General features: G+C 71.3%; 105 protein-coding genes and 1 pseudogene (1 of these 106 running past the window's edge). 63 read left to right on the top strand and 43 right to left on the bottom strand.

Annotated features, from left to right (window positions below; translation table 11 throughout):
• Positions 1-223 precede the first annotated feature (223 nt).
• From AF335_RS05005 to AF335_RS36125, 3 genes are all read right to left on the bottom strand, one after another.
• Entirely contained in the window at positions 224-1,585 is a 1,362-nt protein-coding gene (locus AF335_RS05005) for a YfjI family protein (protein WP_102917068.1), read from the bottom strand.
• Positions 1,582-7,443, bottom strand: coding sequence for a DUF3560 domain-containing protein (locus AF335_RS05010; protein WP_102917069.1), 5,862 nt, complete (start codon positions 7,441-7,443; stop codon positions 1,582-1,584). The genes AF335_RS05005 and AF335_RS05010 overlap by 4 nt, the downstream gene beginning before the upstream one ends.
• A gap of 96 nt (positions 7,444-7,539) precedes the next feature.
• Positions 7,540-7,668 (bottom strand): hypothetical protein, encoded by a 129-nt coding sequence (locus AF335_RS36125; RefSeq protein WP_260423846.1) that lies wholly within the window; start codon positions 7,666-7,668, stop codon positions 7,540-7,542.
• An 891-nt stretch (positions 7,669-8,559) separates the two neighbouring features.
• On the opposite strand from AF335_RS36125, the gene AF335_RS36130 reads away from it, so the two are divergent.
• The gene (locus AF335_RS36130) at positions 8,560-8,682 is read left to right on the top strand and encodes a hypothetical protein (RefSeq protein WP_260423847.1); all 123 of its coding nucleotides are present in this window, start codon (positions 8,560-8,562) and stop codon (positions 8,680-8,682) included.
• Between the two features lie 131 nt (positions 8,683-8,813).
• Positions 8,814-9,074 carry a hypothetical protein gene (locus AF335_RS05020; protein ID WP_170127591.1) on the top strand — a complete coding sequence of 87 codons (261 nt, stop codon included), beginning with the start codon at positions 8,814-8,816 and terminating at the stop codon, positions 9,072-9,074.
• Here the strand turns inward: AF335_RS05020 and AF335_RS05025 are convergent.
• Complete coding sequence (locus AF335_RS05025; protein ID WP_102917072.1) at positions 9,056-9,370, bottom strand: hypothetical protein; 315 nt, start codon at positions 9,368-9,370, stop codon at positions 9,056-9,058. The two genes, AF335_RS05020 and AF335_RS05025, sit on opposite strands and share 19 nt — an antisense overlap.
• 77 nt (positions 9,371-9,447) lie before the next feature.
• Between AF335_RS05025 and AF335_RS05030 the strand changes: the two genes are divergently transcribed.
• From AF335_RS05030 to AF335_RS05060, 8 genes are all read left to right on the top strand, one after another.
• Positions 9,448-9,780 (top strand): hypothetical protein, encoded by a 333-nt coding sequence (locus AF335_RS05030; RefSeq protein ID WP_146045432.1) that lies wholly within the window; start codon positions 9,448-9,450, stop codon positions 9,778-9,780.
• Between the two features lie 75 nt (positions 9,781-9,855).
• Entirely contained in the window at positions 9,856-11,055 is a 1,200-nt protein-coding gene (locus tag AF335_RS05035; protein ID WP_102917074.1) for a helix-turn-helix domain-containing protein, read from the top strand.
• 232 nt (positions 11,056-11,287) lie between these two features.
• Positions 11,288-11,476 (top strand): hypothetical protein, encoded by a 189-nt coding sequence (locus tag AF335_RS33935; protein ID WP_146045433.1) that lies wholly within the window; start codon positions 11,288-11,290, stop codon positions 11,474-11,476.
• Between the two features lie 391 nt (positions 11,477-11,867).
• A complete protein-coding gene (locus tag AF335_RS05045) occupies positions 11,868-12,113 on the top strand; it encodes a hypothetical protein (protein ID WP_102917076.1) in 246 nt (81 codons plus the stop codon).
• Between the two features lie 31 nt (positions 12,114-12,144).
• On the top strand, positions 12,145-12,384 hold the full coding sequence (locus tag AF335_RS05050) for a hypothetical protein (protein ID WP_146045434.1): 240 nt from the start codon (positions 12,145-12,147) through the stop codon (positions 12,382-12,384).
• 83 nt (positions 12,385-12,467) lie between these two features.
• Positions 12,468-12,638: a hypothetical protein gene (locus AF335_RS34405; protein ID WP_170127592.1), complete on the top strand. Its 171-nt coding sequence runs from the start codon at positions 12,468-12,470 to the stop codon at positions 12,636-12,638.
• A 275-nt stretch (positions 12,639-12,913) separates the two neighbouring features.
• Complete coding sequence (locus AF335_RS05055; RefSeq protein WP_102917078.1) at positions 12,914-13,417, top strand: NUDIX domain-containing protein; 504 nt, start codon at positions 12,914-12,916, stop codon at positions 13,415-13,417.
• 324 nt (positions 13,418-13,741) lie between these two features.
• Complete coding sequence (locus tag AF335_RS05060) at positions 13,742-14,212, top strand: hypothetical protein (RefSeq protein WP_146045435.1); 471 nt, start codon at positions 13,742-13,744, stop codon at positions 14,210-14,212.
• Between the two features lie 67 nt (positions 14,213-14,279).
• Here the strand turns inward: AF335_RS05060 and AF335_RS05065 are convergent, their stop codons facing one another.
• Positions 14,280-14,546 carry a GntR family transcriptional regulator gene (locus AF335_RS05065; protein WP_228773467.1) on the bottom strand — a complete coding sequence of 89 codons (267 nt, stop codon included), beginning with the start codon at positions 14,544-14,546 and terminating at the stop codon, positions 14,280-14,282.
• 600 nt (positions 14,547-15,146) lie between these two features.
• Here AF335_RS05065 and AF335_RS36135 point away from each other — a divergent pair.
• Complete coding sequence (locus tag AF335_RS36135; RefSeq protein ID WP_280524616.1) at positions 15,147-15,278, top strand: hypothetical protein; 132 nt, start codon at positions 15,147-15,149, stop codon at positions 15,276-15,278.
• Between the two features lie 106 nt (positions 15,279-15,384).
• Positions 15,385-15,534: a hypothetical protein gene (locus AF335_RS34415; protein WP_170127594.1), complete on the top strand. Its 150-nt coding sequence runs from the start codon at positions 15,385-15,387 to the stop codon at positions 15,532-15,534.
• Positions 15,535-15,846: 312 nt separating this feature from the next.
• Here AF335_RS34415 and AF335_RS05075 read toward each other — a convergent pair whose 3' ends face one another.
• Both AF335_RS05075 and AF335_RS05080 read right to left on the bottom strand, forming a co-directional pair.
• Entirely contained in the window at positions 15,847-17,625 is a 1,779-nt protein-coding gene (locus AF335_RS05075) for a hypothetical protein (RefSeq protein WP_102917081.1), read from the bottom strand.
• On the bottom strand, positions 17,622-18,527 hold the full coding sequence (locus tag AF335_RS05080; protein ID WP_102917839.1) for a hypothetical protein: 906 nt from the start codon (positions 18,525-18,527) through the stop codon (positions 17,622-17,624). The genes AF335_RS05075 and AF335_RS05080 overlap by 4 nt, the downstream gene beginning before the upstream one ends.
• A gap of 207 nt (positions 18,528-18,734) precedes the next feature.
• Between AF335_RS05080 and AF335_RS05085 the strand changes: the two genes are divergently transcribed.
• A complete protein-coding gene (locus tag AF335_RS05085; protein WP_102917082.1) occupies positions 18,735-18,959 on the top strand; it encodes a helix-turn-helix domain-containing protein in 225 nt (74 codons plus the stop codon).
• 325 nt (positions 18,960-19,284) lie between these two features.
• Here AF335_RS05085 and AF335_RS05090 read toward each other — a convergent pair whose 3' ends face one another.
• Positions 19,285-19,911, bottom strand: a complete 627-nt coding sequence (locus AF335_RS05090) for a hypothetical protein (protein WP_146045436.1) — start codon at positions 19,909-19,911, stop codon at positions 19,285-19,287.
• Between the two features lie 626 nt (positions 19,912-20,537).
• On the opposite strand from AF335_RS05090, the gene AF335_RS34420 reads away from it, so the two are divergent.
• From AF335_RS34420 to AF335_RS05100, 3 genes are all read left to right on the top strand, one after another.
• Positions 20,538-20,816: a hypothetical protein gene (locus AF335_RS34420; protein ID WP_170127595.1), complete on the top strand. Its 279-nt coding sequence runs from the start codon at positions 20,538-20,540 to the stop codon at positions 20,814-20,816.
• A 104-nt stretch (positions 20,817-20,920) separates the two neighbouring features.
• Positions 20,921-21,379, top strand: coding sequence for a hypothetical protein (locus AF335_RS33940; protein ID WP_146045437.1), 459 nt, complete (start codon positions 20,921-20,923; stop codon positions 21,377-21,379).
• Between the two features lie 133 nt (positions 21,380-21,512).
• Entirely contained in the window at positions 21,513-22,262 is a 750-nt protein-coding gene (locus tag AF335_RS05100; protein WP_102917084.1) for a hypothetical protein, read from the top strand.
• Between the two features lie 659 nt (positions 22,263-22,921).
• On the opposite strand, the gene AF335_RS05105 is transcribed toward AF335_RS05100, so the two are convergent.
• The 10 genes from AF335_RS05105 to AF335_RS36555 all read right to left on the bottom strand — a co-directional run bounded on the left by AF335_RS05105 (position 22,922) and on the right by AF335_RS36555 (position 35,565).
• On the bottom strand, positions 22,922-23,182 hold the full coding sequence (locus AF335_RS05105) for a DUF7660 family protein (RefSeq protein WP_102917085.1): 261 nt from the start codon (positions 23,180-23,182) through the stop codon (positions 22,922-22,924).
• A 369-nt stretch (positions 23,183-23,551) separates the two neighbouring features.
• A complete protein-coding gene (locus AF335_RS33945) occupies positions 23,552-24,091 on the bottom strand; it encodes a hypothetical protein (protein WP_146045438.1) in 540 nt (179 codons plus the stop codon).
• Positions 24,092-25,093: 1,002 nt separating this feature from the next.
• On the bottom strand, positions 25,094-25,276 hold the full coding sequence (locus AF335_RS33950; protein ID WP_146045439.1) for a hypothetical protein: 183 nt from the start codon (positions 25,274-25,276) through the stop codon (positions 25,094-25,096).
• A 139-nt stretch (positions 25,277-25,415) separates the two neighbouring features.
• Entirely contained in the window at positions 25,416-25,679 is a 264-nt protein-coding gene (locus tag AF335_RS05110) for a hypothetical protein (protein WP_102917086.1), read from the bottom strand.
• A 5-nt stretch (positions 25,680-25,684) separates the two neighbouring features.
• Positions 25,685-29,605 (bottom strand): hypothetical protein, encoded by a 3,921-nt coding sequence (locus AF335_RS05115; protein ID WP_102917087.1) that lies wholly within the window; start codon positions 29,603-29,605, stop codon positions 25,685-25,687.
• A 204-nt stretch (positions 29,606-29,809) separates the two neighbouring features.
• Positions 29,810-30,907 (bottom strand): hypothetical protein, encoded by a 1,098-nt coding sequence (locus AF335_RS05120; protein WP_102917088.1) that lies wholly within the window; start codon positions 30,905-30,907, stop codon positions 29,810-29,812.
• Between the two features lie 80 nt (positions 30,908-30,987).
• The gene (locus AF335_RS05125; protein ID WP_102917089.1) at positions 30,988-31,533 is read right to left on the bottom strand and encodes an RICIN domain-containing protein; all 546 of its coding nucleotides are present in this window, start codon (positions 31,531-31,533) and stop codon (positions 30,988-30,990) included.
• Positions 31,534-31,608: 75 nt separating this feature from the next.
• Positions 31,609-32,148, bottom strand: coding sequence for an RICIN domain-containing protein (locus AF335_RS05130; RefSeq protein ID WP_170127597.1), 540 nt, complete (start codon positions 32,146-32,148; stop codon positions 31,609-31,611).
• A gap of 40 nt (positions 32,149-32,188) precedes the next feature.
• Positions 32,189-33,697: an AbfB domain-containing protein gene (locus AF335_RS05135; RefSeq protein WP_228773468.1), complete on the bottom strand. Its 1,509-nt coding sequence runs from the start codon at positions 33,695-33,697 to the stop codon at positions 32,189-32,191.
• A gap of 1,166 nt (positions 33,698-34,863) precedes the next feature.
• Positions 34,864-35,565: an aldo/keto reductase gene (locus AF335_RS36555; protein ID WP_107503471.1), complete on the bottom strand. Its 702-nt coding sequence runs from the start codon at positions 35,563-35,565 to the stop codon at positions 34,864-34,866.
• Positions 35,566-36,383: 818 nt separating this feature from the next.
• Here AF335_RS36555 and AF335_RS05150 point away from each other — a divergent pair.
• Positions 36,384-36,896 carry a flavin reductase family protein gene (locus AF335_RS05150; protein WP_102917094.1) on the top strand — a complete coding sequence of 171 codons (513 nt, stop codon included), beginning with the start codon at positions 36,384-36,386 and terminating at the stop codon, positions 36,894-36,896.
• On the opposite strand, the gene AF335_RS05155 is transcribed toward AF335_RS05150, so the two are convergent.
• Entirely contained in the window at positions 36,866-37,777 is a 912-nt protein-coding gene (locus tag AF335_RS05155) for an MBL fold metallo-hydrolase (RefSeq protein WP_170127599.1), read from the bottom strand. The two genes, AF335_RS05150 and AF335_RS05155, sit on opposite strands and share 31 nt — an antisense overlap.
• A gap of 245 nt (positions 37,778-38,022) precedes the next feature.
• Here AF335_RS05155 and AF335_RS05160 point away from each other — a divergent pair, with 245 nt between their 5' ends.
• Positions 38,023-38,658, top strand: a complete 636-nt coding sequence (locus AF335_RS05160) for a response regulator transcription factor (RefSeq protein WP_102917096.1) — start codon at positions 38,023-38,025, stop codon at positions 38,656-38,658.
• On the opposite strand, the gene AF335_RS05165 is transcribed toward AF335_RS05160, so the two are convergent.
• Positions 38,597-39,802: a sensor histidine kinase gene (locus tag AF335_RS05165; protein WP_102917097.1), complete on the bottom strand. Its 1,206-nt coding sequence runs from the start codon at positions 39,800-39,802 to the stop codon at positions 38,597-38,599. The two genes, AF335_RS05160 and AF335_RS05165, sit on opposite strands and share 62 nt — an antisense overlap.
• A 267-nt stretch (positions 39,803-40,069) precedes the next feature.
• On the opposite strand from AF335_RS05165, the gene AF335_RS05170 reads away from it, so the two are divergent.
• On the top strand, positions 40,070-40,885 hold the full coding sequence (locus tag AF335_RS05170) for an AfsR/SARP family transcriptional regulator (RefSeq protein WP_102917098.1): 816 nt from the start codon (positions 40,070-40,072) through the stop codon (positions 40,883-40,885).
• Between the two features lie 18 nt (positions 40,886-40,903).
• On the opposite strand, the gene AF335_RS05175 is transcribed toward AF335_RS05170, so the two are convergent.
• Positions 40,904-41,335: a nuclear transport factor 2 family protein gene (locus tag AF335_RS05175; protein WP_102917099.1), complete on the bottom strand. Its 432-nt coding sequence runs from the start codon at positions 41,333-41,335 to the stop codon at positions 40,904-40,906.
• A 241-nt stretch (positions 41,336-41,576) separates the two neighbouring features.
• Here AF335_RS05175 and AF335_RS05180 point away from each other — a divergent pair, with 241 nt between their 5' ends.
• Genes AF335_RS05180 through AF335_RS05190 form a run of 3 tightly spaced genes read left to right on the top strand, consistent with a single transcriptional unit; the run spans position 41,577 to position 44,181 of the window.
• Entirely contained in the window at positions 41,577-42,362 is a 786-nt protein-coding gene (locus AF335_RS05180; RefSeq protein ID WP_102917100.1) for an SDR family NAD(P)-dependent oxidoreductase, read from the top strand.
• On the top strand, positions 42,362-43,102 hold the full coding sequence (locus AF335_RS05185; RefSeq protein WP_102917101.1) for an SDR family NAD(P)-dependent oxidoreductase: 741 nt from the start codon (positions 42,362-42,364) through the stop codon (positions 43,100-43,102). The genes AF335_RS05180 and AF335_RS05185 overlap by 1 nt, the downstream gene beginning before the upstream one ends.
• 41 nt (positions 43,103-43,143) lie before the next feature.
• A complete protein-coding gene (locus tag AF335_RS05190) occupies positions 43,144-44,181 on the top strand; it encodes an LLM class flavin-dependent oxidoreductase (protein ID WP_102917102.1) in 1,038 nt (345 codons plus the stop codon).
• 154 nt (positions 44,182-44,335) lie between these two features.
• Here AF335_RS05190 and AF335_RS05195 read toward each other — a convergent pair whose 3' ends face one another.
• Together AF335_RS05195 and AF335_RS05200 are read right to left on the bottom strand one after the other, a co-directional pair.
• Positions 44,336-44,884: a hypothetical protein gene (locus tag AF335_RS05195; protein ID WP_102917103.1), complete on the bottom strand. Its 549-nt coding sequence runs from the start codon at positions 44,882-44,884 to the stop codon at positions 44,336-44,338.
• Positions 44,885-44,887: 3 nt separating this feature from the next.
• Positions 44,888-45,739: an SAM-dependent methyltransferase gene (locus AF335_RS05200; protein ID WP_102917104.1), complete on the bottom strand. Its 852-nt coding sequence runs from the start codon at positions 45,737-45,739 to the stop codon at positions 44,888-44,890.
• Between the two features lie 192 nt (positions 45,740-45,931).
• Between AF335_RS05200 and AF335_RS05205 the strand changes: the two genes are divergently transcribed.
• Positions 45,932-46,843 (top strand): TIGR03619 family F420-dependent LLM class oxidoreductase, encoded by a 912-nt coding sequence (locus tag AF335_RS05205; protein ID WP_170127600.1) that lies wholly within the window; start codon positions 45,932-45,934, stop codon positions 46,841-46,843.
• Positions 46,844-46,902: 59 nt separating this feature from the next.
• Here the strand turns inward: AF335_RS05205 and AF335_RS05210 are convergent, their stop codons facing one another.
• Complete coding sequence (locus tag AF335_RS05210) at positions 46,903-47,607, bottom strand: TetR family transcriptional regulator (RefSeq protein WP_102917106.1); 705 nt, start codon at positions 47,605-47,607, stop codon at positions 46,903-46,905.
• A gap of 64 nt (positions 47,608-47,671) precedes the next feature.
• On the opposite strand from AF335_RS05210, the gene AF335_RS05215 reads away from it, so the two are divergent.
• Complete coding sequence (locus AF335_RS05215) at positions 47,672-49,171, top strand: DHA2 family efflux MFS transporter permease subunit (RefSeq protein ID WP_102917107.1); 1,500 nt, start codon at positions 47,672-47,674, stop codon at positions 49,169-49,171.
• A gap of 202 nt (positions 49,172-49,373) precedes the next feature.
• Here AF335_RS05215 and AF335_RS05220 read toward each other — a convergent pair whose 3' ends face one another.
• Genes AF335_RS05220 through AF335_RS05230 form a run of 3 tightly spaced genes read right to left on the bottom strand, consistent with a single transcriptional unit; the run spans position 49,374 to position 52,476 of the window.
• Positions 49,374-50,438, bottom strand: coding sequence for a methyltransferase (locus tag AF335_RS05220; protein WP_102917108.1), 1,065 nt, complete (start codon positions 50,436-50,438; stop codon positions 49,374-49,376).
• Complete coding sequence (locus tag AF335_RS05225) at positions 50,435-51,589, bottom strand: acyltransferase family protein (RefSeq protein WP_228773470.1); 1,155 nt, start codon at positions 51,587-51,589, stop codon at positions 50,435-50,437. Before AF335_RS05225 ends, AF335_RS05220 begins: the two co-directional genes overlap by 4 nt.
• Entirely contained in the window at positions 51,586-52,476 is an 891-nt protein-coding gene (locus tag AF335_RS05230) for an NmrA/HSCARG family protein (protein ID WP_102917109.1), read from the bottom strand. The genes AF335_RS05225 and AF335_RS05230 overlap by 4 nt, the downstream gene beginning before the upstream one ends.
• Positions 52,477-52,816: 340 nt before the next feature.
• Here AF335_RS05230 and AF335_RS34435 point away from each other — a divergent pair, with 340 nt between their 5' ends.
• Both AF335_RS34435 and AF335_RS05240 read left to right on the top strand, forming a co-directional pair.
• Positions 52,817-53,209 carry a DoxX family protein gene (locus AF335_RS34435; RefSeq protein WP_170127601.1) on the top strand — a complete coding sequence of 131 codons (393 nt, stop codon included), beginning with the start codon at positions 52,817-52,819 and terminating at the stop codon, positions 53,207-53,209.
• A gap of 5 nt (positions 53,210-53,214) precedes the next feature.
• Positions 53,215-54,339 carry an acyl-CoA dehydrogenase family protein gene (locus AF335_RS05240; RefSeq protein ID WP_170127602.1) on the top strand — a complete coding sequence of 375 codons (1,125 nt, stop codon included), beginning with the start codon at positions 53,215-53,217 and terminating at the stop codon, positions 54,337-54,339.
• 60 nt (positions 54,340-54,399) lie between these two features.
• Here AF335_RS05240 and AF335_RS05245 read toward each other — a convergent pair whose 3' ends face one another.
• From AF335_RS05245 to AF335_RS05260, 4 genes are read right to left on the bottom strand one after another with little or no spacing between them, the layout of a single operon-like run.
• The gene (locus AF335_RS05245; protein ID WP_244926925.1) at positions 54,400-55,359 is read right to left on the bottom strand and encodes an aromatase/cyclase; all 960 of its coding nucleotides are present in this window, start codon (positions 55,357-55,359) and stop codon (positions 54,400-54,402) included.
• Positions 55,356-55,640, bottom strand: a complete 285-nt coding sequence (locus AF335_RS05250; RefSeq protein WP_228773471.1) for an acyl carrier protein — start codon at positions 55,638-55,640, stop codon at positions 55,356-55,358. Before AF335_RS05250 ends, AF335_RS05245 begins: the two co-directional genes overlap by 4 nt.
• A gap of 42 nt (positions 55,641-55,682) precedes the next feature.
• Entirely contained in the window at positions 55,683-56,921 is a 1,239-nt protein-coding gene (locus tag AF335_RS05255) for a ketosynthase chain-length factor (protein ID WP_102917111.1), read from the bottom strand.
• Positions 56,918-58,189 (bottom strand): beta-ketoacyl-[acyl-carrier-protein] synthase family protein, encoded by a 1,272-nt coding sequence (locus AF335_RS05260; protein ID WP_170127603.1) that lies wholly within the window; start codon positions 58,187-58,189, stop codon positions 56,918-56,920. Before AF335_RS05260 ends, AF335_RS05255 begins: the two co-directional genes overlap by 4 nt.
• Before the next feature lie 219 nt (positions 58,190-58,408).
• Between AF335_RS05260 and AF335_RS05265 the strand changes: the two genes are divergently transcribed.
• The 4 genes from AF335_RS05265 (at position 58,409) to AF335_RS05280 (ending at position 62,454) form a co-directional block, all read left to right on the top strand.
• Positions 58,409-59,365, top strand: coding sequence for a GlxA family transcriptional regulator (locus tag AF335_RS05265; protein ID WP_102917112.1), 957 nt, complete (start codon positions 58,409-58,411; stop codon positions 59,363-59,365).
• A gap of 122 nt (positions 59,366-59,487) precedes the next feature.
• A complete protein-coding gene (gene gap / locus AF335_RS05270; protein ID WP_102917113.1) occupies positions 59,488-60,486 on the top strand; it encodes a type I glyceraldehyde-3-phosphate dehydrogenase in 999 nt (332 codons plus the stop codon).
• 296 nt (positions 60,487-60,782) lie between these two features.
• Complete coding sequence (locus tag AF335_RS05275) at positions 60,783-61,805, top strand: DMT family transporter (RefSeq protein WP_102917114.1); 1,023 nt, start codon at positions 60,783-60,785, stop codon at positions 61,803-61,805.
• 142 nt (positions 61,806-61,947) lie between these two features.
• Positions 61,948-62,454: an inorganic diphosphatase gene (locus AF335_RS05280; RefSeq protein WP_102917115.1), complete on the top strand. Its 507-nt coding sequence runs from the start codon at positions 61,948-61,950 to the stop codon at positions 62,452-62,454.
• Between the two features lie 129 nt (positions 62,455-62,583).
• Here AF335_RS05280 and ssgD read toward each other — a convergent pair whose 3' ends face one another.
• A complete protein-coding gene (ssgD, locus tag AF335_RS05285) occupies positions 62,584-62,997 on the bottom strand; it encodes a spore wall synthesis regulator SsgD (protein WP_102917116.1) in 414 nt (137 codons plus the stop codon).
• Positions 62,998-63,283: 286 nt separating this feature from the next.
• Positions 63,284-64,474, bottom strand: coding sequence for a sensor histidine kinase (locus AF335_RS05290; RefSeq protein WP_102917117.1), 1,191 nt, complete (start codon positions 64,472-64,474; stop codon positions 63,284-63,286).
• 433 nt (positions 64,475-64,907) lie between these two features.
• Between AF335_RS05290 and AF335_RS05295 the strand changes: the two genes are divergently transcribed.
• A complete protein-coding gene (locus AF335_RS05295; RefSeq protein ID WP_102917118.1) occupies positions 64,908-66,005 on the top strand; it encodes a WD40/YVTN/BNR-like repeat-containing protein in 1,098 nt (365 codons plus the stop codon).
• Here AF335_RS05295 and AF335_RS05300 read toward each other — a convergent pair.
• Entirely contained in the window at positions 65,994-66,293 is a 300-nt protein-coding gene (locus AF335_RS05300) for a YciI family protein (protein ID WP_102917119.1), read from the bottom strand. The genes AF335_RS05295 and AF335_RS05300 overlap by 12 nt on opposite strands.
• 40 nt (positions 66,294-66,333) lie before the next feature.
• Here AF335_RS05300 and AF335_RS05305 point away from each other — a divergent pair, with 40 nt between their 5' ends.
• The 5 genes from AF335_RS05305 (at position 66,334) to AF335_RS05325 (ending at position 72,019) form a co-directional block, all read left to right on the top strand.
• The gene (locus tag AF335_RS05305; protein WP_102917120.1) at positions 66,334-67,038 is read left to right on the top strand and encodes an endonuclease V; all 705 of its coding nucleotides are present in this window, start codon (positions 66,334-66,336) and stop codon (positions 67,036-67,038) included.
• A gap of 938 nt (positions 67,039-67,976) precedes the next feature.
• Positions 67,977-68,936 (top strand): dihydrodipicolinate synthase family protein, encoded by a 960-nt coding sequence (locus AF335_RS05310; protein WP_102917121.1) that lies wholly within the window; start codon positions 67,977-67,979, stop codon positions 68,934-68,936.
• Between the two features lie 56 nt (positions 68,937-68,992).
• On the top strand, positions 68,993-69,370 hold the full coding sequence (locus AF335_RS05315; RefSeq protein ID WP_102917122.1) for an MmcQ/YjbR family DNA-binding protein: 378 nt from the start codon (positions 68,993-68,995) through the stop codon (positions 69,368-69,370).
• Between the two features lie 396 nt (positions 69,371-69,766).
• Positions 69,767-70,504, top strand: coding sequence for a helix-turn-helix domain-containing protein (locus AF335_RS05320; RefSeq protein WP_102917123.1), 738 nt, complete (start codon positions 69,767-69,769; stop codon positions 70,502-70,504).
• 69 nt (positions 70,505-70,573) lie between these two features.
• Entirely contained in the window at positions 70,574-72,019 is a 1,446-nt protein-coding gene (locus tag AF335_RS05325; protein ID WP_102917124.1) for a CoA transferase, read from the top strand.
• Positions 72,020-72,038: 19 nt separating this feature from the next.
• Here the strand turns inward: AF335_RS05325 and AF335_RS05330 are convergent.
• Positions 72,039-73,039 (bottom strand): annotated as a pseudogene (locus tag AF335_RS05330) (IS5 family transposase).
• A 161-nt stretch (positions 73,040-73,200) separates the two neighbouring features.
• On the opposite strand from AF335_RS05330, the gene AF335_RS05335 reads away from it, so the two are divergent.
• From AF335_RS05335 to AF335_RS05365, 7 genes are all read left to right on the top strand, one after another.
• On the top strand, positions 73,201-74,394 hold the full coding sequence (locus AF335_RS05335; RefSeq protein WP_102917126.1) for a CaiB/BaiF CoA transferase family protein: 1,194 nt from the start codon (positions 73,201-73,203) through the stop codon (positions 74,392-74,394).
• An 85-nt stretch (positions 74,395-74,479) separates the two neighbouring features.
• The gene (locus tag AF335_RS05340) at positions 74,480-75,649 is read left to right on the top strand and encodes an acyl-CoA dehydrogenase family protein (protein ID WP_102917127.1); all 1,170 of its coding nucleotides are present in this window, start codon (positions 74,480-74,482) and stop codon (positions 75,647-75,649) included.
• Positions 75,649-76,716, top strand: coding sequence for an acyl-CoA dehydrogenase family protein (locus tag AF335_RS05345; protein WP_102917128.1), 1,068 nt, complete (start codon positions 75,649-75,651; stop codon positions 76,714-76,716). Before AF335_RS05340 ends, AF335_RS05345 begins: the two co-directional genes overlap by 1 nt.
• Positions 76,717-76,998: 282 nt before the next feature.
• Positions 76,999-78,159 (top strand): CaiB/BaiF CoA transferase family protein, encoded by a 1,161-nt coding sequence (locus AF335_RS05350; RefSeq protein ID WP_228773343.1) that lies wholly within the window; start codon positions 76,999-77,001, stop codon positions 78,157-78,159.
• Positions 78,156-79,298 carry an acyl-CoA dehydrogenase family protein gene (locus AF335_RS05355; protein ID WP_102917129.1) on the top strand — a complete coding sequence of 381 codons (1,143 nt, stop codon included), beginning with the start codon at positions 78,156-78,158 and terminating at the stop codon, positions 79,296-79,298. The genes AF335_RS05350 and AF335_RS05355 overlap by 4 nt, the downstream gene beginning before the upstream one ends.
• Positions 79,299-79,379: 81 nt before the next feature.
• Entirely contained in the window at positions 79,380-80,594 is a 1,215-nt protein-coding gene (locus AF335_RS05360) for an acetyl-CoA C-acetyltransferase (RefSeq protein ID WP_102917130.1), read from the top strand.
• A 60-nt stretch (positions 80,595-80,654) separates the two neighbouring features.
• A complete protein-coding gene (locus AF335_RS05365; protein ID WP_184743641.1) occupies positions 80,655-82,835 on the top strand; it encodes a 3-hydroxyacyl-CoA dehydrogenase NAD-binding domain-containing protein in 2,181 nt (726 codons plus the stop codon).
• Positions 82,836-82,898: 63 nt separating this feature from the next.
• Here AF335_RS05365 and AF335_RS05370 read toward each other — a convergent pair whose 3' ends face one another.
• Positions 82,899-83,651, bottom strand: a complete 753-nt coding sequence (locus AF335_RS05370; protein WP_102917131.1) for a MerR family transcriptional regulator — start codon at positions 83,649-83,651, stop codon at positions 82,899-82,901.
• Positions 83,652-83,822: 171 nt separating this feature from the next.
• Between AF335_RS05370 and AF335_RS05375 the strand changes: the two genes are divergently transcribed.
• Positions 83,823-84,629 carry a VOC family protein gene (locus tag AF335_RS05375; RefSeq protein ID WP_102917132.1) on the top strand — a complete coding sequence of 269 codons (807 nt, stop codon included), beginning with the start codon at positions 83,823-83,825 and terminating at the stop codon, positions 84,627-84,629.
• A 111-nt stretch (positions 84,630-84,740) separates the two neighbouring features.
• Here AF335_RS05375 and AF335_RS05380 read toward each other — a convergent pair whose 3' ends face one another.
• Complete coding sequence (locus AF335_RS05380) at positions 84,741-86,249, bottom strand: M1 family metallopeptidase (protein WP_102917133.1); 1,509 nt, start codon at positions 86,247-86,249, stop codon at positions 84,741-84,743.
• A 235-nt stretch (positions 86,250-86,484) separates the two neighbouring features.
• On the opposite strand from AF335_RS05380, the gene AF335_RS05385 reads away from it, so the two are divergent.
• Both AF335_RS05385 and AF335_RS05390 read left to right on the top strand, forming a co-directional pair.
• Positions 86,485-88,443, top strand: coding sequence for a Xaa-Pro dipeptidyl-peptidase (locus tag AF335_RS05385; RefSeq protein ID WP_102917134.1), 1,959 nt, complete (start codon positions 86,485-86,487; stop codon positions 88,441-88,443).
• Positions 88,444-88,543: 100 nt separating this feature from the next.
• A complete protein-coding gene (locus AF335_RS05390; protein WP_102917135.1) occupies positions 88,544-90,181 on the top strand; it encodes an ABC-F family ATP-binding cassette domain-containing protein in 1,638 nt (545 codons plus the stop codon).
• A gap of 323 nt (positions 90,182-90,504) precedes the next feature.
• Here the strand turns inward: AF335_RS05390 and AF335_RS05395 are convergent, their stop codons facing one another.
• Both AF335_RS05395 and AF335_RS05400 read right to left on the bottom strand, forming a co-directional pair.
• Positions 90,505-92,892 carry a Tex family protein gene (locus AF335_RS05395; RefSeq protein WP_102917847.1) on the bottom strand — a complete coding sequence of 796 codons (2,388 nt, stop codon included), beginning with the start codon at positions 92,890-92,892 and terminating at the stop codon, positions 90,505-90,507.
• Positions 92,893-92,982: 90 nt separating this feature from the next.
• Entirely contained in the window at positions 92,983-93,846 is an 864-nt protein-coding gene (locus AF335_RS05400; protein ID WP_102917136.1) for an SCO6745 family protein, read from the bottom strand.
• Between the two features lie 121 nt (positions 93,847-93,967).
• On the opposite strand from AF335_RS05400, the gene AF335_RS05405 reads away from it, so the two are divergent.
• The 3 genes from AF335_RS05405 (at position 93,968) to AF335_RS05415 (ending at position 96,436) form a co-directional block, all read left to right on the top strand.
• On the top strand, positions 93,968-94,939 hold the full coding sequence (locus tag AF335_RS05405; protein WP_102917137.1) for a GlxA family transcriptional regulator: 972 nt from the start codon (positions 93,968-93,970) through the stop codon (positions 94,937-94,939).
• A gap of 83 nt (positions 94,940-95,022) precedes the next feature.
• Positions 95,023-95,643 carry a DJ-1/PfpI family protein gene (locus tag AF335_RS05410; RefSeq protein WP_102917138.1) on the top strand — a complete coding sequence of 207 codons (621 nt, stop codon included), beginning with the start codon at positions 95,023-95,025 and terminating at the stop codon, positions 95,641-95,643.
• Positions 95,644-95,737: 94 nt separating this feature from the next.
• Positions 95,738-96,436, top strand: coding sequence for an ester cyclase (locus tag AF335_RS05415; protein ID WP_102917139.1), 699 nt, complete (start codon positions 95,738-95,740; stop codon positions 96,434-96,436).
• 89 nt (positions 96,437-96,525) lie between these two features.
• Here the strand turns inward: AF335_RS05415 and AF335_RS05420 are convergent, their stop codons facing one another.
• Positions 96,526-97,278, bottom strand: a complete 753-nt coding sequence (locus tag AF335_RS05420; protein WP_102917140.1) for an enoyl-CoA hydratase/isomerase family protein — start codon at positions 97,276-97,278, stop codon at positions 96,526-96,528.
• A gap of 74 nt (positions 97,279-97,352) precedes the next feature.
• On the opposite strand from AF335_RS05420, the gene AF335_RS05425 reads away from it, so the two are divergent.
• Together AF335_RS05425 and AF335_RS05430 are read left to right on the top strand one after the other, a co-directional pair.
• Complete coding sequence (locus tag AF335_RS05425) at positions 97,353-97,988, top strand: HdeD family acid-resistance protein (protein WP_102917141.1); 636 nt, start codon at positions 97,353-97,355, stop codon at positions 97,986-97,988.
• Between the two features lie 127 nt (positions 97,989-98,115).
• Complete coding sequence (locus AF335_RS05430; protein ID WP_102917142.1) at positions 98,116-98,616, top strand: ATP-binding protein; 501 nt, start codon at positions 98,116-98,118, stop codon at positions 98,614-98,616.
• Here AF335_RS05430 and idi read toward each other — a convergent pair.
• The 3 genes from idi to galE all read right to left on the bottom strand — a co-directional run bounded on the left by idi (position 98,591) and on the right by galE (position 101,348).
• Complete coding sequence (gene idi, locus AF335_RS05435) at positions 98,591-99,202, bottom strand: isopentenyl-diphosphate Delta-isomerase (protein ID WP_102917143.1); 612 nt, start codon at positions 99,200-99,202, stop codon at positions 98,591-98,593. The genes AF335_RS05430 and idi overlap by 26 nt on opposite strands.
• A gap of 56 nt (positions 99,203-99,258) precedes the next feature.
• Positions 99,259-100,206, bottom strand: coding sequence for a cation diffusion facilitator family transporter (locus AF335_RS05440; RefSeq protein WP_102917144.1), 948 nt, complete (start codon positions 100,204-100,206; stop codon positions 99,259-99,261).
• A 152-nt stretch (positions 100,207-100,358) separates the two neighbouring features.
• On the bottom strand, positions 100,359-101,348 hold the full coding sequence (galE, locus tag AF335_RS05445) for a UDP-glucose 4-epimerase GalE (RefSeq protein WP_102917145.1): 990 nt from the start codon (positions 101,346-101,348) through the stop codon (positions 100,359-100,361).
• 269 nt (positions 101,349-101,617) lie between these two features.
• Here galE and AF335_RS05450 point away from each other — a divergent pair, with 269 nt between their 5' ends.
• The 12 genes from AF335_RS05450 to shc all read left to right on the top strand — a co-directional run.
• Positions 101,618-103,510 (top strand): DUF5941 domain-containing protein, encoded by a 1,893-nt coding sequence (locus tag AF335_RS05450; RefSeq protein WP_102917146.1) that lies wholly within the window; start codon positions 101,618-101,620, stop codon positions 103,508-103,510.
• Complete coding sequence (locus tag AF335_RS05455; protein WP_102917147.1) at positions 103,507-104,244, top strand: phosphocholine cytidylyltransferase family protein; 738 nt, start codon at positions 103,507-103,509, stop codon at positions 104,242-104,244. The genes AF335_RS05450 and AF335_RS05455 overlap by 4 nt, the downstream gene beginning before the upstream one ends.
• Positions 104,232-105,293 (top strand): iron-containing alcohol dehydrogenase family protein, encoded by a 1,062-nt coding sequence (locus tag AF335_RS05460; protein ID WP_102917148.1) that lies wholly within the window; start codon positions 104,232-104,234, stop codon positions 105,291-105,293. The genes AF335_RS05455 and AF335_RS05460 overlap by 13 nt, the downstream gene beginning before the upstream one ends.
• On the top strand, positions 105,271-106,056 hold the full coding sequence (locus AF335_RS05465) for a CDP-alcohol phosphatidyltransferase family protein (protein ID WP_095578398.1): 786 nt from the start codon (positions 105,271-105,273) through the stop codon (positions 106,054-106,056). Before AF335_RS05460 ends, AF335_RS05465 begins: the two co-directional genes overlap by 23 nt.
• Complete coding sequence (locus AF335_RS05470; RefSeq protein WP_102917149.1) at positions 106,053-106,976, top strand: glycosyltransferase family 2 protein; 924 nt, start codon at positions 106,053-106,055, stop codon at positions 106,974-106,976. Before AF335_RS05465 ends, AF335_RS05470 begins: the two co-directional genes overlap by 4 nt.
• Positions 106,977-107,054: 78 nt before the next feature.
• Entirely contained in the window at positions 107,055-107,990 is a 936-nt protein-coding gene (locus tag AF335_RS05475; protein ID WP_102917150.1) for an ABC transporter permease, read from the top strand.
• Positions 107,983-108,786 carry an ABC transporter ATP-binding protein gene (locus tag AF335_RS05480; RefSeq protein ID WP_184743644.1) on the top strand — a complete coding sequence of 268 codons (804 nt, stop codon included), beginning with the start codon at positions 107,983-107,985 and terminating at the stop codon, positions 108,784-108,786. Before AF335_RS05475 ends, AF335_RS05480 begins: the two co-directional genes overlap by 8 nt.
• A 463-nt stretch (positions 108,787-109,249) precedes the next feature.
• A complete protein-coding gene (gene hpnC, locus AF335_RS05485; protein ID WP_102917848.1) occupies positions 109,250-110,116 on the top strand; it encodes a squalene synthase HpnC in 867 nt (288 codons plus the stop codon).
• Positions 110,113-111,063, top strand: coding sequence for a presqualene diphosphate synthase HpnD (gene hpnD / locus AF335_RS05490; RefSeq protein WP_102917152.1), 951 nt, complete (start codon positions 110,113-110,115; stop codon positions 111,061-111,063). Before hpnC ends, hpnD begins: the two co-directional genes overlap by 4 nt.
• A 91-nt stretch (positions 111,064-111,154) precedes the next feature.
• Positions 111,155-112,615, top strand: coding sequence for a hydroxysqualene dehydroxylase HpnE (gene hpnE, locus AF335_RS05495; RefSeq protein WP_102917153.1), 1,461 nt, complete (start codon positions 111,155-111,157; stop codon positions 112,613-112,615).
• A gap of 71 nt (positions 112,616-112,686) precedes the next feature.
• On the top strand, positions 112,687-113,751 hold the full coding sequence (locus AF335_RS05500; RefSeq protein WP_184743647.1) for a polyprenyl synthetase family protein: 1,065 nt from the start codon (positions 112,687-112,689) through the stop codon (positions 113,749-113,751).
• 117 nt (positions 113,752-113,868) lie between these two features.
• Positions 113,869-113,882 carry the start of a squalene--hopene cyclase gene (gene shc, locus AF335_RS05505; RefSeq protein ID WP_102917155.1) on the top strand. The gene runs 1,993 nt beyond the window's last position, so the window shows 14 of its 2,007 coding nt (coding positions 1-14); its start codon is at positions 113,869-113,871; the stop codon falls past the right edge of the window.

Consider the following 113,882-nt stretch of genomic DNA (forward strand, 5'->3'; position numbering starts at 1 on the left):
TCGGGGCCCTGGTCGCAGCCCCTGAGGGCGGATGGCGCCAAGGCTGGCCGGGGTGGACAGCACTGCACGGCTGGGTGGCACACTCCTCGAACCCCGCCTCCGCCCCGCGCCAACTTACAAACAAAGCGGCGCACGAATTACCACTCGCATTCACGCAGATCCCTTTACGGGAAAAGAAAAGCGGCCCCGCACTTTAAGTGCGGGGTCGCTTTTTGCTTTCGTTTCAGAGGGCGGCTCGGAACGGGTTTTCTTCCCGGGCGGGTGCCGGGACAGCCGGCTGAGCCACTGGCTTTTTTGGGGCCGGAGTGGCGTCGCGGGGACGCGGCCGGGGCGCGGGGGCAGCCGGTCGTACCGGGCTATCCTCCTCCGGCGCGGCGACTTTCGGGGCCGGGGCCGGTGAGGGTGGGGCATCGGCCAGCCGGTACATGGTCTTCGGTCGGCCGCTCTTGCCCTCCTTCTCGACCTTGACCACTACGCCGGGCAGTGCCCTTACTTCTTCCGCCGACCCCCCGACAAAGCCAAGCAGCTCCTTGGACGCGGCCTTGCCACCGTGCATTTCGATGCGGGCACGCACCTTGTCCATGAGGCTGCGCGGCTGGCGCTTCACCGCCCCCTGCGCACCTGCCTGGACAAGGCGCATGACGTCCTGCACAGAGCGACGGACCAGGGTGAAGGCGGCGTTCAAACGAACCTCCGTGATGAGTTCGGAACATTCGGAGGCAGCGAGGCAGGCGGCGACGCGAAGCGTCTGCTCTGCGGTCCGTTCGATGTATCCACCCTCGCCCTCAGGAAGACTCTCGTTCAGGATGCGCGAGTACCGGCGGATCTTCCGCCATAGCGGCTTGGCCTCGGGGGCCAGGGATATTGTCCGGCGCTCGGCCGTGGCCCACCTGTAGGCGTGGAACAGGGCGTCGCCGTCCACCGGGGGAAGCGAGATGTCGTCATCGTCCATCATGGGGACGGTGTTGAGGAGGAAGAAAAGGATGCGGTTGTAGGAGCCGCCCCCTGCCTGGGTCTTATTCCTCAGCACGTACTGTTCGAGGTCCGAAGGCGTGATGTGCGCGTGGAGGACCAAGGCAGGGTCCTTGACCACCTGGGGATCATTCTTGGTGGTGTTGTCGAGCGTCGCCCCGTCCCACGCCACACGCAGCTTGGTGGGATACCGCTTGTCAGCCGCTTTCAGAGTCTCCGACCACTCCTCTTCCAGAAGCAGAGCGCGGATATCCCGCCCCTCCTCCCTGTCCTTGGTGGCCTCCTGCTGCTTCCACAGGTGATTGACCAGCGCAGCCCCGGAGGTCAGGGAGGCGGTGGTGTGGGTGGCCAGGAACCTGCCCAGGGCCTTGTCAACGATGTGCTCGGCCGCCCGTTTGGTTTTGCCCTTGCCCCGGCTGGACTTGCCGACGAGAGCGGACCACACCACCACCGGCCGGGCGCTGCCCTGGGAGCTCACCTTCACGGTTCCGCTGATAGCGGCGGACCACATCGACAGGGCAGCCACGTAGATACCCAGCGGATCAGCCTCGACGGACGGGGCGACGCTGCGGACCCCCGAACCGATCGGACCGTACAGAACGGGGGCACTCACGCGGCCACCGCCTCAGGCTGGTGTGCCAGCTCGTACGCCTTCCGCACGTTCAGGGGGAGACGCCCCCGGTCTTTCAGCTCGTAGCCCTGACGCTTGCCCCACTCGCGGATGCGGTCGTTCCGCTCCCTCTCGCTCATGCCGGAACTCGCGGTCCTCACCGGTTCGGGCAGCGGGTCACCGCCCTCGAACTCCCCGGCCCGGACGGCGTCTCGGAACCGGCCCTGCGCGGTGACGTCCATGCAGGGGAGGCCGTACTGCCGGGCGTCGCGGAGCTTGATGGCGTTCCGCTCCGCCCTCTGGCCGCAGATGATCAGGACCGTGGACTCATCGGCACGCCCCACCACCCGGTACCCGGCGTTACGCAAGGCGTCCCGGGCGTCCTCCCACGAGTACCCAGGCACCTCACCGACGAGCATCACGGACGGCTGCTCCGGCTCAGCCGGCTGGGCCTCGGAGGATTTTTCGCCGGGCTGGTCGTCCTGCTCCTGGCCGTCGACGCCGTACTCCTGGCCCTGCTCCTGCGGGGCGTCGCCGTTGTCCGCGTCCTCGGTGACACGGTCGCCGGGCTCGCCCAGCACCTCCACCAGCAGCTCGGCGAAGCTGTCCGCGTGGTCGGACCACACGGCCCACTCGCGGCCCCCGAGGGTCAGGGGCACCGCCTTCTCCTCCAGCAGGTCCCCGAACCGCTGCGCGTGCTCCGGGCACAGGCCCCAGGAGCGTTCCCCGAGGGTCAGCGCCTCGGTGGCGTCGACGTGCGAGCCGTCCCGGGCGATGTGCGCATCACACAGCGCCGCCGCCACGGGGGCAGGGGCCGGAGCCGGGTGCACGACCGGGGTCTTCGGCTCCACGGGAACGTACAAAGGCACGGCGGGCCGGGCAGACTTCTGGACGCGGGCTTGGACGGTCTTAGCGACCTGCTGACCGGCCGCCCGCAAGCGCGCCACCGTGGGAGGCAGCGTCTCCCGCACAAACGTTGCGGCCTTCTGCCGGGCGCCCGCGAGCTTCTCCCGGGCCGGGCGTACCTGACGCAGCCGACGACCAACCATGTGCACCGTGCTCTCCTTCGTCTGTTCGTTGTCGGCAACCGGGAAATTCCGCGGGACCGCGCCGGCTGCCTCTGCGCCGGGGATTTCTGCCGTGTCGGCGGGCGCGGAATCCTCCGCCTCCGAGCCGGCCAGGGAATCCTGGCCCCCGGAGCCGGCCGGACCCTGGTCCGGGTTTTCTGCCGTGTCGGCGGGAGTCTCCGCCGCCTCGGCGGGGATGGGCTCACCGGCCAGGGCGGCCCGCGTCTGCTCAGCGGGCATGCGGCCGGACACGTCGTTGTAGGGGGCCTTCCAGGTCCAGGTGGCGACCCGGGTCCCGGCCGCCGACGCCTTCGACACCACCGGGTTACCACCGACCGCTCCGGCGGTTCCGCCGTCGGTGGAGTTGAGGATGTGCGGGATGGTCAGGGTCTTGGGGTTGACGCGCAGCACCTCGTACCAGGTGCCCCGGTACAGCACGAAGTCACCGCGCGAGAAGTCGGCGGGCCCCCACACCTTGAACCCGTCGGCTTCCGCCTGCGCGATGATCCCCCGCCAGTGGGCCAGTTCCTCGTCAATCTCCTCGATCAGGCGCTCCAGTTCGGCGCGGCGCTCCTCGCTGGGCGCCTTCCGCCACGGGTTGCGGGGGTCGCCGTCGCGCTGACGGAGGATGCCGCGCCGGTCCGCCTCCAGCTTGTCAATCCGGCGCAGCGTCCGCCCCGGGTCGTTACGGTGCTGCTCGTAGCTCTCCGCAGCCCGCGCCCGGTCCGCCCAGTAACCGGCGCGCTTCTGCTCTTCGACGCTCTTTCGCATGGCGCTGTGCATGCGCTCCTGATCGCGGCGAGCCCGCCGCTCGGAGTGATGCCCGACCAAGATCGGCTGCCCCATGTGAAAGCGCTCGCTGATCTGGTCCGCCCGCTCGTAGGACGCATCCGACGACGCGGCGGCACGGCTGGCACGCCCTGCGAACCTCTCGGCCCGGCCCTCCGCACGGTCGAGGCGCTCGGCCTCGGCCTCCGCGAACGTGCGACGGGTGTCTTCATCGGTGGTCACCGCGACTGTGAGCCCGGCAGCGCGCAGCCCCTCCGCAGCCCTGTTGATGCGCCACGTGTCGGCTCGCTTGTCCCGCGAGTGGGGCAGGTACCAGCACTCCAGGTTCCGGGACCAGCGGAACCGGTGCTCCTTGAGCACCTCGGCGGAACCGTCCCCCCGCGATGTGCCTTCGACAAGCGTGCCGTCCCGGCGCGTGTGGCTGATCGTGATGTCGGCCTCCGCTCCCTCCTCGCCCGTGCCGACGGGCGCGGAATCCTCCGCCTCCGAGCCGGCCGGGCCCTCGGCCAAGCAATCTTCGGCCCCGTCGGCAGCGGCCTGCACCGGCTCCGCGAGAGCCGCCGTGTCCCACGCCCGCACGGCGTCCAGCACTCGCCCCAGGTGCTCACCCTCGGCGAGCCGCACCGCCGCGACCGCCGGGGAGTCGGCGACGTACCGGAACACCTCCACCAGGGCCCCGCCGTCCTCGTCCGCCTCGACCATCACGCGGTAGGTACGGCCGCCCTCCCACGGCGCACCGCCCAGCCCCAGGAACAGACACGGCCCCTCGTTCGAGTTCGCCGAGAACGCGCACTCTCCCCCGGCCAGCAGACCTGCCCGCGCACCCTCCAGGAGCGCCGCCCGCATCTCCCATGACGCGGGGTCGGCTCGGTAGTCCTCCACGTCGCGCGCGTGGTTCTTCGCCACCTGGTTCGCGTCGCCCTTGCCCGCATACCAAAGGGCGTGCGCACACCCGGTCGCGCCCTCACACACGGCCGTGAAGCCGTACCCGTCGCCCTCGGCCGCCACGACCGACACCCGGTGCGGGCCCTCTGCCCGGTAGTTGCCGAACTCCGACCCCAACTCGGCCGACTCCTCCGCCGTCTCCGGCTCCGACTGGCCCCACGTGCGGGCGGGCACGGCGTGCTGTGCTGCGTGATCAAGCGCGGCCGCTATCGCCCGGTCACGCACCTCTGCACGCCGTTTGGCGGCAGTGCGCCCGTGCCCCAGCGGACCAGTGACCGTGTCGACGTGCGCGCACTGCGCACAGGTCACCCGGTACTCGTGCTCGTTGAAGTCAGTCATCCATTCGACGGCCACCGTCGACGGCAGCACGGCGAATGCCCCGTGCCGGTCGTTGGGGTAGGGGCCGACTCGCCCGGCGAGGTGCCACGCCGCCAGCGCCTCCGCGTCCTCGCGGGTCTCGCACATGGAGCTACCGGGCCCGGCACTGTGGTCATGGCGCGTAATGATCCCGCCCGCGCTCACCCACCACATACCCTCATCGGCCTTGCTCCCGCACTGCCCGTTCACCTGCTGAATCAGGGGCTTGGCCTCACGGCCACCCCGCAAGTCCACGACCTGCGGACGCTCCTGGCCCTCCGGCTGCTCCTCGTCGACGAGTTCCGCGTCGACCACGTCCGTCTCGGGCGAAGAGCCCCCCGGAAGCGCCAACACCTCGGCCCGCTCCACCACCGTCACGGGCACATGCACAAGCTTCTCCGCCGACGCGGGGTAAGAGACCGGGTTCTTACCCCAGCGAACAGACGTCATCTGCTCCCCGCCGCCACGCTCGCTCACCTCGACCACCACACCCGTGCGACCGGTGGCCTCATCCAGGTGCGCACGCGGGTGCCCCGAGCGCACCACGTCACCCACAGCGAACCGCTGCCCGTACCGCTCCCACCCGTACTCGGAAACCGACTGCTCCGGCCCGGTCTCCAACTCCGAGGACCTCACCGCCGGTTCAGGCTCCGGAGACGGCACAGCCACCACGGACCCCGGCTTGCGCTCCCCACGCTTGATCGCGTCCGCGAGGATCGCCCGCTTCATGGCTGGGCGCCCCTTCACGTAGTGACAGACCTCCTCACCACTCCCGATGTGGTGCACCAGATACTCGCCCGCCAGCTCCTCTACCTCGTAGGTCTGCTCAAGGAGACTGGCCCGCTCGTCGCCCTTGGCCCCCCTAAAGAAGATGTCCTTGACCTTGGGCGCAGACATGCCCGTCTTCCCCTCCGGCGCCGTCGCCGTCGTCGTCTTCTGTGTCTGGGTCTCCGCCGTTCGGGCGGTCTCCTCCTGCGGCCCGGCCGCCATGTAGGCCCGCTCCTCCGCAGTCATGGGCGGCAAGGGAGTCCCCTCACCCTTCATGTCCAGCCACCACGAAACCCCGGGCGCCGGAACGCCGGGGCGGGCTGCGTACCAGTAGATGGTGGAGTCGGGGCCCAGGACACCGAAACACCGGCCGACCATTTCGCCCGACTCGTCAACGGTCAGGTTGCACAGGGTGGCCAGCCGCCCCCGAGCAAGCGAGTCAGGCAGGTTCGTTGACGTGAACACCCGCCCGTCGAAGGTGTACCGCCACCACCGCTTGGCGAGTTGCTCGCGACCAACCGGCGGCATGTCGGCCGCGAGTGTGACCTCATCGACGGCGAACGACCGCTGTTCGTCGTCCTCACCCCTCTCGAAGACGAGCACCCGATCCGTGCCCAGCCGCTTAGCGACCTTGTAACTGGCCCCGTCGACATAGACGATGTCGTCCGTCACGTACAGCCGAGGGATCTCCTCGACCCGCTCCAGGTCCGCCACGGCAAATGTGATGGCATCCATCGGGACAGCACTGCTGACGGAGACCTTCGCGGTCTCCCCCTCGACGCTCATCACGCGCCCCAGGACACCGTTGGGCAGCCGCACCGTGCACAGCGGCTCAAGCCCCCTGTCCTGCTCCTCAGAGACCGCTGCTTCCTGTGCTATCGGCGCTTCGGCCGGGGTCAGGCCGGGCGTGGCCTCCCGCTCACTCATGCGCGGAGCGTCGCTCTCGTCAATCTCCTCGAACGTGACCTCCTCCGCCCACTCAGCCGCCACCTTCTCCGGCCGCTTGCGCGTGGGCGCCTTGTGCGGGCCCTTGTCCAGCGTCGACGTCCACACAGGGGCGTTCCGCTGCTCAGCCTCCGCGAGCTGCCGCAGCGCCTCAGCCTCCAACGCTTGACGCTCGCGAACGTGCGCGACCATGGCCGCTTCCACGTCCCGCCGCGTCCGCATGTCTCCGTGCCCCTTGACACGACGCTCCGCATTGCGGCTGACGTGGAACTTGCTGCCCTTTCGGAGCACCCGGAAGGACATGCCGCGCCAAGAGGCCGTGACCGACCAACGATCCATGCCCTCAGACCACTTGAACGTGACCGGGTCGGCATGGTCAGTCGTGTTGGGCATCGCCACCGTGACGTGCCCCGGCGTCGTCTTGGGCCCCTCCACCTCCGGGGCCGTCTCTTCCTCGGGCTCCGTGGGCGCACCAGACACAACAACCTCGTCCAGGGCCTCACCCGTGACAGTGCCGAACTTCCGCTCGTGCGAGCGATCAAGGGCATAGCTCACCGTGTGCGTGCCCCGGCCGTCCCCTACGATCACCCACCCGTCCCGGTGGGCTGCTTCCCGCGTCACCACCGCACCGCACGCGCAGTCGAAACCCGTGCCGCGCGTAGCGACCCCCAGAGTCCTAAGGCACGTTCCTGACCGGCCGTACCGGCCGCCGTTGTGCCGCACAGGCTCCAGGATCACCAGACCCTCAGGGCGCACCACGGCCATGTTCTTCCGCACGTAGGAAGTGACCGGGCCTCGCGTCTTGTGCCCGTCCCCCTCGCCAGGGATCACCCACCGGCCGTCAAGGGTGATCACGCTGTACCGCCCCGTCGCCGGGCAGAACACCGAGTAGGCGACCGACTTACGGCGGTCGTCCGTGATCAAGACAGCGTCCGTGAGGCCGTGCCCCTCCATGGCGTGACGGGCAGGAGTCGTCACCATGACCTGCATCGCGCAGCTTCCCTTCAATGAGCCCCACCGGGCAGTGAACTGATGTCTCGGGACCGCCCCGGGCCATGTGCCCCGGGGCCGGTCAAGGCTGGTCAGTCATTGCGGCTCGTACTCGCCGCACACGTTGCCCGCGCCGTCCACGATCCAGCCCCCGCCGTCCGTGCGGTCGTTGCCCGCAGCCGGAGCGCACAGCGCCGTGTCGAACCCCTCGTTGAACGCGTCCACAGACACACGCTCAACCGCACGCTGCTTGCCTGACTCACCGGCCACGAACCCCGCCGCCCCCGTCCCCACCATCAGGACCACAGCGGCGAGTACTCCAGCCACCACACGACGTGTCGACATCTCCACCCCACAGGTATTCGTGCGCCCAGCGCCTGGCCGGACCGCGTTCTACGTTTCCCCGGCGCTGCAACCCATCAGGGAGCGCCGCAAAGCCTTAGTTAGTTAGCGACCGGGCCCCTCAGGCGATCCGGTTCGCATTCCGTGCCCTCACCGCCAAGCGAATGAAGTCACGATCCATTTCTATCCCAGACCCGAGTCTCAGCAATCCAAATTCATGGTGATCCGCGTCACAATCCATGAATAGGCGCCCGAATTCAAACCCCACTCCAGAGGGGTTAAAAACCGCGTTTTCGCAGGTCAGAGCCCCTTTAGACACCCGGGGGTAATGCCTAGTTAGGCAGCGATAGGACCCACCGGGGGTGCCTCTTTCCGACCGTGTACGGGTATCAAACATTCGCATAGAAGGCCGTTATTACTGCCCGAATTGGAACTCTGGAGCCTCCGCCGGCCACTGGAGGGGTCGCCGCGGGCACATCAGGGCCCCCTGCGGGCACACACCCCAGGTCAGCGGGCTGCGGGCACCGCGCTCTAACCAACTAAGCAGCGCTTCTACGATGACCTGCGTCACTTTTCTGGTGCACTGCGAGCGGTCTGGAGGCCGGTAACACCTACATAATTAATGTGAGGGGTTGTATACCCCCCTCCATCAGGGCCCCTAAGGCCCTGACTGGTGTGCCAGCTCCGGTCATCCCGACCTGGTACCTGAAGAGGAGATGGTGGATGGGTCGATACATTGTCACTGTGGTAGAGACAGCGACTTACGATATCCCTGTGAATGCTGCCGACGCTGATGAGGCGTGTGAAGCGGCAGAGGAGAAGTGGAGCCACGACCCCAATAAGTATTTTTCCGATGCGACCGGATTCGAATGCGACGAGGTGCGCTTGGTCGCCTGATTTTCGCCCTCAAGCAGTCTTTATCGAATTCGCAGCACTGATCGAGGGGAAATGAATTGGGAATTTGTGACGAAGATGCGGCCGAGGCTAATCGTTCTCGGGCCCGCTGGGCGCTGATCGCCATGGAGGCCATGGGCCGGGAGACCGGCCAGCACGGGTCGGCCTACTCTCCTGAGGGCCTCATGGTCAGGGAAGAGGTGCTCCGGGAGGTCGCCGGGGACCTCATGGCGAACCTCTTCCACCTGTGCCGGCTCAACGGCGTGGCGCCGGCAGCGGTCGTCGCGGCCGGCGCCATGCATTTCCTGGCCGAAGTCGCCGAGGAGCAGCCGGTGGTAGAGCTGGGCATGCCAGCGGATCAGGAGACCCCGAGGGGTCAGAGCAGGTCCTCGTAGTCCGGCAGGATCTCGGTCTGTACGGGGACGCGGAACCAGGCTTCCCCTTCGGCCGGGACGGGGGCTCCGCCGGCCGCAGCGGCGATCTCAAGGACGGCTTCGGATGAGAGCCGCCAGTCTTGGGTGGTGTGCCCGGCAGGGCAGGAGATCCAGGTGCTCACTCCATCGGTGCCCACGGTCAGCCCAGTTCCGATGTCACAGCGTCGGCAGGTGATCGGTATACGAGCGCGGATGACGGGGTCCACCGTCCTGAAGACGGTAGTGCCCATCAGCAGGACCGTAGTCACGTCGGTCATGAAGTCTCCTCGCCCTGTACCCCGTGCCGTCCGATTCCTGTGTACCCCGGCGCTGTCTCAGCGTACGGTGTTTGATCATGGCGTCAACGAGTGAAGTGCGGGACCGTCTTGTCGTACCGGGACGGGTGATGATGATGCGGTACACACCGACCTCTTGGGGCCTCAGCCCCCTGGCCTGCTCTGTCTGCGAGGCCCAAACGGGGCTGACCCTGATCTCGGCGGAGTCCGAAGTCCTGTTCACGTGCCCTACCGGGCACACCAGCCGAGACTGGCGGCTCACGCCCGACGCCGAAGTGCGGGCGGTCGGCGTCGACGTCGAGTTCCGGGTAACGACCAAGGGCGGCGCGCTATCGTCCCAGCGGTTCGACGACGGCGACGGGGAAGACGACTTCCGAGACCTGCCCCTCTGAGACGAGCGCCCTGCAGAGCCCGCTACCCGGCATCGTGGTTCGGCGGCGACTGGACTCTGCGCGTACGCTCGAACCATGACGAGTGCTGGTGAGCGAATCAAGGCGGTACGCAAGCTACGCGGTCTCACGCAGAGGGAGTTGGCGGCTGCCTCAGGAGTGTCAATCTCGGTGCTGCGGCGCCTGGAGCAGGACGAACAAGAGTCGGCTCGGATGGAGACATTTAGGCGCCTCGCAACAGCCCTTCGAGTGCCGACCATGCGCCTCGTCGGCGACACCGCAGAAGGGCGCGAAGCTGAAGAAGACCCTGAGTGCTGGGACAGCGTCAAGAGGGCCCTCAATGCCCCGCCGGCCTCCCGGGGAGAGTCCGATGACCTTCCGACTGTCGAGGGTGTAACGGAGGCTCTGGATGCCATGTATCCGTTGGTGGTCAAGGATGGGTACCAAGAGCTTTCCATTCTCCTCCCCACGCTGCTGCGAGACGCTGACGCCCTCGGCACGGAAGGGCGAGACGTCCGTGTGCGGCTGCTTCAGCGGGTCGGATGGCTCATGATCCACACCAGGCAGTTCAAGGCCGCGGAGGACGCGTTGACGCGCTCCCTCGACGAGGCTTCGGACCGTCTCCAAGCCGCTGTGGCGATCGATTACATGTGCTGGTTGCTGATGCGCGAGGGGCAACTATCCAGGGCTCGGGAGCTGGCCACCCAATGGGCCGATGATCTTGAGCCCGTGCGCTTGACCCGGGCGACGCCGACTGAGCTTTCCATGTGGGGGGTGATGCTGCTGCGTCTCTCCGGGGCGGCGGTCCGTGACAATCGGCCAGGTGAAGCAGAGGACGCCATGAAGTACGCCCGTGCCGCTTCCGAAGCGTTGGGCCGGGAATGGCGATTCCCTCAGGAACTCAGCAACTCAACATTCGGCCCGCTGACTGTCCTGCTCAAAACCGCGGAGAACGCCGGGGTCGTCGGTCAACCCCAGAGTGTGCTTCGAATCGGCAGCAAGGTGGAGAGGCTCAGGAAGTCCAAGAGCCCGCGCTTCCGGGAGCGTATGACATCGAGCGACTGGAACCGGCACGTTCTCGACGTCGCTGACGCTCATACACGGACAGGGGACTACAGGCAGGCCGTTGGGCTGCTGACAGGCATCAACGATTCCGCACCCGAGTGGTTGCCGAACCAGAGGTTCGCCCGTGACATCTTGGGACGGATGATCGAGGAGCGTCGGACGTTGACGCCTGAGATGCGCGACCTAGCTGTCGCCGTACGCCTCCCCGTCTAAATGATCAGTCCGGGTACTTTGGCCTGACGAGCTGTCAAAGTACCCGCGACAAGCCGCCTTACCCCTCCTAGCGTGTCTGCACACACCGCACAGGAGGGGCAGGCGAAGCGCAGTGAAAGAACAGGGAAGCGCCAGGACACGCCTGGGGCTGGAGAGGACCGCTCGCGGGGCGGGCGGCACGGGCCTTCCCACGAACCCGGTCGTCTGGAGCGGCACGGGATACCGCTCCGGCGTGCTGGTAGTCGAGTCGGCGACCGGCCGCATGGGCGTCACCCAGCCCAAGACAGGGGACGGTGACGGTACCTCCGTCATGACGCTGGACGGCGGAGAGTCGTGGACGGTCCAGGGAACGGCCGGCCTGCGGCTCGCGACGCTGGAAGAGCGTACGGAAATCGGCCTGGGCCCCGGGAGCAGGGGCTGATGCAGGAAGTAGTTTCGCTGCCCCACTCGGGTGGGCAATGGATGGCGTCGACCATCACCTCCACCGCACCACCCCGCGCTAAGGGGTGCGAAGGGTGCGAAGAAGTGGTCAACGCGTACCTGGATGCTCTCAGAGCGGGCGACCCGGTCGGCATCATCGTGGCTCGCGCCCGGGTGACGCGTCACTTCGGCGCCGCTCACGGAGAGGCGGAGTGGCCGGGCCGAGTCGGTGACTAGAGCACTGAAGAAGATCAAGGCCGACACCCGGAACACGTGCTCCGACTGCAAGAAGATCCGCAAGGAGACCGCAGACGCTGCCCTTCAAGGCGATACGAAGAAGGTCGCGACGCTTGTTGCAGTTGCAGCGCACCACGAACGGAGGGCGCACACCGATGGTTGAAATACACTCCGCCGACGGCGAGCGTCGACGCCCCCCGTTCGTGGTCACCCCGGAGGGCACCGCCGGTCTGCCGCCGGGGCAGCCGCCTCGCACCAGGAGCGTCTTCGACACCCCTCAGTTCAGCCGGGATCTGCGGCAGGCGGTGATCGAACGGGCTGAGCGCGACCTTGCCGACTTGGAGGTGCTGGCCGAATCCGTCAGCCGACTCGCGCGGCGCTGCCGCACCACCCGCTCGTGAACCCCTGGTGACCCGCCCACAAGTACCGCGGATGCCAAAGAAGGAGATGGAAGTGCCGCGTTACAGACGCAAGGCTGCCGAGATGCGCCAGGTGTTCGAGCGCATCGATCGCGACCGGACCGAAATCATCGTGCAGTACAAGGCCGGTGACGCGCTCGGGTATCTGGCCCAGCAGTACGACGTGGACCGCCACCGGATGAAGCGCTTTCTCATCGATTGGGATGTACCTCTCCGCACAAGGGCCAGCGCCACCCGGAAACACCACCCCTAGATTCCTGCCTCTCCGTCCGACGCCGGATGTCTCCCCGTGGACACCGGACGGAGAGGCAGGTGCCAGCGCCGGAACGGAGGCGCATGCGCATTACGCCACCGTCACCGAACACCTTGCTGGAGACCCCGCGCTGCACCGCCTGCCGCTACCTGGTCGTCGCCCTACGCCAGGCACAGGCGGCCGGCGACAGCGTGAGGGAGTCTGAGATCCAGTACAAGATCGTGCGCCACTTCGAGAGGGCGCACCGCACTTGAGCCCCCGCCCGGTCGACCACTGGTCACGGCACCGACCGGGCGGGCTGCACCACCAGCATCCGCAGAAGAGAGTGCGAAATGAACGAGATCGCGCGTGGTTTCACCGTAAGCACTGACCCCAACTGTCGGCACGAGTACGAACCGGTGCCCGGCGGCATGGAGTGCAAGTACTGCCACTCGCTCATCATGCTCTGACAACCGCACTGCCCGGTCGTCTACGTGGAAGGTCGACGACCGGGCAGCCCAACTAACCAACAGAAGAAGGGTAGTGTCCCATGGCTCATGCCGACATCGACCCCGCCCATCCTCCCAAACGCCGACTCGGCGCGCTCGTGCTGATCCGCGACGACGCCGGCCGCATCCTCCTGGTCAAACCCACCTACCGGGACGGATGGATCCTTCCCGGCGGTGGCGCCCACCAGGGCGAGAGCATCGCCGACGCGGCAGCCCGCGAACTCCTGGAGGAAACGGGGCTGGTCCGCCGGCTCACCCACTACCTGGTTCTCGACCAGGTCCCCGCGAGCGACGACGGCACGTCGGCGGAGGGGCTGAACGTCGTCTGTGACGGTGGCGACCAGCTCAGCGCCGAAGAGGCGAAAGCCGTGATCGTGCCCGAAGCTGCGGCTGGCGAGCTGTGCGCCGTCAGGTGGGTGCCGCCGAAGGACCTGGACAAGTACGCGCAGCCCTACCAGGCGCGGCGCATCCGGGCGGCCCTGGCGGTACTCGAACATGACGCGGCGCACTCGCTGCTCACGCTCGGGGAACCCGTCGGCGCGTAGCCCTTCAGACCCCCGTCCGGTCGCCCTCGTGGCAAATGGCGGCCGGACGGGTGCACCACCGTGCGGCGACGCGGGGGCGGTCCCCGTGTCGGAACGGCTCAAGAAGGGATCATGTACATGGACCCGGAAAAGCTGGAGATCCTCGCACTTGGCGGCGGGGGCGACGACGGCGAGCCCGACAACACGGACATCGAGGATGGTGACGGTCAGGGAGGTAGCGGCTCACCCGGCCACTGACGCCAAGTGATCAACGGGGCCCTCGGTTTTGCCGGGGGCCCCTCGCGCCGCCGTCCGACCGACCCGACTACTCGGTAGGCTCCGACCATGCCCAACCTGAAGCCCAAGAGTGAGCCCAAGTCCCTTACGGGAACTGCCAAGTTGATCATTGCCCCGTTCCTATACGGGTGGCCGGACAAGAGATGTCTTCTCGCGTACACCAGTCACGAAGGGCTGGCCGTCGTCGCCGCACTCCCCGACGAAAAAGGGATGGCTCCGTCACTGTGGGACGTGGCGGCAAACCACCTACCGACGAACATTCGTCCCGATGACACGGGCGAGCAGTACGCGCGCTGGCTGGTCTCCACCGGGTGGGGATACTCCGTGATCCGCTGGAACCCCTCCCTCATCCTCGATGGTGAAGAGTGGACTGTGACGATCCGGAAGACCCTTCGGGAGTTCAAGGAACACCAGTACGGCCGGGCAGTCTGCGGCTGGTACGGAGTGCACACGGGCACGCTGACCCTTAAGGACCCGCTCTTGACAAACAAAGCTCGGGACATGCTCAACGAGCGCTGATCAGGCGGCGGCGCCCGTTGGCACCGACCAAGGGGCCACGCAAGATCGTACGTGGCCCGTACCGCCCTTACGCCCCCTCCGCGCCGTCGACGGACCGATCCACCACACGAGAGCCCCGCCCCCACTCCGTCCGGATGAGCCCACGCTCTCGCAGGATCTTCACCGCACGCCGGGCAGTCTCCCGCGCCACCCCGAACCGCGCACACAGCGCCGCGTCCGAGGGGATGAGCTCTCCCGGCGCGTACTTGCCCGTCTTGATCTCCGCCGTGAGTACGGCCAGCACCTCCATATACGGGGCGCGCGGGGCATGGGGATCGGACGGGGTGTCAGGCATGGGGAGAGCGTAGACAACCATCCATCAGCAGTCGACTTAGACCAGTAGACGTATTGGATGGGCTAGACAGGTTAGACAGGCATGGTTAGCGTCGACTGTGCAAACGAAAGCGCCCCGGAAGACCGCTTAGGACCGGTCCGCCGGGGCTCAGCCGACCAGCTTCTGAGGAGCTGAACGACGTATGCGTGACTTTATCGCGCGCATCCAAATGTGGGTGCTTCGGTTAGTACTTCCTTCGAGAGGCCGCCACGCCGGGAGGGCCCCGGCGGGGAACGCGGTGCCGAGCCGGCCGTCGGCCCCCGTTCCCGGGTGGCCAGAGTCGCCTGCGGGGACGCACGACACCTCCGAGTTCGATCCCGTCACCTGGTGCGACGAGCCCTTAGTGCGCAGCTTCGTCCTGGCCGAGGAGGAGCGTCGCGCGGCCGAGCGATGCCGACGGCAGGAGGAGGCGGAGGAGAAGCTTCTGAGGGCGCACAGGAACGCGGCGCTCCTTGCAGCCGAAGAGGGCCGAGAGTACCCGGAGCTCCTCTACCTCCGGCCAGACACACCGATCACTCCTGTCACGTGGACGGGGACACAGGAGTCCGCAGGGGTGTGGTCGTGAAGTGCACCCGGTGCGGCGCCAAGCTGGAGAGGTATGTCGAGCGGCCCAGCGGGGCCGGGATCATCGTCCCCGTCCGGCACTACTGCCCCGAGAAGATCGGCGACGACACGGGCCCTGAGGCCCGCTGAGCCCCTAGGAACCGCCCCGTCCGGCCTGCGCCGGGCGGGGCTTCTCTATGCCCCACCTCACTCCCCGAAGCGCAGGCTCCTCACTGCCTGGAGGGCCATCGCTGACGTGACGATGACGATGTTCTGGCTGTCGATGAGGACACCCCTTGTCGCGCAACGAGGCGGCGTCCGCGCGCGCGTCGTGGCCCGCTTCGGCGGGCAGTCCCTCGACCGTCGGCGCGCTCCCGGCGTCCAGGTGCTCGCCGGGAGCGCGTGACCCACGCGTGACCCACAGCGGCCGGGAGCGCCCGGAAAAGCACAGGAAAACCCAGGTAACATGAGGGGGAAGATAGACCCCTTCAGACTGGTGTTTCCGCAGGTCAGAGACCTGCTGTACTGGTGCCCGAGAGGAGAGTTCAAGTCCCCCCTCGGACACCAGGGTCAACCGACCAAATGAGGCCGGTCAAGTCGACAGTATGTCGGCTTGACCGGCCTTGTTGTGTTCTGGAACGTGATCTGGCCCCCTGCGGTTGTGCAGGGGGCCAGATTTGTTTTTGCTGGTCAGGTGGTGTGTGCGGGGTGGGGTGGGTCAGTTGCTGGGTGTGCCGGGCTGGTAGCCGCGCGGGGTCCAGTTGTGGGGGTTGCGGGGCTTGTGGCGGGTGGAGGGGCGGCGTCGTGCGGGCTGGTCTGACAGGGGGAGGGTTTCGTGCCAGGTGGCGAGTTTGCGGTGGTTGGCGTGGGCGATCTGGAAGGACAGCAGGAGTGACTGGGCGGCTACGCCCCGGATGCGGCGGGTGCGGCTGCGTTCGATGGCTTCGTGGTCTTTTGCGTAGTGGTTGAAGTGTTCGACGCGGTTGCGCAGGTGGAAGTAGTGGTGGGCCCATGGGGCGAGGCCGTGGTCGAGTTCCTGCCAGAAGCGGATGCCGGTGTCGCGGGTGAAGGTGAGGGATTCGCGGCGGCAGATCTCGGGGGCTCCGGCGGGTGTGGGGGTGATGTCGATCACGGGCAGGCGGGGGTCGCGGCCGAGGCTGCGGGTTTTGAGGGGGCAGGCGACGGTGGGGTGGGTGCCGGCGGCGGGGCAGAGCATGCGGCGGGCGCCGCGGTGGTCGGGGGCAGCTTTGGGGCGTAGCCGGTAGGCGGTGCGGGCGTGGACGCGGGCCTGCCAGGTGGGTTTGTCGATCGTGCCGGTGAGGAGGTCGGCGGTGGTGGTGATGAGAATCGGGGGGATGTCGGGGCAGTACCAGGTCCCGTCGATGAGGAGGGCTCCGGCGTGGCTGGTCTGGATGCCGAGCTGGTCGGTGCGGTAGTCGAAGACGGGGCGGTAGCCGAGGTCGCGGACGGGGATGTGGAATTTTTCGGGGAGGGCGGTGCTGTAGGCGCGGTCGGCGGCGAGCCAGCCTGTGGGGTAGTGGCGGCGGTGGACGTCGCGCAGGGCGGCGACGGCGTTGCCCGCGGGGTCGTGGCCGGGTTTGTGGAGGGTGAAGGCGAGGACGAGGGCGGGCAGGCGTGCGGGCTGGTCCTGGGGGCCTGGCGGGGTTTTGCCGGGTGGCGGGGTGGTGGGGGTGTCTCCGGTAACGACGAGGGTGGCTTCGAAGCCGAAGAGGTAGCGTTTGGCCTTGCGCTTCTTCTTCCCGGGCGCGGGTGGCCTGTCGGCTGGGTCGCGGTGGTCGCCTTCGCGGACGTACCAGGCGGCGTCGGGGTCGGTGGCGGTGTGGGTGCAGGAGGTGTTCACGCCGCGGGAGAAGGTGCGCACCGCGGTGGCGTCGACGGCGACGGAGCCGTCCCAGTGCTCTTCGAGGGCGGACCGGGCCGGGGCGAGAGATGCCTCGATGATGCGGTTGGTGACCTCTACGAGCCGGTGGCGGCGGGCGGTGAGCTCTGCGGGGTCGGCCTCGTCGTGGAGGCGGGCTGCTTCTTCCCTGGTGAGGCGGTGTTTGGGCAGCGGTGAGGGGTCGATGACGGCTTCGGCGGCGTGGAAGGTGCGGCGCACCGCCAGGTAGGCGGCCTCGAAGCCTTTCGCGGTGTCCTCCCATGCGGGCAGGCCGAGTTCGGTGCGGGCGGTGGCGGGCAGCTGGTGGGCGAGGATGTCGGTGGCTTCGGCGAGGACGACGCGGCCCTGGCTGCGCCAGGAGGCCAGTGTCATGGCGGTGAACAGGGCCTGGAAGCCGACGGTGCGGGTGCGCCCGGCGTTGGACTTGCGCTGCTGTTGGCGGGCGTCGGTCAGGAGGGGGACGATGCCGGCGAGGTCCACGAAGCGGCGGGCGCGGGTGAACTCGGCGTAGGTGACGGCCTGGCGCCGCTTGCGCAGCTGGCTGAGCCAGGCCGGGGCTGGTGCGGGGAGGCCGCGGGGGTTGCGGGGGCTGGTCATGGCATCTCCCTGAGGGTGGTGTGGGCCTGCTCGGCGCTGGTGCCCTGGAGGTAGGGCAGGAAGCGGGAGAGTGCGTGCAGTGAGTCGAGGCCGGCGGCGGCCAGGAGGACGGGCAGGGGGAGGGGGATGTCCATGCGTTCCACCAGCCAGGTGGCGCGGCAGCGGCCGAGGACCAGGCGCGGGACACGGGCGTCGGGTGTGGCGCGGTAGATGAGGTCGGTGACGGTGTTGCTGCCGCGCGAGAAACAGGCAGGGCGGAAGAGGTAACTGGTCTGGGCCCGCTGTGCGGCGGCGGCGAGGGTGTGTTCGTAGGGGCGGGCGCAGACGATCAGGCGTGCGCGGCGGCCGCGGACGGCCAGGACGCAGGCGCCGTCGGAGAGCACCCGTACGTCGGGGCCGCGTGCGGGGATGACCTCGGGGCTGTCGAGCCCGCAGCCCAGGGAGAGGGCGAGCAGCAGGCGCAGTCCCTGGCGGAGTTCGCCGGTGGGCTGTCCGCCGGCCCAGGCCCACAGGTCCGCTTTCTGTGTGCCGGTCAGGGGCCGGGAGGGATCCGATCCGGACAGCGGGACGGGGCGGCCGCCGGGCAGGTCGGGGCCGTAGACGGCGGTGCGGATCGCGGTCAGGCGGGCGCGGTAGTTGCTGCGGCTCGCGGGCCGGATGTCCGGGCATCCGAGGGCGGCGAAGCGTTCGACCATGGCCGCGTCCAGCCAGCGGCGTGCGTCGGGAGGGCAGCCCTCGCGGTCGGCGAACAGCGCCAGACGGGTCAGGGCGGTCAGCAGGTCCCGAGCCCGGTAGGTGGTGGTGGGGGCCGCCCGGGCGACCGTGACCCGGACCTCTGCGGCGAGGCGTTCCCATGCGGGAGGGGCGTTTTTGGGACGGTACCGGGCGATGCGACGCTCCATCAGCAGCCTCCAGACGAACACCCCTGGAGGGGTGCCATTGGAATACCATGCTGGGTGATGCAGGTCACAGGGCGACCCGGGAGATCCGGATGGGTGAGACTGGACGGCGTGCCCCGAGGAGACAGCCGACACCGCAAGCCGAGCGCATACGTCCTTCCGGGCCCGTCGTCCGCCCGGGAGACCCTTCTCCCCTGGCCGAGGGCCGTCATGACTGACCATCACGGCGCCAAGGTCGCCCAGGCACTGGCCCTGAGGCTCAGTACCGTGATGGAGGCCGGGAGCTGGTCCGCCGCCAGGCTCTCGCGGGTGAGCGGGGTCAGCCGCCTGACCATCGCCAATGTGCTGGCAGGCCGGGTGTGGCCGGACCTGCTCACCATCGCCAGCCTGGAACAGGCTCTGGGCTGCGACCTGTGGCCCGGCCGGGATGTGTGAGGTGCCCGGGGAGGGCGGGGACGCGCCGGGATCCGGCGGCGGAATACGCGGTGGTGCCATGGTCACCGTCCTCGAAAGGGTGGTCCCGCCCGCGGCGGGCCACCCGAAGGGATGACGGCACGGCCATCCGGGCCCCCCAGCCCGCAGGGCGGGCTAGAGTGACCGGAAAACGGCCAGGCCGCAGCAACGGGCCCCGCTGGCCGCCCTCATCGAGGGCGGCCACGGGCCAGTGCTCGTTCACAAGGGATATGTGGGTGCCGGACGTTTGGGGCCGTCGCTGATGTAGGAGTTGGCGGCGGCCCGCTTCCGGCAAGCAAGGAGTTCTTCAGGCCGCGGCGCCCCCCTCTCCGCCAGCCTCACCAACGGGCCCGCCCTCACCCGTCACCGCCTCGGCCGGCGGTGCGGTCGTCCCGGGGTGGCAGTAACGGACCGCGCGCCCAGACACGACACGCTTGGCCAGCTCACCCCGCCCGGCCATCTCCTCGACCGTCACGCGCAGACTCCGCAGATTCGGCTGGCCGATCTCCTCACCGATCTCCCGCAGCGACCACTCCCTGCCCGACCTGCCCCCGGCCACGACCTCGAGCACCCGCACCCGCCACGGAACCCGCCGCTGCCCTTCTTCAGGGCCCCGCCCGCTCCCGCGGGACGACGCCACCGGACCGCTCCCTGGGCCGGCGCCGTGCGGGGCGTCCGCACCAGGGCCGGGGGCCCGCGGCGCGCCCTGAGGAGGAGGGGGACCTTCCGCACGGGCGCCCGGCGGCGGGGCGGGCCACTCCCGTGACCACCGGGCGTAGACCCCGCCGCGCTCTTCCAGCGTCTCGAACCACGCACGCAACTGGCGAACGTCCGCGAGGAACTTCTCCAGATCCTCTTCGGCTTTCCTGAGCGCCGCCACAGCGGCCTCAGGTTCCACCCCGGCCTGCTGCCAGGCCAGGCTGATGCTGTCCATGGCGCACACCCTAGAGCCGCGCGCACACATGGCAGCGACTCCGCCCCGATAGTCGACTCATATGAGTGATGCCAGGTCACCGGCATCACCGCCCAGGCAAGCGCGGACACTTCACCGCCCCTCGACGCCGCAGGACAGACAGCGCGCACCACAGCACAGCCGGCGACAGCCATCCGCGCCGCATTACACAGCCCCCCGCGCTCATCCCCCGCCCGGGCGCCCTGCCCGTGACAGGTGCCAGGCCCCCGCTCCCGCCACGGGCCCCTGCCGCACACAGCAGACAGCCACGGGAAGACCGGAAAGAAGGCAGCCGTCGCAGGGCTGCCCCGGGTCCCGGCCGGGCCGGAGACCGCTGCGCGGCGGCCCGGGGGCCTGCGGCGCCCGCCCCGTGCCGCGGCCCCTCACCTGTACGGCCCTCGCCAGGCATGCCATTGCAATGGCATGGGGAAGGTGCGGACTGTGGACCTTCCCGCACCCCGCCTCCGCCGCGAGGCATACCTGCTGCTCATGAGTACCCCGCACCGGCGCGTACTGGTCGTCGATACCGGCCGGGCCTGGACACCCCCGCACACCGTGGTCCCCGGCCCCGGTGCCTACCGCGAGGCGGTGGCCGCGGCCACCGCCGCATGGTGGGCACTACCCGGTGCCCTGATCGCGGCGGTGAGCGCACACGCCTGGGCCACCCCGCCCGCACCCCCCGCACCGAACGCCAGCTCTACCTCCTCCCGGCCCACCGCTACACCACCGGGCCCTCTCCGTCGGCCGTCCCCGGCGGTACATGGCGCTCCCCGGACGAACTGCGCCGTCCGGGGCGGGCCATGGTGCCGGCGGAGCTGGCCGACATCGCCGAGGGCTACTGGGACGGCTGGCTGCCCGACGGGCACCACACCACCGACTGGTACTGACCCCACCCACCCCGCACACTGAAATCCCGCATACGGTCACCGGTTCGGGCGACGGCCAGGGCCACGGCTTGGGACACGGGGCACGGGGCGCTAGCGTGCGGAAGGTGGACAACCCGACGTCGTGGCCCGATCCGCAGAGCCAGGCCAACATCGAAACCCTCACGGCATGGTGGGAACAGCAGCGCGACGCCGCCCTCGCCCAGGCCCGGTACTACGACGAACTCCTGGAATCCGCCCGGGATTTCCAAACGCACAAAGACCTCCACCGCGCCCTGCAGGACGGCCCGGTCTGCCACACCGGCCTCACCATCCCCCGCACCGCGCCGCCCGGGGGCGCCTCACAAGCCGAGCCCGACCCCGACCCGGAGCAGGTCCTGGGCCTGATCGCACAGGACCCACGGCGCCTGTGGAAAGCCGACGACGTGCGCACCGCCCTCGGCCGGCACGCCATCAAACCCGTCCGGACATGCCTCAAGAACCTGACAGCACAAGGGCGGCTTGAAGAAACCCGCAGCAAAGCCCGCCACGTCCTCTACCGCCTCCCCGCTCCCAGCACCGCCTGAACCACACCACTGTGGCCATGGCGTGCTCTGCGGCGGATTCCGCCGGCGACGGTAGCGACGGCACGGGGGGGCGAGGTCCCGGCCGTCAAGGAGCGGACCGAAGCGACGGGCCAGGGCGCCCGGCCATACCGGGGTGGCACCCGGCGTTCCTCAGCAGGACGCCGTCGCCGTCCGCGCCTTCACCGCCCTGCGCACCCACCTGCCCGGCTGCATGGGCGTCGTCTACGACGGAGTGTTCTGCGGCGTCCGCCGCGACGCCCTCGCCCGCCAGGGACTCCTCGTCATCAACTACCAGCACGGCTCGGCCCGGCCCCGCACCTACGAACTCCTGCGCTACGGCCGCTGCCGCCACGACCTGTGGTGCGAACAGGGCCGCATCGCCGAACGCCTCCTCGACGACGGCACCAGTTTCCTCGCCTCCGTCCCCGTCACCCGCCTCGAACACCGCGAAGGCAGCGACAAGTCCCGCTGGTACCACCTGCTGCGCATCCCCTGCCGCCACGGCGACGGCAGCGGCCATGTCCACCGTGTCCAGGTGGGAATCATCACCACCCCCGACGACCGCCATAGCCGGGACCCTTCAACCGGCAAGCGGCGCCCGGGCGATACAGAGCGGGACTTCCACCGCGCCGAACACCTCCAGCAGATCCCCCAGCACACCCGCGCCCACCAGCTCGCCTACCCCTACCGCAGCGATTCGGAATCCGTCCACAACCAGTTCGACCAGAGCCTGTGGAACCAGCGCATGATCTCCTACGGCCTCGAACGCCAGAAGGTCTACGTCCTCGGCTTCGCCCTGGCCCACAACGCCACCAGCCGCCGCATCCACCACGAACGCCACCGGAGAACTGCTGGCACACCCGGCTCGCAGGCAAAAACCTGACGGCTCGTGGCAGGCAGCCCGACTTCCGCAGGCGGGCGGCCTGGCTGTCGGTCTTCTCCGGGATGGTGTGCCGGATGCTGCGGCGCCGCAGGTAGTCGCGGACGAGCCCGTTGCTGTTATGCCTTGTCGGCCGCGAGGCTGTCCGGCGACCCGACCGGGCCGAGCAGGTACCGCTGCCCGTCGCGGGTGGCTGGCGGCCGGTGTCACCCGATTCAGCGGTTGGTCGTGGCCGACCAGGGCGTGGCCCCGGGTAATGGCGTAGGCGGCGAAGACGCCGATCTGGTGTTCTCGGTCCGGCCGACAGTGCCGGAGCGCTGGCGCTGGACACCAGCCGTGGTTCCAAGTTGGTTCCGGCCTGGAGACCCCGGCGCACCCACGTTGCCCTGGTGCGCAAGCGGGCCACACGGAGGCTTCCGTGCGGCCCGCTGTCGTACGCGGTCAGGGTCTGCTGCCGGACCGTCTCAGCGGCGTCGGCATCGGGGTGCAGGTCCACGGCCGGGGGTGCGCAGCCTGGGCTCAGTCATCAGCATGACACTGGTGCTGGCCTCACCCTGCAGCCCGCTTTTGCCGCGATTCCAGCTGTGGTGCCGGGCCCGGGCAGTTGTCAATCCGGTGAACCTTCTTGGCCGGTTTGCAAGTTGGAGCACCGTTGCCGGGATTTATTCGTAGACGAGTGCAGCCCGAAAGATCGCAGCGATCATGCTCCAGTCAGGAGTTTCTGGTACAGGTTCTTTGATTACGTTCATAAAGAACCCATCCATCGACCTTGTCCAACGCCCGGCGGAGTCGACGGAGGAGTCTGTAGTGGCATTTTCCACAGACAGCTCTCCCTCGCGGACTTTTCTTGCCAATTCGGTCAGGAAATCGGCCAGGTCCTCCCTGCTCTGGATTGCGTTCAATGTTGGATCGGGCCAGTTCATGGCTTCCACTCCACCGGGTCGAAGTAGTTGATTAAGATTGAGCATCCCTCGTGGGCTCTGCGTAGCCCCCCCACCTGGCCATCGCCCCGGCCCGGCTCATCAGCCATGTCGCCGCAGTGGCAGTGTCGGCAGGGAAATCTTCCGGCGGCGAGAACGACTGAAATTTCCTGCCGCCCGTCCTGCAGTCACTCCCTTGACCATCCCGGGGAAGCCTGGGCACATCACCCCCGGCAGCAGAGAAGGCGCCGTACCCGAGACAAAAGAGGCGCAAAGGAGGACGGAGCAATGGGCGCTGGGGCCTTGCGGGTCATGAAGCGTAGACAGCTCCATGACCCGCAAGCACCGCACTTTCCTTTAGCTCTACACGACCTAACCCAGCATCTGCCCTTCTTCAAAACCTAGGGAATCTTCAATTCCCAAAGCGACGGCCGAATGCCATCGGATAGGCGCGGGCCAGGTCGAGGTCGTCAGCACGCGTAGGTACTCATTCGCTTCTTCCGTGCCGAACTCGCTCAACGAGAGGATCGATTTCTGGCAGAGCCAATAGGCCGGAGCATCCGCGGTAATCGAACGCGTCACCAGCCTAAAAATGCTACTGGCTGCGCCAGTTGCCCGGATCTCTCCTAGGAGATCTACCATATCCTCGTTGTTCAGTTCGGCGATATCTGCGTCGAGGAGATCACGTAGAGCGTCGCCGAGCCCCGGTGCCTGGAGGGGTGCAGCCAAGTTGGCAAGCCTCTCCACTCTGCGCCAGTCCTGAACAGCGGCCGCCTCCCGGATCCAGTCAGCGATAGCGTTAGCCAGACCTGGAGACATAGCTTCGATTTCCCTGGTGCGCTCCACCGTAATGAATCCTACGATCAGGGGATCCACTAGATCGACGCAGGGTTCACGCCCTTCGCGATGCATTACCAATCCTCTACTCTACGGGACCCGATGATTCTCGAATTAAATATACCCACAGATCCCGGCCTCAGCCCGAATGTCTGTGTACCACGCTCCATTTTCAGATGAACGGCGTTCGGGGTACAGATTCCGTGGCCTGGGCTGCACAGCCTGGGATCGATCAACAGCATAACGCTGGTGTTGGTCTCACCCTGCGACCTGCTCGTCTAACGCGACATTGCCCTGTGAGCACCCGGGTGACCTCAAAGACTTTCCAGTGGGCCATTTCGGCTGCCATTCTAGCTGTGGCGCCGGGACTGAGCAGTCGTCAATCAGTGAGATCTACCGCTGTTGTGTAGAGGCAGCGATGGATAGCTGAGAGCGTGTCCGAGGCCGCCCTGCCGAGCATCTCGGCAGGGCGGCTTTCGTTCCGGGCTCAACGACAATCGAAGATGTACCGTTTAGCTATTTGATCGAAAGGCTAATCGACCCACCGAGGGGTAGATTAAACTTCTCCTCACCCAACGGCGCATCGTTACCCGAAATCCTTCCGGTTGGAAGTTAGTTTCGGTATACGAAAGTCGATGGATGTTCACGGTGATGGGCCGTCACGCTCGGAGATATCATCAAACCGAATGCCAGACGTTGCGCTCCATACTTTAACCGGGCGCCATCGCTCCAGGTCATAGTCCTCATGCCATTGCCATGGGGATACCAATGACCACAATGCGTTCCATGACACCCTGATTTCAATCTGCAGCACCCGAGGTGCCTCGTCACCCTTCTCCGTGAGAGGCAGCATATGCTGGAGTGAAGTAACGAGGTGTCTCGCTGCAGTTCTGACGGAGCGCGCCAGTTGACGTTCGTCAGTTCCGCGTTCCGCATTTGCCAGCCGCGCGGTTCGCGCTCTGAGGAAGGCCTGAAGAAGGTCAACGTCGGTGAGGCTGATTTCCTGGGTGTAGCGGAGTGTTTGTCTTTTCGCCTCTTGGTCCGTCATGCCGTGTGCCTCGCCATCTGAAGGTGAAGTCATCTCTCCCAAATCGGATCATCGTAGTCGAAATCCATCTCACCGAACTCATCCTTTTTCCAGATTCTCGTCACATACTTCCAGGGTATGCCGCCATCGAAGGCCACTTCGGATTCGAAGGGCGATGGGCCTGCGCCGGTGCCCATGCCGATGACCGGCGCGGACTCCGGCGCCTTGGCCACCAGCGGCGAACGCGGCAACGGCTGGGACGTGTCGAGGCGGGTCTACCAGGTATCACCCAGCGAGACCAAAGTCCCCAAACAGCGAGGTGGCCTCGCCGAATCCCCTTCGGTGAGGCCACCTCAACTTAGAGACGCAGAATCAGCAGTCCTTCGCCGATCGCTTCATGCGGGCAATATTTAGATCCACGTCCAACGCGCTGAGCCGGATCGGATCACGCTCGTCATCGATCACGACCGCATGGAGAATGTCACCAACAATGGCAACTCGGTCACTCGAACGCCAAGCCGGATCCTTGGTTTTGTCGATCAACCCTTGAGTTCCGTCCTGGGCCTCAACCTCAAGACCCCAAGGGCGAATAGCGACCACTGTGACATCGATCTCTTGGTGCAGGAGAATATTCATGTCTATCAGGTGCCTTCCTTTTGCAGCCATGTGCGCTTCAGTGTGAGCGAGTTGAATTCTCCGAGGCGCTCGAACGGAATCTCCCACTCGATGCGCGCACTCCCATTGGGCCCTCGCCAATCGTACCGCTTAGCGTCATCAGCGAATAGCGCCAGGAATGACGGATGCATATCATACTTCACCATTCCGGGTGCGTAGTGGGCCGGATCCTTGCTTCCGCTCCCTCGATACTCGCTAGCAACGCTCCGTTCACCGAAGTAGACCTTCCCATTATCCATTGCCTCTCGCGCGGATTCATCCGGACCGTGTTTGATTTCGGAATCCTTATTAGCATTCTTCGGGACCCTGTAGATAGAGATGGAGATGGATGGGCAGTCGTCATCGGCCTGGTGCGTCCCATCGGCCGCCTGTGTCAGGGTTTTCGGTGCGAAACCGCGCTTCTTCCCCTTGGACTTCAGAACGCACTCAGGAATCTTGTCCCGGATCTTTTCCAGGGTTTCTTCAACCCTTTTGACCCGCTTCTTCGCTTCAGCGGACTCTTTAAGGGCCTTGTTGATCCCGACGAGTCGCTTGGCGGCCTTAACGAGTTCCGGGAATTTTTCGACAGCTTTGGCGATCTTGCTGGCGGGGATGGCCTGGAGTAGCGCCATGACGCAGCTGACGACGTCGCCTTCGCCGAAGCATTTTTTGATGTCTTCGAGCGGGATGAATTCGAGGAGGACGTCGCTGCCGATGTCGGCCAGGTGGTCGGCTATCGTCTTGTCTGCAAGTTTTTGGTCCTCTTCGTATTGGCTGGGTGAGATGCCGAGCTCTTTAAGAGCTTTTTCCTCGTCTCCGGTCGGTTTGGAGCTGCTGTTTTTGCCGTCCTGCTCGGCGGCTTCTGCACGGGCCTTGCGTTCCAGCTCTCGCTGGTATTCCTCGGCCTTCTTTGCTGCCTCGTCGGCTTCCTTGGCGTAGTTCCCGGCGTTCTTCGCCGCCTCTTCTGCTGCCTTGGCGTGGGTTTCTGCGGAGTCGGCGAGTTTGCCGGCGTCGGTGGCGTCCTGCTTGGCCTGGGTGGCCGCGCTCTGGGCGACGGTGGCTTCGCGCTCGGCCAGGCTGGCGGCACTGCCGGCGGCTGCGGCCTGGTTTTCGGCGTCTGTGGCCGCGCCGCGGGCGCGTTCGGCTTCTGCCTCGGCCTGCGTGGCGGCCTGGCGTGCGGCTGCCGCGTCCGCGTAGGCGTCATTGGCGCTCTCGCGGGCGAGTGCGGTGTCGGCCTGTGCCTGGGCGTCGGCCTGCCCGGCCCGCCCTGCGGCGGCTCGGGCCATGGTCCCGTCCTCGGCGGCCTGGGCGGCCGACTTCATCGCAGCCGCTGTCGAGCGTGCCGCGCTCACCGTGGACTGCGCTGCCTCGGCTGCGGCCTTGAACGCCGGTGCCACCTGGGTGTTGGCGCTCTTCGCGGCCTCTTCGGCGGATTCGGCGGCCTTGACCGCTTCGGTCGCCTTGGCCTCGGCGGAGTCGACCTGCTCCTGCCCCATCTCCAGGGCTGCCCTGGCCACCGCGGCGGCGAAGTCGGCGTCGACATCGCTGCCGGAGAAGGGCGCGGTCAGGGTGATGGCGGTGTTGGCGGGGTCGGCGATGCCGGCCGCGGTGGTCCGGGCTGCGGTGGCCGCCTGTACCGCGATGGTGGCCTGGACTCTGGCCATCGCGGCCTCGCGTGCGGCGCCGTCGGCCTCGTCCCTGGTGCGGTTGGCCGCCTGCAGGGCTCCGTTGGCCTCGATCGCGGCCAGGCCGGCCAGGCGTGCGGCCTCGTGCGCGGCGGTGCCCGCACGGGCTTCCTGGGCGGTGGCCTCGACGGACTTCGCGTTGGCCCGCTGCGCTGCGGCGTGGGTGGCCGTTGCTTCGGACTGGGCTGTGTTCGCTGCCGCGTTGGCGTTGGCAGCGGCTGATTCGGCACTGGTCGCCGCAGCATTGGCACTCGCGGCGTGCGCGGTGGCCTCGGTCGCCGCGGCGCGTGCCCGGGCGGCTGCTCCTGCGGATTCGATGGCCGCGGATCGGGCTCTCACCGCCGCGTTGCCGGCGGCGTCGGCGGCACTGCGGGCTTCGCTGGCCGCGGTGGCGGCTGTTCTGGCGTCGGCGCGCGCCGCGACCGCGTGCGCGTGTGCCTGTGCGGCCTCCGAGGTGCCACGGAGCGCTGCCTCGAGTGCTTCGGCGGCTTGTGCCTGGGCTTCCTCGTTATTCTTCTTGGTCTCGGCCTCGACCGCCTTGTTACGGGCTTCGCGGGCCTTGGCTTCCTCGCCGCGGGCGCGCTCGGCCCCGTCGGACGCCTTGCCTTCCTGTTCAGCGGCGTATTCGCGTGCCTGGGCCGCGATGGCCGCGGCCCCGTAGGCCTCCGCGCGCTTCTCCGACGCGGTCCGTGCCTCGGCCTGTGCCCGCGCCCTCGCCTCGGCGGCGGTGGCCCGCTCGCTCTCCGCCCGCGTCCGCGCCTCCGTGGCCAGGGTGCGTTCGCGCTCGGCTACCTTGCGCTGTTCAGCGGCGATCTTCGCCTGCCGCTGGGCCTCGATCCGGGCGTCGCGGGTCTTCTTCGCGTGGTCCCACGCCGACTGCTCGGCCTTCTCGGCGTCGACGCGGGCCTGCTTCGTCCTAGACGCCGCCTCCGCGGCGATCTTCGCCTGCTTGCCGGCCGCATCAGCCAGCTTGCCCGCGGCCCTGGCGTGCTCCTCGGCGTTGGCCCGCCACTTCTTGGCCTGCTCCTCGTGGAGCTCGGCCTGGTTCTGGGCGTTGAGCCCGGCGGCGTCCGCGGCGGTGGCGTCCACCGCGTGCTGGGCGGTCTCGGTGGCCTTGACCGCCGCGTTCGCCGCCGAGGCGATACCGGAGGCGACCTCAGCCCACTGGGTGCCGTAGGTAAGACCGGTCTCCACCAGGGTGTCGGCCTGGGACTTGGCCTGCCGCGCCGCGACATCGGCCGACTTCGCCGCCCAGCCGGCGTACTCAACCTGCCGTGCGACCTCGGCCTTGACCAGCCCGTAGTCGGAGAGCCGCTTGCCCGCCCGGTCCGCGGCCAGCATCCGGTCGGCCTGACGCGACTGCGCGGCTGCCGAGCTCATCGCGTTGGAAGCGTTCTTGAGCGCCTTGACGGCTTCCCCGTGCGCGGTGATCAGCTTGGTACGGGCATCAGCCGCGCGGGCGGTGTTCTCCGCGAGCTTCCGCAGCTTCTCCGCGGCTTCCCGGGCCTCCTTCTGCGCCTGCTCAAAGGCCGCCCGGTTGTCCGCGTCCTTCTGCGCCGCGACCAGGTAACCCTTTTCGAGGAACTCCGCGATCTTGGCGTTGTCGTTGGTGGCCAGCGCGGCCTGCGCGGCCTTCTTCACCTCCGGGCCGCCGGCGCCGACCAGCATCTCCACCCGCTTGCGGTTCTCCTGGGCAAGCTTCTCGGCGTTCTGATCGGTCTTCTTGTCCCGCTGCCGTGCGATCTCAGCACCGAACGCCAGGAAATCAGCCCGGTCCTTGGCCGTCCCCTTCAGAACACGGTCAACCTCCGCGTTGAAAGAGGGGCCGCCGGTACCGCGCATCGCCTCGATCTGCTGGCGATTCTTGGTATCGGTGCCCGACCGCTTCTCCGCGGCCTTCCGGCGGGCCTCCGCCTCGCCACGCTCCAGGAACTCCCGGACCGCGTTCGGATCCTTGCTCTCCAGAGCCGCCTTGGCGGCATCGCGGACTTCCTCCTCCTCATCGAACTCCGCGAAGTCCTCCACCAGCTGCCGGTCCCGCTCCGCACTCAGCTCGTCCAGCTTCGAGCGCGGAGCACCCGCCGGTGCCGGCTTCGCCGGCGCGGCCGCCGGACGATTCACCGCGGATGATCCCCCGGTGATGGCGGCCGCCTGAGCGGACGTCACGGCAGCGGCCTCCCCTGCCGCACCGCCCAGCAGCGCCAGCACGATCGCCGCGGACACTGCCTTTCGCGCAGCCCCGGCTAAGCCGCCCGGCCGCCGTCTTGATCTCGGCCATAAACGATGCATCAAACCCCCAAAAAAGAGCATGCCAAACAGCCCTGCTTTAGGTACGAGCAGGGTGAGGCAAATGAAAGGGAAATAAATTGAAAGCGTGGATCAGGTGCGTTCGTTCAATAGGTCAGGCCGGCGAACACACACAAGGGTTCAGCCCTTCACACGCTGCGCGCTGTCCTGGGCCCGGTCGAGCATGTCCTTCCAGGACTTGGCTGCCTCGGCTGCTTCCGCCTGTTCCCGGGCCCAGGTGTCCTGGTTGGCCCTGGCCGGATCGGCAATGGCCTTCCAGAGCTCGTCCGCACCGGTCCTTGCGGCATCCGCGATGGTCCGCCAGTTCTCCGCCTGGGCCGCGGCCGCCTCCTGCTCCGCCAGCCACGCCTTCCCAGCGGTATCGGCGTGCTCGGCCACCGCCTTCCACGCCCGCTCGGCCTCGGCCCGGGCCTTCGCCACGTCAGCCGCCCCCTTCAAAGCCTCCTCGGCCGCCACAGCATCCCTGATCAGAAGAGACAAAGCGTGATGCCGCAACACCTCCGCATCCGCGATCCGCGCCCGGTAGCCCTCCAGATCCAAAGCCGCGCCGGCCATCCAGCCGTAACCGAAGAACTCCACCACGTCCGCATCTGTCGCGCCGGCCCGCAACGCCCACTGGGCCGCCACCCGGACCTGCTCACCAGGGTCATGCGCCGCGATAGCACCGACAAAGCCTCGCTCCTTAGCGGCGGCTTCCTGCTGATGCTGTGCGTCCGTCTCCCGGGCGGCCCGGTCCCGGCGCTGGGCCTCGGCATAACCGGTCCTGACGAACGCCGCCTGCTCGGCGGCAGTACCCCTCACCGCCCGCTCAGCCGCGGCCCGCACCTCGGGAGAAAACTCCACCGTGTGAGTACGCACCACCCGTTCGCAAAATGCCTTGTTCCGGGACCGGACATCCCGCGCCCGCTGCTTCGCGTAGTCGAAACCCCCACCAGGCGCCAGCCACTCCGCAACCGCCTCATCACCCCGGGAACTACGCAACGCATTCCACGCCGACACACGCACCTCAGCAGCCGGATGCCACTTCGCCAGATACAGAACCCGACCACGCGCACCCGCCGCCGCCGCCGTCAGGGCCGAAACCTGACCAGTCGGCTCGCCAACTGAGGCAGAAGCAAAGACCGGCCCGTTGCCCGATGCCGGTGGCGCTCCAGCAAGAGCACCACCGGCCAGCAGGCTGACCGTCAGCGTCTGCGCGACCCACCACTGGCGCCTCACGCCGAATCCCTTAAGAATATAAACTTCATCACAGTAACCTCACTTGTAGAAGGACAGCGCCGTAGGCACACAGCACCGAGTCACTGGACCAGCTGGATTTGCCACAGCTGGGCGTCGGTCTGATTGCAGTACCACTGCTGCGCCTTCGCACCGGGCTTCTGATCCCCACCGGTTATGTCCAGACAACGATCCTCGGTGTGCATGGGACGCAACTGGAAAATCTTCCGGCCATGGTCGACGAGGACCATCTGCCAGCGCATCTGCTTACCCCCAGTGCACTCCCATTGCTGGACAGCAGCCCCCGCCTGCTTGCCACTGTTCTCCACCTCCAGGCACTTACCACTGGCCACCGACCGGACCTCGAAAGAAGAATCGGCGACGGGAACCGCGCGCCAGCGCTGAGCGCCGCTGCCATTACACGTACCCTGAACTGCCCGCACGCCATTCCCCAACGAGGTGTTGGCGAGATCCAGGCAAAGACCGCTGTGCACTGCCCGGAGCTCCACAACCGATTCGACCGCATCGGGAACTGGAATTCCCGCCTCCGCGCGTGCGGTGGACGCACCTCCAGCAATTGCGACGGCACCGGCACTGAAGGCAAGTACAGCTCGGGGAAACCGCGTCATTGGAAATTCCTTTTCTCGTCAAGAACGAAATCATCACCACAATTGAGCGATCCATTTCGCCAAGTTTTCGGACCATTAGAACGCGGCCGACTCAACCCGCCAGCGTTGATTCTTAACATCACTTCCGCAACGTTTGACGTATGCAGCCAGATTGGTAATCGCATCGGGGGCGGTCATGCAGGAGTCAGGGGAATCCGTAAGGCGAATCTCATACAACCCATTGATTACTTCAACCATGATTACCCGCCAGTGATCGGATCGGGGACACCAAGTCTGGGCGACGGGGCCACCGAAATTTCCGATACACCTGCCACTGTGCTTGGCTCGTATATCGAAGGTAGCTGAGCCAGTGGGAATCAGCTCGAAGAGCTGATTGTCCAAACCATCCTCACAGGCTGCCTGCACCGCATAGGCCATATCTCGCATGCTCCCACCATCGATAGTGAGGCACATTCCGCTGAACTCCGGCCGCAGCCGAACGAAAGATGGCCCGTCGGTGGCGGAACCAGACGTGACCTGATCTGCCTGTGCGATGGTCGCTCCACCGACCAGCACGGCAACACTGACACCGAGAGCCAGTACGGCTCGGATGGTCCGAGACATCATGGGATCCATTCTTCTTATCTTCTTTAAATGACCTCGACGCGATAACCAGTCAGGGCGCCAGCGGCGGAGAGATCTTCCAGGTGGCGTCGGAAGCATCCCCGTGATGGTATTCAAGCGGGAAGAGATGGCCTTGCCAATTACGCAGCCATTTCCCCGGAAGGCTTGCCGACTCGAAGGACGTTCCAGAGGGGTCAAAGCCTGTGCGCGCGCACCAGGTGAGGTCCAGGCGCGACTGCGCACTGCCGGCATCCGGGGTTATCTCGACCCAGTAGTCCCTCCTTGGCACCGCCAGATAATAGCCGGGCTTGCGTACCGACTCGAAGGAGTAGCAGCCCGGTTGATTGGCGAGAGCGGGTACGACAGTCCAGGTTGCGTCTTCGCGGTCGGCTTGCTTCCTCTTGGCGTCGACAGGAGTCAGGAATATTTCTCCATCATCGACACTGGACTGGCGGACGTACCAGCCTGCGAGCTTGACATCGGTCAACTGGAGGGACTGCCGCCTGGCCCGGTACTGGTTGTCCTCCTTGAGGAACTCAGCAACGGCCTCATCGCTGCTAGCCAGTGCCTTCTTGGCCTCGGCCACCAGATTGGGGTTCATCCCGCCGGTTTCTGCAGTGGCCTGGATCTGCAGCGCCAACTTGCGGTTGCCTTCAGCAATCTTTTTGCGACGGGCCTCGTCGTCACGCTTGTATGCCTGTTCTGCACCGGCGTAGATGAACTTCTTCCACTCGGCCGGATCGGAGCTGAGTACTGCTCGCTGGCCTGCGGAATAGAGCTCGGTCTTCTGGGCATCGGCGGGGGCGCTACGCAGCAGTTCACGAATGAAGTTGTCATCGCTGAGAGCAAGCATGGCCTCGGAGGGGGTAATGCGGAACAGTGCTGCGGCCGTCGTACGGGCAGCCAGCGCCTTGCGACGCTCGGCTTCCTCTCGGTCCCTTTCCTCCAGTTCCTTGAGCTTGTTGGTCACGTCCCGCTGGTGGGCCTCGCGGACACCATTGACGATGAACTCCCGCCTGGCAGCGAAGTCGCTGGCCAGCGCCCGCCGGGCCGCGGCCCGGACCTCCGGACCGGCAGCGGAATGCCCCGCGATGGCGAGGATGAAGTTCTCATCACTGAGGGCCAACAGCTCTGGCGTGGACGAGATGCCCACCGCGAGCAGCGCTTGAGATCTGGCCTCTCTTGCCGCACGGTCCGCGTCGGCTTGGTCTTTCTCCCGCCTCTTGTCGAGCTCATATGCCTTGTGAATGCCGGTGATGATGAACTGGACGTGGTCTTCAGCAGAGGTGCTGGCCATCGCTTCCTCAGCGGCGGTACGTACCGACTCCAGCTTGCCGCCCCTGTCCTTGGCCTTCTGCCACAGGGCATGGATGAAGTCGTAGTCACTGAGCAGAAGAACGTCCGGGGCCGGCTCGAGGCGGACCACAGCTGCAGCATCGACGCGCTGCGTGTCACTGGTTCCGATGCCGCCGGTTGAAGCCGCCGCACTCAGTGGCTGGGCGGTGGCGGGGCCCGGTGCCATGACGCCGACAACGGCGGCTAAAGCCGTACTGATCACCATTCCGCGTGTGATGGCTCTTCGTGCACGTATGGAAGTACCGCGTACCGTATGCATGCTGACTTCTAGTAACCCTTCTGCAATCCGGGCAGGCACAAGCGGGCCCCGCCAGTGATGGTCGTGTAGTTGCTTATTTTTTTCGGGCTCTCACCTGTAACCAGCAGCGACCCCGATGGCAGGTCAAGGTTCTCGAATCAATAGAGCCCGGAGACCGGACATGAAGAAAACGCAGGCATGCTGACGCACATGCACCCCTCCGCCCTTCACGCGCCGATGCCCTTCGGTCACTGTATGTACAGCACATGTTCCTTGTAAAGGAGTTGTGAACTATTGCCTTGAGGCGCACTCCTCGGGCGATGCAAGTTGTCGCATGATGGCCCCACAGATTCCCTCGGACCTATCGGGGCACGTGATCCAGAGACTTGCTCAACGGGTAGGTGGGGACACTTCGCTGCCGCGGCTGATGGAAGAGAACCGCCAGAAGGGGAAGGGCTGTGAGCTACGCCCGAAGAGTGGCGTCATGAACGCAGAGCTCTCCCCTTGGTCGGCGCATTTAAAAGGCGCACGGGCTATGGCGTGGAGCAATCCCCCGCCATCCCCACTCATGCATATCGACCAGACAGGCTGATCTTCAGGAGGATATCTGGCATATGCCAAACCCTGCAATGATCTTTCTCGCCACCCATCGCCACGCCCCCGGCCAAGGCTTAGCCGAGATCGCTTCAGCGGATTGGATCCACAACCAGAGATAATGGCTGAAAATCTGCACATATGGCTGAAATGTAGGTAGATCAGCGGTCGCATGAGGTGAAGGCGGATGCTCGCGCCGGTCTGCCGAAGGGCCCATCTACGCAATTGCACGGCCAGATTCAGTCACCGCCAGTGCCGCGAGTTGCATGCGCCGCTCAAGGCAAGGCTCACTCCAGTAGCGCGCATGATCTGGCGCGCCCTCTCGCAGCACACCGACACCGACCGCCCACGAAAATCACGGTCACGCTGATACGTTCGTGCGTCATGGCCTGGGCGCTGCTCTGCGGGGTGTGAGAGCCCAGCAGAACGAGGGTCGAGCCCCAGGCCGGACCCCGACCGACCGTATTCCCTCTGGTGTGCGGCACGGTCTCCGCATGCCTGGCTCCCTGCCACCCGTTCTCAGCGGTTCGCTGAGCCGGTCACAGGCAGCCAGGTTTGTTGGTAGAGCCCAGCTGAGCCGCCCGGGGGAGATGCCCGGCAGGGGTGACGGCCGCCGATGCCGGGTTGTCCTCCGGCTGCCCCAGGGGCAGGGCCCCAATCGGCACCGAGGCGACGGACCCCTGTTGACGCGCCCATGCCAAGGCCACTCCGGCAACCGTCATACCAAGCTCCCGCGCGATGCGCTCCAGAACATCGAGCACCGCGAACGTTTCCCCCTTGAGCAGCGCAGCCGCATAGCCGCCACGCCCGGAGCCCGGGTCGGAGCCGCGGGTACGGGAGACTGTCCCCGACAGCACTCCGGAGGCGAGCGGGCCCCGGGGAGTCACCTTCATGTGATCAGGGGTACATGGCGCCCCGCAATGCATCAGCCCGCCTGTTCTGCGCCGCGAAGTGCGCCCCGGCCGGCGGCTCAGATGCGGCGCGGGCTGATCAGCGGTGCCGCGCCGGCCTCCACGAAGGCGGTGGTGATCGGCTCGGGGCTGCTCCGCGAGTGGACCGAGACCGGGCGGTGTACAAGGCAATTCCATGTCTGCAGCGGGGTCCTCGCTGTGGCGGGCGCGGGCGCGGCTGAGCGTCACCGATTCGGGGGACTGCGCAGCCGCGACCTTGGACGGCCTGGTCGCTGACGCTAGCGTCAGGCGCGTGGCAACTTCAGACCAAGGCACGACCTCGCCCCCCATCTCCGACCTCGGATCCTTGAAGGTGGAGTGGAGCCGTCGGCACGCCCATGCCACCGCAGAGGTACTCCACTACGAGACTCTCCTGGAGTCTGCTCGCGAGATTGAGGAGATTGCCTAGCTGTGGCAAGAGCTAGCCGCCGCGCCCGTCTCACACCCCGCCATCCGGGAGTCACGACCGGAAGCCCCGGCGGACACTGCCCCTGGCGAGACCGCCGTCGAGCTGGACGCGGAGAAGGTCTTGCTCCTGATGGCCCAGGAGCCCCACCGCCTCTGGCGAGCCAAGGGCATCCAGGCAGCATTCGCACACCCGTCGCTGACGGAGGTGCGGCTCTCTCTTAAGGCACTGGTCGTGGCGGGCCGCCTTGAGGCTGTTCGTCGCAAGGCTCGCCATCTGCTCTTCCGTATCCCCGTCACCCCCAGCGCGGAGTAACGAGGCCCTGACCAGCGGGGCGGGAAGTAATCTTGATCTACCTGGGAACTGGCGCCCCAGCACTCTCGTGAAGCCGCAGCTCAGCGCATTCTGTCGGTTGACCACCAGCAGGAACCCCAGTTGACCTGGGGTTTTTCTGTTTTCCGAACTGGATCAGTCCTCGGTACGACCAGTAGGGTTCGGGACGACCGCCGCCTGAACGGGCACCCGCCCTGGTGAAACCCGGGCCTCGTTGACCGGCCACCCTCGTGTGAGTGACCGCGTTCACTCGGTCGGAGCAGTCCCGCCGCACCCTCCACCGCCGGTCCACCCGCTCTCCAGACGCGTCGGCGAGCGTGGCCGCCGGATCACTCGGAGAGGACCGGCCGGAAGCGGAAGCGGGAGCGGCATGGCAGTGGACGCGGCGCGGTTTCGCGCATTGTTCGGATCCTTCCCGACGGCGGTCACCGTCGTCACCGCGACGGACGCGAACGGCAGACCACGGGGCCTGACCTGCAACGCGGTCTCGGCGGTCTCCGTGGACCCGCCGTTGCTCCTGGTGTGCGTGCACCGGAACGCGCGGACCCTGGCGGCGCTGCGGCACTCGGGGGCCTTCGTGGTCAACGTCCTCGCCGACGGCGGGCAGGACACGGCGCGGGTCTTCGCCGACCGTTCCGAGCACAAGTTCGCCGGCGTCGAGTGGGTGCCCTCCGTCAACGCCCGGGGCGCCCCCGTGCTGGTGGACGTCGCCCTGGCGCACGCCGAGTGCGTGGTGGTGCGGACGGTGGAGGCCGGTGACCACTGGATCTTCATCGGGCGGGTGGAGCACGCCGAGTCCTATCCGCGGTCGCCGGTCCTCTACCACCGGGGGGCGTTCACCGTCTGGGACGCTCAGGCCCGGCAGGTCGGCAGCCCGCCGTGAAACTCCACCATCTCCCGGAACAGCTCGCCGATGTCGAGCGGGACGCCGGGCGCGGCGCCGCGCTCCTCCACGTAGGCCCGGTGGAGGTTGGGCACCAGCCGTTCGGAGTCGATCAGGTGCGCGTACGGGCCGGGGCCCGCCGCCCGTGCGGCCTCCAGTGGGGTGAGCCCCGCGGCGAGGCCCTCGCGGGCCAGCTCCTGGACCCACCGTAGGTAGCCCTCGGTGACGTCGAAGACCTCGGGGCCGGCCACGGGTCCGTGGCCGGTGACGACCGTACGCGCGTCGAGGGCGCGCAGCCGGGCCACCGCGTCGAGCGTGCCGGTGACCGACCCCATCGGGCAGAAGGGCGTGACGCCGCTCATCACCAGGTCCCCGGTGACGAGCACCCGCCGCCCGGGCAGCCATACGACGGTGTCGTCGGTGGTGTGGGCGGGCCCGAGGTGGATCAACTCGGCCTCCACGTCCCCCACGTGGAGGGTCAGCCGGTCGCGGTAGGTGACCTCGGGCAGGGAGAGGGTGAGCTCGCCCCACTCCACCTCGGGCCACAGCCCCGTCAGATGGAGGCCCGCCGCCGCCATCTCGCCGCGGGCCCGCTCATGGCCGATGATCAGGGCTTCGGGGAAGACGAAGTTGCCGAAGGTGTGGTCCCCGTGGAAGTGGGTGTTGACCAGGACCCGCGGCGGCTCCGGGCAGACGCCGAGCGCCGCCGTCCGCAGCGCGCGGGCGCGGGCCTCGGTCGCCGCCGTGTCCACCAGGGCGGAGTGTCCCCGGGACACCACCAGCGCCGCGTTGTTCAGGCACCACCCGCCGTCGGGCTGCACATAGGCGAAGACGCCGTCGGCCACCTCCGCGAGCCTGCCCGCCGAACTCTTCCGCCGCACCTGGGACACCGTGCCTCCTGACCGATCGGAACACCGGCCGCCATGCTCGTACCGGCGGATCGAGGACGGCTTGAGCGGACGGCCCCCGAGCGGACCGCCGACGCGGAATCGGACAGAGAGAGGACGCACGAAAACAGTTACGGGTCTCCTGCCGGTGGCGACGTAGGCTTGAGGTGAAGTCACCTGCCGGGTCAGCCTGTTGGGGGATACGGGTCGCCGGCGAAAGTCTGACGGGGGGACGACCGGTGATCCGGATCTTGCTGGCCGAGGACATGCACATGGTCCGGGGGGCGCTGGTGGCGCTCCTCGAACTGGAGCCCGACTTCCGTGTGGTCGCGGAGGTCGCGGACGGCCGGGGCATCCTGCCGTCCGTGCTCGAGCACCGGCCCGATGTGGCGATCCTCGACATCGACCTGCCCGGCGTCAACGGCCTGGACGCGGCCCGGCAGCTGTGGGAGCAGGCCCCCGACTGCCGGGTGATCATCCTGACCGCGCTGGAGCAGCGGGGCACGGTCCGCCGGGCGATCGACGCCCACGTCCGGGGGTTCCTCCCCAAGAACGCCCCGCCCGCCGAGCTCGCCACCGCCATCCGCCTGGTGCACTCGGGGCGGCGGGTGATCGATTCGCGGATCCCGCCCACCGCCTGGGAGACCGAGGACTGCCCGCTCGCCGACCGCCCCACGGACAGCCCGCTCACCCGGCGCGAGACCGACGTCCTCAAGCGGGCCGCCGCCGGCAACTCCGCGCGGGAGACCGCCCGGGAGATGCACCTCTCCACGGGAACGGTGCGTAATTACCTGACCTCCGCCGTCACCAAACTCACCGCACGGAATCAGCTGGACGCCGTCCGGATCGCCAAGGAGAAGGGCTGGATCCGCTGACGTCCCGCGGCTGCCCGGCCGCATCGGCCGGGCACTCGGCGAAGAGCCGGAACCAGCCGTCCTCGCCGGCGCACGCGCGGAACGTCCCGCCGATCCCTTCCAGCCGCCGGGCGAGATTGTCCAGGCCGCCGCCCGAACGGCGCGCCATCCTCTCCCCGGTGTCCACGGGGATCCCGTCCCCCGCCATGTCGAGTGCGAGCGTGCCGGCGGTACGGGAGACGGTGATCCGGCAGTTCTGCGCGGCGCTGTGGCGCAGGATGTTGGTCACCCCCTCGCGGACGACGGTCGCCAGGACCGTGCCGGTCTCCTCGCGCAGCGGCAGCCGCTCGTCGTGTACCTCCACCGTGATGCCCGCGGTGCTCAATATCCGGGTGGCGGAGTCCAGTTCGGCGGTCAGCGAGAGCTGACGGTAGCCATGGGCGACACAGCGCACGTCGGCGAGGGCCTGCCGGGAGATGTCCAGCACCTCCCGCAGCTCCGTGCGAGCCCGCTCGGGGTCCTTGTCGACCAGCCGGGCCACCAGCTCCCCCTTGAGGGTGATGGCGGACAGGCTGTAGCCCAGCAGGTCGTGCAGATCGCGGGCGACCCGCAGCCGTTCGCCCTCCACGGCCAGCCGGGCGACCTCGTCACGGGCCCGCCGCACCTCCGCGCTCCAGGAGGCGATGCGCGTGACCCCGTACACCATCAGGCCGTTCACCCCGCACGACAGCACTCCTATGGCGACGCCCAGCGGCTGCTGGCCGGCCAGCAGTGTGCAGGTCCCGGTGAGGGCCGCGGCGGCGGCGAAGGCGGCGATGGACAGCGGGGGTTCGAGGATGAGCAGCGCGGAACCGGCCAGGAAGCCCGGCATGCCGGCCCAGGTGAGGCCCAGGGCGAACAGCGGGGCGTAGGTCAGGAGAGCTTGGAGGGCCAGCGTCCGGCGTCCGTGGCGGGCGCGGAACAGGCCGGCCCGCGGGGCGCAGTGGATCCCCTGGAGCAGGAGCACCGCGACGAAGGCGGCCAGGAAGAGGCAGATGTGTCCGGCCGAAGGGCGGCGCGACGCCAGGAGGTTGAGGAAGCCCAGCACGGCCACCGCGGACTGCACGGAGAGGACGATGCCTGTGGCGAGCCAGGGGGGCGGCTCACCCTTGGATAACACCACCATGCGACCTGCCGATCGAGGAAGTTTCGAAGGGCTAACTGCTCAGTGAAGCAGAGAACCGCTCGCGAAGAGGATTCCTGTAGTCAACCTCACAGGACGCCCGTGACGTTCCTCTGGTTGGCGGCAATAAATGGAGCTGTGAATTCCTCACATGGGGCGTGCCGATCTCACTCTTGCTCTGGTGACGGCCTCACTGGGCGGTGGCCGCTCCTCGGTGCGAGCCTCGAGTCAAGTCGAAGGACGACCGCTTGAACCGAGTGGAGGACACTCATGGACATCGAGGTGCTGGGAGAACTCGCCGTCTACGAGAACGGGGTCTCCATCGTGCCCAGCGCGGGAAAGCCGCGCCAGATCCTCGCCCTGCTCTCCCTGTGGGCCGGCCGCGTGGTGCCGGTGCCGACGCTGATGGAGGAGCTGTGGGGCGACGCCGTCCCCCGCAGCGCGGCGACCACCCTCCAGACCTACATCCTTCAGCTGCGCCGCCGCATGGCCGTCGCGCTGCGCGACGCGCCGGAGCCCGCGGGCCGCACCCCGAAGGACGTCCTGGCCACCGCCTTCGGCGGCTACCGCGTCGCCGTCACACCCGAGAGCTGCGACTGGTCCCAGTTCCGCCGCCTGGCCGGCCAGGGGCACGACGCGCTGCTCGCCGGCGACGCCCGGTCGGCCTCGGCCCACCTGACCCGCGCGCTCGCCCTGTGGCGCGGCCCGGCCCTGATCGACGTGCCGGTCGGGCGCGTCCTGGGGCTGGAGACGCTGTACATGGAGGAGACCCGCATGCAGGCGCTGGAGGAGCGCATCGAGGCCGACCTGCGCCTGGGCTACCACGCGGCGCTGCTGGGCGAGTTGCGCACACTGGTGGCCCGGCACCCCCTGCACGAGAGCCTCTGCGCGCAGCTGATGACGGCGCTGTGCCGCTCGGGCAGCCCCTGGCGGGCGCTCCAGGAGTTCCGGCAGCTGCGCGAGCGGCTGCGCCGCGAGCTGGGCGTCGAGCCGTCGCCGCGGCTCCAGCGGCTGCACCAGGCCGTGCTGTCGGGCGCCCCGGAACTGGACGGCGGGGAAGCGTTCGTACAGGCCCGGTCGGCGTAGCGGGGCGGGCCGGCCGGCTCAGCCGAGGTGGTCGTGGGTGATGCTCCGGGACCGGGTGCGGATCCCGTCCCCGTCCGTCTCCAGGACGTCGTGCACCACACAGCTCGGCGCGATCTCCGGCTCCCGGCGGCCCGGCCGGACCGTGACCACGAGCGTGTATGCCGTGGAGCGGACGCTGCCGTCGGGCTGCGGGGTCAGCGCGATGTGGTTGAACCAGTGCCGTCGCTGTACCGGGTCTTCGGCGAACCGCTCGTGGAACTTCACCAGTTCGGCGACGATCGCGGCCCGGCCCCGGACCGGTTCGACCGACGGCGAGTGCTGGAAGGTGCCGGTCTCGGTGAAGGTCAGGGCGTACTCCTCGAACCGGCCGCCGTCCAGGGCCTGCATTTGATGGGCGTAGAAGTGCTGGACCCGGGCGTAGAGGCCGGTCTCCGTGGCGGTGTCGTTCATGGCGCTCCTTCGGGCGGTACGGGCGCGGGCGGGCAGGCGCGGGCACGGGCAGGGCGGGTACGCCGCAGGCCGGCAGGCGCCGGGGCGGCCCGGGCGGCCCGGGAGCCCCACCTTCGCCGCCCCGCCTCGAAGCGGGCTCGAAGCGCCGCAGGCCGCAGCTCCAGCCGCCGTCCACGTCGGCTCGAGGCCGGGGCCGCACGCTCGTGCCGCCACCTTCCGACGACAGCGGGATCGGAGACGCATGAGCGAGACAGTCAGGCCCGTGGCCCTGGTGACCGGCGCCACGAGCGGGATCGGCAAGGAGATCGCGTGGCGGCTGGCCGCGCGCGGCACGCGGGTCCACCTCTGCGCCCGCGGCAAGGACGAGCTGGAGGCGACCGTCGCCGGGCTGCGCGCCGCGGGCCACGAGGCGGACGGCGCGGTGTGCGACGTCTCCCGGCCGGAGCGGATCAGGGAGTACGTGCGCACGGCCGTGGACCGCTACGGGCCGGTGGCCATCCTGGTCAACAACGCCGGCCGCAGCGGCGGCGGCGCGACCGCGGAGATCCCGGACGAGCTGTGGTTCGACGTCATCAACACCAACCTCAACAGCGTCTTCCTGATGACCAAGGAGGTCCTGACCACCGGCGGGATGCTCGCCGAGGGCCGCGGCCGCGTCATCAACATCGCCTCCACCGGCGGCAAGCAGGGCGTGGTGCACGCCGCCCCGTACTCCGCGTCCAAGCACGGCGTCGTCGGCTTCACCAAGGCCCTCGGGCTGGAACTCGCCCGCACCGGCATCACCGTCAACGCCGTGTGCCCCGGCTTCGTCGAGACGCCGATGGCCCGGCGGGTCCGCGCGCACTACGCGGCCATCTGGGACGTCAGCGAGGCGGAGGCGCACGACCGCATCACCACCCGGGTGCCGATGGGCCGCTACGTCGAGCCCCGCGAGGTGGCCGCGATGGTCGAGTACCTGGCCGGGGACGACGCGGCCGCGGTGACGGCCCAGGCGCTGAACGTCTGCGGCGGGCTGGGGAACTACTGATGTCCGCGCCCGCCCGCGTCGCCCTGGTGACCGGCTCCTCGTCCGGCATCGGGGCGGCCGTCGCCGCCCGGCTGGCCGCCGAGGGGATCCGTGTCGTGGTCAACTCCGCCCGCTCCGTGGAGGCCGGCGAGAAGCTCGCCCGGTCCCTGCCGGACGCCGTGTACGTACGGGCCGACGTGTCCGTCGAGGCCGAGGCCCGCCACCTGGTGGCCGCCGCGGTGGAGCACTACGGGCGGCTCGACCTGCTGGTCAACAACGCGGGCGTCACCCGCGTCGTCCCGCACGCCGACCTGGAGGGCGCGACCCCCTCCGTCTGGCGGGAGATCTTCGCGCTCAACGTCTTCGGCACCTGGCAGACGACCGTGGCCGCGATGCCCCACCTGGCCGCGACCGGGGCGGGGGCGGTGGTCAACATCTCCTCCGTCGCCGGCTGCCGGCCCGCGGGCAGCTCCATCCCCTACGCGGTGAGCAAGGCGGCGATCGGGCACATGACCGTGCTGCTCGCGAACGCCGTCGGCCCGCGCGTACGGGTCAACGCGGTGGCGCCCGGCCTGATCGAGACGCCCTGGACCCGCGACAGCGACTTCTTCGCCCCGATCGCCGAGAAGGTGCGCGAGGGCACGCCGCTGCGCAGGGTGGGCCTGCCCGAGGACGTCGCCGAGGCCGTACTGGCCCTGGCCGGCGCCTCGTACACCACCGGACAGGTGCTGCTCGTGGACGGCGGCGCGCACCTCGTCTGACGCCTCGCCCGGCGTTCGAGGACCCAAGTGGAGGGAACGGCATGCGGCTCGGCGCGAATCTCATCTATCAGGGCGCGGGCGAACTGGCCCGCGCCGCCGAGGAACTCGGCTACGACGTGGTGCTGGCCCCGGAGGGCTACCGCTCCGACGCCGTCAGCGTGCTCGGCCTGGCCGCCGGGGCGACCCGGCACATCGGACTCGCCTCGGGCGTCATGCAGATCCCCGCCCGCCCGCCGGGCACCGCCGCCCTCACGGCGGCGACGCTGGACGCGCTGAGCGGCGGCCGGTTCCGGCTGGGGCTCGGCGTGTCCAACCCCGATGTGTCGCACGGCTGGTACGGCGTGCGCTTCGACCGGCCGCTGGCCCGCACCCGGGAGTACGTGGACATCGTCCGGCGGGCGCTGGCGGGGGAGTCCGTCACCTACGAGGGCGAGCACTTCCGGCTGCCCGTGCCCGGCACCCGGGGTGACGCGCCCCTGTACCTGCACACCGAACGGCCGCGGTCCGCGGTCCCCGTCTATCTGGCGGCGGTCGGGCCGCGTGCGCTCCGGCTGGCCGGGGAGATCGCCGACGGCTGGATCGGGGTCTTCGCCTCGCCCGAGGACGTCGCCGGGGCCGTCGCCGAGATCCGGGCGGGCAGGCTGCGGGCGGGGCGCGCCATGGCGGGGTTCGACGTCCTGCCCAGCCTGCCCGCGGCGGTCGCCGACGACGTGGACAGCGCCGTGGACGCCCTGCGCGGGCAGTACGTCTACCTGCTCGGCATCGGCGACCCCGAGCGGAACTTCTACTGCGCCATGGCCCGGCGGATGGGCTACGGACGCGAGGCCGCCCTGCTGCGGGAACGGCTCGCCGCCGGTGACCGCAAAGGGGCGGGGGCCGCGCTGCCCGCGGCCTTCATCGACCGTACGGCCCTCGTCGGGCCCGTGCCCCGGCTCGCCGACCGGATGCGCGCGTACGCCGACGCCGGCGTCACCACGCTCGGGGTGATGGTCTCCGCGGCGGCCACCACCCTGGACGGCCGGACCCGGATCCTCCGCGCCGCGGCGGCCGCGCTCGCGCTGGCGGACGCCGGGGCGTGAGCACCCGGCCCGGACGGCGCTCCGTGCCGCCGGGCCGTACGACGTCCGCCGCGTACGGGTGTTCGCATAGGTGTGCCTGTGTACGGCGCCTGCGCAAGGGCGCGCGTACGAGCCTCCGCGCAAGCGCGCGCGTACGAGCCTCCGCGTACGGGCGTCACCGCACCGGCACCGTCCGGCTGAGCGCGGCGGCCGGGTCCGGGTAGCCCGCCACCGTGCCGTGGCGGGCGTCCCGGGTCCTGGACCAGCGGTAGCTCCACGCCGGGTCGGTGAAGCCGGACCCCGCCAGGCCCGTCTCCACCGGGCCGCTGCCGTCGGCCCGCAGCGTCCAGCGGAGCGCCGGGAGGGTGAACGGCACGCCGGCGGCGAAGGGCCCCGGGGAGCGCACGGCCAGGCCGCCGCCGGGGAGCGGTTCGGCGTACGGGGTCCCGTCGCCGCCCTCCAGGGTGAAGCGGACGTCCCGCGCGGCTGTGGGCGCGTGGAAGCACAGGGTGGTGTCGCGGATGCCGCTGCTGATCCTGGGGTTGAACGTGAGGGGCGCGGGCGCGAGGAGCACGGTGAACTCCTCGCCGACGGCCACCGCGCGGGGCGCGGTCACGGTGAAGCGCAGCACGTACGGGATGGTGTGGTCGTCGCCGTCCGGCTCGGTGCGGACCCGGCAGACGAGCGCGGGCGCGCGCTCCGCCGTCAGGGCGTCGGCCGGCACGGCTCAGCCCTCCCGGACCGCGGCGGCCAGGCCGCTGGGCCGGGCCCCGACGCGCGCGGCGAGGTCCCCGCCGCGCCCGTACCGGGCCGCGAGCCCGGCCACCGTCGGGGCGTCCATGACGTGCCAGCCGTGCGCGGTGAGCCAGGCCGCCGGGTCGTCGAGCGTGGACCGCCAGGCCGCGCCCAGGCCGTCGAGGGTGTCCGACACCTCCGCCAGGCTGCCGCCCTTCGTCCCCGAGTCGATGTGGTCCATGGCGAGCTCGCTGCCGGGGGCCGCCAGCTTGCCCACCTCGTCCAGGAGCACGTCGTTCTCGGCGGCGGAGAGATAGGGCAGCAGTCCTTCGACCAGCCACGCGGACGGCGCCGCGGGGTCGAAGCCTGCGCCGAGCAGCGCGCCGGGCCAGTCGCCGCGCAGATCGGCGCCCAGGACCGTGCGCGCGCAGGCGGGCACCGCCCGCTGCCGGGCCAGCACCCCCTCCTTGAAGTCGAGCAGCTCCGGCAGGTCCGCCTCGAACAGGCGGGTACCGCCGGGCCAGGGCAGCCGGAACGCCCGGGCGTCCAGGCCCGCGGCCAGGATCACCACCTGACGGCAGCCGCGGTCCGCCGCGCCGGTCAGACAGTCGTCGAAGAAGCGGGTGCGCACGGCCACGTACCCGGCGAAGTCCCGCATGCCGTCCACGGCGCTCGCGCCGACGGCCTCCACGAAGGCGCGGGCGTAGGGGTCGTGGAACAGCCTGTGCTCGCGGTCGCTCTCCGCGGCCCGCCCGGCGGCGATGCCCACCGCGGTCAGGCTGACGCCCGTGGGCAGCTCCGGGCCGCCGCCGGGCCCCACCGGCCCTTTCCTGCCGTCGTTCATCCGACGCTCCTTTCGATGTGCGGGGTGGTGTGCGTGAAGGTGGCCCCGGCGGGTGGAGGGGGGCTCGAAGCCCGCTGGAAGCACGGGAGTTCGGCGCGCCGTTCGAGGGTGGCAGTAGCCGCGCTCCAGCGATCGGTGCCATCGTGGACGGGGACAGGGAAGAAGCTCTACGCGCTCACGGAGGTTCCTCGCGTGACCAGCTCCCAGCAACGCCCGCCCCGCCGGCTGAGGATCGGGGGTGACCTCCCTTACTTCGACAGCCGCCATGAACTCCGGGACTACGTCCAGGCGTTCGAGGAGCTCGGCTACGACCATCTGGGCTTCGGCGAGCACGTCCTGCCGGCCCGGGCGCCGAACTGGCCCTCGGACATCTCCCCGTGCGAGCCGTGGCACGAGGCGTTCACCCAGGCCGCCTTCGTGGCCGCGCTGACCTCGCGGATCGAGATCGCCGCCTCCGTGCTGCTGCCGCTGCGCCCGGCCGGCATCGCGGCCAAGCAGGCCGCCGAGATCGACCTCTTCTCGGAGGGGCGGCTGCGGCTGTCCGTCAGCGTCGGCTGGAACCGGGAGGAGGTCCGCGCCCTCGGCGTGGACCCCGCGACCCGCGGCCGGCTCCTGGAGGAGCAGGTGGAGGTGATGCGGCTGCTGTGGACCGAGCCGCACGTCACCTACCGCGGCAAGCTGATCGAGATCGTGGACGTGGCGGTCAACCCGCGCCCGGAGCGGCCGGTGCCGGTGTGGATGGGCGGCGGCGACTTCGAGGGCGGCGGGGTGCCGGGCCCCGCGGTCCTGGACCGGATGGCCCGCATCGCCGACGGCTACAAGATGTTCGGCCCGCTGATGCGGGACGTGGACGCCGGTCTGGACGTGATCCGCCGGCTGCGCGCCCTGGTGGCCGAACACGGCCGGGACCCCGAGGACTTCGGCATCGAGGCGCGCATCCCGCTGCAACTGCTGCCCGAGGACGCCTGGATCGAGCGCCTGGAGACCTGGCGCCGGGCCGGTGCCACGCATATCACCCTCTCCAACCGGCGGGGTGCGGGCGGCGCGAACGCGGAGATCGCGCGTCTCACCCGCTTCCGGGAGCTGACCGACGGCCTCTGGTAGGCGCCGCGCCGGGCGCCTGGATCCGGGTGCCCGGCGGTGGCGGGGGTCCGCTCCCGCCGCTACGGCTCGCGCCCGGCCGGCTCGTGGCCCTCGGTCTCCGCGGGCGCGGACAGGTGTCGCAGGAAGCGGCGGATCTGCTCGCCGTACTGCTCCTGGAACTCGGGCGATCGCGGGTCGAGGCCCGACGCCTCCTTGGCGATCTGCGGCATCACGATCGGCGCCATCACCATGCCCATCACCGCCAGCCGGAGGAAGCCCGGGTCCAGGTCGGCGGAGATCTCGCCCCGCTCGCGGGCGCGGTGCAGCCGGGCCAGGTCGGCGGTGATCGCCGACGTCTCCTCGGGGATCTCCTGCATGTCCCCCGACAGCCCGCGCCAGATGGCGAGCCGGGCCGGCCGGGGGTCGGCCAGGCCGCGCTCCAGATAGCGGACGGCGACCTCCTCCAGCGGGGCGTACTCCTCGGCGAAGAGGGCCTCGCGCTCGGCCCACTCGCGCTGCAACTCGCGGTAGAGGCCGTGCTTGCCGCCGAAGTAATAGCTGATCAGCTGCTTGTTCACGCCCGCGCGCTCGGCGATGTCCTGCACCCGGGCGCCGGCCAGGCCGTGGCCGGCGAACTCCTCCAGCGCCGCGTCCAGCAGCAGCTTCCGGGACCGCTCCGCGTCCCGCTGCCGCTCCTCGGTCTTCGGGGCGCGGCGCGGCCGGGGGCGGTCGGGCGGCTCGGTGGCCTCCGGGGCGGCCCCGGAGTGGCTCCTCTTCGTCGTCATGCGCACACTTTACTCAATCATCCAGTTGGTTGACAGTGGCATCCCGATGGATGAGCATGGGGTCATGGCTGCATACGATGACCGAGCGGGCACGCCGGACGGGGCCGCCGCGGCCCCGGCGGAGAAGCCCGGCCTCTCCCCTCAAGCGCGGCAAGCGGTGCTGGTCGTCCTGCTGGGCGCGATCCTCGCCTTCCTGGACTCGACCGTTGTCAACGTCGCCCTCCGGCACCTCTCCCTCGACTTCGACACCTCGCTGGACACCGTCCAGTGGGTGGTCACCAGCTATCTGCTGGCCCTGGCGGCGGTGATCCCCCTGTCCGCCTGGGCCGCCAGGCGCTACGGCCCCCGCCGGCTCTACGCGTGGTCGCTCGCGGTCTTCACGCTGGCCTCAGCCCTGTGCGGGATCGCCACGTCGGCCGAGATGCTGATCGGCTTCCGGATCCTCCAGGGCATCGGCGGCGGGCTGATGATGCCCGTCGGGCAGATGATCCTGGTGCGGGCGGCCGGGCCGCAGGGCCTGGCCCGGGTGATGAGCGCGATCGGCGTGCCGATGGTGCTCACACCGGTCTTCGGGCCGACCATCGGCGGGCTGCTGCTGGACCACGCCGGCTGGGAGTGGATCTTCTGGATCAACGTGCCCATCGGGCTGCTGGCCCTCTACCTCACGGTGCGCCTGCTCCCGCGCGACGTGACCGAGGAGGCGGGGCCGCTGGACGCGATCGGGCTGTTCCTGGTGTCCGTGGGCGTCGTCGGCGTCACATACGGGCTGGCCCGGGCAGGCCAGCAGGGCGACCTGCTCGCCGCCGACGTCCTGCTGCCGTTCCTCGTCGGCCTGTTCCTGACCGCCGCCTTCGTGCTGCGGGCCCTGCGGGTCGAACACCCGCTGCTGGACCTGAGGCTGTACCGGAACAAGATGTTCAGCGCGGCCTCCTTCGCCACCTTCGCGATGGGCGCGGCCATCTTCGGCGGCATGATCCTGATGCCGCTGTACTACCAGGTGGTCAGGCACGAGGACGCCGTCGCCACCGGGCTGCTGCTCGCCCCCCAGGGCATCGGCGCGGCCGTCGCCATGTGGCTCTCGGGGCGCCTTTTCGAGAAGATCGGCAGCCTGACGGCCGTCATCGGCGGTGCGATCTGCGTCGCGGCGACCGTGCCGTTCGTGCTGATCACCTCCGGGAGCTCCTACTGGCTGCTGAGCCTGGCGATGGTCGCCCGCGGCTTCGGCATCGGCATGGCCGGCATGCCGGCCATGACCGCGGCCTTCCGGGCCCTGGAGCCGGCCCAGGTGGGCGACGCCACCCCGCAGCTCAACATGTTGCAGAGGGTCGGCGGTTCGATGGGCACCGCGCTCTTCGTCGTGGTGCTCCAGCAGCACCTGGACGACGCGGGCGCCCGCCCGGCCCAGCAGGCGTCCGGCTTCGGCACCACGTTCGTCTGGGTGCTGGCGGCCGCGGTCGTCGCCACGCTTCCCGCCGTCCTGATGACGGCCCTCGAACGCCGGGCGGCCAGGGAGGCGGCGGGCGTGCCGGACGACACGGGGACGGAGGCCCGCAGCGCGGTGTGACCTCCCGGCCGTCCCGACCGCCCGGGACGGTTTCCCCTGAGCCCGGCCGTCGCCCGACGGGCCCGGGCCCGGCCGGAGCGGGACGTCCGCGTCCGCGCTCCGACCGGGCCGGCGACGGCTCACCGGGTCCGGTGTCGCGTCCCCCGCGCGCTCCGGACCCACCCGGCGTCGCGGGTGAGGCGCCCCCGCCCCACCGCCCCGCTCACACCCCCGCCTCGATCACCGCCTCCGTGCGCGGGCTGCCCGCCGGGTCGTTCGCCGGCGGCCGGAGGGCCCTGACCTTCAGGCCGGCCCGCAGCAGCAGATCCCGGAACTCCTCCACGGTCCGCTCCCGCCCGCCGAGGACGACCAGCATCTGGAGATCGGAGAACTTGCCGGGATGGAAGCCGCCGCCCTCCGGGATCACCTGGTCGATGACGACCAGCCGCGAGTCCTTCGTCATGACGGCACGGACGTTGCGCAGGATGCGCAGCGCGTCATCGTCGCCCCAGTCGTGCAGCACCCGCGAGAGCACATACGTGCTCCCGCCGGCCGGCACCCCGTCGAAGAAGCTCCGGCCCACGACCTCCACCCGGTCCGCGACCCCCGCCCCGGCCAGCACGGCGGGCGCCTCTCCGACGACCGTCGGCAGGTCCTGGAGCACACCGCGCAGCCCCGGCCGCTCCCGCAGGACGTGCGCGAGCAGCGTCCCCACGCTCCCGCCCAGGTCCACCACGGTGGTGTCGGAGGAGAAGTCGCAGGAGTCGACGGCCGGTGGGACCGTGCCCCGGCCGACCATCGTGTGGAACACCTTCCGCGCCTCCTCGTCGCGGTCCAGGAAGGCGAAGGCGGGCATGCCGTAGATCCGGTCGAAGGCGGGCTTCCCCGTCCGCACGGTGTACATGACGTCGGCCCAGGAGCGGAAGTTCTCCGCACCGTTGACGATCGTGAACTGCGCCAGGCCCCCGCCGCGGAACGCCTCGCCGGACGGGGTCAGTTCGAAGACCCGCCCGGGGTGCTCGCGGAACAGCCCGAGCGCGGCCACCGCGCGGCAGAAGCGGTAGAGGGCGTCCGCGTCGCTGCCGGTGGCGGCCGCCAGCTCGTCGCTGGTCCGCGGCCCGTCGCCGAGCAGGTCGGCGAGGCCGAGCCGGGCGGTCACGTACAGGCTCTGGAAGGTCCACGGGGCGCTCCGGAAGACCAGCTGGAACAGGTCGTCGCTCGCGGACGCCCCGTTGCCGGGGGACCCGGGGGAACCGGGGGAATCAGGGGAACCAGGGGAAGAGGTCATGAGAATTCACCCACTTCGAGAACGAGTTTTCCGCGGGGCCTGCTCCACCGCCGCATCACCGGCCGTTCGACACCCGCGTACAGCAGCCAGGCCACCCCGACCGCGGCGCCCAGGACCGGCAGCGACAGCCCCGCGGCCTGCCAGCCGGAGAGGTCGTCCGTCGGCCCGATGCCCAGGGCCCGGGCGACCTGGTCGATGAGCAGTTCGTGCACCATGTACAGCGCGAACGACACCTCGCCGAGCCACACCATCGTGGTGCCGCGCAGCGGCGACGGCCGTCCGCCCACGTCCGCCCCGGCCCCCGCGACGATCAGCAGGGCCAGCGGCACCACGGTCACCGCGGCCGTGCCGTACTGCCCGGGCGCGTACAGCGCCCCGAAGTACGAACCGAGGACGAGCGCCCCCGCCGGCGCGAGCGGCACCCGCGGGAACCGGCCCTCCGCGACCAGCCGCGCCAGCACCATGCCGAGCGCGAACTCCAGGCACCGCGTCAGGGGGAAGAAGTAGACGAACCACATCTGCGTCACCGAATACGGCATCCGCGGCGACAGCACCGCGCCGCCCGACAGGAACACCTCGGACACCAGCGGCACGCACCACACCGCGGCGGCCAGCCCGCCGGCGCACCACCACAGCCGCCGCCCCGGCACCCGCCGCAGCGCGATCAGCAGCAGCGGGAACGACAGATAGAAGAACGCCTCGCACCCCAGCGACCAGCTGACCGAGTTGACGCCGGTCAGGACGTCGAAGCGCGGCAGCCACGTGTGCACCAGCAGGAGGTTCGGCAGCAGCTGGTGCCCCGTCACCGTACGGCTCTGCGACAGCGCCAGGACCACCGCGGCCGCCGCCGTCACCAGGTGGTTGGGGTAGATCTTGCAGGCGCGCCTGCGCCAGAACGCCCCGGGTCCTGCACCGGGCCGCGCCGACCACGTCAGCACGAACCCGCTGAGGACGAAGAAGAACGACACCCCCGTCGACCCGGCCTTGCTCCACAGGAACGCCGGCCCCTCGCCCGACCCCCAGCTGCTGGGGATGAACCGGAAGAAGGCGTGCGAGAAGAAGACCGCGGCGGCCGCCAGGAAGCGCATGCCCGTCAGCGAGGGCAGCCCCGGCCGGCGGCCGTCCCGGTCCACCGTGGCCGACGCGGTCATTCCGGATCTCGCGGTGACCACCCGGACCCGCGCAGGAACGCGTCGAAGGTCAGCAGCCCCGGGTGCGCCGCGCGCAGCGCGGGGATGTCCGCGGTGTAGCCGACCTCGTTGAACCACACGAAGGTCTTGGCCATCCACTCGTTCTGCCGCCGGATCTCCTCGATGGGCACCGACTCGAAGCGGGCCGGCAGCCCGGTGTGGCGCGCGAACGCCTCGGCGATCCGCGGGCCGGTGAGCTCGTCACCGGCGATCTCCACGTTCCGGCCGGCGAAGTGCCCGGGGTCGTCGAAGGCGTCGGCCACGAACCAGCCGATGTCCTGCGAAGCGATCATCTGGAGCCGGGTCTCCGGCAGCAGGCCCCGGCTGAGCACCAGCTGCCCGGAGGCGTCGACGACCGGCGGCAGGTCGAGGAAGTTCTCCATGTAGTAGACCGCGCGCAGGAACGTCGTGGGCACCCCCGCCGCCCGCATGGTCCGCTCGACCGTCAGCTTGGTCTCCCGCCAGCCCACGCCGCCGGGGTTCTCCACGCCGCCGACCGAGCTGTGCACGAGGTGCGCCACCCCCGCGTCCCGGACGGCCGAGGCCAGCAGTGCCGCGTGCCGCTCCTCGCCGTCCAGACCGTTGCCGTGCGTCGGCGTGAAGACGGTGAACACCCCGTACGCCCCCGCCACCGCCCCGCGCACGGCGGCCGGGTCGTCCAGCGACCCCTTCACCAGCCGCACGCCCTTGGCCTGGAGCTCCCGGGCCCGCGGATGCTCCGGATCGCGTACGAGCGCGCGGACCGCCCAGCCCCGGTCGAGCAGGTGCCGGGCCGCCGAACCTCCTTGCCGGCCGGTCGCGCCCAGCACCAGCACCCAGCGATCGATGTCCCTGTCCCCGATGGCCATCGCATGCCCTTTCCGAGAGTCGTTGTTCCGGCGCACCACGCTCGGCGCGCGCACTGGAATCCGGCTGGAGGCGCGGTCGACAGGGACACCGCCTGTCCAGCGCGCGTCGAGCGGCCTTCGAGCCCCCGAGGGGAGCGTCGGGCACCGCACCTGCCACGGCGAAGGGAGCAGTCGGCCATGGGCCATGGCCCGGGCACGACACCCCCGGCGGCCACCGCCCGTACGCCGTCCGGTCGGCACGGCACGGCCTGCTTCCGCGGCACGGGCCCGGACCTCGGACGGCGGCTGCGGCTCATCGCCCGCCGCTGTGCGGGACGCGACCGAGGAGGACGAGGGAGCCATGAAGAGGACACACCGGACCGTACGGGGACTGGCCAGGCCGCTGCTGGCCGCCAGCTTCGTCACCGGCGGCTACAGCGTGCTGCGCGACCCCGGCCCGCTGCCCGCGCTCGCGGAGAAGCACGGCGTCCCGCTGCCGGAGGCCGCCACCCGGGCCACGGCGGCCGGCATGCTCGTCGGCGGTCTGGCGCTGGGCGCGGGCTTCCGGCCGCCGCTCAGCGTCTGCCTGCTGGCCGTCTGCCTGGTGCCGACGACCGTGACCGTGCACGACTTCTGGCGGCAGGAGGACCCGGCCCGCCGCGTCACCCAGCGCAACGAGTTCTTCAAGAACCTCAGCCTGCTCGGCGCGCTGGCGATCGCCGCCGCCGACGCGCTCGCGGCCGGCGGGGAGTGAACGCCGTGCGGACCGAGGAAGAGATCACCGGCGCGCCCCTCGCCGCCGGGGCCCGGGACGTCGCCCGGCTCGCGGCACGGCACGCCGCCGCCGCCGACCGGGAGCGCAGGCTGCGCCCCGACGTCGTCCGCGCCGTCGTCGACGCCGGTTTCGCCCGGCACTTCGTCCCCCGGCGGTGGGGCGGGACCGCGGGCACCTTCACCGAGCTCGCCGACGCCGTCACGGCGGTCGGCGAGGGCTGCGCGGCCACCGCCTGGGTGGCCTCGCTCGGCTCGACCGTGGCCCGGATGGCGGCCCACCTGCCCGAGAAGGGGCAGGCGGAACTCTGGGCGGAGGGGCCCGACACCCTGCTGGTGGGGGCGCTGATGCCGGTAGGCCGCGCCGAGGCCGTCCCCGGCGGCTGGCGGCTCTCCGGCACCTGGTCGTTCATCAGCGCCGTGGACCACTCGCAATGGGCACTGGTGTGCGCGACGGCCCCGTCCGGCGGACAGCCCCGGGCCCGCTACTTCGCGGTGGAGCGCACCGCCTACACCATCCGGGACACCTGGTTCTCGGTGGGCATGCGCGGCACCGGCAGCAACACCCTCGTCCTGGACGGCACGTTCGTACCCGAGCACCTGTCCTTCGACCGCGAGCAGGTGATGGAGGGCACCGGCTCACCGTCCCCGGCGGCGTGCCACCGGGTGCCGCTGAAGGCCGTCAACGGCCTGTCCTTCGTCCTCCCCGTCCTGGGCGCCGCGCGCGGCATGCTCACCGCGTGGACCGCCTGGGCCGCCGCCCGGGCCGGAGCCGGAGCGGCGCACGACGCGGGCTTCCGCGACGCCCTCGCCCGCACCGCGGGGGAGCTGGACGCGGCCGAGCTCCTCGTGCGCCGCGCCGCGGCCGTCGCCGACCAGGGCACGCACACCGGCCTGCTGACGGCGCGCGGCGCCCGCGACTGCGCCCTCGCCTCGGAGACGCTGCTGACCTCCGTCAACCGGATGTTCCGCGCGACGGGCACCTCCGGCCAGGCCGCCGGCGGCCCCTTCGAACGCTCCTGGCGGGACGTCAACTCCGCGACCAGCCACCTCGTACTGCGCCTGGACGCCGCCGCGACGGCCTACGCCGAGCAGGTCCTGGCAGACGGATGACCGGGCACGCCACAAGGGCCCGCCGGGATCCCCCGGCGGGCCCTTGTGGCGTGCCCCGCGTCAGCGTGCCGCCGTCCCGGCCCCCACCGCCAGCGACAGCGTGGTCCGGCTGTTGTTCCCCAGCGCCCGGCGCACGTACGCGCGGGCGTCGGCCGGCGTGGCGCCCTCGCCCAGCACCGAGGGCACCGCGGCCGCGTCGATGACCACCGTGTGCCGCGCCGTGGCCCTGGCCCCGCGGCCGGCACCGACGTCCTCGAACGTCCACAGACCGCTGTGGCCGAGCAGCAGCTCCGGCAGCACCCGCTGTTTGTAGGCGATCCATTCGGGCCGGTGGCACACCCGGACCGAGCGCGTCGTGTGCGCCGCGCCGTCCGGGGTGACCGTCTCCATGGCCAGCTCCTGGACACCGGGGGCGACCTCCATCAGCTCGCTGCGCGACACGTGCGGCAGCCGCTCGGCCCACAGGTCGGCGCGCTCGACGAAGGCGTACGCCGCCTCCGCCGGGCACGCCGCCTCGATCGTGTCGCTGAAGGTCAGGACGACGTCCCGCACCGGGTGCCCGGACTCGGCGACGCGCGCCAGGGCGGCCAGCTCCGAGCCGCTGTTGCGGTCGAGGGCCGCCAGCAGCCCGGCCGGGGCCACCGGATCGTCGCCGACGGTGGTGAAGCGGTGCCGCAGCACCACCTCCGTACGGCGGCCGGACAACGGCCGCAACAGCCACCCGCCGCCCATCGAGGCGACCGGCGGCGCCGAGCGCTCCTGGCGGAAGCCCACGTAGAACCGCTCCGGGGCGAGGGTGCGGCGCGAAGTCCACTGCCTGACCTCGCCGTTCACCTCCGCCCACAGCTCGAAGCGCTCCGAGCGGTCGGTACGGGCCAGATGCCGGACGTGGACGCACGGGCCGAAGACCGCCGGCCAGGACGCCGCGTCCGCGATCAGCGCGTAGAGCCGAGCCGGGGGCGCGGCCACGATGAGCGAGTGCTCGGTGCGGTGCACCCGGGGCGGGCCGGAGCCGGTCACGCGACCCTCACCCCCTCGGCCGGCCGTCCGGCGCGCACGGAGCCGTTGACGAGGTCGAGCAGCGCACGCGGCGTCTCCAGCTCGGTCAGGACGTCGTCGGCGATGTCCACCCCGAACTCCTGCTTGATCCGGGCCGCGCTCTCCATCAGGGCGAGCGAGTCGTAACCCAGGTCCGTGAAGGGGACGTCGAGGATGTCGCCGGCCGGAGCGGCCGCCTCGTCCTCGCCCGCACAGGCCACGAGTATCCGGCGCAGGGTGTTCATGTCCATCGGTTCGGTCATGATGTGCTGCCTCCTGGTGAAAAACAGTGGTTCGGCGAGCCGTCAGGAATCCGGAGCGGTCACGACGACGGCCGAGTTGAAGCCCCGGCGGCCGCGAGCGAGCACCAGGGCGGAACGGACGGGCAGGCCGCGCGGCTCGTCGCGCACGAGGTCGAGGCCGTAGTCCTCGGGCACCCGTGCGGTGTGCGCGGTGTGCGGGACGACGCCGTCCCGCAGGCTGAGCAGGGCGCAGAGCAGGTCCACGGGGCCACCGCCCCCGTACAGCCGCCCGGTCAGCGCCTTGGGCGCCGTGACGGGCACGCCGTACGGGCCGAAGACGGCCCGCAGCGCCTCGGCCTCGGCGCGGTCGAGCTCGGGGACACCCGCGGCGTCGGCGAACACGACGCCGATGTCATGAGCTGTGCGGCCCGCGTCGGCCAGGGCCAGTTCGACGGCCCGGCGCAGAGCGGAAGGCCGGCCGCTCCCCGGCGGCGGGTCGAAGGTCGCGGCATGACCGGCGATCCGGCCGTACCGCCGCGGCGCGCCGCGCTCCCGGGCCGAGTCCGCGTCCTCGACCACGAGGATCGCACCTCCCTCACCGGGCACATGGCCACCGGCGTCCCGGTCGAACGGCAGGAAAGCACGCTCAGGTTCGCGTGCCGTGCTCACCCGGCCGCCCGCCAGCTGGGCGGCCCAGCCCCACGGGTCCAGCGCCGAGTCCACTCCGCCGGCGACGACGAGCCGGGTGCCCCGGCGTACGGTGCGCCGGGCGTGCCCGACCGCGTCCAGGCCGCCGGCCTGCTCCGCGACCAGCGCGGCGCTCGGCCCCCGCAGCCCGTGCCGGATGGAGATCTGGCCCGTGTCGACGGCGTAGAACCAGGCGAACGACTCGTAGACGCTGACGTACTCCGGCCCCTGGCTCCACAGCTTGCGGAACTCCCGGTGCGTGAAGTCGAAGCCGCCCTGCGCGCTGGAGACGACCACCCCCATGTCGTAGTCGGCCGGTGCGCCCGGACCGGCCGTGGTGCCCGGCTCGACACCGGCGTCCTCCAGCGCCCACCGCGCCATGGCCAGCGCGTAGCGGGTGGACACATCGGTCTGCGGCAGCAGCCTGCCGGGCAGGTGGTCCGCGGCCTCGAAGCCCCGGATCTGCCCGGCCAGCCGGGAGGGATAGCCGGAGACGTCGAAGCGGTCCACCTCGCCTATGCCGTGCCGGCCCGCGAGGACGGACTTCCAGTGCTCCTCCGTACCGAGGCCGATGGGCGAGGCCACCGACATTCCCGTGATCACCGCATCGCTCATCGGGCGGCACCCCCCAGCCCCTGAAGGACCATCGCGCTCTGGAAGCCACCGAACCCGCTGCCCACCGACAGCACCGTGTCCACCCGCTGTTCCCGGGCGGTCAACGGCACGTAGTCCAGGTCGCACTCCGGGTCGGGCGTGCGCAGGTTCGCCGTGGGCGGCACCACGTCGTGCTTGATCGCCAGGGCGCAGGCCGCGATCTCGATGGACCCGATGGCGCCGAGCGAGTGCCCGATCATCGACTTGATCGAGCTGACCGGCACCCGGCGGGCGTGGTCACCGAGGCTGCGCTTGAACGCGGCCGTCTCATGGCGGTCGTTCTGCTTGGTGCCGGAGCCGTGCGCGTTGACGTAGTCCACGGCCGTACGGTCCAGCCGGGCCTCGTCGAGCGCCGCCCGGATCGCCTCCGCCATCTCGCGGCCGTCCTTCTTCAGCCCGGTCATGTGGTACGCGTTGCAGCGGGTGGCGTAGCCGCTGACCTCGGCGTAGACGGGCGCCCCGCGCGCCCGCGCCGCCTCGTACTCCTCCAGCACGAACATCGCCGCGCCCTCGGCGATGACGAAGCCGTTGCGCGTGGCGTCGAAGGGCCGGGACGCCAGGGCCGGTTCGTCGTCCCGAGGGGTGGTCGCCTTGATGGCGTCGAAGCAGGCCACCACGATCGGCGTGATCGGCGTGTCGGTGGCCCCGGCGACGGCGGCGTCCACGGTGCCCTCACGGATCAGCTGGACCGCGTACCCGACGGCGTCGAGCCCGGAGGTGCAGCCGTCGGACACCATCGTGACCGGGCCCTCCGCACCCACCGCCCAGGCGACCTCGGCGGGCATCGCCCCCGGGCTGAGGTAGTCGAACATGTAGGGGGAGAGGTGATCGGGATCGACCAGCCAGTCCTTCCCGCCGTCCGACATCACCAGGTACTCGTCCTCCAGGCTGGTCGCCGAGGCGACCGCCGTGCCCAAGGCCACGGCGATCCGGTGCGGCGGCACAGCCCCCGGCGACAGCCCGCTGTCGGCGAGGGCGTCGCGGGTGCACGCGACGGCGAACTGGGTGGCCCGGTCCATTCTCCGGATCTCCCGGGGGCCGAACCCCTCGGCCCGCGCGTCGAAGTCGACCTCGCCGGCGACCCGCGAACGAAAGGGCGAGGGGTCGAAGAAGGAGATCCTGCGGGTCGCCGTCCGGCCGTTGACCAGCAGCTCCCAGAACTCCTTGGTGCCACTGCCCCCTGGGGCGCGCACCCCGATACCGGTGATCACTACGCGCCGTTCCCCCACGGTCGCTCCCTCCGCCTGCGCCCGCCACGGGCGTCCCGGAGCCCCGGCCGGACGTGCTGCCGGGGCTGCGAGCAGACTCGGGGTGCGGCCTCGACCTCCTCTGGAGGGGCGCTCGGGAACGGCTCGGCGTGGCCGGAGGGCGGTTCGGGCGGGGCGGATCGGACGTGGCGGCCGCCACCGCCGCCGGTGGGACGGCACGCCCCACGTAGCCTCGTCCCCGTGTCAGCCTTCCCCTCGCATCGCGTCGCCGTCCTCGTGCTGGAGGGCGCGAAGCCGCTCGACGTCGGAATTCCCGCGCAGGTCTTCACGGCCCGCGCGAGCATGCCGTACGAGGTGCGGGTGTGCGGGGCGGCACCCGGCCTCGTGACCGGCGGTGACGGTCTGTCGTACCACGTCGCCCACGGCCTGGAGGCGCTCGCGTGGGCGGACATCGTCTTCGTGCCCGGCTACCGGCACCCGGACCGCGACGACCCGCCGCGGGCCGTCGTCGACGCGCTGGGCACCGCCCACGACCGGGGCGCGCGGCTCGCCGCCATCTCGACGGGCGCCTTCGCGCTCGCCGCCACGGGCCTGCTCGACGGCAGGCGTGCCACGACGCACTGGCACTACACGCGGGCACTGGCGGCCAGGCACCCGCGCATCCGGGTCGACGAGAACGTCCTGTTCGTCGACGAGGGCAGCGTGCTCACGTCGGCCGGTGCCGCCTCCGGCATCGACCTGTGCCTGCACATCCTGCGCGGCGACCTCGGAGTGGCCGCGTCCAACCACGCGGCCCGCCGCCTGGTCGCGGCCCCCTACCGCAGCGGCGGCCAGGCCCAGTACGTGCCGCGCAGCGTGCCCGAGCCGCACGGCGAGCGCTTCGGCACCACCCGCGAGTGGGCGCTGCACCGGCTCGCCGAGCCCCTCACCCTCGACATACTGGCGCGACAGGCCGGGGTCTCGCCGCGCACGTTCTCCCGGCGCTTCGTCGAGGAGACCGGCTGCACACCGATGCAGTGGGTGATGCGCGCCCGCATCGACCAGGCCCGCGAGCTGCTGGAACGCTCGCAGCGCAGCGTCGAGCAGATCGCCGCCGACGTCGGGCTCGGCACCGGAGCGAACCTGCGCCTGCACTTCCAGCGCGTCCTCGGCGCCACGCCGAGCGAGTACCGGCGCACCTTCACCCGGGGCGAATAGGGGGTGAACAGCCCCGCCGCCCGGCACCCGGTGGCGAGATCCTTTTGAACCGTGGCGATCCCGCCACTGTCGGCGGCGCCGGCCGCGGGCGAGTCTGGTGGCGAAGGGAAGGGATGTCACCCATGACTCGCATCGCCATCAACGGATTCGGCCGCATCGGACGCAATGTGCTGCGCGCACTGCTGGAGCGCGAGAGCGCCCTGGAGATCGTCGCGATCAACGACCTCACCGAGCCCGCCGCTCTCGCCCGGCTGCTCGCCTACGACAGCACGGCCGGCCGGCTCGGGCGCCCGGTGACCGTCGACGGGGACGCCCTCGTCGTCGACGGCCGCCGGATCACCGTGCTGGCCGAGCGCGAACCGGCGCGGCTGCCGTGGGCCGCGCTCGGCGTCGACGTCGTCCTGGAGGCCACCGGCCGCTTCACCTCGGCCGAGGCCGCCCGCGCCCACCTCGACGCGGGTGCGAAGAAGGTTCTGGTCAGCGCGCCGTCGGACGGCGCCGACGTCACGCTCGCGTTCGGGGTCAACACCGACACGTACGACCCGGCCGCGCACACGATCGTCTCGAACGCCTCCTGCACGACCAACGCGCTCGCGCCGCTGGCCAAGGTGCTCGACGAACTCGCGGGCATCGAGCACGGGTTCATGACGACGGTGCACGCCTACACGCAGGAGCAGAACCTCCAGGACGGTCCGCACCGCGACCCGCGCCGTGCCCGGGCCGCCGGGGTCAACATCGTGCCGACCACGACCGGCGCGGCCAAGGCGATCGGCCTGGTGCTGCCGAAGCTCGACGGCAAGCTGTCCGGCGACTCGATCCGTGTGCCGGTGCCGGTGGGCTCGATCGTCGAGCTCAACACGACCGTCGCCCGCGACGTGACGCGCGAGGACGTGCTGGCGGCCTACCGCGCCGCGGCGGAAGGCCCGCTCGCGGGCGTCCTCGAATACTCCGAGGACGCGCTCGTGTCGTCCGACATCGTCGGCAACCCGGCCTCGTCGATCTTCGACTCGGCCCTCACCCGCGTCGACGGCCGCCACATCAAGGTGGTCGCCTGGTACGACAACGAGTGGGGCTTCTCGAACCGCGTGATCGACACGCTCGAACTCCTCGCCACCGGCTGACCGCCCGCGGCGTGGTCAGGGCGCTCTTCGAGGGCCGCGGTGCCGGACCTCGCCTGGCCCGGGCGGATCAGCCCGGGGCGGCGCGAGGTGATGCGCTCCGGCCGGGCAGGCGGGGCAGGCGGGGCAGGCAGGGCAGGCGGGGCGGGCGGGGCAGGTCCGGGAGGGCTGCCCGCCGTAGCCCCGTACTCCATCTGTAGTACCTGACAATCCGTACCTGGGTACGACGACGGCGCCCGTTCCGCGAGGGATCGTGGAGGCATGAAGGGCTTCGGGACGGACGACCGGCGAGGGGCGACGTGAGTTCGCTGGTGGTGTCGGTGGCGCTGTGCCTGGTGTCCGCCGTCTGTTACGCGGCGGCGGCCATCGTGCAGGAGCGCGTCGCGGCCTCGAACGAGGATGGGACCTACGGGCCGCTGCGGCGGCCGAGCTGGTGGGGCGCCGTCGCGCTGACCGGCGTGGGCGCCGGGCTGCACGTGGTGGCGCTGGCCTTCGGGCCGCTCAGTCTGGTGCAGCCGCTCGGCGCCCTGACGATCGTCTTCGCGCTGCCGATGGCCGCCCTGCTGGTGCGCAGACCCGTCGGAGCCGTCGGCTGGCGGGGCGCGCTCCTCGCCACCGGAGGGCTCGCGGGGCTGCTGGCGCTGACCGGGCCCGCGCGGGCGGAGTCCCTCGCCGCCGGACAGCGGCCCGGGCTCGCCATGGGCGCGGTCGCCGTCGTGGCGGTCGTCTCGCTCGCCGCGCGGTGGGTGCGCCGCCCCGTCGTCCGGGGCGTCGTGCTGGCCTCCGCCGCCGGTATCGCCTTCGGGATGGCGTCCGTCTTCACCAAGGCCGCCGCCGAGGACTGGACCTCGCACCGGACCGGCGCCCTGGTGCCCACCCTGGTCACGATCGCGCTGCTCGCCTCCGCCGGAATGCTGCTGTCCCAGGCTTCCTACCGCGGCGCCGGCCTCTCCTCGCCGCTCGCGACGGTGACCGTCGTCAACCCCGCCGTGGCCGCGGCCGTGGGGATAGCGGTGCTGGGCGAGGGTTTCCGGTACGGGCTCCCCGGCGGGCTGCTGGCGCTCGCCGCCGGAGCCGTCGCCGCGAGCGGAGTGATCACGCTGACGGTCCACGACAGCGTCCGGCGCGAGGGCCGGGAGCGGGCGACGCCGGGCCGCGTCGGCCCGGTGGGGGCGGGCGAACACCCGTGGGGCCCTAGGACCCCGCCCCGGGGACCCGGCGCCTCGTCCCCGGGGCCGGGCACCACGCCCTACGGACCCTGCCGGCCGCCCCGTACGCCGGCCGCCCGCCCTCTCGTCAGCGCGCGCTGCGCCCGGAAGTAGGGGTGACGCCGCGCCGGGTCCGTCCGGTGCCGGCGCGATCCGGAGTCCGGCCCACGGATTGGGGCCGTCCCACCCGTGGTGTCCTGCCGTCCGCCGGGCCACCATGGGTGACCGGTCGGCCGACACTTACGGAGGAGCTTCCGTGGACTTCGACGTCGTCGTGGAGATTCCGCAGGGCAGCCGCAACAAATACGAGATGGACCACGAGCGGGGGCGGATCCGGCTGGACCGGCTGCTGTTCACCTCCACCCGCTACCCCGCCGACTACGGCTACGTCGAGGCGACCCTCGGGGCCGACGGGGATCCGCTGGACGCGCTCGTGCTCGCGGGCGAGCCGACCTTCCCCGGCGTCGTGATCCGGTGCCGCGCCATCGGGATGTACCGGATGCGCGACGAACAGGGCGCGGACGACAAGGTGCTGTGCGTGCCCGCCGGCGACCCCCGCCACGAACACCTGCGGGACCTGCGGCACGTACCCGAGTACGACAGGCTGGAGATCCAGCACTTCTTCGAGGTCTACAAGGCGGTGGAACCCGGCAAGTCGGTGCACGACGGCGCCTGCTGGGCCGGCCGGGCCGCGGCCGAGGCCGAGATCCTCGCCTCCCGCGAGCGTGCCGGGGCGCGTTCGGGGAAGCCGCACCTCCGCTGACGCCGTCCGGGTCGTGCCTCCGTCCGGGGCGTATGCCCGGATCGCTCGGGACCGCTTCGGGCCATGGCCCCGCCCGGGGCCCGCCGATCCGCCCCGGCCCGCTGATCCGCCCAGGGGCCGCCGATCCGCTCAGGCCCCCCGCAGCAGGGCCGTGAGGTCGCCGTCCAGGTCGAACTGGCCGGTCTCGCTGCCGGCCGGCACCAGGGCGTAGGAACGGGTGAGGAACCGGCGCAGCTCGGCCGTGTCGATCTGCACCATGGCCACTCCCTCCGCCGCGTGGAACTCCAGCACCGTCCGCTCGGGGCCGCAGGGCCACACATGGACGTCGCCGTGGCCCGTCGGCGAGATCAGTCCGCAGGCGAGCAGCTCCCGGGCGAAGGCCCATTCGACGTCGGCGCCGTCCAGGGAGGCCACGGGCGGAAAGGCGATGTGCACGGCGAAGGGGTCGGACCGCTGATAACGGAGCTGGGCGGGAACCGCGCGGTCCTGCGGGGCCGACGCGATCAGCCGTGCCTGGACAGCTTGGTCGATGACAGTGGACAACGCGTGCTCCCTTGCGATCGGTAATGGGGTGGTGCGGTCCTTGCCTCTCTGCTTCGTCTGGAGAGACGGTGGATCAGTGGCCGCAGTGCACATGATTCGAGCGTGACCTGCGTCACCACCCTTCGAAGATCAAGACATATGTTCTTTACGCCTACGAACCTGAAGTAACGCCAGGAACGTCAGGAACAGCGGCATTGCCAGGTAATCCTTTCCACGGGAGTCGCCGGCAGTCGCGGGGGTGGCCTCGGTCGGGTGACCGATGAGGGCAGGGATCTTGGACGGACCTTCACCGTCGTACCGGCAGCACCGCCAGCACCTCCCACCCCCCGCCCGGCACCGGGCCGGCCGTCAGGGAGCCGCCGATCGCGTCCGCGCGTTCGGTCAGGCCGACCAGGCCCAGCCCACCGCTGTCCTCGGGCGTGCGGTGCGCGGGGGAGGCGCTCCGACGGCCGTCGTTGCGTACGGACACGAACAGGCGCTCGTCCGTGCCCCGGAGCGTCACCCGCACGTCCGAGGTGTCCGGGCTGTGCTTGGCCACGTTGGACAGGGCCTCGGAGACGATGCGGTGCACCGAGGCCGCCAGCTCGGGGGCCGGGCCCGCGTCGTCCAGCCCCGGGTCGACGCGCAGCGTCACGTCCGGCGTCCCCGGGCTCGTCCGCCGGAAGTCCTCGACCAGGTCCGTGATCCGGTCGAGGTCGGGCAGCGGCCTGCGGTGGGGCTGGTCCTGGTTGAGGACGCGCAGCAGCCGCCGCGCCGACGTCATCGCCTCGTCCCCCGCCTCCTGGATCTCCCGCAGTGACGCGGCGACCCGCTCGTCCGCGGTCAGCGACCCCGTGGCCTTGGCCATCAAGGTCATCGCCGCGACGTGGTGGGACACGAAGTCGTGCAGCTCGCCGGCCAGCTCCAGCCGCTCGGCCTCCCGCGCGGCGGCCACGGCCCGCTCGCGCTCCGCGTCGCGGTAGCGCAGACACAGCCCCAGCGCGGCCACCCCGGCCACGACCAGGGCGTACGCGACGACCGTGGTGTTCGGCACGTCCGCGTCCCGGACCGGCGCGGTGAGGACGCCCGCCGCCAGCGCGATCCCCAGCGGCACGGCGGCCCGCACCGGCACCCGCCACGCCACCACCGCCAGCAGGATCAGCAGCGCGGCGCTCTCCGTCAGCCCCCATACGGGCAGGTGCTCCCCGGCCGTCAGCAGATAGCCGGTCACCGACCACGACACGCCGACGGCGGCGACGGCCCGGACGCCGAGCTGGGCCCACGGCAGTACGCACGCCGCGACGAGGAGTCCGGCGACCCACACCACGAGGTGCGCGTGCCCGCCGCCGCCCGTCTGCCCCGAGTACGAGACGCCACGGCTGAGCAGCCGCCCCTCGGTCACCCAGAGGCCGCACAGTCCGGCCGTGAGCCAGGTGTGGCGGGGGCGGACCCGGGGTGGGGGAGTGACGTTGGCGGGGAGTGAGGGCGTCGGCGTCATGTCCTCACGCTAGGAGGGGGCGGGGGGTGGGGGATCGCCCGTGCGGTCACGGTGTACTGGCCGAAAGGATGAATATTTGACGGCTTTGGGGGGTGGGTCGGCCGGGTGGGTGGGGGCGGGTCGGCCGCTGCGCGGGGTTTTTCCCCAGCCCCGCCCCTTCCCGAACCGGGGCTCCGCCCCGGACCCCGGTCCTCAATCGCCGGACGGGCTGAATCGTTGCCCGGAACCGGGTGGGGAAGCCACCCCAGGGCTAGGGAAAGCCAGCTGCGGACCGGGCGAAAATCCAGCCCGGCCGGCGATTGAGGCCACCGCGCGTCAGCGCGGAAAGGGGCCCGGGGCGTCAGCCCCGGTTTCGGGAAGGGGCGGGCCCGGGGCAAGAACAACCCCCGCCCCCATGGACGCACCCCCACCCCACCCACTACCTTCCCGCCCCATGGGACGGATGAGAAACCTGATACGCACCGCCGCCACCCTCACCGCACTCACCGCGACAGCCACCCTCCCCGGACCCGGACCCGCCCAGGCCGCCACCGCCCCGGATCCCGCCGCCGACCCCGCTTGGCACCTCACGGACACCCGCACCGACGCCCGCTTCCGCGGTCTCGCCGCCGTCAGCCGTTCCACCGCGTGGGCCGCGGGCACCAAAGGCACCATCCTGCTCACCAGGAACGGTGGCCGGAGCTGGCGGAACGTCTCACCGCCCGGCGTCGGCGCGCTGGAGTTCCGGGACGTGGAGGCGTTCGACGCGCGGCGGGCCGTCGTCCTGGCGATCGGGGAGGGCGAGGCGTCCCGCGTCTTCCGCACGGACGACGGCGGCACCACCTGGACCGAGAGCTTCCGGAACACCGATCCGCGGGCCTTCTACGACTGCATGACCTTCTTCGACGCCCGTCACGGCATCGCGCTCGGCGACCCGGTCGACGGCCGGTACCGCGTCCTCGCCACCGCCGACGGCGGCCGCGACTGGCGGGTGCTGCCGCCGGACGGGATGCCTCCGGCGCAGCCGGGCGAGGCGGCGTTCGCCGCCAGCGGCCAGTGCCTGGTGAGTCACGGCGCCCGGGACGCCTGGATCGCCACCGGGGGCGCGGCCACCGCGCGGATCCTGCATTCCACGGACCGGGGCCGCACCTGGAGCGCCACGGACGCGCCCGTACCGGCCGGCGACCCCGCCCGAGGCGTCTTCGGGCTCGCCTTCCGCGACCGTACGCACGGGCTGGCCGTCGGCGGCGACTACCGCCCCGGGCAGCCCTCGGAGCGCGCCGCGGCCGTCTCCGGCGACGGCGGCGCCAGCTGGGCCGCGGCGGGGCGGCCGCCCGCCGCCTACCGTTCCGGCGTCGCCTGGCTGCCGCACCGCCACGGCACGGCGCTCGCGGTCGGACCGACGGGAAGCGACGTCACCACGGACGGCGGCCGCACCTGGCGCGGGTTCGACACCGGCTCGTACGACACCGTCGACTGCGCCCCGGCCGGCGGCTGCTGGGCCGCCGGAGAGAAGGGGCGGATCGCGCGGCTCGGCGGGTCAGGACGGTAGCTGCTGCCGGTAGTGCTCCAGCGCCGGCACGGTCTTCGTCGCGACGAACTCCGTGATCGTGTACTCGCACACCCCGGCGACGCTGAACGGGTCGCTCCGGGTGATCTCCTCGATCTTCCCGCGGTCGTCGCCGACCGCGAGGATGATCCCGCCGTCCCGGGGCACCTTGCGGCCGGAGGCGATGAACACACCGGACGCGTAGTGGGCGTCCAGCCAGGCGACGTGCTCGGCGAGGGCGGCGTCGACGCGCTCGATCGGCGCGATGTAGGTCAGCTCCAGTACGAACATGATCGACAGGCTACGCCCGTCCCGTAGCGTAGGCCCCACTATGACGTACGCGACGACCGAGACACCCGGCGGACCGCCGCCCGGCTGGCCCACCACGGAAGCGGCGGCGACCGCCGTCCAGGACGAGCTGCGGGGCCGGGTGGTGCTCGACGAGCCCGGGCCGGTGCCGGGCGAGCCGCTGACCGTCGTGGGCGTGGACGTGGCGTACGACGACGAGCGCGACGTCGTCGCGGCGGCGGCCGTCGCGCTCGACGCGGAGACCCTGGACGTGGTCGCGGAGGCCACGGCGGTCGGCCGCGTGGCCTTCCCCTACGTGCCCGGCCTGCTCGCCTTCCGCGAGATCCCCACGGTGATCGCCGCACTCGACCGGCTGCCGGTCCGGCCGGGCCTGGTCGTCTGCGACGGGTACGGGCTCGCGCACCCGCGCCGGTTCGGCCTGGCGAGCCATCTGGGGGTGCTCACCGGGCTGCCGACGATGGGCGTCGCGAAGAATCCCTTCACCTTCCGCCACGAGCCTCCCGGCCCGCGCCGGGGGGACGCGTCCCCGCTGCTGGACGGCGAGGAGGAGGTGGGGCGGGCGCTCCGCACGCGGGAGGGCGTGAAACCCGTCTACGTGTCGGTGGGTCACCGGGTGAGCCTGGACCACGCGTGCGGGTTCACCCTGCGGCTGGCCCGCGAGTTCCGGCTGCCGGAGACGACGCGGGCGGCGGACGCGCTGTGCCGGGCGGCACTCCGGGAGGCGTGAGCCACGGCGCGCGGGACGGCGTCCTGGCCGTCGCCCGTCCTTGCCGCGATGCGCGCGGCGCGGCACGCCGCCGCCGGGCGGGTTCCGGGCGAATCCCGGAACCCCGGCCCGCCGCCGAAAGACGGCCTCTTTACATTGCGCCACGCGTGCTGTCCTCAGCCACCGGCCGGGTGGGTTCCGGGCGGGCCCGGTATTCCGGCCCGCTGCCGAAGGGTGGCCTCGGGTGGGTTCCGCTCCTTTGCGCCGCGCGGTGCCTCGGTCGCTGGCCGGGCGAGGTCCGGGCGGGCCGTGGTATTCCGGCCCGCTGCCGAAGGGTGGCCTTTTATGCGCCGGGTGACCTCGGGTTCCGCTCCTTTGCGCCGCGCGGTGCCTCGGTCGCTGGCCGGGCGAGGTCCGGGCGGGCCGTGGCATTCCGGCCCGCTGCCGAAGGGTGGCCTTTTATGCGCCGGGTGACCTCGGGTTCCGCTCCTTTGCGCCGCGCGGTGCCTCGGTCGCCGGCCGGGCGAGGTCCGGGCGGGCCGTGGCATTCCGGCCCGCTGCCGAAGGGTGGCCTCTTATGCGCCGGGTGACCTCGGGTTCCGCTCCTTTGCGCCGCGCGTGGTGTCCTCGGCCGTCGGCTGGGCGAGGTCCGGGCGGGCCCTGGTATTCCGGCCCGCTGCCGAAGAGCGGCCCCTTACGTGCCGGGTGACCCCGCGTGGCGTCCTCAGCCACCGGCCGGGCCCGGGGACCGCACAGGCTCCGGAGACCCGGTCGGTCACCGGCGGGCGGGCCTTCGGACGGCGTGCACCCCCGTGCGCGTCTTCCCGGCAGCCGGGGCCGGGCAGAGACACCCCCGGTCCCACTCCCACCCCCGCCCCCTTGACACCCCCCGCCTCCTCCGACAGATTCAGCGCCGAAGCGGACATCCCACCCCGGACCGCGAAGGGCTGGCACCCACGATGCCCCTGACAGGCCCCGACAGCACCACCTGGCCCGTTCCCCTGACCGGCGTCGTACCGCCGGTGTGCACGCCCCTCACGCCCGCAGGTCACGTCGACACCCGGTCCCTCCGTTCCCTCGTCGAGCATCTGCTGGCAGCGGGCGTGGACGCCCTCTTCGTGCTCGGGTCCAGCGGGGAGATCGCCTATCTGAGTGATGCTCAGCGCCGTACGGTCCTCGGCACGGCCGTCGACGCCGTCGGCGGCCGGGTGCCCGTGCTCGCCGGGGTCATCGACATGACCACCGCCCGGGTCACCGACCACGCCCGCTGCGCGCTCGCGCTCGGCGCCGACGCGCTCGTCGCCACCGCGCCCTTCTACGCGGCCACCCACCCGGCCGAGACCGCCGACCACTTCCGCCGCGTCCGGGCCGCCGTCGACCTGCCCCTGATCGGCTACGACATCCCGTCCTCCGTCCACTCCAAGCTCACCGTTCCCACGCTCCTCGCCCTCGCCGGGGACGGCACCCTCGCCGGGCTCAAGGACAGCAGCGGCGACCTCGGCTCCCTGCGCCGGCTGCTCGTCGCGCTGCGGGCCCGGGGCCTCGACCGTACGTTCACCGTGCTCACCGGGTCCGAACTGACCGTCGACGGCGCCCTGCTGGCGGGCGCCCACGGCGTCGTGCCGGGACTCGGCAACGTCGACCCCGCCGGATACGTACGGCTGTGCGCGCACGCCCGCGCCGGCCGCTGGGCCGAGGCCGCCGCCGAACAGGACCGGCTGGCGTCGCTGTTCGCGCTCACCGAGACGGGCGACCCGGCGCATATGAGCGTCGGCGCCTCCGCCCTCGGCGGCTTCAAGGCCGCCCTCGGCCTCCTGGGTGTCATCGACCACCCGGCCACCGCCGCTCCCCAGCGACCCCTGCCCGACGCCTCCGTACGGGAGGTGCGGCGCATCCTGGCGGAGGCGGGCCTGCTGTGAGCGGACGCCCGGGATAGCGTGGGCCGCGACAGACCGAGCACCTCCCGGAGGCACCCATGGCGGCGACCACAGCTCCCCTCAAGGCACGCGCGGCCGTCCGCTCGTTCGCGCTCGGGCTGCCCGGCGCGGTCGAGGAGTTCCCCTGGGGGGACGACGCCGTCGTCAAGGTCAACAAGAAGATCTTCGTCTTCCTGGGGGCCGAGGGGAACACCGAGGCGCCCGGCATCAGCGTCAAGCTCAAGGACGAGGAGGCGCACGGCCACGCCCTCACAGTCCCCGGCGCGGCGCCCACCGGCTACGGGCTGGGGCGGTCCGGCTGGGTGTCCGTCCCGCTCACCGGCGGCGCCCCCGCCGAGCTGCTCTGCGACTGGGTCGAGGAGAGCTACCGCACCATCGCCCCCAAGCGGCTCGTCGCCGAGCTCGACGCGGGCTGATCCGGGGACGGGTGGCACGGTGCGCCTGCGGCAGGGCTTTTCCCCTACCCGCCCCTTCCCGAATGTCCTCAAGCGCCGGACGGGCTGAATTTCAGCCCGTCCGGCGCTTGAGGACCGGGGTCCGGGGCGGAGCCCCGTTCGGGAAGGGGCGGGTAGGGGAAAAAGCCCCGCGCAGCGGCACCCCGCCCCCACCCCGCCAAGGCGGACGGCTTCGACCCGGAGACGGTCCTTCCGCCTTTGCGCGGACCACCTCCTGCTGCCGGGCTTGTGACGTCTGCGGGGCCGGGGACGGCTTGCTCGTCGGGGTGGTGCGGGCCGGGGTGGCGCGGGAAAGGATCGACGGGCCGTGCCGGCGCCAGTGGCCGACGGCGTACCAGAAGGACAAGGTGGGGCGGGATGAGCGAGCACGGCCGACGGCGGCGTCACCGTACGGTGGACCGGGTCGCGTGGATCCTGGAGGCCGCCGCGCGGGAGCCGGGCGGGGCGACCGTGGCCGAGTTGGCGCGGACGGTCGGGGCACCGGCGAGCTCGGTGCAGGACCTGGTCAACGGCCTTGCCGCGGCCGGTTTTCTGCTGGAACAACACGGGCGCTTCAGGCTCGGGCCCGCCCCGCACGTCCTCAACCTCATCGCGGGCCGGGTCGTCCCGCGGATCAGTCAGGCCGAGCTCAACGAACTGAGCCGCGTCGCGGGCACCCCGGTGCTGCTCACGGTGCGGGTGGGGCTCGACGCCGTACACCTCGCGCGCGGCGGCGAGGACGAGATCCCCCGCCTCCTGCCGCTCGCCGACGAGCACATGGCCCGGCCGCTGCTGCGCACCGCCGCAGGCCGGCTGCTGCTGGCCTTCACCGACGAGCCGGAGCGCCACGGGCTGCTCGACGAGCTCGCCCGCCAGGACCCCGAGGCGGTCGCGGAGTTCCGCCGTGCTCTTCCGGCGATCCGCGCGTCGCGCGTCAGCCGCAGCGAGGGTCTGGCCGATCCCGAGGTCAGCGCGCTCGCGATCCCCGTCACCGAAGGCCCCGTCGTCACGGGCGCCCTCGTTCTGACGCACCGGCGTCGCGGCCGCTCGGAGCGGCTGCGCCTGGACCGGGCGGCGGCCCGGCTGCTCGCGCACATCCAGGAGAGGCGGATGTGACATCCGCATCGATTCACGGATATCCGTGAATCCGGGCGCTCGTGCAGCGCCGGGAACGAACATCCCGGCATGACTTCGCACCCGCTGACCACGACCGGGACGATCCCGCCGACCTCTGTCGACGAGATGCTCTCCCGGCTGCTGCACACCCTCGGCGACCCTGATCCGGCCCGGGGAGCCGAGGCCATCACCGTCGTCGGAGCCGATCCCCTGGTGCCCTCGGTGCACCGCCTCGCCGATGCCATGTCCGCCGCGATCGGTGTCTTCGCCCGGCAGACGGCGGCGGTCGGCGAACAGCGCGGTCACCCGCACCAGAGGGTGGAGGTGCGGGCCGGGGCCGCGATCGACCAGCTCATGGCCACGTATCACACGACGCTCTCGGGGCGCCCGATCGGCGCTCTGCTCGACGATCCGGCGCTGCTCGGCAACAACGACTTCTACCGGGCGCGCGACGGCCGGTGGATCTTCCTCATCACCACCTATCCGCATCTGCGGGACGCGGTCTGCTCCGTGCTCGGGTGCGGGCTCGACAAGGTGGGGATCGCGCGGGCCACGGCCGGCTGGGACGCCTTCACGCTGGAGGAGGCCATCTGCGCGCGGGGTGGCGTCGCCTGCGTCGTGCGCACCCGCGACGAGTGGCTCGCGCACCCCGCCGGGCGGTACGTGGCCCGGCGTCCGGTCGTCGAGATCGAACGCGTCGGTGACGGACCGGTCCGGCCCCTGGAGCCGATCGGTGAGGCCGATGAGGCGCTCGCGGGCGTACGGGTACTCGATCTCACCCATGTCATCGCGGGTCCCGTCGGGGCGCGGCTCCTCGCCCAGTTCGGCGCCGACGTGCTGCACCTGTCGCGTCCCGACCGCCCCGACCCGATCCCGATGATCGCGATGACCGGTGGCGGCAAGCGCAACGCCTACTGCGACCTGCGCGACGCTCACGACCGTGCGGCCTTCCACGAAGCGCTCCAGGACGCGGACGTCTTCGTGCACGCCTACCGGGGACTCGCCCGGCACGGGGCGTCGACCGAGGAACTCGTCCGGCGCCGCCCCGGACTCATCACCCTCGAATACCACGCCTGGGGCGCCGAAGGACCCTGGGGCGAACGCGGCGGGTTCGACCAACTCGCCTGCTCGGCAACAGGATTCGCCGTCGAGGAGTGGACCGACCGGCCGTCGCTGCCGCCGACGTACCTGCTCAACGACTACCTCGCCGCCTACCTCGGGGCCGCCGCCGTGGCAACGGTCCTGCGCCGGCGTGCGACCGAGGGCGGCTCCTGGCGGATCCGCGTGACCTTGGCCGGGGTCTGCCACTGGGTGCAGGAACTCGGGCTGCTCGCACGGGAGGACGTCACCGACCTGCCCCGGCCCGGGCGCACGCCGTTCGCCGCGCTGTCGACCGCCGAGACCGACTTCGGCCCGCTCACCGAACCGGCGACACCGTTCGCGTACAGCGGGCGCACGGTCCCACAGGCCGGCCGGCGTTCCCCGCTCGGGTCCGCCGCGCTCCAGTGGCGCTAGGGAACGTATTGGGTTGTGATCAAGAGGTGCTGCGGGTGAGGTCTTTGATCCAGATCATCGCGGCACGGAGGTGGAGGCCGGCGAGGTAGCTTGCCGGGGTTTGGTCGTATCGAGTGGCGATGCCTCGCCAGGCCTTCATTTTGTTGATCAGACGCTCGACGGTGTTGCGTTCTTTGTAGAGATCGGGGTCGAAGCTGACGGGCCGGCCGCCGGTGCTGCCTTTCTTCTTCCGGTTGGCGGCCTGGTCCTTCTTCTCTGGGATGACTGCTTTGATGCGTCGTTTCCGCAGATGAGCGCGGTTGCCGCGGGAGGAGTAGGCCTTGTCCGCGGCGACCGCGTCAGGCCGGGTGCGAGGGCGGCCGATGCTCTGCCGGATGCGTACCTTCTTCAGCACGGGGATGAACTGCGGGCTGTCGGCGGCCTGTCCCGCGGTCAGCACGATGGCCAGCGGGCGGCACTTTCGATCGCTGGCGAGGTGGATCTTGCTGGTCTGGCCGCCTCTGGAACGTCCGAGCAGGGCGGCTTTCAAACGGACCTGGTGACGGCGCCGGATGCGGCGTCGTGCCTCCCGCTCGAGGCCATCTCCACCGTGTCCGTCTTGTTCTTCCGGGCCACCCCCTTTTGCCGGGCCTTCCCCTCTTCGGCTGAGGCTTTCTCCAGGGCGGCAAGGACGCCGGGGTCCAGATGCATCCCGGCGGCGTCGTGGTGAGCCCTGACCGTGGTGGAGTCCACGCTGACCAGGGACACGTCCACCTCACCCCGCCTCGCCGCCTGTGCGATCGAGGCCTCCAGCAGGGCTTCGAAGACACCGGCGTCCCTCCACTGACGGAAGCGGTTGTGGACAGTCGGCCAGGCGCCGAACTCGGACGGCATCTCCCGCCACTGCCCACCCGTACGAAACCGCCAGATCACGCCCTCGAACTGCTGCCGCAACCGCTCGGGGTAAGGCCCGAACCTGCCTACCGGCAGGAAGGGCTCGATGAACTCCCACTCCACATCCGTCAGTTGCGCTCTCGTCACATATGACGGTCTACCGGACCAGGACCCACCATGAGGTCGAATCGAACAAACTGATCACAATCCGATACACGCCCTAGGCCACTTCTCCGGGACCCGCCACCGCCGCGGTCCACGCACCTCCGTTCGCCCGCCCCACCCGATACCCCAGGAGGCACCGCAAGATGCCCGAGAAGCCGAGCGGCCCGTCCGGCCGCGGACTCCTCGCCGGAGTCCGCGTCATCGAACTGGCCGGCGTGATCATGGCCCCGTACGCCGCCAAGGAACTCGGCGACCTGGGCGCGGACGTGATCAAGGTCGAGCCGCCCACGGGCGACATGACGCGCCACTACCCGCCGCGCCGCCACCCCGGCATGGGCGGCCCGGCACTCAACCTGAACCGCAACAAGCGCAGCGCCGCCATCGACCTCAAGGCCCCGCACGGCCGCGATGCCCTGCTCGCCCTGCTGCGCACCGCCGACGTCTTCATCACCAACCTGCGCCCGCAGGCCCTGGAGAAGCTCCGCCTCGGCTACGACGAGGTCGCGGCCGTCAACCCCGGCCTGATCTACGCCAATGCCCAGGGCTTCCGCAGCGACAGCCGTTACGGCACGCACGCCGCCTACGACGACATCATCCAGGCGGCCAGCGGCCTGGTCTGGCTCAACCACCAGGTCTCCGGCCAACCGCACTACGTTCCCACCGTCCTCGCCGACAAGATCTGCGGCATGCAGATCGCCCAGTCGGTACTGGCCGCGCTGCACTACCGGGAGCACGGCGGCACCGGACAGCACATCGAGGTCCCGATGGCCGACACCATGCTCGCCTTCAACCTGGTCGAGCACCTGGGCGCGGCCTCCTTGGAGGCCGACGGGGAGTTCGGCTCGGCCCGCTCGCTCAGCCCGCAGCGCCGAGCCCTGCGCACCGCCGACGGCTGGATGTGCATCCTGCCGCACAGCGACCGCAACTGGCGGGACTTCACCGCCTTCGTGGGCCGCCCCGAACTGGCCGCCGACCCGCGCTTTTCCACCGGCCCCGACCGGGCCCGCAACGCCGACGCGTTCTATCCGCTGCTCGCGGGGCTGACGCCGCTGCACACCAGCGCCGAGTGGCAGGCGTTCTGCGACCGGGCGGGCATCGCCGCCGCCCCCGTGCTCGACCTGGCCTCCGCCGCCACCACCGCCTACGCCCAGGAGGGCGGCCTGCTGTACGAGGCCGAACACCCCACCGAGGGCCGCTACCGGGTCATCGGCCGCCCGGTGCGCTACTCGGCCGACCCGGAGCCGGAGCTACGGCCCTGCCCGGCCATCGGCCAGCACACCGACGAGGTCCTCCGCGAGGCCGGCTTCGACTCCTCGCTGCTGCACCCCGCGGACTGACCGAAGTCCCGTACCGAAGTCCCGTACCGAAGCCCCGTACCGAATCCGTACCGACAAGACACACCGCCCCGGGAGCGAATGAACCATGTCCCCCTCGACGCTTGCACCGATCGCATTCCCCGACGTCACCCTGCCCGAATCGGCCCGCCGGCTCCGTGCCGAGGTCCGCGCCTTCGTCGACGAGGAGCGCGCCCGCGGCACCGTGCTCGGCCGCCCCGACTCCTGGCTGGCCGGCTGGGACCCCGGCTTCAGCCGCCGTCTCGCCGAGCGCGGCTGGGTCGGCATGGCCCTGCCCACCGAGTACGGCGGCGCCGGCCGCGGCTTCCTGGAGCGCTATGTGGTGATCGAGGAGCTGCTCGCCGCCGGCGCCCCGGTCAGCGCCCACTGGGTCTCCGACCGGCAGGCGGGGCCCTCCGTCCTCCAGCACGGCACCGAGGAGCAGCGCCGCTTCTTCCTGCCGAGGATCGCCGCCGGGCAGTGCTTCTTCTCCATCGGCATGAGCGAGAAGAGCAGCGGATCCGACCTCGCCTCGGTCGCCACCCGAGCCGAACACACCGCCGACGGCTGGCGGTTGACCGGCACCAAGATGTGGACCGGCGGCGCCCACGTCAACGACTACGCCATCGTGCTGGCCCGCACCGACGACACCGAGGACAGGCACGCGGGGCTCAGCCAGTTCATCGTCGACCTGCGCGCCCCGGGCGTACGGGTCGAGCCGATCCACCTGATGAGCGGCGAGCACCGCTTCAACGCCTGCCACCTCGAAGGCGTCGACGTCCCCGACGGCATGCTGCTCGGGCGGCGGGGCGACGGCTGGAAGCAGGTCACCGGCGAACTCGCCTTCGAACGCAGCGGCCCGGAACGCTATCTGTCCACCTTCCCCCTGCTGGTCTCCCTGCTCCGCGAACTGGAGCGGCGCCCGGCCACGGCCGAACAGCTCACCCGGATCGGCATTCTGACGGCCCGCCTGCACAGCATCCGTCGCCTGTCCCTCGGCGTGGCCGCGGCCCTGGACGCCGGAGCCGCCCCCGACGCCCAGGCCGCCCTGGTCAAGGACCTCGGCACCCGCCTTGAGGTCGCGCTGGTCGACACCGTCCGCGGCATCCTGCCGACCCCGGCCGACCCGCACGCCACCCCCGGCAGCCACCCCGAACTGCTCGCCTTCGCCCTGCTGCACAGCCCCGGCTACACCCTGCGCGGCGGTACCAACGAAATCCTTCGCGGCATCATCACTCGTGGTCTGGAGCAGCACTGATGAACACCCACACGATCGACACCAGCACCCCCGTCATCTCCGCCGACGACTACGGCACCAGCGCCTTCTTCGCCGACCCGGACGCCATCGCCGTCGTCACCAACACCACGGCCCCCGACGCCGTGCCCCTCCCGTCCCCGGACGCCGCCACCGCCGGACTCCTCGCCGCCGCCCAGGAAGCAGGATTCCGCGCCGTCCCCGCCCCCCTCGCCGAGACCGCCCTGGTCGCCCGCCCGCTGCTGCGCCGCGCCGGCCTCCCCGCCCCGGACGGCTTCCTCAGCTACGCCATCGCCCCCGAGCTCACCGTCCGTTACGCCCGCCCGGCCGCCTCCTCCGTCGGCTCGGCCGGCTGCCTGGGCGATGACGACACCCTGCTGGTCACCGGCACCCTGCGCCGCGTTCCCTGGGCCCGCGCCGCCACCGCGGTGGTCGTTCTGGCCACCGCCCCCTCCGGCCCTGTCCTGTTCACCCTCACCCCCGGCCGGGCCGCCCTCACCCCCGGCGGCAACCTCGCCGGGGAACCCCGCGACGACCTGCACCTGGCCGCCCTTGAGATCCCCGCCTCGCAGGTCCGCCGGATCTCCCCCGAACTGCTCGACGAGGCCCGGCTCCGTGCGGCCCTGGCCCGCTCCGCCCTGATCGCCGGCGCCGCCGAACGGTGTGTCGGCCTGACGGTCGCCCACACCACCGCCCGTACCCAGTTCGGCCGTCCGCTCAGCCGCTTCCAGGCCGTCAAGCAGGAAGAAGCGCGGCTGGTCGAGGAGACCGCGCTGGTCCGCACCGCCGTCCAGGCCGCCGCCGCCCCACTGGACACCGGCGGAGCGGCCGCCCGCTTCGCCGTCGCCGCCGCCAAGACCCAGACGTCCGCCTCGGCCGCCGAGATCGCCCGCATCGCCCACCAACTCCACGGCGCCATCGGCATCACCCGGCTCCACCCGCTCCACCTCGCCACCACCCGCCTGTGGTCCTGGCGCGACGAAGACGGTGACGAGACCTACTGGGCACGCCGCCTGGCCCGTCCCCTCACCGCCACCGCCCTCTGGCCCACCCTCACCACCACACCCTGACCCCTCGCCCCCATGCCCTGCCTCGCCGCCGACCGGCCAAGACCGGCCGGCGGCTCAGCAGTTCTCCCCCCGGCTCGGTGTGGATCAGCGCTACCACGAGTTAACGATCAGAGGGGAGTTCGTCTCATCCCGCCGTCCCTTATGCGCGCCTGCGGCCGTTCGTCCGAGGGCTTGTGGAAACTGGAACCCGTTCTTAACATCACGAGTGTTACAGCACTTGTGTCATAAGGCCGGCGGGGCCGCCGGCGTGACAGTCGAGGTGACGGCCGGGACGGCGTCGGAATGGCGGTCGGAATGGCGGAGGCGGCGAGCGACGGTCCGCTCGGCGGCGTGCGCGTGGTCGAGCTCGCGGGGATAGGGCCCGGCCCGTTCGCCGCCATGCTCCTCGCCGACCTCGGCGCCGACGTCGTGCGCGTCGACCGGCCCGGCGGGCCCGGGCTGCACATAGACCCCCGGTACGACGTCACCAACCGCAACAAGCGCTCGGTGGTCGTCGACCTCAAGTCCGCCACCGGGCCTGCGACCGTACTGGACCTGGCCGAGCGCGCCGACATCCTTCTGGAGGGCTACCGCCCCGGCGTCACCGAGCGCCTCGGCATCGGGCCCGAGGCGTGCCTCGCCCGCAACCCCCGCCTCGTCTACGGCCGGATGACCGGCTGGGGCCAGGACGGCCCGCTCGCACCGACCGCCGGCCATGACCTGCCGTACCTCGCCGTCACCGGCGCCCTGGGCCTGGCCGGCCCCGCCGACGGCCCGCCGTACGCCCCCGCCAACCTCCTCGGGGACTTCGCGGGCGGCTCCCTCTACCTCGTCGTCGGGGTCCTCGCCGCCCTCCAGCACGCCCGTACCACCGGCGTCGGCCAGGTCGTCGACGCCGCCATCGTCGACGGCGCCGCCCACCTCACCGCCATGATCCACGGCATGCTCGCCGCCGGCGCCTGGCAGGACCGGCGCGAGGCCAACCTCCTCGACGGCGGCGCGCCCTTCTACGGCACGTACCGCACGGCCGACGGCGGGTACATGGCGGTCGGCGCGCTGGAACAGCGCTTCTACGCGGAGTTCCTCGCCCGGCTCGGGCTGCCCGCCGGGCGGGAGGTGCCACCGCGCGAGGACCCGGCCCGCTGGGACGAGCTGCGCGCCGCCGTCGCCGCGCGCTTCGCGCAGCGCACCCGGGCCGAGTGGACGGCCGTCTTCGAGGGCTCGGACGCCTGCGTCGCGCCCGTCCTCTCCCTCCGGGAGGCCCCGGACCACCCGCACCTCGCCGCCCGCGCCACCTTCGTCGAGCACGGCGGCCTCACCCAGCCCGCCCCGGCCCCGCGCTTCTCCGTCACCCCCGGCGCCGTGCGCCGCCCGCCCGCCCGGCCCGGCGCGGACACCGCCGAGGTGGCGCGCGACTGGGGCGTCCGCAGCCTCGACCCGCCGCAGAAAGGCCCGCAACGATGAAGCGTCAGATCTTCACGGCCGACCACGAAGCCTTCCGCGAGACCGTCCGCACCTTCCTGGCCAAGGAGGTCGTCCCGCACTACGCGCGGTGGGAGCGGGACGGCATCGTCCCGCGCGAGGCGTGGCTGGCGGCCGGCCGGCAGGGGCTGCTCGGCATCGCCGTGCCCGAGGAGTACGGCGGTGGAGGGAACGACGACTTCCGTTACGGCGTGGTGCTCGCCGAGGAGTTCAGCCGGGCGGGCGCGGCCGGGCTCGCCGTGGGGCTCCACAACGACATCATCGGCCCCTACCTCACCTCCCTCGCCACCGACGAGCAGAAGCGCCGCTGGCTGCCCGGCTTCTGCTCGGGCGAGACGATCACCGCCATCGCCATGACCGAGCCGGGCGCGGGCTCCGACCTCCAGGGCATCCGGACCTCGGCCGAGGACCGCGGCGACCACTGGCTGCTCAACGGCTCCAAGACCTTCATCTCCAACGGCATCCTCGCCGACCTCGTCATCGTCGTCGCGAAGACGACCCCGGAGGGCGGGGCGAAGGGCCTCAGCCTGCTCGTCGTCGAGCGCGGCACACCGGGCTTCGAACGCGGCCGCAACCTCGACAAGATCGGGCAGAAGGCCCAGGACACCGCCGAGCTGTTCTTCCATGACGTCCGCGTCCCCAAGGAGAACCTCCTCGGCGAGCTGAACGGCGCGTTCGTCCATCTGATGACCAACCTCGCCCAGGAGCGCATGAACATCGCCGTCGCCGGCATCGCCGCGGCCGAGCACCTCCTGGAGCTCACCACCCGCTACGTCAAGGAGCGCGAGGCGTTCGGCAGGCCCCTCGCCAAGCTCCAGCACATCCGTTTCGAGATCGCCGAGATGGCCACCGAGTGCGCGGTCACCCGTGCCTTCCTCGACCGCTGCATCGCCGACCACACGGCCGGCGAGCTCGACGCCGTGCACGCCTCGATGGCCAAGTGGTGGGCGACCGAGCTCCAGAAGCGCGTCGCCGACCGCTGTCTGCAACTCCACGGGGGGTACGGGTACATGAGCGAGTACCCGGTGGCCAAGGCGTTCACCGACGGCCGCATCCAGACGATCTACGGTGGTACCACCGAGATCATGAAGGAGATCATCGGCCGCTCGTTGCTCTCCTGAACGCCGGCCCCGCCCGTCCGCACCCCGCACCGTTCCTCCCGATCACCCCCGACTCGACGGATTCCCGAAAGGTTCACGACCTTGAGCACCGAAGCGTATGTGTACGACGCGATCCGCACCCCGCGCGGCCGCGGCAAGGCCAACGGGGCGCTGCACGGCACCAAGCCCGTCGACCTCGTCGTCGGCCTCATCCACGAGCTGCGGAACCGCTTCCCGGGCCTCGACCCCGCCGCCATCGACGACATCGTGCTCGGCGTCGTCAGCCCGCTCGGCGACCAGGGCTCGGACATCGCGCGGATCGCCGCCATCGCCGCGGGTCTGCCGGACACCGTCGCGGGCGTCCAGGAGAACCGCTTCTGTGCCTCGGGCCTGGAGGCCGTCAACCTCGCCGCCGCCAAGGTGCGCTCCGGCTGGGAGGACCTGGTCCTCGCCGGGGGCGTCGAGTCGATGTCGCGGGTGCCGATGGGCTCCGACGGCGGCGCCTGGTTCAACGACCCCATGACCAGCTTCGACGTCGGCTTCGTGCCCCAGGGCATCGGCGCCGACCTCATCGCCACCCTGGGCGGCTTCTCCCGGCACGACGTCGACTCCTTCGCCGCCCGTTCCCAGGAGCTCGCGGCCACCGCCTGGAAGGAGGGCCGCTTCGACCGCTCCGTCGTGCCCGTACGCGACCGCAACGGCCTGGTGGTCCTCGACCACGACGAGCACGTGCGACCCGGCACGACCGTCGAGGTCCTCGGGAAGCTCAAGCCGTCCTTCGCGGCGATCGGCGACGCGGGCGGCTTCGACGCCGTCGCCCTCCAGCGGTACCACTGGGTGGAGAAGATCGACCACGTCCACCACGCGGGCAACTCCTCCGGCATCGTGGACGGCGCCGCGCTCGTCGCCATCGGCAACCGCGAGGTCGGCGAGCGCCACGGCCTCACCCCCCGGGCCCGGATCGTCTCCGCGGCCGTCACCGGCTCCGACCCCACGATCATGCTCACCGGCCCGGCCCCGGCCACCCGTAAGGCTCTGGCCAAGGCTGGTCTGACCATCGACGACATCGATCTGATCGAGATCAACGAGGCGTTCGCCGCCGTGGTGCTGCGCTTCGCCGACGAGCTGGGCGTCGGCCTGGACAAGATCAACGTCAATGGCGGTGCCATCGCCCTCGGCCACCCGCTCGGCGCCACCGGAGCCATGCTGCTGGGCACCGTGATCGACGAGCTGGAACGGCGGGACAAGCGCTACGGCCTGATCACCCTCTGCGTCGGCGGCGGCATGGGCGTCGCGACCGTCGTCGAGCGCCTCTAGCCGCTCCGGCCCGCCCCGCGTCCGCGTCCGCACCGCGAAACCTCCATGGAGACCTCGAAAATGAGCTCGAACGTGAGCGAGAGCACCACCATCCGCTGGGAGCAGGACGACGACGGCGTCGTCACCCTCGTCCTGGACGACCCGGACCAGTCCGCCAACACCATGAACGCCGCCTTCCAGGCGTCCCTCGCCGCGATCGCCGACCGCCTGGAGGCCGAGAAGGACTCCGTACGGGGCGTCGTCGTCACCTCCGCCAAGAAGACCTTCTTCGCCGGCGGCGACCTGCGCGACCTCATCGCGGCGACCCCCGCCGACGCCCGGGAGACCTTCGAGGGGAGCCTGCGCGTCAAGCGCGACCTCCGCCGCATCGAGACCCTCGGCGTGCCCGTCGTCGCCGCGATCAACGGCGCGGCCCTCGGCGGCGGTTACGAGATCGCCCTGGCCTGCCACCACCGCGTCGCCCTCGACACCCCCGGTACGAAGATCGGGCTGCCCGAGGTGACCCTGGGCCTGCTGCCCGGTGGCGGCGGCGTCACCCGTACGGTACGGCTCCTCGGCATCACCGACGCGCTCCTCAAGGTGCTCCTCCAGGGCACGCAGTACAACGCCCCGCGCGCCCTGGAGGCGGGCCTGGTCCACGAGGTCGCCGCCACCCCCGGGGAACTCCTCGCCAAGGCCCGGGCCTTCGTCCTGGCCCACCCCGAGTCGCGGCAGCCCTGGGACGAGAAGGGCTACCGGATCCCCGGCGGCACCCCCGCCAGCCCCCGGTTCGCCGCCAACCTCCCGGCCTTCCCCGCCAACCTCAAGAAGCAGCTGGCCGGCGCGCCCTACCCGGCGCCGCGCAACATCCTGGCCGCCGCGGTCGAGGGCTCCCAGGTCGACTTCGAGACCGCGCAGGTCATCGAGGCCCGCTACTTCACGGAGCTGGTCACCGGCCAGACCTCCAAGAACATGATCCAGGCGTTCTTCTTCGACCTCCAGGCCGTCAACTCCGGCGCCGGCCGCCCGAAGGACGTCGCGCCCCGCAAGGTCACCAAGGCCGCGGTGCTCGGCGCCGGGATGATGGGCGCCGGCATCGCCTACGCCTGCGCCAAGGCCGGCATCGAGGTCGTCCTCAAGGACGTCTCGCGCGAGGCCGCCGAGAAGGGCAAGGCGTACTCCGCCGGGCTGCTGGCCAAGGCCCTCGCCAGGGGCCGGACGACCGAGGCCGAGCGGGACGCGCTGCTCGCCCGCATCACGCCCACCGGCGACGTCGCCGACCTCGCGGGCTGCGACGCCGTCATCGAGGCCGTGTTCGAGGACACCTCGCTCAAGCACAAGGTCTTCCAGGAGATCCAGCACGTCGTCGCCCCCGACGCGCTGCTCTGCTCCAACACCTCGACCCTGCCCATCACCACGCTGGCCGAAGGCGTCGAGAGGTCCGCCGACTTCATCGGCCTGCACTTCTTCTCGCCCGTCGACAAGATGCCGCTGGTAGAGATCATCAAGGGGGAGCGGACCGGCGACGAGGCCCTGGCCCGCGCCTTCGACCTCGTCCGGCAGATCCGCAAGACCCCCATCATCGTCAACGACTCGCGCGGCTTCTTCACCTCACGCGTCATCGGCCGCTTCATCAACGAGGGGGTGGCCATGCTCGGCGAGGGCGTCCCGGCCGCCTCCGTCGAACAGGCCGCCGCCCAGGCCGGCTACCCCGCCAAGGTGCTCTCCCTGATGGACGAGCTCACCCTCACCCTGCCGCGCCGGATCCGCGAGGAGACGCGCCGCGCGACGGAGGAGGCCGGCGGCACCTGGGAGCCGCACCCGGCCGACGCGGTCATCGACCGGATGGTCGACGAGTTCGGCCGCACCGGCCGCAGCGGCGGCGCCGGCTTCTACGACTACGCCGACGGCAAGCGGACCGGACTGTGGCCGGGCCTGCGGGAGCACTTCGGCCGGCCGGACGGCGCGGAGGTGCCCTTCGAGGACCTGAAGGAGCGGATGCTCTTCTCGGAGGCCCTGGACACCGTCCGCTGCCTGGAGGAGGGCGTCCTCACCTCCGTCGCCGACGCCAACATCGGCTCGATCCTCGGCATCGGCTTCCCCGGCTGGACGGGCGGCGCCGTCCAGTACATCAACGGGTACGAGGGCGGGCCGCGCGGGTTCGTGGCGCGGGCGCGGGAGCTCCAGGCCGCGTACGGCGAGCGGTTCGCGCCCTCGGCGCTGCTGCTGGAGACGGCGGAGAAGGGCGAGCTCTTCCGCTGAGCCGCGCTCCCGGGGCGCGGCCCCCGGCCGCCGGACGGGCCCGGTTCCCGGCCCGCCCGGCGGTCACGGCGCGGCGTCCTCCCGAGCGTCCTCCTGGGCCGCCCCCTGGGCGTCCCCCTGCGCGTACAGCTCCCGCAGCTCCCGCTTCAGGGACCGCTGGAACGCCGTGACCAGCGCCTGCACCACCAGCGGCTGCATATGCGCCGACAGCGACTTCATCGACGCGACGTCCGGCGTGTCCACCTCCTCGTGGAACAGCCGGGTCAGCGAGCGGGCCGTGGCGCGGGCGTGCTCCAGCAGGACCGCGCGGGCCGCGAGGATCGTGTCCGGCGCGATCGGCACGTCCAGCAGCCGCAGCCCCAGGTAGAGCAGCCCGGGATCCACCAGGAAGGCGTCGGCGTCCTCGGGGTCGCGCTCCAGGACGGCCATCGCGGTGAGCCGGTCGAGGTCGTCCTCGCCCAGGGCGCGCCCGGCCCGCCGCTCCAGGTGCGCGCGGGTCGTCCGCTCCGGCCCGTCCGGCATCCAGGAGGCCACCAGGGCGCGGTGGATGGCCAGATCGCCGGGGCTCAGCCCGTCCGGGAGGCGCTGGAGGTAGCGCTCGATGGCGGCGAGGGTCAGCCCCTGGTGCTGGAGCTCCTCGATGAGGGCGAGCCGGGAGAGGTGGTCGGGGCCGTAGCGGCCGACCCGGCGCGGGCCGATCTCGGGCGGCGGCAGCAGCCCCCGGGAGCTGTAGAAACGCACCGTGCGGACGGTCACCCCGGCCCGGGCGGCCAGTTCGTCGACGGTCAGGGTCGGTCCCTCGGTCTCCGTGGCCATCGGCGACGCCTCGCTCTCTGTTCCGCCCTTCGGGTTTCACAGTATTGCTGTACCACCGCTGCTGTGAAACCTCTCGCGGATCTCCCGGGCCCCGGCCGCCCCGCCACGGAGCGCGGTTGTCAGTGCCCGGTGGGACGCTGGCCTCACAAGGACCCGTGAAGGGAGAGTGCCATGATCACTACGGATTTCGTCCCCGGCTCCCCGTCCTGGCTCGACCTCGGCTCCCGCGACGTGCCGGCCACCGCGGCCTTCTACGGCGCGGTGTTCGGCTGGGAGTTCAAGCCCTTCGGCGAGGAGGGCGGCGGCTACGGCTTCTTCCGGCTGGACGGCAGCACGATCGCCGGCCTCGGCCCGCTGACGGAGGAGGGCGCCCGCCAGGCTTGGATGATCTATTTCCACACCGCCGACGCCCAGGCCGCCGCGAAGGCCGTGGAGCAGGCGGGCGGCACCGTCCGGCTCGCCCCGACCGACGCCGGTGAGTACGGCTCGATGGCCCAGCTCACCGACCCCCAGGGCGCGCAGTTCGCCGTCTGGCAGCCTGGGGAGACCAAAGGCGGCCTGGAGCGTGCCGACGCGCCGGGCTCCCTGTGCTGGACCGAGCTCTACACCACGGACGCCGCCGCGGCGAAGGCGTTCTACGGCGGCCTGTTCGGCTGGACGAGCTCGGACGTGCCGCTGCCGGGCGGCGGGGGCACGTACTCCCTCCTCACCCCGGCGGGCCGGGGCGAGGAGCGGATGCACGGCGGGCTGATGGAGCTCCCGTCGGAGCACCTCGCGCTGGGCGGCGGCAAGGCGTACTGGCACCCGGTGTTCGCGTCGGCGGACTGTGACGCCACGGTCGCGAAGGTCACGGCGGGCGGCGGCTCCGTCCAGATGGGGCCGGAGGACGCGGAGGGCGTCGGCCGGCTGGCCGTCTGCCTCGACCCGGCGGGCGCCGACTTCGTGGTGCTCACACCGGCCGAGGCCGCCCGGGGCTGACCCGGGCGCGCCCTGCTGAAGGGGGGAAGGCCGAGGGGCCCGGCGCGCCGCGTCACGCGGTGCGCCGGACCCCGGGGGCGGTGTGGTCCGGCCGGTCCGGACCGGCCGGGATCAGTGCTTGTGCGCGGCCTGCGCCTCCTGGATCTTCTTCCAGGACTTGGGCTGCGGGGTGGCCGCCAGCGACTTCGAGGTCTTGGCGGGCTTGCCCGCCTTGCCGCCGGGCGCCGGGAAGGCGGCGGGCTTCGACGTGGTGAACAGCCAGGTGTCGAAGAGCGGGGCGAGCTTCTTGCCGGAGACCTTCTCGGCGTACTTCACGAAGTCCTGCACCGAGGCGTTGCCGAACTTGTTCTCGGTCGGCCACTGCTTGAGGATGGTGAAGAACGTCTTGTCGCCGACGGTGTTGCGCAGCGCCTGGATCGCGACGGCGCCGCGGTTGTAGACGGCGCGGTCGAACTGCTTGTCGGCGCCCGGGTCGCCCGGCTTCACCGTCCAGAAGGCGTTGTCGGCCGGGATCGAGTCGTAGACGTACTGCGCGAGCTCCTGGGCGGTGCCCTCGCCCTCCTTCTCCGACCACAGCCACTGCGCGTAGGTCGCGAAGCCCTCGTTGACCCAGATGTCGCGCCAGTCCTTCACCGACACGCTGTCACCGAACCACTGGTGGGCCAGCTCGTGCACGATCAGCGAGACGTTCGCGCCGTTGGCGAAGCCCGAGGGGCTGTAGTACGGGCGGGTCTGGGTCTCCAGCGCGTAGCCCGTCTTCACATTGGGCACATAGCCGCCCAGCGCGTTGAAGGGGTACGGCCCGAAGAGCGTACTGCCCCAGTCGACGACCTCGGCGGAGCGCTCGACGCTGGCCTTGGCGGACGCGGCGTTGTCGCCGAGGTCCTTGCTGTAGGCGTTGATCACCGGCAGGCCGTTGGCGGTGGTGTCGGTGGTGATCTCGAACTTACCGACCGCCAGGGTGGTCAGATAGCTGGCCTGCGGCTTGGTGGAGCGCCAGTTGTAGCGCGTCCAGCCGAGCTTCGAGCTCTGGGAGGCGAGGACGCCGTTGCTGATGGCCTGGACGTCGTCCGGCACCGAGACCGAGACGTCGTAGGTGGCCTTGTCGGTCGGGTGGCCGTTGCTCGGGAACCACCAGTACGACGACTCGGGCTCCTGCGCCACCACCGCGCCGTCCGGCGTGCGGTTCCAGGCGGTGAAACCGTCGATCTTCACCTGGGACGGGGTGCCGCTGTAGCGGACCACCACGCTGATCTGCTTGCCCTTCTCCAGCGGGGCGGACGGAGTGATCTCCAGCTCGTGCGCGCCGGTCGACGCGTACGTCGCCTTCTTGCCGTTGATCAGCACCTCGCTCACGTCGAGCGCGAAGTCGAGGTTGAAACGGGACAGCTGCTGCGTGGTGGTGGCCAGCAGGGTCGCCGTGCCCTCCAGCTTGTCCGTCTTCGGCTGGTACTTCAGGCGCAGGTCGTAGTGGGAGACGTCGTAGCCCCCGTTCCCCGCGGTCGGGTAGTACGAGTCCCCGACGCCCGGGGCCCCGGGCGTGGCGTCGGCCGCCGACGCAGGGATCGCCAGCAGCAGGCAGGCCGCGGCCGCGCTCGGAACGATGAGTCTGTGTCGCACGAGTCACTCCAACTCGTAGAGGAGAACGATCACTCGAAGCCTATGTATTCATCACCGGCACGGGAATGTCCATGGTGCGTCTGACATGTGACCGACATGTGCCCGTCATCACGTGGGGCCGAGGCCGTCACGAGGGTCTCTTCCCGCCCCCTTCTGCCCGGCAGTTGGGCCGCGCTACGGTCCGGCCGTGCGTAGACACCCGCGGGACACCCGCATACCCTGGATCCCCCTCGCCATGGCGGTACTGGCCGCCCTGACGGCCGCCCTGCTGCCACCGGTGGCGGGCACGGCGAGCGCCGCGACCGCCCGGGGCGGGTCGAACGGCCTGAGCAAACCCGTTTATTCGTACGACCGCGCCGTCCGTGAGTCCGTCTGGGTCGACACCGGGGTCGACGGTGACGGCGACGGCCGCACGGACCGCGTCGCCGCCGACATCATCCGCCCCCGCGAGGCCGCCGAACAAGGCCGCCGCGTACCGGTCATCATGGACGCCAGCCCCTATTACTCCTGTTGCGGACGGGGCAACGAGAGCCAGAAGAAGACCTATGACGCGCAGGGCGCCCCCGTGCAGTTCCCCCTGTACTACGACAACTACTTCGTACCGCGCGGCTATGCGGTCGTCCTCGTCGACCTTGCCGGAACGAACCGTTCCGATGGCTGTGTGGACATCGGCGGCCGCTCCGACGTCCAGTCCGCGAAGGCGGTCGTCGACTGGCTGAACGGCCGCGCCCGCGGCTACCGCACCCGCGGCGGCCAGGACGCCGCCGAGGCGTCCTGGACCACCGGGGCCGTCGGCATGATCGGCAAGAGCTACGACGGCACCGTCGCCAACGGCGTCGCCGCCACCGGGGTCGAGGGCCTGAAGACCATCGTCCCGATCGGGGCGATCAGCTCCTGGTACGACTACTACTTCGCCAAGGGCGCCGCCCTCTACGACGGCGGCCCCGACGGCCTCGCCGACCGCGTCGAGGGCCCCGAGGCGCGCGGCCGCTGCCAGGCCGTCCAGCGCGCACTGGCCGAGGGCGCGCCGCGCAACGGGGACCGGACGCCGCTGTGGGACGCCCGCGACTACGCCCCCGACGCGAAGAACGTCCGCGCCAGCGTGTTCGTCGTGCACGGCATGCAGGACCTCAACGTCCGCACCAAGCACTTCGGCCAGTGGTGGGACGCGCTCGCCGACGAGGGCGTCGAGCGGAAGATCTGGCTCTCCCAGACCGGCCACGTCGACCCCTTCGACTTCCGCCGCGCGGCCTGGGTGCCCACCCTGCACCGCTGGTTCGACCACTACCTCCTCGGCTACGACAACGGCGTGGACCGCGAACCGATGGCCGACGTCGAGCGCGCCCCCGACCAGTGGTCCACCGACCGCGTCTGGCCCCCGAGCGGCACCCGGACCACGGCCCTGCGGCCCGCCGCCGGCCCCGTCGCCGGCGTCGGCACCCTCGGGCTCGCCCCCGCGCCGCGCGGCACCACCGCCGAGTTCACCGACGACCCCGGGCTGAACGAGCACGACTGGGCCACCCGCGTCGACGAGGCGACCCCCGGCAAGGCGGGCTTCACCACCCCGCCGCTCACCCGGGACCTGCGGCTGGCCGGCTCCTCGCGCGTCGAGCTGACCGTCACCCCGTCCACCGCCTCCGCCCACCTCTCCGCCGTCCTCGTCGACCTCGGCCCCGCCACCATCCGCGACTACGCGGCCACCGGCGAGGGCGTCCGCACCCTCGCCGACCGTGACTGCTGGGGCAGCGGCACCCCCGGCGACACCGGCTGCTTCAAACGGACCGAGGCCGACAGGCAAGAGGTCGGCCACACCGTCTTCAGCCGCGGCTGGGCCGACCTCGGCCACTACGCCGACCCCGCCCCGGCCCGCCCGATCACCCCCGGCAAGCCCTACACGATCACCCTCGACCTCGCCGCCACCGACCACGTCGTCCCCGTCGGCCACCGGCTGGCCCTGATCGTCGCCGGCACGGACGCGGGCCTCATCGAGCCCGCCTCCACCACCCCGCGCGTCACGATGGACCTGCGCGGCACCACCGCCCGGCTGCCGCTCGTCGGCGGCTACGCGGCCTTCGCCCGCGCCACCGCGGGCGACCACCGCGCCACGGAGCGGCCCCCGGCCCCCGCCGGCACCCCGCGCCAGGGCATCCGGCCCCCGGCCACCCTCGACCACCTCCCCACCGGCACCCGCTGACCCGCCCGGCCCCTCGGCGGCCCCGCCCGGCCAGGGCGGGGCCGCCACCCGGAAAACCCGGTACGGAGCCGCCTCCGCCAGCGGCTACAGTCGAGGGGATATGAGCACCACTCTCGTCGCCAAGGACCTCGCCGCGGGCCACGGTGACCGCACCCTCTTCGCCGGCCTCGACCTCGTCGTCGCCCCCGGCGACGTCATCGGCCTGGTCGGCGCCAACGGCGCCGGAAAGTCCACCCTGCTGCGCCTGCTGGCCGGCCTGGACACCCCCGAGGAGGGCTCCCTCAGGCTCAGCCCGCCCACGGCGAACGTCGGCCACCTGCCCCAGGAGCCCGAGCGCCGCCCCGGCGAGACGGTCCGCGCCTTCCTCGCCCGCCGCACCGGCGTCGCCGAGGCCCAGACCGCGCTCGACGCCGCCACCCAGGCCCTCGTCGACGGTGCCCCGGGCGCCGACGACGCGTACGCCCTCGGGCTCGACCGCTGGCTCGCCCTCGGCGGCGCCGACCTCGACGAGCGCGCCGAGGAGGTCACCGCCTCGCTGGGCCTCACCGTCGACCTGGACCGGCACATGACCAGCCTCTCCGGCGGCCAGGCCGCCCGCGCCGGCCTCGCGTCCCTCCTGCTCAGCCGCTACGACGTCTTCCTGCTCGACGAGCCCACCAACGACCTCGACCTGGACGGCCTCGCCCGCCTGGAGAGCTTCGTCACCGGGCTGCGCGCCGGCACGGTCCTCGTCAGCCACGACCGCGAGTTCCTCACCCGCACGGTAGACAAGGTCCTCGAACTCGACCTCGCCCAGCAGCAGATCACCCTCTACGGCGGCGGCTACGCCGCCTATCTGGAGGAGCGCGAGACCGCCCGGCGGCACGCCCGCGAGGAGTACGAGCAGTACGCCGGCACCCGCGCGGCGCTGGAGGCCCGCGCGAACACCCAGCGGAACTGGATGGACAAGGGCGTCCGCAACGCCCGCCGCAAGGCCACCGACAACGACAAGATCGGCCGCAAGCTGCGCGCCGAGTCCACGGAGAAGCAGGCGGCCAAGGCCCGGCAGACGGAGCGGCTCATCGAGCGGCTGGACGTCGTCGAGGAGCCCCGCAAGGAGTGGGAGCTCCGCATGGAGATCGCCGCCGCGCCGCGCTCCGGGGCGGTCGTGGCCACCCTGCGCGGGGCGGTGGCGCGCCGCGGCTCCTTCGCCTTCGGCCCCGTCGACCTCCAGATCGACTGGGCCGACCGGGTCGCCATCACCGGCGCCAACGGCTCCGGCAAGTCCACGCTGCTCGCCGCCCTGCTCGGCCGGCTGCCGCTGGACGAGGGCGCGGCCTCCCTGGGCCCCGGCGTCGTCGTCGGCGAGATCGACCAGGCGCGCGGCCTGTTCCTCGGCCCGGACGCCCTGCTGGACGCCTTCGGGGCGGCCGTCCCCGAGCTGGAGCCCGCGGACATCCGCACCCTGCTCGCCAAGTTCGGCCTGAAGGCGGCCCACGTGCTGCGCCCGGCCGCGACGCTCTCCCCGGGCGAGCGGACCCGCGCGGCCCTGGCCCTGCTCCAGGCCCGGGGCGTCAACCTCCTCGTCCTGGACGAGCCCACGAACCACCTCGACCTGCCCGCGATCGAGCAGCTGGAGTCGGCGCTGGACTCGTACGACGGGACGCTGCTGCTGGTGACGCACGACCGCCGGATGCTGGACGCTGTCGCTGTGACCAGGCGCCTCGAGGTGTGCGAGGGCCGTGTGACGGAGCGCTGAGGCTTTCCCCACCCCGCCCCTTCCCGGAACCGGGGGGCAAGCCCCCGGGCCCCCTTTTCGCGCTCCGCGCGGTGTCCTCAAGCGCCGGACGGGCTGGATTTCGCTCCTGTCCGGGGACAGCTCTCCCGTGCCACGGGCCGGCTTTTCTGCCCGGTTCCGGGCGACAACTCAGCCCGTCTGGGGGCATCTCCTGGGGGCACCCCCAGCGGTAGCTGGGGGAGTTTGAGCACCGGGGTCCGGGGCGGAGCCCCCCGCGCGGCGGAGCCGCATATCGGATGCTGCGGGAAGGGGCGGGGTGGGGAAGAATCCGCCCCGCCCGCGCCCTACCGGCCCTTCGGGCCGCCCAGCAGACCGGCCCGCCGCAGCGCGTCCGCCATCGCGTCGTTCGCCGGAGCCGGAGCGGCCGCACCGCGCGGCGCCTCCGCCCGTCGCGGCCGCGGCGCACCACCCCGCCGCTGACCCCCACGGTCCCCACGGTCCCCACGCTCCGCCCGCTCCTGCGGCCCCCCGCCGGACGGCGCCCCGTCGTCCAGCCGGAGCGTCAGCGAGATCCGCTTGCGCGGGATGTCGACGTCCATCACCTTCACCCGCACGATGTCCCCGGGCTTCACCACGTCCCGCGGGTCCTTCACGAACGTCTTCGACATCGCCGAGACGTGCACGAGCCCGTCCTGGTGCACACCCACGTCGACGAAGGCGCCGAACGCGGCGACATTCGTGACGACACCCTCCAGGACCATCCCCGGCGTCAGGTCGCCGATCTTCTCCACACCGTCCTTGAACGTCGCCGTCCGGAACGCCGGGCGCGGGTCGCGGCCCGGCTTCTCCAGCTCGCGGAGGATGTCGGTGACCGTCGGCAGGCCGAAGGAGTCGTTCACGAAGGTCTCCGGGCGCAGCGAGCGGAGCGCCGTGGTGTTGCCGATGAGCGCCGCCACCTCCCCGCCCGTCGACTTCACCATCGCCCGCACCACGGGATACGCCTCGGGGTGGACGCTGGACGCGTCCAGCGGGTCGTCGCCGCCGCGGATGCGGAGGAAGCCGGCGCACTGCTCGTACGCCTTGGGACCCAGCCGGGCGACCTCCTTGAGCGCGCGGCGGGACCGGAACGGGCCGTTGGAGTCACGGTGGGCGACGATGTTCTCGGCGAGGCCGGAGCTGATGCCCGAGACCCGTGAGAGCAGGGGCGCGGACGCGGTGTTGACGTCGACGCCCACGCCGTTGACACAGTCCTCCACGACCGCGTCGAGGGAGCGGGACAGCTTCACCTCGGACAGGTCGTGCTGGTACTGGCCGACGCCGATCGACTTGGGGTCGATCTTCACCAGCTCGGCCAGCGGGTCCTGGAGCCGCCGCGCGATGGAGACCGCGCCGCGCAGCGAGACGTCCAGACCCGGCAGCTCCTGCGAGGCGAACGCGGACGCGGAGTACACCGAGGCACCGGCCTCGGACACCATCACCTTGGTGAGCTTCAGCTCCGGGTGACGGGCGATCAGGTCCGTGGCCAGCTTGTCCGTCTCGCGGGAGGCCGTGCCGTTGCCGATCGCGATCAGCTCGACGCCGTGCTCCCGGGCCAGCCGGGCCAGGGCGGCCAGCGAGGCGTCCCACTTGTTCTGCGGGACGTGCGGATAGATCGTCTCGGTGGCGGACACCTTGCCGGTGGAGTCGACGACGGCGACCTTCACGCCCGTACGGAACCCGGGGTCGAGGCCCATCGTGGCGCGCGTCCCGGCCGGGGCGGCGAGCAGCAGGTCCCGGAGGTTCGCGGCGAAGACCCGGACCGCCTCGTCCTCGGCGGCCTGCCGCAGCCGCAGCCGGAGGTCGATGCCGAGGTGGACGAGGACCCGGGTGCGCCAGGCCCAGCGCACGGTGTCGCCCAGCCACTTGTCCGCCGGACGGCCCCGGTCCGCGATGCCGAAGCGGCGGGCGATCGCCAGCTCGTACGTGCTCGGGCCGGCCGCCGCGCCGTCGGCCGCGGGCTCCTCGGGCTCCAGGGTGAGGTCGAGGACCTCCTCCTTCTCGCCGCGCAGCATGGCCAGCACCCGGTGCGAGGGCAGCTCGGTGAAGGGCTCGGCGAAGTCGAAGTAGTCGGCGAACTTCGCGCCGGCCTCCTCCTTGCCCTCCCGCACCTTCGCCGCGACCCGCCCGCGCGTCCACATGCGCTCGCGCAGCTCGCCGATCAGGTCGGCGTCCTCGCCGAACCGCTCGGTGAGCACGGCACGCGCCCCCTCCAGGGCCGCGGCGGCGTCCGCCACGCCCTTCGCCGGGTCGACGAAGGCCGCCGCGGCGGCCGCGGGCGCCACGCCCGGGTCGCGCAGCAGGCCGTCCGCGAGCGGCTCCAGACCGGCCTCGCGGGCGATCTGCGCCTTGGTGCGCCGCTTGGGCTTGAAGGGCAGATAGATGTCCTCCAGCCGGGCCTTGGAGTCGGCGGCGCGGATCCGCGCCGCCAGCGCCTCGTCCAGCTTCCCCTGGGAGCGCACCGACTCCAGGACCGCCGTCCGGCGGTCCTCCAGCTCCCGCAGATAGCGCAGCCGCTCCTCGAGCGTGCGCAGCTGCGCGTCGTCGAGCATCTCGGTCGCTTCCTTGCGGTAACGCGCGATGAAGGGCACGGTCGACCCGCTGTCGAGCAGATCGACCGCCGCCTTCACCTGCCGCTCCCGCACGCCGAGCTCCTCGGCGATCCTGCCTTCGATCGACGCCCCAGATGCCGTCACGATCACGCTCCGCTTTCTCTTCGAGCCGCGATCTGCATTGTGGCAGGTGCCGCCGACAGCGCGGCCCGCCACCCGCTGGGGCGCCCCGGCTCAGCCCTTGCCGAGGAGATCCGCCGGGTAGGCACCCGCGGCGAACGCCGCCGCCGCGAAACCGCCCGCCAGCTCCGTGAGCCTGGCCGTGCCCGCCGCGCCCAGGTGCTCGTACGGCGCCGCGTCCAGGCGGTCCGTCTCGTCCTCCAGCTCCTTGCGCAGCCCGAGGCCCTCCTCCGTCAGCTCCCCGTCGGCGGCCAGCAACCCCCGCCCGCGCAGCCGCTCCTGTCCGGCGGTCAGCTCCGCCTCGCTCCAGCCGCGGGTGGCGAGCATCCACTTCGTGCTCATCCCGTGGCCGCTCGCCTGGTGGGTGAGGAGCGACTCCACGGGGTCGAGCCCGGCCCGCAGCAGCGCCGTCAGGTGCCCGTCGCCGCGGTGCTCGCGCAGCAGGGTGGCGGCGTGCCAGAAGGCGAGGTGCGGCGCCTCGGGGACGGGCAGGTCCGCGTGGGCGGCGTACAACGGGCGGGCGGCGGGGGAGCACGCCTCGGCGGCGCGCAGCGCCAGCTCCGCCGCCTCGGCCATGTCCGCCGAGGCCACGGCCTCCTCGCCGAGCAGCCTGCGCAGGGTGACGTCGACCCCGCGCAGCCGGGCCGCGAGGACGGCCTCCGGCGCGGCCGTGTCCCAGACCGCCGGGACGTGCCGGGCGACCAGCGCGGGCGCGAAGCCGTAGAACGTCGCGGTGACCGCGCCCGCGCCGACCCGGCCGAGGGCGGCCGCCCGGGACGCGAAATAGGCGGCGCGCCGGTCCGTGACGCCGATCGCCGCCATCTCCGTGAGGAGGTCGGGGGAGAAGTACACGGTGGAGTGCACGGGGTTGAGGGCGTTGTGACAGCGACGGCCGGCGCGCGGCGGAAGAGTGGTCATGGCCGCACGCTACCGACTGGTTGGTATGGCGGGAAGGGGATTGCCACGAGATGGCACCATGGCAGGAAAGGTGGGGTATCCGTCATTGCGGCTGTTCCGGGGGCGCGGTCAGGATGGTCCCATGACGCCCTGCCGCACCGTGCTCATCGTCCTCTTCGAGGGCGTCCAGAGCCTCGATGTCACCGGCCCGCTCGAAGTGTTCGACACACCTCGGGTGGTGACCGGCGAGCCGGCGTACGAGGTGCGCACCGCGACGCTCGACGGCGGGCCCGTCCGTACCAGCAGCGGCCTGAAGCTGACGCCCGACGTCGCGCTCCCCGCCGCGGAGACCCCGCACACCCTGCTCGTCCCCGGCGGTGAGGGCGTCCACGACCTGGCACCCGGCCTCCTCGCGTGGCTCCGCGAGCGGGGGCCGGAGGCCGAGCGGCTGGTCTCCGTGTGCACCGGGACGTTCGTGCTCGCCGCGGCCGGGCTGCTCGACGGCCGCCGCGTCACCACCCACTGGGCCTTCTGCGACACGCTGGCCGACCGGCACCCGGCCGTGCGGGTGGAGCCCGACCCCATCTACGTACGCGACGGCAAGGTCGCCACCTCGGCGGGCGTCACGGCCGGCATCGACCTCGCGCTCGCCCTCGTCGAGGAGGACCTGGGCCGGGATCTCGCCCTCGCCGTCGCCCGCGGCCTCGTCGTCTTCCTGCGCAGACCCGGCAACCAGGCCCAGTTCAGCGCCCAGCTCGCCGCCCAGAGCGCCCACCGCAGGCCGCTGCGGGACGTCCAGCAGTGGATCGCCGAGCATCCCGACGGGGACCTGTCCGTGGACTCCCTCGCGGCCCGCGCGAACCTCTCGCCCCGGCACTTCGCCCGCGCCTTCCGCAGCGAGGTCGGCATGACACCCGGCCGCTATGTCGACCGGATCCGCCTGGAGGCCGCGCGCCGGCTCCTGGAGGACACCACCGACGGCGTCGAGGAGATCTCCCGCGCCTGCGGCTACGGCACACCGGAGGCCATGCGCCGGGCCTTCATCCGGACGCTCGGCACCGCGCCCGCGGAGTACCGGCGGCGCTTCCGGCCCCTGACGCTCCTCACGGCCTGACGCCGGCCACCCGGGAGCCGCCACCGGCGGCCTTTCCGACCCGATCCCCTCTCGCCTGATCCCGTCCGACCGAAGGGAACACCGTGCAGATCGCCATCCTGCTCTACCCGGGTTTCACCAGCCTCGACGCCATCGGGCCGTTCGAGACGCTCAGCCGCCTCCCCGGCGCCGAGACCGTCCTCGTCGCCGAGCGCCCCGGCCCCGTGCGCAACGAGTCCGACAACCTCGCCCTCGTCGCCGAGGCCGCGCTGACCGAGGTCACCCGGCCCGACATCCTCGTCGTCCCCGGCGGGGCCGACACCAGCGGCGCGATGGCGCCCGGCGCGGTCCAGGACTGGCTGCGCGCGGTCGACGCGACCACGACCTGGACGACGTCCGTGTGCACCGGCTCCCTGATCCTCGGCGCCGCCGGGCTGCTCAAGGGCCGGCGCGCCACCTCGCACTGGCTGGCCCTGGATCAGCTGGCCTCCTTCGGCGCCGAGCCGACGGGGGAGCGCGTGGTCACGGACGGCAAGTACGTGACCGCCGCCGGTGTCTCGTCCGGCATCGACATGGGGCTGACGCTCCTGGGCCGCATCGCGGGCGACCGTGCCGCCCAGAGCGTGCAGCTGCTCATCGAGTACGACCCGCAGCCGCCGTACGACGCCGGGTCGCCGGAGAAGGCCCCGGCCGACCTCGTGGCCGAATGGCGCGCCACGATGTGACCCCCGAAGCCCGCGGTGGTCCGGCACGGGGGTCCGGACCATCGCACCCATGGCGCCTCCCGGGACATAAAATGGATATGTCCCGGGAGGCGTCATGGCATTCCTACAGCTGATCGACTGCAAGACCCGTAGATACGACGACATGGACCGGCTCATGGACCGGTGGCTGGAGCTGACCGAGGGCAAGCGCACCGCCACCCACTCGGTCGTCGGCCGGGACCGGGCCCGGAGCGACCACTATGTGGAGATCGTGGAGTTCCCGTCCTACGAGGCGGCGATGAGGAACTCCGGCCTGCCGGAGACCGACCGCGTCTTCGCGGAGATGGCGGCCCTCTGCGACGGCGTGCCCACCTTCACCGACCTCGACGTGGTCCGCGACGAACAGCTCTGCAAGGCGACGGCCCGCCGGTTCTTCGAGGACGTCGCCGTCGGCGGCGACCTCGCCCTCGTCGACGAGCTGTTCACCGCCGACTACCGCGACCACGACATCGCGAAGACGGAGGACACCACCGTCGGTTCCGACGTCATCAAGCAGGACGTCGCCGGCTGGCGGGCGGCGTTCGACTTCGGCTTCACCCTCCACGACCAGCTGGCCGAGGGCGACCGGGTCGCCACGCGCTGGACCTGGCGCGGCACCCACCACGGCGACTTCATGGGCCTCGCGGCCACGGGGCGGGTGGGGGAGATGGAGGGCGTGACGGTCTTCTCGTTCCGCGACGGGAGGATCAGCGAGGGCTGGTGGACGTACGACCTGCTGGCGCTGCTGCGCGCGCTGGACGTCGTACAGCTCTAGAAGGCCGCGCCGGCGGCGGGCGAATCGGTCTTTATCGGCGGACGAACCCCGGTCTTCCGGCCCGGCCGGGGCCCGGCCGCGGCGTGCCCTCAGCCCACCCGCCACCCGAAACGCGGAGCCCGCCGCTCCAGGAACGCCGCGACCCCCTCCGCCGCCTCCCCGCTGCCCCGTCCCTGCGCCTCCCAGTGCGCCCACCGGTCCGCCGCCCCCGGCGCCGCCGCGAACTCCTTCGCCGCCACCTGAGTGAGCTGGGAGCGCGAGGCGAGCAGGGCCGCGAACTCCGCCACCCGCCCGTCGAGCGCCTCCGCCGGCCACACCTCGTCCACCAGGCCCGTGCGCAGCGCCCGGTCGGTGCCGATCAACTCGGCCGAGAACAGCAGGTACTTGGCGGTCGCCGGGCCGACCAGCTCCACCAGCCGCCGGGTGGACGAGGCCGCGTAGACGATGCCCAGCTTGGCCGGGGTGATCCCGAAGGACGCCCCCTCGGCGGCGAAGCGCAGATCGCACGCGGCCGCGAGCTGGCAGCCACCGCCCACGCAGTAGCCGCGCACGGCCGCGACCGTCGGCTTGGGGAAGGCGGCGAGCGCCTCCTCGGCCGCGACCGCGAGGTCCCGGGAGGCGTCGGCGCCCTCGGTGAGCGAGGAGATGTCCGCGCCCGCGCAGAAGGTGTCGCCCTCGCCGGTCAGCACCAGCACCCGGACCGCCGGATCGGCCGCGCAACGCTCCAGGAGCGGGGGCAGGGCCCGCCACATGGCGGTGGTCATGGCGTTCCGCTTGGCGGGGTTGGCGATGCGGACGGTGGCGGTGGCGTCGGTGACGTCCAGATGCAGTGCGGGCTCCATGGCCGGATGCTATCCGGGGCGGGTGACGGCGATCCGTCCTAGGATCGAGTGGGGGGCGCTACGAGGAGGCGCTCATGTCCAAGGGCACGAGACGGGCGCGGGACCCGGGCAGCCACAGGCTCAGCCGGGGCTTCGGGGTGCTGGCGCTGCTGGGCGGTCTGCTGGTCCTCGCGGGACTGGTGGGCCTGGTCTATGTCGGGTTCGCGACGCTCACCACGATGATCCTCTTCGGCTGGCTGCTGCTGATCGGCGGGCTCGTCGGTCTGGTGCACGCCGTCCAGTCGAGGGAGAGCAACTACTTCTGGCTGGGCGTGGTGGTCGCCGCGCTGAACATGGCCGCCGGCGTGGTGGTGATCCGCCGGCCGGAGGTGGCCGCCGAGGCGCTGACGATGTTCGCGGCGCTGCTCTTCCTCACCGGCGGTGTCTTCCGGCTGGTGGGCAGCATGGTGGTGCGCGGTCCGCAGTTCGGCTGGACGCTGCTCCAGGGCGCCTTCGACCTGCTGCTGGGCATCCTGGTGCTGGGCAACTGGCCGCACAGCAGCCTCTACGTCATCGGCACCTTCATCTCGCTCGCCCTGCTCTTCGACGGGCTCGGCCTGATCGCGCTCGGGGTCGGCGGACGGCGCGTCGTCAACCTGGTGACGGAATCAAATAATCCGGATCGTTCAGTGAGCAACGGTCAGGGTGGCCAGGATCAGTCGCGTGAGTGACCGTGGCATACGCACGCGATCAAATCCCGTCGATAGACGCTGACTTCTGTTCAGCCTGCCGGTGCGGACCCTTACGTTCCCAACACTCTAGGGTGCGGTCGACCAGGGTGAGGGGTTGGTATCGGACATGGAAATCCTCGGGAGCGTCCCGCCCGACCCGGGGCAGGCCCCGCCCCGCGGGCCGATCGAGTTCGACGGCGCTTGGCGGTTCACGGCTCCCGCGCTGGACTCCTCCGTGCCCCGGGCCCGGCACGCGGTCCGGGACCTGCTCCGGCACCAGCGGGTGGCCCTGGGCGAGGACCTGCTCCAGGGGCTGCTGCTGATCGTCTCCGAGCTCGTCACCAACACCGTGCGGCACGCCGCACTGCTCTCCCCGGAAGTCTCCGTGGAGGTCTCCCTGGGCCCGGAGTGGGTGCGGGTGGCCGTCGAGGACGACCACCCCTACCGGCCCAAGCCCCTGGAGGCCGGCGAGGACCAGACCGGCGGCCGGGGGCTGCTGCTGGTCAAGGCCATCTCGGACGAGGCCGGCGGCCTGTGCGACGTGGAGCACACCGCGAGCGGCGGCAAGGTGGTGTGGGCCGCCCTGCCGCTCGGCACTCCGGCTACCAGCCCGCCGCGTCCCCGGTGATCTCGCGCACCACGGGTCGCGCGGTGTCCAGGACGTCCATGAACCAGGCGGAGAAGGTGAACTTCTCCCGCAGCGCGTCCAGCTCGGCCGGGGTCACGAAGGCCGTCTCCTCGACCTCCTCCGGATCCGGTCGCAGCGCGCCGCCCACGGTCCCGACGAAGAGGTGGTTGTACTCCTGCTCGACCAGGCCGGACGCGGGGTCCGGGTGGTTGTACCGCACCGTGCCGGCCTCGCGCATCAGCGTCGGCGCGGCACCGAGCTCCTCGCCCGTCCGCCGGGCGGCGGCGACGAAGGGCGGCTCGCCCGGGTAGGGGTGGCCGCAGCAGGTGTTCGACCACACGCCGGGGGAGTGGTACTTCCCGAGCGCCCGGCGCTGGAGCAGCAGCCGGCCGGTGTCGTCGAAGAGGAAGACCGAGAAGGCCCGGTGCAGCTTGCCCGGCGCGATGTGGGCGGACAGTTTCTCGGCGGTGCCGATGGTTCTGCCGGTCTCGTCGACCAGTTCCAGCATGATCGGTTCAGCTGTGCCGTCGGAGGTGGGGACCGTCGCGTCGTCGGTGGAGAGGCCCTTGGCAGGTGTGCTCGGCATTGACCATCCTCGTTGTCGGTCGTCGACCCTCAAGTCTGCCGTACGGCGGCCCCGCGTCAATGACAGAGTCTGGCCTCGTGCTCCGCGTGGCCACCGGGCTCCAGCTGGAAGGTGCAGTGCTCCACGTCGAAGTGCTCGCCGAGGCAGCCTTGCAGGTCGTGCAGCATTTTCTCGTGGCCCACCGAGTCCAGGGCGGCGTGGTCGACCACCACGTGCGCCGACAGCACCGGCATTCCGGATGTGATCGTCCACACATGCAGGTCGTGCAGGTCCTCCACGCCCGGCAGCGCCATGATGTGTGACCGGATCTCGTCTATGTCGACGTTCTTCGGGGCCGCCTCCAGCAGGACGTCCAGCGCCTCCCGGAAGAGCTTGACCGTCCGCGGGACGATCATCAGTCCGATCAGCAGCGAGGCGACCGGGTCCGCCTGCGTCCAGCCCGTCGCCATGATCACCAGGGCCGAGATCACCACGGCCAGCGAGCCCAGCGCGTCCGAGAGGACCTCCAGGAAGGCCCCGCGCACATTGAGGCTCTCCTTCTGCCCCCGCATCAGCAGGCCCAGGGAGATCAGATTGGCGACCACGCCCACCAGACCGAAGACGACCGTCATCCCGCCCGGCACCTCGGTGGGGTTCGCCAGCCGCTCGATCGCCTCGACGAGGATGAAGCCGCCCACGCCGAGCAGCAGCAGACAGTTCAGCAGCGCGGCCAGGATCTCGGCACGGGCGTAGCCGTACGTACGGCGACCGCCGGCCGGCCGGTTGGCGAAGTGGATCGCCACCAGGGCCATGCCCACCCCGACGGCGTCCGTCGCCATGTGACCGGCGTCCGCGAGCAGTGCCAGCGAGCCCGTCAGCGCGCTGCCGACGATCTCCGCGGCGAGCACCGTCAGGGTGATCCCCAGCGCGATCCGCAGCCGGCCCCGGTAGGCCGCGGCCGCCGTGCCGGTGGTGCCCGGCGGGGGGCCTCCGTGCGAATGGCCGTGGTCGTGCCCTGCGCCCATGAAAAACGCCTCCCGTACCGGTGCCCGCACGGCCGACGGGTGCCGGCCGAGGCTTCAGTGAACTACGGGTGGGGGGTATGGGGCAACGCGGCACTGAACACCGTTGTCATATGCTCTGACCTGCGACGATGTCATAACGCGCTGATCTGTGGTTATGCCGGGACACGGGCTCCCGGGTGGTGGTGGCACCAGCCCTCCCAGGCCGACTCCACCATGCCGCGGACATCGTGCGCGGGGCGCCAGCCGAGCTCCCGGGCGATCAGTTCGTTCGACGCGACGACACGCGCCGGATCACCCGGACGGCGTGCCTCGACGAGGGGCGCGGGGGTGTGCAGCCCGGTGATCTCCGCGATCAGGTCCGCCATCTCCCGGACGGACACCCCGAGGCCCGTGCCGACGTTCAGCGTGAGGTCGCCGGAGCCCGGCCGCTCGGCCAGCCGCCGGGCCGCCGCCAGGTGGGCCGTGGCCAGATCCTCGATGTGGATGTAGTCACGGACGCAGGTGCCGTCGGGGGTGGCGTAGTCGTCACCGAAGATGCGCGGGCTCTCGCCCCGGGTGAGCCGGTCGAACATCATCGGAATGATGTTGTAGACCCCGGTGTCGGCCAGCTCGGGCGCGGCCGCCCCCGCCACGTTGAAGTAGCGCAGACAGGCGGTGGACATGCCGTGCGCCGCGCCGGTGGCGCGGACCAGCCACTCACCGGCCAGCTTGGTCTCCCCGTACGGGTTCATCGGCAGGCACGGCGTCTTCTCCGTGACGAGGTCGACGTCCGGCATGCCGTAGACCGCCGCGGAGGAGGAGAAGACGAAGCTGCGGACCTTCGCCGCGACCGCCGCCTCCAGCAGGACCGTCAGCCCGTGCATGTTCTCCCGGTAGTAGAGCAGCGGCTTCTCCACCGACTCCCCGACCTGCTTCTTCGCCGCGAGATGCACCACACCCGTGACGCCCAGCCGGGCGAACGCCGCGTCCAGCAGCTCGCGGTCCAGAACCGAGCCCCGCACCAGCTCGCACTCCTCGGGCAGCCGCCCGGCCACCCCGGTGGACAGGTCGTCCAGCACGGCGACCCGCTCACCCGCCGCCACCATCGCCCGCGCCACGTGCGCCCCGATGTACCCGGCCCCGCCTGTGATCAGCCATGTCATAACGGCACCCTAATCCAGCCGGGGTAAGGGCCCCGTCGCCTTCACTTCCCTTCGCTTCCCTTCACTCCAGTGCGCCCGGAACCTCCGGGGCGCCCCGTGCGTCCTGTCAGTGACGGGACGGCGGGGTGCACGTGCGGTGAACGGCACCTTCCGGTGATCCGATAGCCTCTGCCGACGTGCCGCCCCCGCCGGGGTTCACCGGCACGACTGCCGCCCGCCGCGTCCCGCGGCCCCGGGGCGGCCATGCCAGCCGCAAGGAGTGAGTTCGTCTGTCGACCGCCATCCTCACCGGTCCGCCGCCCGCCGGCTCCTCCCTTGAGGAGGACCTGCGGTCCCTCGGCTTCGACGTCCGCGTGGCGGCGGACGCCGCCGGGGCGCTGGCCGCCGTCCCGGCCACCGAGCGGGTCGCTCTGGTGGATCCCGGCTTCGTGGGTCATGTGCACGCCCTGCGGCTGGCACTGACCGACCCCCGCTTCCCGGCCGCCGCCGTCGAGGGCGCGCTCACCGCCCAGCCGGACGCGCGCGCGTCGCTGACGCACGCGCTCGGGGCGGTCACGGCGGGCCGCTCCGGGACACCCGGACCCGCGTCACCCGCGCGACCGGAAGAGCCTGCGGGTGCCGCGCGGCCGGACAGCGGCTCCGAAGAGCCCACCGGCACCGCCCCGTGGGGCGCGAGCCTGCCCGACGCCGTCACCGCCCGGCTGGAAGCCGGCGGCGTCGCCGTGCACCGGCCCGAGCTCGGTGTCCTCGTCGCGGCCGTGCCGGACGGGGACGACGCGCGGGCGAAGACCCTCGCCGAGGTCGACGCCGTCGACGACGAGGCCGTACGCCTGCGCAACGCCGTGAAGTCCCGCGACGGCTTCTTCACCACCTTCTTCATCAGCCCGTACTCCCGCTACCTCGCCCGCTGGTGCGCGCGCCGCGGACTCACCCCCAATCAGGTGACGACCGCCTCGCTGCTCACCGCGCTCGTCGCGGCCGGCTGCGCGGCCACGGGCACCCGGGCCGGCTTCGTCGGCGCCGGCGCCCTGCTCCTCTTCTCCTTCGTCCTGGACTGCACCGACGGCCAGCTGGCCCGCTACTCCCTGCAGTACTCCACGCTGGGCGCCTGGCTCGACGCCACGTTCGACCGCGCCAAGGAGTACGCCTTCTACGCGGGCCTGGCCCTGGGCGCGTCCCGGGGCGGCGGCCACGATGACGTCTGGGCGCTCGCGCTCGGCGCGATGATCCTCATGACCTGCCGGCACGTCGTCGACTTCGCCTTCAACGAGGCGAACCACGACGCCACGGCCAACACGAGCCCGACGGCGGCGCTCTCCGGCCGGCTCGACAGCGTCGGCTGGACCGTGTGGGTCCGCCGCATGATCGTGCTGCCCATCGGGGAGCGCTGGGCGCTGATCGCGGTCCTCACGGCGCTCACCACGCCCCGCGTGGTCTTCGTCGTCCTGCTGATCGGCTGCGCCTTCGCCGCCTGCTACACCACCGCGGGCCGCGTCCTGCGCTCCCTCACGCGCAAGGCCCGGCGCACCGACCGGGCCGCCCAGGCCCTGGCCGACCTCGCCGACTCCGGGCCCCTCGCGCGGCTCGCGAGCCGCACGCTGGGCCGGACGATGGCCGCCGGCACCTACAGCGCCCCCTACTGGGCACTGCTCGGGACCGCCGCGCTCTTCGTCTGGCCGCTGGTCGCGCACACCGTCGGCACCTGGCGAGCCGTACCGCAGGCCGTGGTCTACGCGATCCTCGCCGGAGTGGCCGTCGCCCACCCGCTCAAGGGCCCCCTCGACTGGCTCGTACCGCCGGTGTTCCGCGCCGCCGAGTACGGCATGATCCTCACCCTCGCCGCCACCTCGGACGCCCCCGGCGCCCTGCCCGCCGCTTTCGGCCTGGTGGCCGCGGTCGCCTACCATCACTACGACACGGTGTACCGCATCCGCGGTGGCACCGGCGCGCCCCCGCACTGGCTGGTGCGGGCGATCGGCGGGCACGAGGGCCGCGTCCTGGCGGTCGCGATCGCCGCCGCCCTGTGGCACGGCCAAGGTTTCACCATCGCGCTGACGGTCCTCGCGGCCGCCCTCGCGATCACGGTGCTCAGCGAGAGCATCCGTTTCTGGGTGTCCTCCGGGGCGCCCGCAGTACACGACGAATCAGGAGAACCCGCATGATCGGCCTCGTGCTGGCTGCCGGCGCCGGACGGCGTCTGCGTCCCTACACCGACACTCTGCCCAAGGCTCTGGTGCCGGTGGATGGTGACACCACCATCCTTGACCTCACCCTGGGCAACTTCGCCGAGATCGGTCTGACCGAGGTCGCGATCATCGTGGGCTACCGCAAGGAGGCCGTGTACGCCCGCAAGGAGGCGCTGGAGGCCAAGTACGGCCTGAAGCTCACCCTGATCGACAACGACAAGGCCGAGGAGTGGAACAACGCCTACTCCCTGTGGTGCGGCCGTGACGCCCTCAAGCACACCGTGATCCTCGCCAACGGCGACACCGTGCACCCGGTCTCCGTCGAGAAGACCCTGCTCGCCGCCCGCGGCGACGGTAAGAAGATCATCCTCGCCCTCGACACGGTGAAGCAGCTCGCCGACGAGGAGATGAAGGTCGTCGTGGATGCCGACAAGGGCGTCCAGAAGATCACCAAGCTGATGGACCCGGCCGAGGCGACCGGCGAGTACATCGGCGTCACCCTGATCGAGGGCGAGGCCGCCGACGAGCTGGCCGACGCCCTGAAGGTCACCTTCGAGCGCGACCCCGACCTCTACTACGAGGACGGCTACCAGGAGCTCGTCAACCGCGGCTTCAAGGTCGACGTGGCGCCCATCGGCGACGTCAAGTGGGTCGAGATCGACAACCACGACGACCTCGCCAAGGGCCGGGGGATCGCGTGCCAGTACTGACGAGGCTCATCCCCTCGCCGGTCGTCGTCGACATCCGGGCCGGAGCGCTGGACGATCTGGCGAAGATCCTCGCCGATCAGCGCATCTCCAGCTCCGGCAAGCTGGCCATCGCCATCAGCGGCGGCTCCGGGGCGGTGCTGCGCGAGCGGCTCGCCCCGGCGCTGCCCGGCGCCTCCTGGTACGAGGTGGGCGGTGGCACCCTCGACGACGCCATCAAGCTCGGCGACGCCATGAAGAAGGGGCACTACGACGCGGTCGTGGGCCTCGGCGGCGGCAAGATCATCGACTGTGCGAAGTACGCCGCCGCACGCGTCGGGCTGCCGCTGGTCGCCGTCGCGACCAACCTGTCGCACGACGGCCTCTGCTCGCCCGTCGCCACGCTCGACAACGACGCGGGCCGCGGCTCGTACGGGGTGCCCAACCCCATCGCCGTCGTCATCGACCTCGACGTCATCCGTGAGGCGCCGGTCCGCTTCGTCCGCTCCGGCATCGGCGACGCGATCTCCAACATCTCCTCCGTCGCCGACTGGGAGCTCTCCCACCGCGAGACGGGCGAGGCGATCGACGGCCTGGCCGCCGCGATGGCCCGGCAGGCCGGCGAGGCCGTGCTCCGCCACCCCGGCGGCGTCGGCGACGACGGCTTCCTCCAGGTGCTCGCCGAGGGCCTGGTGCTCACCGGCATCTCCATGTCGGTGGCCGGCGACAGCCGCCCCGCCTCCGGCGCCTGCCACGAGATCAACCACGCCTTCGACCTGCTCTACCCCAAGCGGGCCGCCAGTCACGGCGAGCAGTGCGGCCTCGGCGCCGCCTTCGCCATGCACCTGCGCGGGGCCCGCGAGGAGTCCGCGCTGATGGCCGAGGTGCTGCGGCGCCACGGCCTGCCGGTGCTGCCGCAGGAGATCGGCTTCAGCGCCGAGGAGTTCGTCAAGGCCGTCGAGTACGCCCCGCGGACCCGCCCCGGGCGCTACACGATCCTTGAGCACCTCGACCTCTCCACCGACCAGATCAGGGACGCTTACGCCGACTATGCCAAAACCGTCACTAGCTGAACTCCGTCCGGTCGTCCACCCCGGCGGCCTCAAGGACCGGCGCAGCGGTGAGCACTGGGCCGGGCGCATCTACATGCGGGAGATCTCGCTGCGCTGCACCCGGGTCCTGGTGGACACCAGGCTCTCGCCCAACGGGTACACCGGGCTGATGATCCTCGCCGGGATCGCGGCCGGCGCGGCACTCCTGGTGCCCGGCCTGACCGGGGCGATCCTGGGCGCGCTGCTCATCCAGCTGTACCTGCTCCTGGACTGCGTCGACGGCGAGCTCGCGCGCTGGCGCAAGGTCACCTCGATCACCGGCGTCTACCTCGACCGGGTGGGCCACTACCTCTCCGAGGCCGCCCTCCTGGTGGGATTCGGCATCCGCGCCGCGGACGTCTTCCACAAGGACGGCGCGAGCACGCAGTGGCAGTGGGCCCTCCTGGGCACGGTGGCCGCGCTCGGCGCGATCCTGATCAAGGCCGAGACGGACCTGGTGGACGTGGCCCGGGCCCGCAGCGGGCTGCCGGCGGCGGAGGACTCCGCGGCCACCCCCCGCTCCTCGGGCATGGCCCTGGCCCGCAAGGCCGCGGCGGCGCTGAAGTTCCACCGCCTGGTCGGCGGTGTCGAGGCGTCCCTGGTGATCCTGGTCGCCGGCATCGCGGACTTCTTCCACCACGACCTGCTGTTCACCCGGATCGCGGTGGTGCTGCTCGCCGCCGTCGCGGTACTGCAGACAGTGCTCCACCTCGTGTCCATCCTCGCTTCCAGCAGGCTGAAATGAGTGCCCCCTCCGCTCCCGACGCGTCGCGCATAAAGCTCGGCGCGGTCGTCCTGACCATGGGCAACCGCCCCGCCGAGCTGCGCGCGCTGCTGGAGTCGGTGGCCAAGCAGGACGGCGACCCCATCGAGGTCGTCGTCGTCGGCAACGGCTCCCCGCTGCCCCCGCTCGCCGCCATGGCGCCGCCCGGGCTGACCGTGCGGACCGTGGAGCTCTCCGAGAACGTCGGCATCCCGGCGGGCCGGAACGTCGGCATCGAGGCGTTCGGCCCGGCCGGCCGCGAGGTCGACGCGCTGCTCTTCCTGGATGACGACGGGCTGCTGCCCGGCCAGGACACGGCCGCGCTGTGCCGCGAGGCGTTCGCGGCCGACGCGAAGCTCGGCATCATCAGCTTCCGCATCGCCGACCCCGACACCGGGCTCACCCAGCGCCGCCACGTACCGCGGCTGCGCGCCTCGGACCCGATGCGGTCCTCGCGGGTGACCACCTTCCTCGGTGGCGCCAACGCGGTCCGCACCCGGGTCTTCGCGGAGGTCGGCGGCCTGCCCGACGACTTCTTCTACGCCCATGAGGAGACCGACCTCGCGTGGCGGGCCCTCGACGCGGGCTGGATGATCGACTACCGCTCGGACATGGTGCTGCACCACCCGACGACGCCGCCGAGCCGCCACGCGGTCTACCACCGCATGGTCGCCCGCAACCGCGTCTGGCTGGCCCGCCGCAACCTCCCGGCGCCCCTCGTCCCCGTCTACCTCGGGGTGTGGCTGCTGCTCACCCTGGCCCGGCGGCCCTCGATGCCGGCGCTGCGCGCCTGGCTCGGCGGCTTCAAGGAGGGGTGGACGACTCCCTGTGGCCCACGGCGGCCCATGAAGTGGCGTACCGTGTGGCGCCTGACCCGACTGGGTCGCCCTCCCGTGATCTGACAAGCTCTTGTCTGAGAGCATCGGGCGCGTCCCGGGGCCGGACCCCGGGAGCGCACCTTGAGGACGAAAGTGTCAACTGTGAGCGAGACAACGCACGACAGTGCGGTCGCCATGAGTGCCCCGCCATCCCCCGACGACGGACTCCCCGCCGCCGAGCTGGCAAGGAAATACGGCCTCGCGGTGAGCGGTGCCCGGCCCCCGCTGGGCGAGTACACCCGGCAGCTGTGGGCGCGGCGGCACTTCATCCTCGCGTTCTCCCGGGCGAAGCTGACCGCGCAGTACAGCAAGGCGAAGCTGGGCCAGGTCTGGCAGGTGGCCACCCCGCTGCTGAACGCGACGGTGTACTTCCTCATCTTCGGTCTGCTGATGCAGCAGAGCAAGGGGATGGGGATCAGGACCTATATCCCCTTCCTGGTGACGGGCATCTTCGTCTTCACCTTCACCCAGAGCTCGGCGATGGCGGGCGTGCGCGCCATCTCGGGCAACCTGGGGCTGGTGCGCGCCCTCCACTTCCCGCGGGCGGCCCTGCCGATCTCCTTCGCGCTCCAGCAGCTCCAGCAGCTGCTGTACTCGATGGTGGTGCTCTTCCTCTTCCTGCTGGGCTTCGGCCACACCCCGGCGCTGTCGTGGCTGCTGATCGTCCCGGTGCTGGTGCTGCAGTTCTGCTTCAACACCGGCCTCGCGCTGATCCTGGCCCGCGCGGGCAGCAAGACCCCGGACCTCGCCCAGCTGCTGCCGTTCGTCACCCGGACCTGGATGTACGCGTCCGGCGTGATGTACAGCCTGGTGGACGCGCTGGAGAAGGCGAAGGCGCCGGGGTGGGTGGTGGACGTGCTGAGCGCCAACCCGGCCGCCGTCTACATCGACCTGATGCGCTGGTCGCTGATCGAGAACCACAGCAGGATCCACCTGCCGCCGCACGTCTGGTCCCTGGCCCTCGGCTGGGCGCTGGTCTTCGGCATCGGAGGCTTCGTGTACTTCTGGAAGGCTGAGGAGCAGTACGGCCGTGGCTGAACAGAACCCCACCGGGGCCCCCGCCGCCCCTTCCGGTCCCCGCGTCCCCACCGTGATCGCGGACGACGTCCACATCGTCTACCGCGTCTACGGCGGCAACACCGGGCGCGGCAGCGCGACCGCCGCCCTCAACCGGCTGGTCCGCCGGAAGCCGGGCGCCGGCGTCCGGGAGGTGCACGCCGTCAAGGGCGTCAGCTTCACCGCCTACCGCGGTGAGGCGATCGGCCTGATCGGGTCCAACGGCTCCGGCAAGTCGACCCTGCTCAAGGCCATCGCCGGGCTGCTGCCCGCCGAGCGCGGCAAGGTCTACACCGACGGCCAGCCGTCGCTGCTGGGCGTCAACGCGGCCATGATGAACGACCTCACGGGCGAGAAGAACGTGATGCTCGGCGGTCTGGCGATGGGCATGTCCCGGGAGCAGATCCGCGAGCGCTACCAGGGCATCGTCGACTTCTCCGGCATCAACGAGAAGGGCGACTTCATCACGCTGCCGATGCGGACGTACTCCTCCGGCATGGCGGCCCGGCTGCGGTTCTCCATCGCCGCGGCCAAGGACCACGACGTCCTGATGATCGACGAGGCGCTGGCGACCGGTGACCGGTCCTTCCAGAAGCGCTCCGAGGCCCGTATCCGCGAGCTCCGCAAGGAGGCCGGCACGGTCTTCCTCGTCAGCCATAACAACCGGTCGATCCGGGACACCTGCGACCGGGTGCTCTGGCTCGAACACGGGCAGCTGCTCATGGACGGACCGACCGAGGAAGTGGTCCGGGCCTATGAGAAGGAGACGGCCCGCTAGCCCCGCCGGCCCGCGGTTTCCGGCCAGGCGCACCGGCCCCCGCCGTCCCCCGACGGGCGGGGGCTTGACCTATCCGTAACGATCAACTCGCTTATTGTCAGGGTTGATTCGCCCCTCGCGTGGCATTGTATGGATCAAGCACCTACCCGGGCGCCTGCCGCACATCTGTACGGCGTACGCTGTACAGTGCTGATTTGTGGAGAAGCGGGGCGATACCGGGGTATCTCCCCCGGGCGAAGGGTGATCCGGAGGGAGATCCGGGAGGTGGCCAGGGGGAACAGGGGGACGCCTGCCCTGCGGCGTGTCCGAAATAGGATGTTCTGGGTCAGCAGTGTAGAACGGGAGATGTGACGGCAATGGCTACGGGAACTCTCCAGCTCCGCGGCGCTCCCGCCGTCCTCGGCCCGACGACGCGCCCGGGCAGCACCCGGTGACGGCGGGGACGGACGCGCACGAGCGCGCCGTGCTCGACAAGGCCGCGCACGAGAACTTCCCCGTGGCGCCGTTCTTCCTGCCGCGATCCTGGCGGGGCGACCTCATGGCGGTCTACGGCTACGCCCGCCTCGTCGACGACATCGGTGACGGCGACCTGGCCCCCGGCGGCCGCGACGCCGAGCTGCTGGGCCTCGACCGGGAGCAGGCGGACGACCGCCCGGCCATGCTCGACGCCTTCGAGGCCGACCTCCTGCGCGTCTTCGACACCACCGGCACGGGCCCGCGCCACCCCCTGCTGCTCCGGCTGCGCCCGACCGTCCGCCGCTGCGGCCTGACCCCCGAGCCCTTCCTCGGCCTGATCGAGGCCAACCGCCAGGACCAGCGCGTCACCCGCTATGCCACCTACGCGGACCTGCTCGCCTACTGCGAGCTGTCCGCCAACCCCGTCGGCCGCCTGGTCCTGGGCATCACCGGCACCGCCAGCCCCGAGCGGATCCGCCGCTCGGACGCGGTCTGCACCGGCCTGCAGATCGTCGAACACCTGCAGGACGTCGCCGAGGACCTCGGGCGCGACCGCGTCTACCTCCCGGCCGAGGACATGCGGCGCTTCCATGTCGCCGAGGCCGATCTGGCCCGTCCCACCAGCGGCGCGTCGTTGCGCGCCCTGGTGGCGTACGAGGCGGAACGCGCCGGGGAACTGCTGAATGAAGGCACCCCCCTGGTGGGTAGCGTCCACGGCAGGTTGAAGCTGTTGCTCGCGGGGTTCGTGGGCGGGGGGAGGGCCGCGCTCCGCGCGGTCGCCGCCGCGGGACACGACGTACTGCCCGGACCGCCCAAGCCCACCAAGCTCAGCCTGCTGCGCGAGGTGGGAGCGACACTGCGAAGAGAGGGGTGAGCGGGACCGTGAACGGATCGCCAGACGCGTCCGCGCCGGTACTCGCCGCGTACAGCTACTGCGAGGCGGTCACCGGCCACCAGGCAGGCAACTTCAGCTACGGCATCCGACTGCTGCCGACCGCCAAGCGGCGCGCCATGTCGGCGCTGTACGCCTTCTCCCGGCGCGTCGACGACATCGGGGACGGCCTGCTGGACGTGGCGGTCAAGCAGCGGCGGCTGGAGGAGACCCGTGCCCTGCTCGCCCGGATCCGGGCGGGCGGGATCGAGGAGGACGACACCGACCCGGTGGCCGTCGCGCTCAGCCATGCCGCGCGCCGCTTCCCGATTCCGCTCGGCGGGCTCGACGAACTGATCGACGGCGTTCAGATGGATGTGCGTGGCGAGTCCTACGAGACATGGGACGACCTCGCCGTCTACTGCCGCTGTGTCGCGGGTGCCATCGGACGGCTCTCGCTCGGGGTGTTCGGCACCGTGCCCGGCGCGCGCGACGCCGCGCGCGCCGGCGAGTACGCCGATACCCTGGGTCTCGCCCTCCAGCTCACCAACATCCTGCGCGACGTCCGGGAGGACGCGGCCAACGGCCGCACCTACCTCCCCGCCGACGACCTCGCCAAGTTCGGCTGCGCCGCGGGCTTCCACTCCGCGAAGCCGCCGACCGGGGCCGACTTCACGGGCCTGGTCCACTTCGAAGTCCGGCGCGCCCGCGCGCTGTTCGCGGAGGGCACCAAGCTCCTCCCCATGCTCGACCGGCGCAGCGGTGCCTGTGTCGCCGCCATGTCCGGCATCTACCGCAGGCTGCTGGACCGTATCGCCGAGGACCCCGAGGCCGTGCTGCGCGGCCGCGTCTCGCTTCCCGGCCGTGAGAAGGCGTACGTCGCCGTGCGCGGTCTGTCCGGTCTCGACGCCCGTGGCGTCGGCCGACGGACCGCCGGGGGGCGCGCTTGATGCCCCGGACGCCCAGTTCCCGGACCGGCAAGCGGTGTGCAACCCTCCGCCGATGGCATACGTCACTGACAGCAGCCGAGGGGGTGGGCGCATGACCACACCACGCACGACGACCCGTACCGGGCGGGAGCGCGCGGACGGCGCGGCCCCTTCCACCGGAGCCACCGCGGTGGTCGTCGGCGGTGGGCTGGCCGGCATCACGGCCGCGCTCGAGCTCGCCGACGCCGGACTCCGCGTCACCCTGCTCGAAGGCCGTCCCCGGCTCGGCGGGCTCGCCTTCTCCTTCCGCCGCGGCGACCTCACCATCGATAACGGCCAGCACGTCTACCTGCGCTGCTGCACCGCCTACCGCTGGTTCCTCGACCGCGTCGACGCCACCGCGTTCGCCCCGCTGCAACCCCGGCTCGACGTGCCCGTGCTCGACGTCGGCCACCCCTCCGGCAGGCCGCGGCTGGGCCGGCTGCGGCGCACCGCCCTGCCCGTCCCGCTGCACCTGGCCGCGAGCCTGGCCACCTACCCGCACCTCTCGCTGGCCGAGCGCGCCCAGGTGGGGCGCGCCGCGCTCGCCCTGCGCGCCCTCGACCTCGACGACCCCGCGCTGGACGAAGAGGACTTCGCGAGCTGGCTGAGCCGGCACGGCCAGTCCCCGCGCGCCGTCGAGGCCCTCTGGGACCTCGTCGGCGTCGCCACCCTCAACGCCACCGCCGACCGGTCCTCGCTGGGCCTGGCCGCCATGGTCTTCAAGACCGGCCTGCTCTCCGAGCCCGGCGCCGCCGACATCGGCTGGGCCCATGTGCCCCTCGGCGAGCTGCACGACACCCGGGCCCGCGCCGCCCTCGACAAGGCGGGCGTCCGCACCGAGCTGCGCACCCGCGTCACCGCCCTCACCCGGTCCGACGACGGCCGCTGGCACGTCGACACCGAGGCGGGACCCGGCGGCACCGAGCGGCTCGACGCCGACGCGGTGGTCCTCGCGGTGCCCCAGCGCGAGACCCACGCCCTGCTCCCCGAGGGTGCGCTCGACGACCCCGACCGGCTGCTCGGCATCGACACCGCGCCGATCCTCAACCTCCATGTCGTATACGACCGCAAAGTCCTGCGACAGCCGTTCTTCGCGGCGCTGGGCTCCCCGGTGCAGTGGGTCTTCGACCGCACCGACTCCTCCGGCCTCGCCGCGCGGGGCACCGGCGGCCAGTACCTCGCCGTCTCCCAGTCCGCCGCGCACGACGACATCGACCGGCCCGTCGCCGAGCTGCGCGCCCGCTACCTCCCCGAGCTGGAGCGGCTGCTGCCCGCGGCCCGCGGCGCGGGCGTGCGGGACTTCTTCGTGACCCGGGAGCGTACAGCGACGTTCGCCCCCACCCCGGGGGTCGGCCGGCTGCGGCCCGCCGCCCCCACCGCCACGCCCGGCCTCTTCCTGGCCGGCGCGTGGACCGCCACCGGCTGGCCCGCGACGATGGAGGGCGCGGTGCGCAGCGGCGTCGACGCCGCCGCCGCGGCACTCTCCGAGCTCGGCCGACCGCACCACCACCCCTTGCGGGAGCCGGCATGACCGAGGCGAGCCATCAAGCGTCGCGTTCCCGCAACGGGGCGCGTACGAGCACGACCACCAGAGGAGAGACCGTGACATCGGCGATCCCAGCTGTCGACACCGCAGGCGTCAACGCCCTGCTGGAGCGCGGACGGACGCTTGCCACGCCGGTGCTGCGTGCCGCCGTGAACCGGCTCGCGCCGCCCATGGACACCGTCGCCGCCTACCACTTCGGCTGGATCGACGCCGAGGGCAGGCCCGCGCACGGCGACGGCGGCAAGGCCGTCCGGCCCGCCCTCGCCCTGCTCTCGGCCGAGGCCGCGGGCGCGGCCCCGGAGATCGGCATCCCCGGCGCCGTCGCCGTCGAGCTCGTGCACAACTTCTCGCTGCTCCACGACGACCTGATGGACGGCGACGAGCAGCGCCGCCACCGCGACACGGTGTGGAAGGTGTACGGGCCCGAGCAGGCCATCCTCGTCGGCGACGCGCTGTTCGCGCTCGCGAACGAGATCCTGCTGGAGCTGGGCACGGTCGAGGCCGGCCGCGCCACCCGGCGGCTGACCACCGCCACCCGGAAGCTGATCGACGGTCAGGCCCAGGACATCTCCTACGAGCATCGCGAGCGGGTCACCGTCGAGGAGTGCCTGGAGATGGAGGGCAACAAGACGGGCGCCCTGCTCGCCTGCGCCGTCTCCATCGGCGCCGTCCTCGGCGGCGCCGACGACCGCACCGCCGACACCCTGGAGGCGTACGGCTACCACCTGGGCCTCGCCTTCCAGGCCGTCGACGACCTGCTGGGCATCTGGGGGGACCCGGAGGCCACGGGCAAGCAGACCTGGAGCGACCTGCGCCAGCGCAAGAAGTCGCTGCCGGTCGTCGCCGCCCTCGCGGCCGGCGGCCCCGCCTCCGAGCGGCTCGCCGAGATCCTCGCCGCGGACGCCAAGCTCAGCGAATCCCAGTCCGCCGACTTCGACGAGGAAGAATTCGCCAGCCGCGCGGCGTTGATCGAGGAAGCGGGCGGCCGGGAGTGGACCTCCCAGGAGGCCCGCCGCCAGCACGCCACCGCAATCGAGGCCCTCGACGGAGTCGACATGCCGGCCCAGGTACGAGCCCAGCTCACGGCGCTCGCCGACTTCGTCGTCGTACGAAAGAGATGATTCCCATTCACCCGATCTGAGTAGATCGCAGTCGCCGGCCGACGCCCTGACGGGAGCGTCGGCCGACGGAGCCCCCAGCACGGCAGAGAAGAAAGATCACTGCAAAAAGGGGAAACCATGACAGCGACGAC

This window comes from Streptomyces eurocidicus, assembly GCF_002891295.1.
Taxonomy (GTDB): Bacteria; Actinomycetota; Actinomycetes; order Streptomycetales; family Streptomycetaceae; genus Streptomyces; species Streptomyces eurocidicus.

Bases quoted from the DNA above. Each gene is read 5' to 3' on its own strand.
- AF335_RS05010 (WP_102917069.1), bottom strand. From the start codon at position 7,443: ATGCAGGTCATGGTGACGACTCCTGCCCGTCACGCCATGGAGGGGCAC.
- AF335_RS05020 (WP_170127591.1), top strand. From the start codon at position 8,814: ATGGGCCGGGAGACCGGCCAGCACGGGTCGGCCTACTCTCCTGAGGGC.
- AF335_RS05025 (WP_102917072.1), bottom strand. From the start codon at position 9,370: ATGACCGACGTGACTACGGTCCTGCTGATGGGCACTACCGTCTTCAGG.
- AF335_RS05030 (WP_146045432.1), top strand. From the start codon at position 9,448: ATGGCGTCAACGAGTGAAGTGCGGGACCGTCTTGTCGTACCGGGACGG.
- AF335_RS05035 (WP_102917074.1), top strand. From the start codon at position 9,856: ATGACGAGTGCTGGTGAGCGAATCAAGGCGGTACGCAAGCTACGCGGT.
- AF335_RS05045 (WP_102917076.1), top strand. From the start codon at position 11,868: ATGGTTGAAATACACTCCGCCGACGGCGAGCGTCGACGCCCCCCGTTC.
- AF335_RS05050 (WP_146045434.1), top strand. From the start codon at position 12,145: ATGCCAAAGAAGGAGATGGAAGTGCCGCGTTACAGACGCAAGGCTGCC.
- AF335_RS34405 (WP_170127592.1), top strand. From the start codon at position 12,468: ATGCGCATTACGCCACCGTCACCGAACACCTTGCTGGAGACCCCGCGC.
- AF335_RS05055 (WP_102917078.1), top strand. From the start codon at position 12,914: ATGGCTCATGCCGACATCGACCCCGCCCATCCTCCCAAACGCCGACTC.
- AF335_RS05060 (WP_146045435.1), top strand. From the start codon at position 13,742: ATGCCCAACCTGAAGCCCAAGAGTGAGCCCAAGTCCCTTACGGGAACT.
- AF335_RS05065 (WP_228773467.1), bottom strand. From the start codon at position 14,546: ATGCCTGACACCCCGTCCGATCCCCATGCCCCGCGCGCCCCGTATATG.
- AF335_RS05075 (WP_102917081.1), bottom strand. From the start codon at position 17,625: ATGACCAGCCCCCGCAACCCCCGCGGCCTCCCCGCACCAGCCCCGGCC.
- AF335_RS05080 (WP_102917839.1), bottom strand. From the start codon at position 18,527: ATGGAGCGTCGCATCGCCCGGTACCGTCCCAAAAACGCCCCTCCCGCA.
- AF335_RS05085 (WP_102917082.1), top strand. From the start codon at position 18,735: ATGACTGACCATCACGGCGCCAAGGTCGCCCAGGCACTGGCCCTGAGG.
- AF335_RS05090 (WP_146045436.1), bottom strand. From the start codon at position 19,911: ATGGACAGCATCAGCCTGGCCTGGCAGCAGGCCGGGGTGGAACCTGAG.
- AF335_RS34420 (WP_170127595.1), top strand. From the start codon at position 20,538: ATGGTGGGCACTACCCGGTGCCCTGATCGCGGCGGTGAGCGCACACGC.
- AF335_RS05105 (WP_102917085.1), bottom strand. From the start codon at position 23,182: ATGAACTGGCCCGATCCAACATTGAACGCAATCCAGAGCAGGGAGGAC.
- AF335_RS33945 (WP_146045438.1), bottom strand. From the start codon at position 24,091: ATGCATCGCGAAGGGCGTGAACCCTGCGTCGATCTAGTGGATCCCCTG.
- AF335_RS05110 (WP_102917086.1), bottom strand. From the start codon at position 25,679: ATGAATATTCTCCTGCACCAAGAGATCGATGTCACAGTGGTCGCTATT.
- AF335_RS05125 (WP_102917089.1), bottom strand. From the start codon at position 31,533: ATGACGCGGTTTCCCCGAGCTGTACTTGCCTTCAGTGCCGGTGCCGTC.
- AF335_RS05130 (WP_170127597.1), bottom strand. From the start codon at position 32,148: ATGGATCCCATGATGTCTCGGACCATCCGAGCCGTACTGGCTCTCGGT.
- AF335_RS05135 (WP_228773468.1), bottom strand. From the start codon at position 33,697: ATGGTGATCAGTACGGCTTTAGCCGCCGTTGTCGGCGTCATGGCACCG.
- AF335_RS36555 (WP_107503471.1), bottom strand. From the start codon at position 35,565: ATGGGGGGCGAGGTCGTGCCTTGGTCTGAAGTTGCCACGCGCCTGACG.
- AF335_RS05150 (WP_102917094.1), top strand. From the start codon at position 36,384: ATGGCAGTGGACGCGGCGCGGTTTCGCGCATTGTTCGGATCCTTCCCG.
- AF335_RS05165 (WP_102917097.1), bottom strand. From the start codon at position 39,802: ATGGTGGTGTTATCCAAGGGTGAGCCGCCCCCCTGGCTCGCCACAGGC.
- AF335_RS05170 (WP_102917098.1), top strand. From the start codon at position 40,070: ATGGACATCGAGGTGCTGGGAGAACTCGCCGTCTACGAGAACGGGGTC.
- AF335_RS05175 (WP_102917099.1), bottom strand. From the start codon at position 41,335: ATGAACGACACCGCCACGGAGACCGGCCTCTACGCCCGGGTCCAGCAC.
- AF335_RS05180 (WP_102917100.1), top strand. From the start codon at position 41,577: ATGAGCGAGACAGTCAGGCCCGTGGCCCTGGTGACCGGCGCCACGAGC.
- AF335_RS05185 (WP_102917101.1), top strand. From the start codon at position 42,362: ATGTCCGCGCCCGCCCGCGTCGCCCTGGTGACCGGCTCCTCGTCCGGC.
- AF335_RS05190 (WP_102917102.1), top strand. From the start codon at position 43,144: ATGCGGCTCGGCGCGAATCTCATCTATCAGGGCGCGGGCGAACTGGCC.
- AF335_RS05200 (WP_102917104.1), bottom strand. From the start codon at position 45,739: ATGAACGACGGCAGGAAAGGGCCGGTGGGGCCCGGCGGCGGCCCGGAG.
- AF335_RS05210 (WP_102917106.1), bottom strand. From the start codon at position 47,607: ATGACGACGAAGAGGAGCCACTCCGGGGCCGCCCCGGAGGCCACCGAG.
- AF335_RS05215 (WP_102917107.1), top strand. From the start codon at position 47,672: ATGGCTGCATACGATGACCGAGCGGGCACGCCGGACGGGGCCGCCGCG.
- AF335_RS05220 (WP_102917108.1), bottom strand. From the start codon at position 50,438: ATGACCTCTTCCCCTGGTTCCCCTGATTCCCCCGGTTCCCCCGGGTCC.
- AF335_RS05225 (WP_228773470.1), bottom strand. From the start codon at position 51,589: ATGACCGCGTCGGCCACGGTGGACCGGGACGGCCGCCGGCCGGGGCTG.
- AF335_RS05230 (WP_102917109.1), bottom strand. From the start codon at position 52,476: ATGGCCATCGGGGACAGGGACATCGATCGCTGGGTGCTGGTGCTGGGC.
- AF335_RS34435 (WP_170127601.1), top strand. From the start codon at position 52,817: ATGAAGAGGACACACCGGACCGTACGGGGACTGGCCAGGCCGCTGCTG.
- AF335_RS05250 (WP_228773471.1), bottom strand. From the start codon at position 55,640: ATGACCGAACCGATGGACATGAACACCCTGCGCCGGATACTCGTGGCC.
- AF335_RS05255 (WP_102917111.1), bottom strand. From the start codon at position 56,921: ATGAGCGATGCGGTGATCACGGGAATGTCGGTGGCCTCGCCCATCGGC.
- gap (WP_102917113.1), top strand. From the start codon at position 59,488: ATGACTCGCATCGCCATCAACGGATTCGGCCGCATCGGACGCAATGTG.
- AF335_RS05290 (WP_102917117.1), bottom strand. From the start codon at position 64,474: ATGACGCCGACGCCCTCACTCCCCGCCAACGTCACTCCCCCACCCCGG.
- AF335_RS05295 (WP_102917118.1), top strand. From the start codon at position 64,908: ATGGGACGGATGAGAAACCTGATACGCACCGCCGCCACCCTCACCGCA.
- AF335_RS05300 (WP_102917119.1), bottom strand. From the start codon at position 66,293: ATGTTCGTACTGGAGCTGACCTACATCGCGCCGATCGAGCGCGTCGAC.
- AF335_RS05305 (WP_102917120.1), top strand. From the start codon at position 66,334: ATGACGTACGCGACGACCGAGACACCCGGCGGACCGCCGCCCGGCTGG.
- AF335_RS05310 (WP_102917121.1), top strand. From the start codon at position 67,977: ATGCCCCTGACAGGCCCCGACAGCACCACCTGGCCCGTTCCCCTGACC.
- AF335_RS05315 (WP_102917122.1), top strand. From the start codon at position 68,993: ATGGCGGCGACCACAGCTCCCCTCAAGGCACGCGCGGCCGTCCGCTCG.
- AF335_RS05320 (WP_102917123.1), top strand. From the start codon at position 69,767: ATGAGCGAGCACGGCCGACGGCGGCGTCACCGTACGGTGGACCGGGTC.
- AF335_RS05325 (WP_102917124.1), top strand. From the start codon at position 70,574: ATGACTTCGCACCCGCTGACCACGACCGGGACGATCCCGCCGACCTCT.
- AF335_RS05335 (WP_102917126.1), top strand. From the start codon at position 73,201: ATGCCCGAGAAGCCGAGCGGCCCGTCCGGCCGCGGACTCCTCGCCGGA.
- AF335_RS05340 (WP_102917127.1), top strand. From the start codon at position 74,480: ATGTCCCCCTCGACGCTTGCACCGATCGCATTCCCCGACGTCACCCTG.
- AF335_RS05345 (WP_102917128.1), top strand. From the start codon at position 75,649: ATGAACACCCACACGATCGACACCAGCACCCCCGTCATCTCCGCCGAC.
- AF335_RS05350 (WP_228773343.1), top strand. From the start codon at position 76,999: ATGGCGGTCGGAATGGCGGAGGCGGCGAGCGACGGTCCGCTCGGCGGC.
- AF335_RS05355 (WP_102917129.1), top strand. From the start codon at position 78,156: ATGAAGCGTCAGATCTTCACGGCCGACCACGAAGCCTTCCGCGAGACC.
- AF335_RS05365 (WP_184743641.1), top strand. From the start codon at position 80,655: ATGAGCTCGAACGTGAGCGAGAGCACCACCATCCGCTGGGAGCAGGAC.
- AF335_RS05370 (WP_102917131.1), bottom strand. From the start codon at position 83,651: ATGGCCACGGAGACCGAGGGACCGACCCTGACCGTCGACGAACTGGCC.
- AF335_RS05375 (WP_102917132.1), top strand. From the start codon at position 83,823: ATGATCACTACGGATTTCGTCCCCGGCTCCCCGTCCTGGCTCGACCTC.
- AF335_RS05385 (WP_102917134.1), top strand. From the start codon at position 86,485: ATGGCGGTACTGGCCGCCCTGACGGCCGCCCTGCTGCCACCGGTGGCG.
- AF335_RS05390 (WP_102917135.1), top strand. From the start codon at position 88,544: ATGAGCACCACTCTCGTCGCCAAGGACCTCGCCGCGGGCCACGGTGAC.
- AF335_RS05400 (WP_102917136.1), bottom strand. From the start codon at position 93,846: ATGACCACTCTTCCGCCGCGCGCCGGCCGTCGCTGTCACAACGCCCTC.
- AF335_RS05405 (WP_102917137.1), top strand. From the start codon at position 93,968: ATGACGCCCTGCCGCACCGTGCTCATCGTCCTCTTCGAGGGCGTCCAG.
- AF335_RS05415 (WP_102917139.1), top strand. From the start codon at position 95,738: ATGGCATTCCTACAGCTGATCGACTGCAAGACCCGTAGATACGACGAC.
- AF335_RS05420 (WP_102917140.1), bottom strand. From the start codon at position 97,278: ATGGAGCCCGCACTGCATCTGGACGTCACCGACGCCACCGCCACCGTC.
- AF335_RS05425 (WP_102917141.1), top strand. From the start codon at position 97,353: ATGTCCAAGGGCACGAGACGGGCGCGGGACCCGGGCAGCCACAGGCTC.
- AF335_RS05430 (WP_102917142.1), top strand. From the start codon at position 98,116: ATGGAAATCCTCGGGAGCGTCCCGCCCGACCCGGGGCAGGCCCCGCCC.
- idi (WP_102917143.1), bottom strand. From the start codon at position 99,202: ATGCCGAGCACACCTGCCAAGGGCCTCTCCACCGACGACGCGACGGTC.
- AF335_RS05440 (WP_102917144.1), bottom strand. From the start codon at position 100,206: ATGGGCGCAGGGCACGACCACGGCCATTCGCACGGAGGCCCCCCGCCG.
- galE (WP_102917145.1), bottom strand. From the start codon at position 101,348: ATGACATGGCTGATCACAGGCGGGGCCGGGTACATCGGGGCGCACGTG.
- AF335_RS05455 (WP_102917147.1), top strand. From the start codon at position 103,507: ATGATCGGCCTCGTGCTGGCTGCCGGCGCCGGACGGCGTCTGCGTCCC.
- AF335_RS05465 (WP_095578398.1), top strand. From the start codon at position 105,271: ATGCCAAAACCGTCACTAGCTGAACTCCGTCCGGTCGTCCACCCCGGC.
- AF335_RS05470 (WP_102917149.1), top strand. From the start codon at position 106,053: ATGAGTGCCCCCTCCGCTCCCGACGCGTCGCGCATAAAGCTCGGCGCG.
- hpnE (WP_102917153.1), top strand. From the start codon at position 111,155: ATGACCACACCACGCACGACGACCCGTACCGGGCGGGAGCGCGCGGAC.